Source organism: Aerococcus sanguinicola, assembly GCF_001543145.1.
Classification (GTDB): Bacteria; Bacillota; Bacilli; order Lactobacillales; family Aerococcaceae; genus Aerococcus; species Aerococcus sanguinicola.
This window is the reverse complement of the sequence record NZ_CP014160.1, coordinates 807,400-922,742: the sequence shown is the minus strand read 5'-3', so window position 1 is coordinate 922,742 and position 115,343 is coordinate 807,400. Positions and strand designations below refer to the sequence as shown.

The window sequence follows — 115,343 nt, the reverse complement described above, 5'->3', positions numbered from 1 at the left end:
TGACCCTAGGACTTGGTTTTTGGGCACTGAAGCAGGACCAGATCGCTTTTTACAGTCTTGACCAAAACCAGGCCGACCACAACCACCTACTTGCCCAGGGATTGGGAGTTAGCCTCCTATTTGCTGGAACGGTTCTAGCCTTTATTTTAGTTATTGTTTATTTCTTCCACTTACCGGCCTATTTATTACTTATTGTGGCAGCCTTCATCTACCTGACAGTCTTTGTCAAATTAGCGCAAATGAAAGGCTCGCTTAAGCAATAGTATTCTCCAGACTGCCGATCCCTTCAATTGTCACACAGACCTGGTCTCCCGGCTGCAGCCAGACTTGGTCTTCAGCTTTTTTACCGGCAATTACCCCATCCGGCGTCCCGGTGAAGATGAGATCACCCGGCTTAAGTGTCATATGACGGGACAGGTAGCTCACAATTTCAGGAATGCTGAAGATCATTTGTTGGGTCGAAGCGGCCTGGACCGTCTGACCGTTCACCTGGCAGCTAATGGCGAGCTGCTGAGGATCAAGCTGGTCTGATAAGCTGACATAGGGACCGACTGGCGCAAAACCATCTCCTGTCTTCCCGACCAACCACTGACTACTGGCGAATTGCCGGTCCCTCAAGGAGAGATCATTACCTGCCGTATAGGCAAAGATCATATCCGGTCGGAAATCTTTTGCTTGGATGTCTTTGATTTCTTCCCCCACGATAGCGACAAGCTCAGCCTCATAGTCGAGCTGGCTGCCATAACTTGGGAAAGGAATCTTTTGCCCAGCCGCTGCCAAGGCATTATTAAACTTAGAGAAGATCGTCGGCTCTTCCCGAGCATCCGACCGGTCCACTTCATCAATATGGTCCTGGTAGTTGAGCCCGACGCAGAGAATTTTCTCCGGCGCTAACACAGCGGGCAGAAAGTCAAAGTCCCCTTCTAAAGGAAGTAGGTCTTGTGGAGTTAAAGCTCTGAGCCGGTCGATTAAGGCCTTGGCCTGGTCAGCCTGCAGGAGGTCATCAATCGAGCGGATCATTAAATTTTCATGGTCAAAGATCCAGTCACTGAGGGCGTAGTGCTTGTCGTTTATGTAAGCACCCAAGCCAGCTTGTCCCTGGTGGAGATAGTTAAAGAATTGCATGGAAAAACCCCTTTCAATAAAAGCTCTTATCTCCATTATAGCCCATCGCTTGGTGGAATGCCCCTAAAATGCTAGGTGGATCCAGATGCCAGCAGAAAAATAATTATAGAAAAATACTGAGCAATTACTTGCGTCATTTTTCCCAGTCTGTTAAAATATAATATTGTGAGTATGAATATACTCTCCTTGCTCTTTTCTAATGAGGAGAGCCACAAGACCAAAAGGAGGTGCGAAAGCCAATGACTAAATATGAAGTTTTATACATTATCCGTCCAGATTTAGATGATGCGTCAAAATCAGCCTTAGTTGAAAACTTTGACAATATCTTAACTTCAAACGGGACTTCAATCATTGAATCAAAAGACTGGCAAAAACGTCGTTTCGCATACGAAATTGAAGATTTCCGCGAAGGAATCTACCATATCGTAGAATGTGAAGCTGAAGATGCTGAAGGCATCAACGAATTTGACCGTCTCGCTAAGATCAACGACGGCATTTTACGTCACATGATCACTAAAATTGAAGCTTAATGAAGACTAAGATTACGAGAGAGGGATTATCATATGATTAACAATGTCGTATTAGTTGGCCGATTAACTCGAGAAGTCGATTTACGTTATACGCAAAGCGGCATCGCTGTTGCTAACTTTACAGTAGCTTGTGATCGCAACTTTCGTAATTCACAGGGTGAAACTGAGACAGACTTCATTTCCTGTGTGATGTGGCGTAAGTCAGCCGAAAATTTTGCTAAGTTTACCCGGAAAGGTTCCCTCGTCGGAATTGAAGGGAGCATTCAAACGCGTAACTACGAAAACCAACAAGGGCAACGTGTTTACGTAACAGAAGTTTTAGCTAATAATTTCAGCTTACTAGAACCAAAATCAGTTACTGAAAGTCGTCCACAATCTAACAACAATTCATATGGTAACAATGCTTACCAAGGCAATAACTTTGGTTCATCAAACCAAAACCAAGATCCATTTGCTTCCCAAGCAAATCAAGATCCTTTTGCCTCTAATGATAATTCTTCTCCGTTTAGTGCAGGCGGATTTGGCAATGATAACCCATTTGCTTCTGGTAACAACGACCAGAACCAATCATCTAACAATGATGGGTCTTCGATTAATATTGCCGATGATGACCTGCCATTCTAAAAATGGAATAAAGGAGGATAATGAACATGGCACAAAATCGTCGTCGTGGTGGCCGTAGACGTAGAAAAGTATGTTTCTTCTGCGCTAACCATGTAGATCACATTGATTTTAAAGATACAGATTTATTACAACGTTATATTTCTGAAAAAGGTAAAATCTTACCTCGCCGTGTAACTGGTACATGTGCAAAACACCAACGTGCTTTAGCAACTGCTATTAAACGTTCACGTGTAATGGCCCTATTACCATTTACCGTTCAGGACTAATAGAAGAGAGCACCGGGTATTAACCGGGTGCTTTTTTTATGCCTGTGTATAAACATATGTTCCTAAAACAAGAGTTTTCCACATGTTAATTCTTTTTATGCACAGTTGTGGATATTTATGAGAATAACTGTGGATTGTTCCACGTGAAACAGCCCAGCACTTATCCACAAATTCTATCCACAATGCTGTTTATAAGTGGATAAGTCTGTTGAATTGTGGATAAGATGTTTGAAAAACAGGAGTTTTTGTCCATTGATAGGAACGTATGTTCTCTTTAACGACAATTACTATTGATGATTAGATAAAAAAGTACTTACATATGGAAAATTCTAAGCCTAATGTGGATATCCTTGGATTGTGGATAAAAATAAGAAAATAATATTGCTGTACCCTAGTGTGGATAAGTGAAAATTTTCCTTTTATAAAATTGTGTATAAGTTCTTCTAGCTAAAAAGTGATTAGCGATGTGACTAGATCTTTTAATGTGCCACGTGGAACAAAATGAATTTTTTAATGGCTATTAAGGGCAATATGTTAGCGTAAAAGTTATTATCTTTAACTTGTCAAAGCTAAGAAATTAAAACTAACAAGTCTATAATAAAGAATGTGGCTCATTCCCCATCGATGAGTTTTTGAGAATACATAGCCCAATAAAAAATAGTGAATTAGTCTTGAGTTAATGAAAAGATCTAACTTCCTAGCAGATTTAGGATAACTTTGACCAAAATAATCTTAATATAATACTTTCCTAAGCAAGAATACGTATTATTGAATCACCAGAGTGTGTAATAAATAAAAGAGAGATGATTTTTCTGCAAGCATGCAGGAAGTATCATCTCTCTTTTTTATAGTTTGCTAGTGATGTTAATAAGCCGTAAGTTAAAGAAATAGTGCTTTCCTAAAATTAGTAAATAAATGTTGAATATATTGCTAGCTTTATTTAATTCAGTTCTATGTTTCACGTGGAACAATTGACTTTGTGTGCCCACAGAAGCCTTTTTACTAAATATGGCAGACATCTATAAACTAGCGCTAAATTTCAAGTTAGTTAATGAAAAGTATTGTTGACTATAACTAATTACTTTCCCCAAAAAAATGTCTTCTTTAAAAAAGGATAATGAATGTGATATGTAGGATAAATAGATTAATTTTAATTCTATATGAGCGTGTGACAAAAGTAGATTAGTCCTGAATTCGGCTTAACGTATATATCTGTAATTCGCTAGCTTTCGATCAGCTATAGCAACTATCTGTGAACTATGGGAAAGTGTTGGTAAAGGATTGGACATAGTTAGTAATTGGATTCATTTTCCAACTTTCATGTGACTTCACAAGTCTCCGTCACATAGTCAAGTATTGCAGACTTATTCTAATTCTTATGGCTTACTCCAGTGAACAAAAGTTAAGCGGACAAAGCCTTACACTCACACTCTTGGTATAGTTGTTGAGTTGGCTTCGCAAAATTAGACTTGAAATGATTTCAGGTTAACGAAAGGTCTAACTAGTATCATCCTAATTCTATAATTCTCCATATCATTTAGTTTAAAAACTAGCAATATTAAATTAATTTATCCAAGCGGAGGAGGCCAGTGGAGAATCATTAATACTGAATGAAAGTGTGATCCTTCCTATTTGTGTTTCACGTGAAACAATGATTGTAGATATTTGTCTCTTGCTTATTTATTATATATTGTAATTGTTAATCATGTATAGTTGCTATCTGTGACTGGTAAATCTATATTATAAGTTCAATCCTTAAAATTGGGAGGAAGCGATAGCTTTTATTTAGACAAGGAAGAGTGGATTGTAAATGCTTACTGTTGATTAGTTAGTTTTGAATCAGCTAACTAGCCTAGTACCACATCCTAATATCCGTATCCCATGACAACTCGTACATGGTGAAAAATTATGGGGAAATCTTTAGCTTGGTTGATGGATGAATTTTAATTTGTAGTTGGCTTTAAGAAAAAATGATTTTAGATAGGGAGGTCTGTCCAGTTAAAGGAAGAGTTCCACTTTGATATCTAATACTTTATCCTCTAGTTCTTCTTTTTTTATTGGCAAGTTTCGATTGCTTGAAATGAAAATATCAAAATCGACTTTAATTCACTATGAAGCTTGTTGCCCAGAGTTAATTGCTTTTGTAAGATAAATGCTTAGTTTTCTTTATCGTAATGATTAATATCTTTCCTATTAACTTTTTCCAGCTATGTTTCACGTGAAACATTTTAAAATTGGATGCTTAATAAATTGGAATCAGTATTAGTGTTTCACGTGGAACATTTATAAAAAAAATAGAAATAGTAAAATTTATTTTTTATAACTGAGCAAAAATATTTCTCAATGATTGATAGCAAGTGATAATAAAGTGTTTATTTAACATATAAAGACAATAGTTTGAGTTTTACTTCTTTTACTCTATGTGAAGCTTACTTTATTAATTTGTTTCACCAAAAAAGTGATTTTATTTTGTTTCACGTGAAACACTTTATTAAAATTAATAGTAAAAATAAAGAGAAAACATAAAGTTTGACTAAAAAATGTTTCACGTGTAACATTTATATAGGGAACACATGTTCTTTTATCCTTTTCTTTTTGCCTGTTTCACGGTATAATAGAGATGATTGAAATTAATTTAAAAATAAGCTAAGTGTGTTAAAATATCCTTATATGAAATGAAGGAGTAGATCATGCAAAAAAATTACAAGCAGTCTAAGCAGCATCCTGAATTAAAAGATGGTCGCATTTCTCTTGCGATTGGGATTGCTGCACTCTTACTCTTGGCTTGTGCCATCCTAGCCTTTATCTCTAGTGTGAAATTAGGGGCTCTCATCCTCGTATTAGTTATCTTAGTAGCTTTAGTTTTACTTTATGCTTGGAATGCCCTGGAATATGAGTTTGCCAAGCAAATGGAGCGGCTCGAAAATCGTTTGCAATCGGTTCAGAATGAGATTTTATTGCAGATGCCGATTGGTATTATCTTGTTTAATCCGAATGATAATTTGATCGACTGGGTGAATCCTTATTTATTGAAGTATTTTGACCGTAATGATTTGATTGGCCACGAACTCGAAGAAATTGATGAAGATTTGGCCGAGGTTTTCCATCGCTTATATGAGGAAGAGGGCCAATCAACGGATCGGATTCAATGGCAGGATCGATTCTTTGATGTGGGGCTTTTGCGCGACCAGCGGGCTATGTATTTCATGGATGTGACTAAGTATGGTGAAATTAGCCAGGCTGCCAGCAATAACCGTATGATTATCGGCCATATTTTGGTGGATAATTATGATGAAATCATGTCGGCCTTGAATGACCGCCGCAAGTCAACGATCGATAACTACATGACCAAGCAATTGTCGACTTGGGGTCGAAAGTATAATAGTTTTGTTAAAGAATTGGATGATGACCGCTTCCTTCTCATCGGGACTTACGGGGCCTTGCAAGAGATGGAAGAGGATAAATTCCAGATTATCGATACCATCCGGGAAGCCACTTCTAAGTGGAACTTCCCACTGACCCTTTCAATTGGGATTTCTTATCGTGAGATGGATGACCCGCTGAGTATTAGCGAAATCGGGGACCAAGCCCAAGCCAATGTGGACCTGGCCTTGAGCCGTGGGGGTGACCAAGTTGTCATCAAAGTTAAGAACCAAAAGGCCCGTTACTATGGGGGAAAAACCAATCCAATGGTTAAGCGGACCCATGTGCGGTCGCGGCAAATTGCCAATACGATTGCTAAGATGATGCAGGAAAACCAAACCATCTTTGTTATGGGGCACGATTATCCCGATATGGATGCTATTGGTGCATGTGTGGGAATTCGGCGTATTGCTCAAATGAATAATAGCCACTGCTATATCGTGGTGAATGAAGATCGGATCAACCAGGATATTAAGCGGGTAATTGAGGAATTACGTCAAGATCCTGATAATGCAGAGGCTATTATTTCGCCAAGCCAGGCCGAAGAGATGGTCCAACCAGACTCTCTTGTCTTCTTGGTGGATGTTCACCGGCCTTCTATTACGGTAGCCCCTGAATTAATTGAAGCTGTTAATGGGATTGTGGTTATTGACCACCACCGGAAAGGCGAAGAAGTGGCCAACAATATTCTCTTAGAATACATTGAGCCCTATGCTTCCTCGGCCTGCGAATTGATTACGGAATTCTTTGAATACCAGAATCCAGAAGGCAGTCCAGTTAATCGCTTGGAAGCGACGATCATGTTGGCAGGGATTACTGTTGACTCGCGAAACTTCTCTTTGCGTACGGGCTCACGGACCTTTGATGCAGCTTCTTATCTGAAGTCCAATGGGGCCGATTCCATTCTCATCCAAGAGTTCTTGAAGGAGGACCTCAATGATTATATCGACCGCAGCCAATTGATCGAGAGCGTTCAGTATGTTGAGCCCAATATGGGGATTGCCCAGGGGCCGGACGGTCAAGTGTATTCCACTGTGATTGCCGCCCAAGCAGCGGACACCCTCTTGTCTATGAATGGGATAGCTGCTTCCTTCGTTGTCTTCCAACGCAATGATGGTCGGGTCGGCATCTCGGCTCGGAGTATGGGGAATGTCAACGTGCAAACGATTATGGAAGAACTAGGTGGTGGCGGCCACTTATCCAATGCTGCCACACAGATTTCCGATGTCACGGTGAGTGAAGCGGTCGACCAGTTGAAAGCAGTTTTAGCAAAAGATAAGGAGGAATAAGGATGAAAGTCATATTCTTACAAGATGTTAAAAAACAAGGTAAAAAAGGTGAAATTAAGGAAGTTTCTACCGGCTATGCGCAAAACTACCTGATTAAAAAAGGCCTAGCTAAAGAAGCAACTAATAGTGCCATCTCTGCCCTCAAAGGCAAACAGAAGGCAGAAGCCAAAGAAGCCGCTGAAGAAAAGGCAGAAGCTGAAAAATTAAAGGCCCTTCTAGAAGATGAGAAAACGGTTGCTGAAGTTAAGGCTAAGGGTGGCGAAGATGGCCGTCTCTTTGGTTCTGTGCCATCTAAGCAGATTGCGACAGCCTTGAAGGACCAATATGGGATTAAGATCGATAAACGGAAGATTGAATTACCCAACCCAATCCGTGCTTTTGGCTATCGGAATGTGCCTGTGAAATTACATCCGGATGTTGAAGCGACGATCCGGGTACATGTTGTTGAGGAATAGAAAATTAAAAAATGAGAATTGAATGGGCTAGGGCTTTTTTTGCCCTGGCTTATTTTCATGAGCTGAAGTTTTTAGTATAATTATTAACGCCTAAAGGACTTGATTTATGACGAAGGGGGAAATCATGGCTGATAGTGACTTAATAGAACGTATTCCTCCTCAGAATATTGAAGCTGAGCAGGCAGTATTGGGTTCAATTTTACTTGAGCCGGATATTTTTACAACTGTCAATGAATTTGTCAGTGAAGAAGATTTTTATAAAAGAAGCCACCGCTTGATTTTTAGCTCTATGCAGCGACTCAATGACCGGGACGAGGCGATTGATGCCTTGACGATCCAGGAAGATCTACAGAGCCGGGGCATGCTGGAGAATATCGGTGGGGCTGACTATATTTTTGAAATTGCTGAGAAGACACCGACGGCAGCGAATGCGGAGTATTATGCCAAGATTGTCGAAGAGAAGTCGATCCTTAGAAAGCTGATCCATGCGACCAATACGATTCAGAAGGAATCTTACGGTGAGGAACATGACTTGACGACTATCCTGGATGGAGCCGAGCGGCAAATCCTAGCGGTGAGTGAGAATCGCAATCGGAATGGTTTTATCCATATCTCCCAGGTGCTCCAGGAATCGATTGGACATATTGAAGAATTGTCCAAGCAGCATGAGGCGGTCACGGGGATTGCAACGGGTTACCCTGATCTTGATAAGATGACCACGGGCCTGCATCCGGATGAATTGATTATCCTTGCAGCCCGGCCTGGGGTAGGGAAGACGGCTTTCGTTCTGAATATTGCCCAGAACATTTCGACCAAGCAGAATGGTCGAGTAGCCATCTTCAGTCTGGAAATGGGGGCCGAGTCCTTAGTCAACCGGATGCTCTGTGCAGAAGGCAGTATCGATGCTAACCGTCTGCGGACGGGACGTTTAGAGCCGCAAGAGTGGTCTGACCTAGTCGTTGCCATGGGGGCCCTGGGGGAGTCTGAGATTTACATCGATGACACGCCGGGGATCCGGGTGACAGATATTCGGGCTAAGTCGCGCCGACTCAAACAAGAAAAGGGAGACTTGGACCTGATTGTGATTGACTACTTGCAGTTGATCGAAGGGAGCCGGCGGAGCGAGAACCGCCAGCAGGAAGTGTCTGAGATTTCTCGGCAATTAAAGAAATTAGCTAAAGAACTGAGTGTGCCGGTCATTGCCCTGTCCCAACTTTCTCGGAGTGTGGAACAGCGGCAGGATAAGCGGCCTGTCCTCAGTGATATCCGGGAATCCGGTTCGATCGAGCAGGATGCGGATATTGTTGCCTTCCTTTACCGTGAGGATTATTATCAAAGAGAGGGCAGCGAAGAGGAAGAGAATCCGGATGCTGATAATAACATTATTGAAGTGATTATTGAGAAGAACCGGAGTGGGGCCCGCGGGACAGTGAAATTAATCTTCACTAAGGAATTCAATAAATTCTCCTCGGTAAGTTTCCGCGATGAAGCGGAGATGTAGGGGAGTAAAGACGGTTGTAGCGTCAAAAATACTATCCAATCTATGGATAAGCCAATCGAGAAAGGACTTGGAATTATGTCTGGAATTGTTGTTGTTGGAACACAGTGGGGAGACGAAGGGAAAGGGAAGATTACGGACTTCCTAGCTAAGGAGGCCAGCGCCATTGTCCGCTACCAGGGCGGCGATAACGCCGGTCATACCATCCAATTTGATGGGAAGAAATTTGCCCTCCACTTAATCCCTTCTGGTATCTTCTCGCCAGATAAGTTATCCATTATTGGCAACGGGGTTGTCGTCAATCCCCAAGCCTTAGTCAAAGAATTGAACTATCTTAAGGAGAATGGTGTAGACACGAGCGGTTTACGGATTTCCAACCGGGCCCATGTCATCCTGCCCTACCACATTGAATTAGACCGACTCCAAGAAGAAGCTAAGGGCGACCAAAAGATTGGAACGACCATTAAAGGGATCGGCCCTGCTTATACCGATAAGGCGGCTCGGATCGGGATTCGTTTCTGTGATTTACTGGAAAAGGATACCTTTGCGGAAAAATTAAAGGCGAATTTGGCTTATCACAATCAAGTGATTGAGAAGATTTACCAGGGACAAGCTTTAGATTTTGACTCTATTTTTGAAAGTTACTATGCTTATGGCCAAGAAGTCAAAGACTATGTGGCAGACTCTTCTTATTTGATTGGTCAGTTGATGGACCAAGGGCAGCGTGTCCTCTTTGAAGGAGCCCAAGGAAATATGCTGGATATTGACCAAGGGACCTATCCTTTTGTCACCTCTTCAAATCCTGTAGCTGGGGGCGCCACCGTTGGAACCGGGATCGGTGCGACCCAGATTGATAAGGTTGTTGGGGTCTGCAAGGCCTATACCTCACGTGTGGGTGAAGGGGCCTTCCCAACTGAGCTCTTTGATGAGGTGGGCGACCGCATTCGTGAAGTTGGTCATGAGTATGGAACGACAACGGGTCGGCCACGCCGGGTAGGTTGGTTTGACGCTGTGGTGATGCGCCACTCTAAACGTATCTCTGGCTTAACCGATCTCAGCTTGAACTGTGTCGATGTCCTATCTGGTCTGGGAGAAGTGAAAATCTGCGTAGCCTATGAGAAATCAGATGGCAGTCGGATTGATTACTACCCTGCTAGCCTTAAGGAATTGGCTGATTGTACGCCCATTTATGAAACGCTACCTGGCTGGTCAGAAGATATCACAGCTTGCAAGAGACTTGATGACCTACCTGACAATGCCCGCCGTTATGTGGAACGTGTCAGTGAATTAGTGGGGGTTAGAATTTCTACCTTCTCTGTCGGCCCTGACCGTCAACAAACTAATATTTTGAATGATATTTGGCATAGCTAAGAAGATAAAAAGGCAGCTAAGCGAGAAATGATTGGTTTTCTCGCTTAGCTGCCTTTTAGTTTGGACTGCTATCTTGCTTGGGGTCAGTATATTCTCTGGCTCTTTACTCCAGAGGTCTATTTTTACCCGCGCTCCCTCACACCCTGTAGTCGAGTTCGAGGATGCAGAAAGGGCTCCTCTTCGCAAAAGCCCGTCGAAGGCCTCCAGCCTTCTCTGGTCTTTTACTCCAGAGGTCCCTTTCTCCCGCATCCTCTCACACCCTGTCTTTTCACACCCTTTAGTCGGGTTCGCAAGAGCAGACTTGAAGTGATTTCACCCAATCGGAACGATCGGCTAAAGCCGCTCTTTTCCGTTTGGGCTCCAATCATTCAAGTCTAACCGCTCTTGCTCACACCCTTTTTTTCATGATATAGAAGCTGCTGAAGTTGGCGGCTTTGGTGAAGGGTTGGAAGAGGCGGGGGATGGTTTGGTGGTCGCTGGTTTTGAAGCCGTTTTGTTCGTAGAATTTTTTGCCGCGGGGGTTGCTGTTGACGACTTCTAGGATGACTTGTTGTTTGTGGTCGGCCTTGGCGGCTTGGCTGGCTTTTTGGAGGAGTTGGCTACCGATGCCTTGGCCCCTGGCTTGGGAGTGGACGGCGAGGAGGTCGATGTGCCAGTCTCTTGCTTGGGCCTTACTTTGGCTGTGCTTGTAGATGTAGTAGCCTAGGCTGCGGATCAGGGAGGGGAAGAAGCCGAATTCTTGGCGGAAGCTCTGCCAGGGGATGGGGAGGAAGTTGGGTTGGTCCCGGCTTTCATAGGAGAGGATGCCTTGGATCTTGCCTTGGTCGCGGACGACGATTAATTGGTCTTCGTTAAAATGTTTAGCGATCAGGCGTTTAGCTTTGGCCTTGTCGCTAGTCATAATCCAAACATAGTGGATTTTGTCTTCGAAGGCATTGACAATGATGTCGGCAACTTGTTCACGTTCACTTGGTGTTAGGGATGAATTTTCCAATACGTCTCCTCCTATTTTCTTTTCCAAAATGCTTTTATTTAGATTTTCTTTAAATTTAGACTTGTTAATTACTAACTTGACCGCTATTATGTTACTTATAAAGTTTTTGTCAGGATGAAAGGAGCCCTTGGGATGGGACAGACAAGATTTCACTTAGGAATGCGGACTTTTAAGACAGGCCTCAGTTTCTTTTTAATCGCCTTGCTATATGATCTCTTTAGCACCCATTCTCCCCAGATTGCTGCCTTGTCTGCTGGATTTAGCCAGCGAACGGATTTCCAGTCGACCAATAAATATGGCCGCCACCGGATTTTTGGGAATTTTATTGGGGGCTTGATGGCCCTTCTCTGTGTCTCTTTGATGACCCTCTTCCCTGATTGGCAGATTTTTTCTTATCTCTTTCCTGCTTTGGGGGTTATGCTCACCATTATCTTAGGCAATGCTTTTAATTCCTCGCAAGCGATTGTAGGTTCCATTGCGATTTATACGATCGTCCTCTATTCCATTCCCGACCAGGAACGGATTCTCTATGTTTTCTGGCGCTTAGTGGATACCTTAGTAGGAGCGGCAGTTGCGCTTTTCGTCGAATGGGCTCTATCGCGAGAAAGGGTGGATGCGGTTAAAAAATTTTTGACAAAATAAGTAAAGCTTAAGGGGGGATCCATTTGTTAGGCACTGTACTCGAACATCTCGATGCCTATTTTTTAAAGAAGAATCTCATTTCTAGCAACTTTTTATACCTTTTGGCCCTATTTTTTATTGTTTGTGGTCTTTTAATCCAGCCCCTGCCTGAACTTTTGCAGGGCTATTGGCAGATTCTCATCGCGCCTTCGAATTTATTGACGGACTATTTTGCTGTCGGAGGCTACGGGGCAACCTTTGTTAATGCCGGGATCCTTATGTTACTGAATGCTTTTATGGTGAGCCGCCATGCCAAATGGATGACAGGGCCACTTTTTGCGGCACTCTTTACTGTAACAGGTTTTGCTTTTTTTGGCAAAAATTTATTCAATACCATTCCCTTTATGATGGGGGCTTGGCTTTATACAAAGTTTTTATCTATTCCTTTTAAAAAAGTCCTGCTGACAGCCCTCTTTTCAACGGCTTTGAGTCCTGTTGTGAGTCTGGTGAGTTTCGGCCAGGGCCTGCCCTTGGCTTGGGGAATTCCTCTGGGCTATGCTTTGGGTATTTTTATTGGCTTTGTGGTGAGTCCCATTGCTTCTTCCTTCCTCCGCTTCCACCTGGGTTTTAACCTTTATAATTTGGGCTTTACCAGTGGAGTTCTGGCTATGGTAGTGGCTAGCGTCATGCGGTCTTTTAAGTTGGCTGTTGACGTGGAGAATATTCAGGTGACGATGAACTATGGGCCGGTCTTTGGCTTTGTCATCTTGCTCTGTCTCTTCCTAATCTTGATGGGCTGGAGTGCCAATCGATTTAGCTTCAAGGGCTACCGGGACTTGACCCGGGAGGCCGGGACCTCGGTGACGGACTTTGTCTTGTTGCATGGGTCAGCCTTGACCCTGGCTAATGTTGGTATTTTGGGCCTTTTAGCGACAGGCTATGTTTGGCTATTGGATGGGGTTTTGAATGGTCCCGTCATGGGAGGTATCTTGACGGTCATGGGTTTTGCGGCCTTTGGGAAGCACCCTCGCAATGTCGCCCCAGTGGTCTTAGGCATCTTCTTAATGCAGTATTTCATGCTGACCCATGATCCCGATATGACTTCCGCTATTCTAGCGGCCTTGTTTGGGACGACTCTGGCTCCAATCGCTGGCCATTACGGACCACTAGCGGGTTTCTTAGCGGGGGCCTTGCATGCGACCCTGGTGAACAATGTAGGGGGCGTCCACGCAGGCTTAAATTTGTACAATAATGGTTTTTCAGGGGGCTTTGTCGCTGCGACGATGGCACCTGTACTCGAGACGATAACAGAATGGAGGCGAGACCGTGCTGAACGCTCAAGAATATCGGAAGGCTAAATTAATTGCGGCTGAGATGATGGATTATTTCTTCAACTACCGGGTTAAAGACCTCAAGCTGGCGGTTAGTTTTGAAGCTGATCGTTTAGTTATCGATTTGATCGGTTCAATGGCTGAGGAGCCAGCGGATATTGAAGAAGTCATGGACCAATTGCAGAAACCGCGCCAGTATGAGGTTGAAGAGTATTATGAAGACCTCTTGGGAATTCGTGAAGACCTCTTAAATACGGAAATTATTGCCGCCATGATCGATGAAGCAACTTATTCCTTTGTTGATGGAAAGGTTCAATTAGAATTGATTCGCTATATCGCTTAAGCAAAATAACTATTTCATACTAATAAATAAGGAAAAACTATATTTTCTCATCAATTAGACATAAATTATAATAAAACTCTCATAATTATGTTATAATTCGAAGTGTAAAGGTGAATTAGACAAGATTTTAGATGAGGAGCCAGAAAATGTTGTTAGTAAGCTAGAAATTTCTGACCAAAGAAAGGAGTTTCCATTTCTTAAATGAGAGGAATGGGAGTCGAATTATGGATGTCTTATTAGGTTTGTTTTACTTAGCTTTGATTTTATCCTTCTTTACACTCTTTAGTTTTAAAGCGCCTTACGGGGCCAAGACCATGAGTGCCTTAGCCGATGCAGCAGTTGCTAGTTTCTTGGTTGAAGCTGTTTATGGGGCCCTTTTCGGAACGATCTTAGACGTGCCCTTCTTGAATGGAATTGCGGAAGCGAACGGTTCCTTAGCTGGGGTAGCTGCGGCTGGGATGGTTCTTCTCCGTTTGGGGTCTAGTCCGGTGAATTCTTTACTTGTGGCTCTGGCTATGATGCAGTTTGGTGTCTTACCAGGTTTTATTGGCGCTTACCTTGTTTCCTTCTTAGTGCGCTATATTCAAGACCATGTTAAAGGGGGCTTGGATGTTTTTGTTGTGGCAGCAACGGCCTTGCCTATTGCCTATGCGGTTGCAGCCCTAATTTCACCGGTTATTGATGCCGCCCTCATTCAGATTGGGACCATTATTGAGGCAGCTTCACATTCAAGTCCACTGTTAATGGGAGCTATTCTAGGAGCGGTTTTCACTGTTGTATCAACAGCGCCACTGAGTTCCATGGCCTTGACCGCTATGATGGGATTAACAGGAAAAGCTATGGCAGTGGCAGGCTTAGCTATTTTCTCCTCGGCAACTGCTAACTATCTACTCTTCACTCGCTTGAAGATTGGAACTAGGGAGGAGAGCCTGAGTGTGGCCTTAGAACCGCTTACCCAAGCCCACTTGGTAACAGCTAATCCGCTACCGGTGTATTCAACCAGTGCCTTGACGGGGGCTTTGGCTGGTATGTATATTGCAACGACTGATTTGGTTAATAATACGCCGGGTACAGCTTCTATTATTCCAGGTATATTAGCTCCCTTAGCGGATAACCCACCGCTTCAGGTATTGTTTGCGGGCGCTATTAGCTTGCTTATCGGAGCCTTTGTCGGTTTCTTTGCGAGTTATTTCTTCCGTCATTACAGGATTTATACTAGTCAAGATATTATTGAGGATTAAGCCTTGGATAAGAGTTTGGTCACTGGCCAGACTCCTTTTTTCTAGTAAGCTAAGCCTCGAAAATAAAAAAGGCATTGGATCAACTGCTAAAAGTTGAATCCAATGCCTTTTATTAAGGACAGCTTGGTTTATTTATGGTTTTATTTAAGAGGGAATTTCTTCACTAAGTCTTGAACTTCTTGTTTAACTTCTTCTTTCACCTTGTCGTCATTGATATTTTCAATGATGCGAACAATCCATTCCGCAACTTTAGCTGCTTCTTCTTCCTTGAAGCCACGAGTCGTAACAGCAGGCGTACCTAAGCGGATACCAGATGCTTTAGTTGGGCTTAAGGTTTCGAATGGGATGGTGTTCTTGTTAACAGTGATACCTACTTCGTCTAAGGCTGCTTCAACTTCTTGACCTGTTAAGTCGCGGTCGATAACCTTGAGCAAGATTAAGTGGTTGTCAGTCCCACCAGATACCATGTGGAGACCAGAGTCGCTAAATACTTTGGCCATGGCTTGAGCATTCTTAACGACTTGGTTTTGGTAGTCTTTGAAGGAATCTTCAAGAGCTTCACCGAAAGCAACTGCTTTACCAGCGATAACGTGTTCTAATGGACCACCTTGCATGCCTGGGAAGACAGCAGAGTTTAATTTCTTAAAGAGGTCTTGGTTATTGGATAAGATAACCCCGCCACGTGGACCACGCAAAGTCTTATGAGTTGTTGAAGTAACAACATCAGCATAAGGAACTGGGTTTTGGTGGAGGCCAACAGCAACTAAACCAGCGATGTGAGCCATATCAACCATGAAGTAAGCGTCAATTGCTTTAGCAATTTCACCGATACGTTTGAAGTCAATTTCGCGTGCATAAGCAGAAGCCCCAGCAACGATTAATTTTGGTTGGACTTCTTTAGCGGTTTCTTCGAGCTTGTCATAATCGATACGTTCAGTTTCTTTGTCTACACCGTAGTCAGCGAAATCATAGAGTTTACCACTTGAGTTAACTTTAGAGCCGTGTGTCAAGTGACCACCATCTGTTAAGTTCATGCCAAGAACTTTATCACCTGGCTGTAAGAGGGCAGAGTAAACAGCCATATTTGCTTGAGCACCTGAGTGAGGTTGAACGTTGGCGTATTCAGCACCGAAGAGTTCTTTTAAGCGGTCAATGGCTAGGGTTTCGATTTCATCAACGAATTCGCACCCACCATAGTAGCGACGGCCAGGATAACCTTCAGCGTATTTGTTAGTGAGTACAGAACCTTGAGCCTCACGAACAGCTGGGGATACCCAGTTTTCACTCGCGATTAACTCAATCCCATTTTGCTGGCGTTCAAATTCCTTATCGATATAATCAAATACAACATCTCTTGACATATGCTATACCTCCATAATTTTTTTCTGACTTTTCATCGTCAAGATTATAGTATCATTAAATTAAAAATTTCACAAGTAAAATATGTAAGCCCTTTATATATTTATTTGATAATATCTATGAAGACTACATTTTTTGTTCATTATTTGCCCCTAAAATGAGAGAAATATCTCATATTTTGACTTTTCATATAATAATAAAGGAACAGTATGATAAAATAAATAGTAATTATAATATGTACAGTGGAGGGAGTGACGGGAATGGCCGTAAATGAGAAACAAGTTCCTAAGAAATTACTCTTAGAGACGGCCCTGTTAGCTGGAAAGATTATGACGGAGAGTAACTCTGAAACTTACCGCGTGGAAGATACTATGGAGCGAATCTTAAGTTATTCGAACCTCTACTCGACAGTTGCTATATCCTATGCAACGGGCCTTTATGCCTCACTCGATGACTTGAATGAGGCCAATAATCGTTTAGTGGGGATTAAACGGATCCAAACGCGGGGGAGTGTCTTGCATAAGGTATCCAAGGTGAATACAGTATCTCGACAATTGACCAATGGAGAAATCACCTTGGCCGTAGCTTATCTGAAGCTGTTAAAGATTGATTCAGAAAGCAATCCCTACCCGATCCATATGCGCTTTGTTGGCGTGATTGGTCTGGGGATGTGTTTTGCTGTCCTCTTTGGCGGGGGCGTAGATGAGTTTATCGTGACGACCTTTGATGCCGTCTTCTTATCGGGTCTGATGTACATGACGGCGCGTTATGAGATATCTAGTCCGGTCGAGAATGTATTCTGTACCATGATGATCACGCTATTTGCCTATGCCATGCAGGCTTGGTATTTCCCTAATGTTTCCTTGGGGATTGTGATTGTTTCGACCTTGATGCCCCTGGTGCCCGGGACGGCTATTACCAATTCCTTACGGGATATCTTCCATGAAGATTATCTCGCAGGAGGTGCCCGAGCCATGGAAGCCTTCTTCCAGGCCCTAATGATTGCATTGGGGTCCTTGGTAGCCTTAATTATTATAGGGAGGCTTAGAGGATGATTAACTTTATCTTACAGATTATTGCAGCTTACTTTGTGGGCTATACTTGTTCGATCTGTGTTCAAACGCCCCCACGTCAAATTTACCGGGCGTCAATTATTGCAGCAACAGGCTGGCTGGTCTATTTGATTTGTTTGGATTTTCTGACTTTAGAAGTGGGCGGGGCGACCTATATTGCAAGTTTAGCCATTGCAGGCATGTCTCAATGGTTCTCTCGGCGCTACCACCAACCTGTGACGGTCTTCTTCATTCCGGGATTTTATACCCTAGTGCCTGGGGGCGGCATGTATCGGACGGCTCTTTATCTCATTCAATCCGACTATTCGCGTGGTCTAAGTGAACTTGCGACCACCATGTTTACGGCCCTAGCCATTGCTCTGGCAGTCTTCACCGCAGATACGGTTATCGATATCCTGCGCCGCCAGCGTGAACTAGAGAAGAAAATTCGCAACTGGCGAAAGTGATCCGTATCGAACATCGGCTATTTTTCTGGCTGGTGTTCTTTTTGGCTTTGGGATGCATTGTGGCGTAGAGAGCTGCCCTAGTTATGGATCGTTTATTGTAGTAAAAAAGCTCCGCTAGCTTGGATTAGTTGACTAATCCTCTAGCGGAGCTTTTTCTTTAGTTATTGAAGGGCAGTCACACCCTTCCTAGTGGGGTTCGAGGATGCAGAAAGGGCTCCTCTTCACAAAAGGGAACGACCGGCTGGAGCCGTTCTTATCCCTTTTGCTCCAGAGCTCCCTTTCTACCCGCATCCTCTCACACCCTGTGTAGTTGGGTTCGGTCGCGCAGAAGTGGCTCCTCTTCACAAAATCCCTTCGAAGTCTTTCAGACTTCTTCGGTCTTTTGCTCCAGAGGTCCATTTCTAACCGCGCTCTCTCACACCCTGTGTAGTCGGGTTCGGGCTGGCAGCTTTCGTGTCACTTCACAAGTCTCCGCCGCAGTCCTCAGACTGCTCTGTTGACTTGCTCCAGTGAACGAAAGCTAAGCGCCATCCCTCACACCCTGTTATTCTACTCCACCATTTTCTACGTATTCGCCGATGAAGGCTGCGACGCTTTTGGCTGCGATGAGCATGGCGTCTTCGTCCATGACGAATTTTGGATGGTGGTGTGGGTAGGCTTCGCCGTCTTTTGGTGCGGCGCCGACCCAGAGGTAGAGGCCTGGAACTTCTTGAAGGAAGTAGGCGATGTCATCCGATGGGGGTTGAGGTTGTTCGGTGTCCACCCCTTCTGTGAGTTGGTCGAATGGGTGGTCCTTGATGGCTTTGATAGCGAATTCTGTGACTTTTGGATCGTTGTAAGCGACTGGGTAGTCGTTTTCGTAGTGAAGGTCATAAGTGATGCCGAAGGAGTTCTTGAGGCCTTCAAGTTTGGCTTTGACTTCATGTTCGATGATGTCACGGACTTCTTGTGACATAGCACGCACGTCCCCACCTAGTGTCACTTCGCCTTGGATAGCGTTGTTGGCACCTGCTGCGTCGAAGTTACCGATGGTGATCGACCCGACATCGAATGGGTTCAAGCGGCGGCTAACTACACTTTGGATTTCAGTGACGAAGTAAGAAGCAGCGACAATGGCGTCGTTGGCTTGGTGAGGGGATGAGGCATGGCCACCCTTACCGTGGATCTTCACCTTGAAGTTGGAACGTCCAGTGTGGGCATTGCCTTCATGGTAGAAGACGCCCCCAGTTGGCATATTGGTCATTACGTGGAGGGCAATGATATTGTCAACCCCGTCTAAGGCACCATCTTCAATCATTGATTTAGCGCCACCTGGTGCAACTTCTTCCGCATTTTGGTGGATGATAACGAATTTACCGCTGAGTTGGTCCTTCATTTCAATTAAGGTTTGGGCAAGAACCATTAGGTAGGCAGTATGGGCATCATGACCACAAGCGTGCATGGCACCTTCTTTTTTGGATGAGAAGTCGAGGCCGGTATCTTCTGTTAAAGGAAGCGCATCGAAGTCAGCGCGGAGGGCAAGTGTTTTACCTTCTTTGCCTGTATCGATGGTAACCACCAGACCATAACCATTACCGACATTGGTCCGTACATCACAGTCAAGGTCCTTATAGAAATCGGCAATATATTGGGCCGTTTCCTTTTCCTCAAATGATACTTCTGGATTCTCATGGAAGTGACGACGAATTTCGATCATTTGATCTTCTTTCTCATCTAAGCGCTTATACAGCTCATCAACGAGACTCATAATACATTCCTCCTTATTAATATTTCTCTAACAAATTAATTATACGCTAATAATCCCAAAAAGGAAAATGAATCCCTTTTGCCTCGTCTGTTGCCCGGTAAAATTTTATGTTAAAATGATTAAAAGCCTTTCAGTGATAGGAGATTGAAGATGAAGCAATGGATTCCAAATGGTGGCCAGTGTGCCGCATCGCGTACCCTCTTGAAGAAGCAGGGAGCTTTGTTATGGGCTTGGCGTGAGGCAGGGCGTTTTGACGGAGACAGTGGCTGGCGCTTTTTGTCTGAACGGGATAACCAAGTGAGCCTGATGGATGAGAAGAGTATGGTTTATGTGGACATCAACCGGGTGGCCCAGATCGAACCAGCTATTTCTGGTATCTACCATTATCCACAAGGGGCGGATTTTCAATTTTCAGCCTACTACGGCAAGCACTTTGTCTACAATGATTCATTGGAAAAGGTCGAAATGGTCACTAGCCAAGCGGACTTGCCCTTCAAGGATCCGAGCTTCCGCCAACACTTTCCTGACTTTGTCCACGCTCATGAGCGACGGATTCGCGAGGAATTTGCCCTCTCAGAAGAAGAGATCAGCCAGCTTTCGGGCCTGCAAAAGGAAGTTGACCACCTGATTAATGTGCTCATGGGAACGCGGACAGACACGCCCAAGAGCCTAGAGATTTATATCTTAGTGGGCATTCTTTTAGGTTATTTCATGGAGAGACAGGCGGCTAGTCCCCTGCCGAGCGATAAGGTCCATCATGTTATTGCTACAGTGATCTACCGCCGCTTTGACCTGGCCATGGCTCAGATCAAAGACTACCTGCTCGCCTACCAGGAAGCAAAGACCCAGGAAGATCGGATGTCCGAGCGGCAGGTCCTTCGTTATGGGCGCTTGGTTTACGATTGGATGGCAGCTAAGGAATTGGAGAGCGCCAATAAGGAATATAATGCCCTGGTCAACCACCATTACAAGGCCCAATTAAAAAAACAGAAACACCTTTAAAAAGGCAAGACTTTCTCAGATTCTAAGTGTGAGAAATGGCCTGGCCTTTTTGTTTTGGGGCTTTAACAATGAAAAGAAGCTGGCAAGGATGATTGTACCTTGCCAGCTTCTTGCTTAATGAGCTGTATCTGTATTAGATGGTGCTTGAAGCTATCTATTTGTGCTCAGAGACCCTGAATGCAAATAGCCATTTTCTAGTCGGGTTCGAGGATGCAGAAAGGGCTCCTCTTCATAAAAGTCCTTCGAAGGCTTTCAGCCTTCTCTGGTCTTTTACTCCAGAGGTCCCTTTCTCCCGCATCCTCTCACACCCTTTGTAGTCGGGTTCGGTCTGGCAGCCTTCCTGTCACTTCACAAGTCTTCGCCGCAGTCTTTCAGACTGCTCTGGTGACTTGCTCCAGTGAAGGAAAGCTAAACGCCAGCCCTCACACCCTTTAGATCATTCCAGCGTCGTAGTCGTCTTCTAAGGCTTGCATTTCTTCTTGGGAGACGTGGTCGAGGCTGTGGATGGCTAGGGTTTCGTTGAAGTCTTCTCGGGCGAGGGGGTTGCTGGCGGACCAGGTGTCGGCTTGGCCGAAGCTGTCATCGTCCCAGGCTTCGTCGAGGACCAGCATTTGCTGGCGCCATTTTTTATAGATTTCGAATTGTTGGTCGTGCATAAGTACCTCCTAAATGAGATCTGGGTAGTAGTGGAAGCGGTCTTCTCTTTCTAAATAGGCAGATAGGCCGATCAAGAGGGCTTCTTCGCCCTTGTTAGCGATCAGTTGGACCCCTAAAGGTAGGCCGTTTTGGCAGGTATGGAGGGGCAGGCTGATGGCGGGTTGGCCGGTTAGATTATAAATCATAGCGAATGGCGAGGCAAGTAAGCCCTTCTTGAAGACTTGGTAAACGAGTTCAGCCAAGTCGGGAGCGGGGAGCTCTTCTGAACGCAACATGGCCTCGTAATCACTTTGACTATAGAGTTTATCGTCGACGCGGGGGGCAGCTTGGGCGGTACTTGGTTGGATCAGGATGTCATAGGTCTGGTGGAAGTCGTCCATGATTTCAGCTGCCTGGTCCCAGGTGTCAAAAATTTGGCTGTAACGGTAGGCGGGGATGGTCTTGCCGTACTGGGCCATGGTCCAGGTTTGGATTTCGACATCCTCGCGTTGGATTTTACGTTGGAGTTGTTGTTCGATGCCTAGGAAGCTGGCTGCCATTTCTGCCCCGTTCATTTCATAATAGCCGCGAACAAGTTCTTGACCATTAATCTTAGGGTCGGCAGCTTCGACCTGGAAGCCCTGGTCGCGGAGGAAGCGGACGGTATTTTCTACGGCTTGGATGGCTTCGTCAGAAACTTCGGTACCAGCTGGAGACTTGGTCGAGTAAGCGATGCGCAGGTTTTTGACGGCTCGGATGGCATGGTCGATGTGGGCCTTAGGGATGGGCAGGGTTTGGAAGGGTATGGGTTTGAGATTGCTCTGGAGGGCCAAGAGCAATTGGGCAGTGTCGCGGATGGACTTGGTCATCATGAAGCCTACCGGTGCCCCGCCCCAGCTCCGCCACTTGCGCGGGCCAGTCGCTGTCCGTACCCGGCTTGGCTTGAGACCCACCAGCCCAGAGAAGGAAGCTGGAATTCGAATGGAGCCTCCGCCATCAGAAGCTGTCGCTACAGGCACGATCCCTGCTTGAACAGCAGCTGCTGCGCCACCACTTGACCCTCCGGCATTATAGTCAGGATCGACCGGATTGTGGACGGGCCCGTAGTAGTCGGAATCGCTGATGAATTTCAGGCCGAATTCGGGGACATTGGACTGGCCAATAGGAATGAGCCCGGTTGCCATGGCAGACCGCGAGAAGTTGCTGGTTACGGGAGCAATCTGATCCTTGAGCAGGCGAGCCCCAGAAGTCGCTGGCACTCCCTTAATATTGTGGCCCAGGTCCTTCATGAGGGTAGGGATCCCGGCGAAGAGGGTCTGGCTGTGGTCTTCTTGGGCCAAGTCTTGGGCATAGTCCTCAAAGAGCCGGGTGACCGCATTGAGCTTGGGGTTAATGGCCTTGGCCCTGTCGATCGCTTGGCGGACCAGGTCCTGGCTGCTAGTTTGTCCCTGGCGGATTTGACCAGCTAGGGCCGTTGCATCATCGCTATAGCTTTTGAAATAGTCCATGGAATCTTCCTTTCTGCAGGCATCAGTTTTAGGCCTATTATAACAAAGTTTTTCCGAACTTTAGAGGCAGACTTTTCCTATTTTGATGATAAAATAATGAGACAGCCCTTGTCATAGCTCTCATCTTTGGTGTATAATAATTAGAAAACACAAAAAAAGAGGTGTGAAAATGAAAAAAGTGCAATTATTCCAACCATTGGGGGAATCATTGGGCTGCTGCGGGGGTTCTGAAGAATGTTCATTGACAGACAATTCAATCATTAATACAGAAGCCAATGTCAAAGAATTGAACCGGGTGGAGGCTTTCTTTAATGCGCTCAAGAATGAAGAAGGCTATTTCGTCACCATCCACGATCCAGCAAGCGATGGTTTTATGTTCACCCATACAGAGGTTGTCATGCGTAAGCTTAAGGCATATGGAGAGGAAATCCTCCCCATTATTTTGATTGACGACCAGGTTGTAAGTGTCGCGGAATTTCCGAGCAACCAGGCCCTAGCTGATATGGTTGGACTCACTCACACCCAAGCTGTAGAATATATGTGTTAGTAAGATTATGAAGGAGGACCACTAATGACAGTAGATATCGATTGGAAAAACCTAGGTTTCAGTTATATGAACTTGCCTTATCGTTGGCGGGCATACTACAAGGATGGGGAATGGTACAAGCAAGGCCTGGAGACAGACAACCAGCTCCACATTTCTGAAGGCTCCCCAGCCTTACACTATGGCCAACAAGCCTTTGAAGGAATGAAGGCTTACCGGACTAAGGAAGGCAAGGTCCAACTCTTCCGTCCCGACCAAAATGCCAAGCGTTTCCAAGTGTCGGCTGAACGGATGATGATGCCTAAAGTTCCCGTTGAAGACTTTGTTCATGCGGTGAAAGAAGCGGTTAAGGCCAATATTGACTATGTCCCTCCTTATGAAAGTGGAGCGACCCTCTATATCCGTCCCCTCTTAATCGGGGTTGGCGACAATATTGGGGTCCACCCAGCAACGGAATACATCTTCACGGTCTTCGTGATGCCAGTCGGACCTTACTTCAAGGGTGGCCTTGCCCCTCAACACTTCGTCACTTCAGAATACGACCGGGCAGCCCCCATGGGTACCGGTGGCGTGAAGGTTGGTGGGAACTATGCTTCCAGCTTGCAACCAGGGGCCAGTGCCCATGATGAAGACTATGCCGATGTGATTTACCTGGATCCGAAGACCCACACTAAGATTGAAGAAATTGGCTCTTCTAACTTCTACGGAATCGAGCGTGGAACGCATAAGTTCGTGACGCCAAAATCCCCATCTATCTTGCCTTCAATTACCAAGTTCTCCCTCCTTCATTTAGCTGAAGAACGTTTGGGCTTAGAAGTGGAGCAAGGGGATTGCTACATCGATGACTTGGACCGCTTTGAAGAAGCCGGTGCCATGGGGACAGCAGCTATCATTACCCCAATCGGCTCCATCACCCATAAAGGCCACCGCCACAACTTCGGAACAGGCCAAGAAGTCGGTGAAATCACAGAAAAACTTTACCATGAATTACTGGGCATTCAATTCGGTGACATTGAAGCACCTGAGGGTTGGATTGTCCCAGTCGAGGCCGATTAATCCTCTCCTAGCGGTCGCCATTCTCTATTGATCAATATGCTACAAAGACGATACGCTAGCAAAAAAGCACTTCCAAATTTCCCCTCTTGAAGGGGAAGTGGAAGTGCTTTTTTACTTGTGTATTTATTGCCTAACGGGCTCGGTTTATAAGCCACACTTAGAGGGGTTAATTGGATATTGTACCTTTTTAATCCACACTCAGAGACTCTGATTGAGTGTTAGATCTTTTTAACCCACACTCAAAGTTTTTGTTTGGGTGTTAGTTGTTATCAATCCCCACTTAGACTCTTTATTTGTGTGTCGGAAGCTATCAAGCCACACACAGAGTCTTTGCTTGGGTGTTGACCATTTATCAAAAGCTATTGACCTGTGTTCACAGCCTAAGCGCCAAGTCTCACACCCTGTAGTTGGGCTCGAGCTGGCAGCTTTCCTGTCACTTCACAAGTCTTCGCCGCAGTCTTTCAGACTGCTCTGGCGACTTGCTCCAGTGAAGGAAAGCTAAACGCCAGCTCTCACACCCTGTCTAGTCGGGTTCGCAAGAGCAGACTTGAAGTGATTTCAACTCATCGAAACGCCTGACTGACGTCAGTCTTTTTCGATGAGTCTCCAATCATTCAAGTCTAAGCGCCAAGCCTCACACCCTCCTAGTTGGGTTCGCAAGAGCAGCTTTGGAGTGCTTTCGCAAGTCGGAAATGTGCAAGCCTAGCTTGCCCTTATCCCGACTTACTCCAAGCATCCAAAGCTAAGCGCTCTTGCTCACACCCTTTTTTACAACAAATGCATGAGGTAGGTGGCGAGGCTGAAGTAGATTAAGAGGCCGGTGGCGTCGGTGATGGTGGTGATGAAGGGACCGGAGGCGACGGCGGGGTCGATGTGGATCTTGCTGAAGAGGGTTGGGACTAGGTAGCCGATGACTGTTGATACGGACAGGGTAGCGGCTAGGGAAATCCCGATGATGAAGGAGAGGACCGGGTTTCCAAAGAGGAAGTAGGCCACACCACAGATGGTGATGCCAGCTGCTAGGCCGATAATGATCCCAGATATTAATTCTTTCCAAACTAAGACCCAGAAACTTTCGGTGTTATCGCCCAGGGTTAGCCGGCGGACAGAGACAGCTAGAGACTGGGTGCCCACATTACCGGCCGAGTCCATAATGATGGGCATGAAGACAGCCAGGATAACTACCCGGGATAGGGTGGCTTCGAACATATTAATCAGGTTGGCTGAAACCAGTCCGAGGAAGATCAGGATAATGATCCAGGGTAGGCGGTTCTTCACCGTTTCGAAGATGCTTTCGCGATCACTTTCATTATCTGGCGACCCACTGATCCCAGCAAAACGGTGGAAGTCCTCGGTGGTTTCGATATCCATAACATCCATCACATCGTCGACGGTCACGATCCCGACCAACTTACCTTGGCCATCCACGACAGGGAGGGCGAGTAGGTCGTATTCCTTGATGATACGGGCAACTTCTTCTTGGTCCATACCAATATCAGCTTGGACTAATTGGCTATTCATAATATCTTGGACTGGGCAGTCCCCAGGGGCGCGCAAGAGTTCACGTAGGGAGAGGACGCCGAGTAAATGGCGGGCTTCATCCACTACATAAACATAATAGATGGTTTCAACGGCGGAAGCCGCTTGGCGAATGCCCGTAATCACTTGGTCGGCACTATCCTGGGCGTAGACCGTGAGCACCTCGGTTGTCATGATGGCCCCAGCTGTTTCGAAGTCATGTTCTAGGATTGTTTCAATCGTTTCCCGGTCGCTGGGCCGCATACTTTCCAGGACATGTTGGCGGTCTGCTTGGGGAAGTTCATGAATGAAGGCTGTGACCTCGTCGTCGGCCACATAGGTGAAGACCTCGGTCATATAGTCAGCGGGCAGGTCTTCAATAGCTTGCCGGCGTCCCTTGTAGTCTAAGTGTTCAAAGAGTTCAGCGAATTCACTGGCTTGGAGGAGGTCGACAATTTTATTCTTTTTTTCTGGGTAGAGCTTATGGAAGACAGCGACCTGGTCTTTTTCATGGAGCTTCAAGAAGAGGTCGCGGAAGTCATCGCGCCGGTTGTCTTGGATGCTCTTGTAGATGGCTTGGTAGTAGTCTTTCCGGTTGAGTCGGTTTAATTTGATTGCCATAATAATCACCTTTCCATACCTCGGGGAAAGGTCACCGCATAGAGGGCTAAGTAGTCATTATAAGGAAGTTTGGAGATTGCTTCAGATTAAAAAAACGCTCAACAAGAGCGTGAGCGTGAATCGTCCAGGAGTAGTCGGCAAACACCTCATCGCATAGTTTTAGCACTTATTAGCATAGGAGTAGCTCCAGCCACATTAGAAAATCCCTTAATTCGAGAATTTCTGCTGACCCGTTGGCATCTTTGGATGTTTCTGGGCAGTGGCGTCTCTCTAATACAGTAACCTCACCTAACAAGGTTTATTCTTATTTCTCCCCTAGCATAGCAGAGACCCGCTAAAGATTCAAGGCCTCTTCAAAAAATCCCTTAGGCCCGTCTAAATAGCTTGCCTTATAAATTCCTCGCAAAGCTTAAAATAAATCATGCTATAATAACATTGAAATTCATAAAAAGAGGAGCATCCGCATGATTCCACGATATACCCGTCCCGAAATGGCCCGAGTTTGGTCCGATGATAACCGCTACAAATGCTGGCTAGAAGTTGAAATTCTAGCAGCCGAAGCCTGGGCTGAGCTTGGCGAAATTCCCCAAGAGGATGTTAAAAAAATCCGTGCCAAGGCAAGCTTCGATGTCGACCGCATCCAAGAAATCGAAGCCCAAACCCGGCACGATGTGGTGGCCTTCACCCGCTGTGTGTCTGAATCCCTAGGCGAAGAGCGCAAGTGGGTCCACTATGGCCTCACTTCGACTGATGTGGTGGACACCGCTCAAGGCTACCAGCTCAAGCAGGCCAATGACATTATCCGTCAAGATTTGGTTTGGTTCCTTGAGATCCTGAAAAAGAAAGCCCAAAAATACAAGCACACCGTCTGCATGGGCCGGACCCATGGCGTTCATGCCGAACCGACGACCTTTGGCTTGAAGATGGCCCGCTATTATTCGGAAATCAAGCGCCAGATCGACCGCTTTGACCATGCGGCGAAGGGTGTTGAAGCCGGGAAGATTTCCGGAGCTGTGGGGACCTTCGCTAATGTGCCAACTGCCGTCGAAGCCTATGTCTGCGACCATTTAGGCATCCGCGCCCAGGAAATTTCTACCCAAGTTTTACCTCGCGACCTCCACGCCGAATATATTGCCTGTTTGGCTTTGATCGCCACTTCCATTGAAAACATGGCTACGGAAATCCGCCATCTCCAGAAGTCAGAAACCCGGGAAGTGGAAGAATACTTCGCCAAGGGTCAAAAAGGATCCAGCGCCATGCCCCATAAGCGTAACCCCATTTCCAGCGAAAACGTGACCGGTTTGGCTCGGGTCTGCCGGGGCCACGTGGTAACGGCTTACGAGAACGTTTCCCTCTGGCATGAACGGGACATCTCCCATTCCAGCGCGGAGCGGATTATTTTGTCGGATACGACGATCTTAGTTAACTACATGATCCGCCGCTTCGGGAAGATTGTGGAAGATTTAACGGTTTTCCCCGACAACATGCTGCGGAACATGCAGGCTACCCACGGTTTGATCTACAGCCAGCGCTTGCTTTTAAAGCTAGTCGACCAAGGCCTGTCCCGGGAAGCCGCTTATGACCTGGTCCAACCCCTGACTGCCCAGTCCTGGGACGACCAGCGCGACTTCCGCGAACTGGTTGAAGGGAATGAAAAAATCACTGACCTCCTCAGTCCTGAAGAGATTGACGACGCCTTCGACTACCACTACCACCTCCAACGGGTAGATGAAATCTTTGAACGACTCGGCATCTAAAAATGTGCGTCAAGCTACGCAGTCTAAAATAGAACACCCCAGCAAGGATTACTTGATCCCTGCTGGGGTGTTTTTATCTAGTTAGGAAGCCACAAACAGAAGCATTGAATGTAGCTTCGAAATCGAGACCCCACAATCAATCCCCTCGATTGTGGCTTCCTGGCCGTGAATCCACAAACAGAGGCCTGGATTGTGGATTGGCAAAATTGAAGTCACAAATAGAGGCTTCGATTGTGGGCTAGCAAGCTTGAAGCCACAATCAATCCTCTCAACTGTGGCTTCCAAGCACGAGCTAAAAAATCAATGGACCGCTCATGGCCCCATAAGCTGTATAGAAATTCCTCAATTTTTTTCCTTGGTGTTTGTAGAAGAAATCTTGGACAAAATCAGTCAAGTGCTTGACTTCTGGAATCTCCAGCCGCTCTTTGGCAGAAAACTTTTTCAAGGTATTGTAGGTCAGTACAAGGGCCTGGTCAATATTCTTGTTTTCCTGGATGACCTGTACGGCTTCTAGGAGAGCCTCCTTCGTCTGGTCGGGAAAAGAAATTTTCTTGCAATTATAGACCCCTGCAATCAAATCGAAGAGGACTTGGCTTTCATCCTTTGTCATCAGAGCTTGCTTTTTCATCTTAGGTCATCTTCTTTCTTCATTTATATTATATTCTTTTTATTTATAAATACTACAAAATATAATTTCATTGAACATTTAACGATTAAGTTCAAAAGCGGAAGGGATTGTCTTCCTAACAGCGATCCCTAAAAAGCCAATCTCTGCATAATTCGTTTTCTTGATAGTATTAAAAGAATAAACGGTTAAAAGGTCCGTTTATACAACAAAACACGAACAATTATAAAATAAAATAGGATAATGTATGTTATTAGCTATTTTCTTGTGTTATAGTATTAGGGAAAAGGAAAGGGGTTATGGAAATGCCAGATGTTGCAGTGATTATGGGATCAAAATCCGATTGGGAGACCATGCGTGAAGCCTGCCGGGTTTTGGATCAATTTGGGATTGCTTATGAAAAGCGGGTAATTTCAGCCCACCGGATGCCGGATGAAATGTTCGCCTTTAGCGAATCTGCGCGGGCACGAGGCATCCAAGTGATAATTGCGGGAGCAGGTGGGGCGGCCCACCTGCCAGGTATGCTAGCTGCTAAGACGACCCTACCGGTAATTGGGGTCCCTGTTCAGTCTCGGGCCTTGAGTGGCTGGGATTCCCTCCTCTCTATTGTGCAGATGCCAGGGGGGGTGCCGGTGGCGACAACGGCTATTGGGACATCAGGCGCTAAGAATGCGGGACTCCTGGCTGTCCAGATTCTCAGCCTCCAGGACCGTGACTTGGTTGACCGTCTGACAGCCTACCGCCAAGCCATGCGCCAGGCTGCTAAAGAAAGTGGTGACCAACTTGACTAAGACCATCTTACCGGGACAAACGATTGGAATTATCGGCGGTGGTCAGCTGGGACATATGCTGGCCCAGTCTGCCAAGGCTATGGGCTTTAAGGTCGGCATCCTCGATCCAGGGGCTAATTGTTCGGCTGCCCAGGTGTCGGACTTCCACTACCAGAAGGCCTATGATGACCGGGAAGCCCTAGCCGCCTTTGCGGATGCCTGCGATGTCTTGACCTTTGAATTTGAAAATATTGATACCGACAGCCTCCAAGCCTTGGGGGACCGGGTCTACCTGCCCCAGGGCACCGAGCTTTTGGCAAAGACTCAGGACCGTTTGACGGAGAAGGCCTTCCTCCAAGCGGCTGGGGCCCAAGTGGCGCCTTATTGCCGGGTAGCTAGCCTGGCTGATTTAGAAGCAGGCCTGGACCAATTAGGCTATCCCGCTGTTTTGAAGACGACCCGTTTCGGCTATGACGGCAAGGGCCAGCAGGTTTTCCGTTCAGTCCAAGATATCGACCAGGCGGCAGAACTCATAAAGGACCAGGTCTGCATCTTGGAAGCTTGGGTGCCCTTCACCAAGGAATTGTCCGTTATGGCAGTGGGCAAGCCGGGCGGAGACCTGGTGACCTTCCCGGTGGCCGAGAATATTCACTCTGACAATATTCTCTTTGAATCTATCGTACCGGCCAGGATTTCAGCAGAGCTCCAGGCTAAGGCGGATCGGGTCGCCCGGCAGATTGCGCGGGCTGGCCACTTGGTCGGCACGCTAGGGATTGAGATGTTCCTAACGGCAGATGGGAAAATTTTGATCAATGAACTGGCTCCTCGTCCGCATAATAGCGGCCACTATACCATTGAAGCGTGTGACTTCTCCCAGTTCGATCTCCATATCCGGGCCATCTGCAACTGGGACCTGCCCAAGCCCCGGCTCCTCCAGCCCGCACTCATGGTCAATGTTCTCGGCCAAGACCTAGCCGCTTTCGAGGAAGCCTTGGACCAGGCCAGCCACTGGCACCCCCACCTCTACGGCAAAGACCAGGCCAAAGTGAACCGCAAGATGGGTCACTTGACCCTCTTGACAGATGATACCGATCAAAGTCTAAAAGAAATTAAAGCGACACAAATTTGGAAGCGAGGATAAGTAATGACTGATAAGCACTTAATCTATTCCGGTAAGGCTAAGGACCTCTACCAAACGGACCAAGCCGGCATTCTCAAGATGGTTTACAAGAACCAGGCCACAGCAGGCAACGGGGCCAAGAAGGAAGAAATCCCTGGTAAGGGTGCCCTCAACCAAGCCATCACCCAGTTGATCTTCACTTATTTAGCCGACCGGGGCATTCCAACCCACCTGGTGGAAGTCCTAAATGCTCGTGAAGAATTGGTTAAGGCAGCCGACATGTTCCCCCTAGAAGTCGTCTTCCGCAATTATGCCGCCGGGAGCTTTGTCAAGCGGCTCGGTGTCGACAAGGGAACCGAAATTCCAGGTGGGGTCCTAGAATTCTTCTACAAGGCCGACGCCTTGAATGACCCCTTTATCAATGATGAAAATATCCGCTTCCTCCAAGCTGCGACGGAAGGAGAGCTCCAAGAGATTAAGCGGTTGACCCGGCAGATTAATGCCCTTTTAGTTGATTTATTCAAGCAAGCTGGGCTCATCCTAGTTGATTTCAAGCTCGAATTCGGCCGCACAGCCGATGGAGCAATTGTGCTTGCTGACGAATTTTCTCCAGACAATGCCCGACTCTGGGATATAGAAACAAAAGAATCCTTTGACAAAGACATCTTCCGCAACGATGAAGGGGATATGATTCCTTTCTATGAAGCGGTACTCAGCCGACTCGAAGCCGTGACCCAAGCTTAAGACCACAAGGAGGACCATGATGTATCAAGTAGAAATTTTTGTAACCTATAAGGAATCGATCTTAGATCCCCAAGGCGAAGCGATCCAAGAAGCCGTCAACCAGATGGGCTATCGCGAAGTGGAAAGCGTCCGCCAGGGCAAGTACTTTGAACTGGAAATCTCTAAGGATGTCGCCGATGTCCAAGCAACCGTTGAAGCCATCTGCGACAAACTCTTGGCCAATGTCACCATGGAAGCTTACCGCTATACGATTAAGGAGGCTTAAGCATGAACTTTGCTGTGATTCAATTTCCAGGTTCCAATTGCGACGAGGATATGTTCCACGCCATCCGGGACATCCTGGGTGAAGAGGTGGCCTTTGTCTCTTCTGACGCCAGCGACTTGTCGGGCTATGATGCAGTCATGGTACCGGGCGGCTTTTCCTTTGGCGACTACTTGCGCTCTGGGGCCATCGCTCGTTTTACCCCTATTATGACAGCCTTAAAAGCTTTCGCAGAATCAGGCAAGTTAGTCTTAGGGACCTGCAATGGTTTTCAGATTCTCTGTGAGGCGGGGCTCTTGCCTGGGGCCTTCTTGCGCAACCGCGACCTCCACTTTGTTTGCAAGCACCAAACCTTAAAGGTGGAAAACAACCAGACGGCCTTCACTAGCCGCTACCAAGCTGGGGAAGCAATCAGCCTGCCCATTGCCCATGGCGAAGGCAATTATTACTGCGATCCAGCTACCTTAGAGGAATTGCGCGCCAACCAGCAGATTGTTTTTACCTATGCGGGGGACAATCCGAATGGGTCAACGGCTAATATTGCGGGGATCTGCAACCAGGCGGGCAATGTGATCGGCCTCATGCCCCATCCAGAAAGGGCGGTAGAGGCCTTGATTGGCGGCGTTGACGGCCTGCGGGTTTTTGAATCGATGCGGGACACTTATGAGAAGAACTTAGGAGGGCAAGCTTAATGGCGACACAAGAACTGACAGCAGAAGCAATCCAAGAGCAGAAGATCTACCAAGAATGGGGCTTGACGGATGAGGAGTATGCCTTGATCCGGGATAAGATCCTCGGCCGCCTGCCCAATTACACAGAGACCGGCCTCTTCTCGGTCATGTGGAGTGAACACTGCTCCTACAAGAACACCAAGCCAATCTTGCGGACCTTCCCTTCTGAAGGGCCCCAGGTTCTCCAAGGGCCAGGTGAGGGAGCCGGGATTGTGGATATTGGCGATGGTCAGGCCGTGGTCTTCAAGGCTGAGAGCCACAACCACCCCTCAGCGGTTGAACCCTATGAAGGGGCGGCCACTGGGGTCGGCGGGATTATCCGCGATATCTTCAGTATGGGGGCTCGCCCCATCGCTGTTTTGGATTCTTTGCGCTTCGGTGAATTAGATGATGCCCGGACCAAGTACATCTACCAAGAAGTGATCAACGGGATTGCGGGTTACGGCAACTGTATCGGTATTCCGACGGTGGGAGGCGAGATCGCCTTCGATAATTGCTACCGCGGCAACCCCCTAGTCAATGTGATGTGTGTCGGCCTCATGGACCAAAAAGATATCCAAAAGGGCCGGGCAGCCGGCGTCGGTAATACCATCCTCTATGTCGGGGCTAAGACGGGTCGGGACGGCATCCACGGAGCTACCTTCGCCAGTGCGGAATTTAGCGATGAGCACGAGAGTCAACGGTCAGCTGTCCAAGTGGGCGATCCCTTTATGGAGAAACTCCTCCTGGAAGCCTGCCTGGAAGTGATCCAAACTTGCCAGGACGAATTGGTCGGCATCCAGGATATGGGGGCGGCAGGTCTGGTGTCTTCAAGCTCTGAAATGGCCTCCAAGGCAGGAACAGGACTCCGCCTCAACCTCGACCAAGTTCCCCAACGCGAAAAAGATATGACCCCTTACGAAATGATGCTGTCCGAGTCCCAGGAAAGGATGCTCCTCTGTGTGAAGAAGGGCAAGGAAGCCAAGATTCAAGCCATCTTCGACAAGTACAAGCTCCATGCGGTTAAGATCGGCGAAGTAACGGATGATGGCCGCTACCGGCTCTTCCACCAGGGCCAAGAAGTAGCCAATGTGCCGGTGGATGCCTTAGCTGAATCAGCTCCTGAATACCAGCGCCAAGGAAAGCGGCCTGAGCGTTTAGCCCAAGCGACCGCTAGCCAATACCAGCCCCAATTCACTGATGCCAAAGCGACCTTGGAAGCCCTCCTCCAACAGGGGACCATCGCCTCCAAACGGTCGGTCTATGAAAGCTATGACAGCATGGTCCGGACCTCAACCGTCCAAGGACCGGGGAGCGATGCCGCTGTTCTCCGCATCCGTGGCACCCAAAAAGCCCTCGCCATGACGACCGACTGCAATGCCCGCTATATTTACCTAGATCCTGAACGCGGGGGCCAAATGGCGGTCAGTGAAGCAGCCCGCAATATCGTCGCTAGCGGGGGCCAACCCCTCGCCATCACGGACTGCTTGAACTACGGCAACCCAGAAGATCCGGAAATCTTCTATGAACTCGCCCAGTCCGCTGCTGGCATCGCCCAAGCCTGCCGCCAGCTCAAGACGCCAGTGATTTCAGGCAATGTTTCCTTAAATAATGAAAGCAATGGCCAAGCCATTTACCCAACGCCGATGATTGGCATGGTCGGTTTAATCCGGGATCTTTCAGAAATCACCACGCAAAGCTTCAAGCAGGCTGGGGACCTGATCTACAGCATCGGGGTGACCAGTGATGCCTTCAACGGGTCTGAGCTCCAGTACTTAGAGATCGGCCAAATTTCGGGCCAACTCTTTGACTTCGACCTCGACCAAGAAGCTGCCAACCAAGAAGCGGTTCTCAAGGCCATCCAAGCAGGCTACCTGGCCTCTGCCCACGACCTGAGCGAGGGGGGCTTGGCTGTCGCTTTAGCGGAGTCTGCCTTTAAGACCGGATTGGGCCTAGAAGCGACTTATCCAGGCCCCATCCGCCAAGTCTTCAGCGAAAACCAGTCGCGCTTTATTGTCAGTGTGCATCCCGATAAACAGGCGGCTTTTGAAGCTGACTTTGGCGACACATTTAACTTATTAGGTCGGGTGACGACCGAAGCCAGCTACCGCCTAACAGCTGATGATGGGCAAATTGAAGCCGATGTCGAAGAATTACAAGCACTATGGGAAGGGGCCTTAACGTGTCAACTGAATGCCACAAGCAAATAGTTTCTGAAGGGGACTACCTGTCTACCTATATTGATGAGGCCCACTATGACCTGCCCCATGAAGAATGCGGCTTGATTGGAATCTGGAACCACAGCCAGGCTTCCCGCCTGGTCTTCTACGGACTCATGGCCCTCCAACACCGGGGCCAGGAAGGAGCGGGGATTACCGCACTGGACAGCCAGGGACAGATGAAGGATATCCGGGGCCTGGGCCTAGTCAGTGAAATCTTTAAGGCCAAGGACCAATTCGACTATCTCCAAGGCCGGGCTGCCCTGGGACATGTGCGCTATGCCACGTCAGGCGAGCACTCCCTCCACAATATCCAGCCCTTCCTCTTCCATTTTGAAGCGGGGGACATGGCCCTGGCCCACAATGGCAACCTGGTCAATGGCCGGGCCCTGCGCCGGGACTTGGAAAAGAAGGGGGCAATCTTCCGGTCCACTTCGGATAGTGAGGTCCTCATGCACTTAATCCGCCACAGCCAGGAAGATAAGTTCTTGGACCAAGTCAAGGACGCCCTGAACCAAATCAAGGGAGGCTTTACCTATATCTTGCTGACCGACCAAGCCTTGATTGGGGCCTGTGACCCTAATGGCTTCCGGCCTCTGGTTGTCGGTCAATTGGCGAATGGCTCTTATGCCATGGCCAGCGAGTCCTGCGCCCTGGACCAAATTGGGGCAGAAGCCCTCTTCGATGTCCAACCGGGTGAGCTCATTGTTATCGACAGCCAGGGCATTCAGCGCCAATACTATACGGCGGACCGTCAACAGGCCATTTGTTCCATGGAATATATTTATTTTGCCCGTCCGGATTCTACTATCCATGACATTAATGTGCACACAGCTCGCAAGCAATGCGGGGCGCGCCTGGCCCAGGAAGCGCCAGCGCCAGGGGCTGATTTCGTGGTCGGCGTCCCCAATTCCTCTCTATCAGCGGCTAGCGGTTATGCGGAAGCGGCCCAGCTCCCCAATGAAATGGCCCTGGTGAAGAACCAGTATGTGGGCCGGACCTTTATCCAGCCCAGCCAGGAAGAGCGGGAGCGCGGAGTCCGTATGAAATTATCGGCCGTCCGTAAATTGCTGGAAGGCAAGCGGGTGGTCATGGTGGATGACTCCATTGTGCGGGGGACGACTTCCAAGCGGATCGTCAGCCTCTTGCGCGAGGCAGGCGCCAAGGAAGTCCATGTCCGGATTGCCTGTCCGCCCCTTAAGTACCCTTGTTTCTACGGGATTGATATTTCAACGACCCGCGAATTGATCGCTGCCAACCATGACGTGGATGAGATCTGCGACTTGATAGGGGCCGACTCCCTGGCTTTTCTCAGTGAGGAAGGTCTGATGGAAGGGATTGGTCTAGAAAGCCATGCACCTTACGGGGGTCTCTGCATGGCCTACTTTAACGGCGACTACCCGACCGGCCTCTATGACTATGCCGAAGAATACTACCGCGCCTTAGAAGAAAGGGAGGAAAAGCATGGATAATGCCTACAGCCAAGCCGGTGTGGATGTGACCGCAGGCTATGAAGCCGTCCGCCGCATGGCCAAACATGTCCGAAAAACCCAGCGTCCAGAAGTCCTCAGCCAACTAGGGGGATTCGGGGCTGCCTTCGCTTTGAAAGATTTTAACTACCAAGATCCCGTCCTCGTCTCAGGAACAGATGGGGTAGGGACCAAGCTCCTGCTCGCCATCCAAGCCCAGGTCTACGACCAAATTGGGATCGATTGCGTGGCCATGTGCGTCAACGATATCCTGGCCCAGGGAGCGGAGCCCCTCTTCTTCCTCGATTACCTAGCCGTGGCCAAGAACGATCCGGCGATTATCGAAGCCATTGTCAAGGGGGTCTGCACGGGCTGCCAAGAAGCTGGTGCAGCCCTGATCGGCGGAGAGACGGCCGAGATGCCGGACATGTACACCGGGGACGACTTTGACTTGGCCGGCTTTGCGGTGGGCTTAGCTGACCGCAAGACCCTGATCCAAAAAAGTGACGTCCAAGCAGGGGATATCCTTATTGGCCTAGCTTCTTCAGGCCTCCATTCCAATGGTTATTCCCTGGTGCGCAAGGTCTTCTTCAAGGACCATGACTTCGCACTCGACGCTCCCTTAGATTTATTACCCCAAGCTGCCAGCCTGGGAGAGGAATTGCTCAAGCCGACCCGGATCTATGTGGCGTCCCTCCTACCCCTGGTACGAACAGGGAAAATCCATGGCCTGGCCCATATTACAGGGGGCGGCTTTGTCGAAAATATTCCCCGCATGCTGCCTGAAGGGCTCTGTGCCCAGATCGACCGGGGGACCTGGCCTGTCTTAGATATTTTCAAGGCCCTGGCCCACTATGGTCAAATTTCTGAAGCCGATCTTTACGAAATCTTCAATATGGGAATCGGCATGGTGGCAGCGGTGGCCCCTAACGAACGTGATGCGGTCTTAGCTGCCTTAGAGGATGCCGGAGAAACCGCTTATGTTATCGGCCAGGTTGTCGAGGATGATGACCGAGCCATCCAGATTCGCTAAGGAGGTCTTTATGCGTTGTGCTGTCTTTGCATCCGGTAATGGGTCCAACTTCCAGGCCTTGGCCCAAGCTTTTTCAAAGGGTCAGGAAGGGATTGAGATTGTCTTTCTCTTCTCGGACCAAGCGGGGGCTTATGCCCTAGAGCGCGCCCAGGACTTAGGGATTAAGACCTACCAGTTCAGTCCCCAAGACTTCCCGAGCCGCCAAGCCTATGAAGAAGCCTTGCTTCAAATCTGCCAGGAAGAAGCCATCGAGTTGGTCGTTTTAGCTGGCTACATGCGGGTCCTCCATGCCCCCCTGCTCCAAGCCTACCCCCAAGCCATTATTAATATTCATCCGTCTCTTCTCCCAGCCTTTCCTGGGCGTCACGGCATTCGTGAGGCCTATGAAGCGGGGGTGGAGCAGACCGGGGTGACCGTCCATTATGTGGATGCAGGCATTGACAGCGGGGAGATTATCCGCCAAGCCAGCCTAGCCATCCGACCGGGGGAGACTTTGGCCGACCTGGAAGCGCGCATCCATGACCTGGAACACCAAGTTTATCCAGCTGTTATTCGTCAATTGAAAGGAAGAGAAAATGCCTAGAGCCTTAATCAGTGTGTCAGATAAGACCGGAATTGTTGCTTTTGCCCAATTTTTAGCCGACCAAGGGATTGACATTATTTCGACGGGGGGAACCCTCCGAGCCCTCAATGAGGCGGGGGTTCCAGCGACGGCTGTGGAGGAAGTGACTGGCTTCCCGGAAATTCTGGATGGCCGGGTCAAGACCCTCCACCCTAAGATCCATGGGGGCCTCCTCGCCCGTCGCGACCAGGCCAGCCACCTTCAAGCCTTGGCCGACCATGGGATTGAAGCCATCGACTATGTGGTGGTCAACCTCTACCCCTTCAAGGCGACCCTGGCCCAGGCCCATGCGAGCCACGCCGACCTGATTGAAAACATTGACATCGGTGGCCCCTCCATGCTGCGGAGTGCGGCCAAGAACTACCAGTCGGTGACTGTCCTTACCGACCCCGCTGACTATGACCGGGTCCAAAAGGAAGTCGCGGCTGAGGGCCAGACCAGCCTGGACTTGAGGGCTCACTTGGCGGCTAAGGTCTTCCGACAAACGGCCCAGTACGATGCCCTGATTGCCCAGTACCTGACGAACTTTGTCGGCGAAAGCGAACCGGAAAAGCTTACTTTGACCTATGACCTCAAACAAGAGCTCCGCTATGGGGAGAACAGCCACCAAGCTGCTGCCTTCTACCAAGAGCCCCTAGCTCCGTCCTATAGCCTGGTCCAAGCTCAACAGCTCCAAGGTAAGGCCCTCTCCTACAATAATATTAAGGACGCCGATGCCGCTCTGCGGATGATTGCGGAATTCCAAGTCCCCGCTGTCATTGCGGTCAAACACATGAACCCCTGTGGCATGGGTTTAGGCGAGACCATTGAACTCGCCTTCCAGCGCTGTTATGAAGCCGATTCCCAGTCCATCTACGGGGGGGTTGTGGTTGTCAACCGGCCGGTGACCCGGGCTTTGGCTGAAGCCCTCCAGCCGATTTTCTTAGAGATTGTGATTGCGCCCTCTTTTGATGCCGAAGCCCTAGACCTACTGGCAAGCAAGAAAAACTTACGCCTCTTGGCCCTGGACCACTTCGATCAGAGTCCTGCTCCAGCTAAGGAATATGTGTCGGTGATGGGGGGGCTTTTGGTCCAAGACCAGGACATTCCCCAAGCGGTCCACGCTTCCGACTGGCCAGCCATGGGTCAGATAGCAGCTGACCCCAAACAGGACCAGGCCTTGGAATTAGCTTGGAAGTTGGTCAAACACGTGAAATCCAATGCCATTGTGGTGGCTAATGATGTGCAGAGTCTAGGGATTGGAGCTGGCCAGATGAACCGGGTGGGGGCCTGCGAATTGGCCATCCAAGAAGCCCTGGCTAATCCCCATGGGGTGGACCGGTCGAATATGGTCCTCGCCAGTGATGCCTACCTGCCCATGGCCGATACGGCTGAATATGCGGTCTCTCATGGCATCAAGGCGATCGTCCAGCCCGCAGGTTCCATCCACGATGACGATTCCATTGCAGTGACCGATGCGGCCCAGATACCCATGTTGAAAACGGGCCGGAGACACTTTAGACACTAGGAGGTTGGAATGAAAGTATTAGTGATTGGTGGGGGCGGCCGTGAACACGCCCTAGCCCGCAAATTTATGCAGAGTGACCAGGTGGACCAGGTCTATTGCGCACCCGGTAATCCAGGTATGGCAAGTGATGGGATCAAATTAGTCCCCCTAGCTGTTGACCAGGTTGATGAGCTTTTGGCTTGGGCCCAAGCGACCGAGATTGACTGGACCTTTGTTGGCCCTGAGCTCCCCCTTTTCTTGGGCATCGTGGACCGCTTTCGGGCTGCGGGGCAAAAAATTTTTGGCCCCAGCCAGGCAGCAGCTCGCTTGGAATCTTCCAAGAAATTTGCCAAGGAGATCTTGGTTGAGAACGGGATTCCCACAGCCCACTACCAGGTTTTTACAGACTTTCCAACGGCCCAGGCCTATATCCAAGCGGCGTCATTTCCCTTGGTCATCAAGGCGGATGGGCCAGCTGCCGGTAAAGGTGTGGTCATTGCCCAGGACCTAGCGTCAGCCGAAGCCGCCTTGGCCGATATCTTGGAGGACAAGCGCTATGGGAGCCAATCCCAGGTCGTGGTGGAAGAGTGTTTGACTGGCCCAGAATTTTCCTTCTTTAGCTTGGTCCATGATGGCCAGGTCCTCCACCTGCCCACTGCCCAAGACCACAAGCGGGCCTATGACCAGGACCGCGGTCCTAATACGGGTGGGATGGGGGCCTATGCGCCGGTGCCTTTTGTGAGCGAAGCCCTCTACCAAGAAGTGGTCCGCACGATTGTCGATCCCTTGCTCCAGGCTATGGAAGCGGCGGGACATCCCTATAGCGGTGTTCTCTATACCGGGCTCATGCTGACGGCTGAGGGGCCTAAGGTGATTGAATTCAATACTCGCTTTGGCGATCCCGAAACCCAGATCCTCATGCCCTTGTTGGGAGACGATTTCGCTGAGACCATTGACCAGCTCTTGGAGGGCCAGCCTGCCCAGTTGACCTTGAATGAGACAGGGCCTAGCCTGGGGGTGGTCCTGGCAGCGGAAGGTTATCCGACGCCCTATGCCAAGGGGATGGACCTGACCCCTCTCGTTCAAGCTTGTCCCTCAGAAATTTCTCTAATCTATGCAGGAGTGGGCGAAAAGTCAGGTCACTTGACCGCTCAGGGTGGCCGCATCCTCATGGCCGTGGCCCAGGGAAGAGATCTGACCCAAGCTGCTGAGCGAGTCTATGCCTTACTCGACCAACACCCCATCCCACAGACCTTCTACCGTCACGACATTGGTGGCCAAGCCATCACCCAGCCTAAGGAGGAAAAGATTTCATGATTCCACGCTATACCCGTCCCGAAATGGCCCGAGTTTGGTCCGATGATAACCGCTACAAATGCTGGCTAGAAGTTGAAATCCTAGCAGCCGAAGCCTGGGCTGAGCTTGGCGAAATTCCCCAAGAGGATGTTAAAAAAATCCGTGCCAAGGCAAGCTTCGATGTCGACCGCATCCAAGAAATCGAAGCCCAAACCCGGCACGATGTGGTGGCCTTCACCCGCTGTGTGTCTGAATCCCTAGGCGAAGAGCGCAAGTGGGTCCACTATGGCCTCACTTCGACTGATGTGGTGGACACCGCTCAAGGCTACCAGCTCAAGCAGGCCAATGACATTATCCGTCAAGATTTGGTTTGGTTCCTTGAGATCCTGAAAAAGAAAGCCCAAAAATACAAGCACACCGTCTGCATGGGCCGGACCCATGGCGTTCATGCCGAACCGACGACCTTTGGCTTGAAGATGGCCCGCTATTATTCGGAAATCAAGCGCCAGATCGACCGCTTTGACCATGCGGCGAAGGGTGTTGAAGCCGGGAAGATTTCCGGAGCTGTGGGGACCTTCGCTAATGTGCCAACTGCCGTCGAAGCCTATGTCTGCGACCATTTAGGCATCCGCGCCCAGGAAATTTCTACCCAAGTTTTACCTCGCGACCTCCACGCCGAATATATTGCCTGTTTGGCTTTGATCGCCACTTCCATTGAAAACATGGCTACGGAAATCCGCCATCTCCAGAAGTCAGAAACCCGGGAAGTGGAAGAATACTTCGCCAAGGGTCAAAAAGGATCCAGCGCCATGCCCCATAAGCGTAACCCCATTTCCAGCGAAAATGTGACTGGCCTAGCTCGGGTCTGCCGGGGCCATGTGGTAACGGCTTACGAGAACGTCTCCCTCTGGCATGAGCGGGATATCTCCCATTCCAGCGCGGAGCGGATTATCCTCTCTGATACCACCATCCTAGTCAATTACATGATCCGCCGCTTCGGGAAGATTGTGGAAGACTTAACGGTTTTCCCAGACAATATGTTGCGGAACATGCAGGCCACTCACGGCTTGATCTACAGCCAGCGCTTACTTCTCAAGCTGGTGGACCAAGGACTATCCCGCGAAGCCGCCTATGACCTGGTTCAACCCCTGACCGCCCAGTCCTGGGACGACCAGCGCGACTTCCGCGAACTCGTCGAAGGCAATGAAGAGATCACTGACCTCCTCAGTCCTGAAGAGATCGATGATGCTTTCGACTACCACTACCACCTCCAACGGGTGGATGAAATCTTTGAACGTTTGGGTATATAATGGTAGGAACTGGAATCTATATATGCAAAGCAGCCTGGCAGGTGGACCTCCCAGGCTTTTTTGTCGGAGTCTGTAAATGACAAGAATATCAATCAAATCGCATTCGTTCCGTTTCTGCTCAAGATTAATGGATATGGAAAGTAGTGGTCTATTAATAATCAGTCCAGTCAGCTATCTGGGATCTTGAAGCAGCTAGCTCTTAATTTAAGCTTTCGGCATCTAGCTGGGACCTAAAGCTAGCGAATAGATTCAAGCTTGGCTTGTTATGAGCTGGCTTATCTGCTAGGATAGGCTTGAAGCCAGGATTTTCTTTGGGAGGGAGACTTAGCTCATGTACTTTATCTTCTTTTTTATCGTATCCTTTTGTACTTTTATAGCCAATGGTCTAGTTCAAGATTATTTCCAGTTGACGAGTTACTGGGAGAAGTTTTTTAGTTTCTTTATTATTTACCTTTGTTTCTACTTTGTCTTTAAATTTATCTTCAAAAAGTTCGGCAAAGACATCTAAAGCAAAAGCGCCAGTTCCCTGACCCTTTCAGGTCGCGAGGAAGTGGCGCTTTTTTTAGAGGAGATTATGGACAGCTTCGTGGATTTTTTTGGCGATATAGGGGTTGTTCATGGTGTAGAGGTGGATGCCGTCGACACCCTGGCTGATGAGGTCGACGATTTGGTTGACGGCGTAGGCAATACCGGCGTCGCGCATGGCGACAGGCTTGTCTTGGTAGCGGTCCATCATCTTGACAAACTTGTCAGGGAGCTTGACCCCGCAGAGACTGGTCATCCGCTCGATCTGCCGCTTGTTGACCACCGGCATGATCCCGGCTTCAATAGGGACGTTGATATCAGCCAGTTCGCAGCGTTCGCGGAAGGCGTAGAAGTCGTTGTTGTCGAGGAAGAGCTGGGTGATGAGCTGGTCCACGCCGGCATCGACCTTGGTCTTGAGGTGCTTGATGTCTTGGACCTTGTCCTTGCAGTCGATATGGCCTTCGGGATAGCAGGCAGCGACAACGTTGAAGTCCCCCTTGTCCTTGATGAAGCGGACCATGTCAGAGGCATAGCTGAAGTCACCGGGCGCATAGTCGTCAGCCGGCAGGTCCCCGCGCAGGGCCAGGATATTTTCCACTTGAAGGGCCTGGAGTTCTTCCAACTTCTCTTCCAGGTCGGCCTTGGTCATCCCGATGCAGGGCAGGTGGGCGATGCTTTCAATGCCGTAGCCCTTGATAGTCTGAGCTATCTTGAAACTCTCGTCATTGTTGTCCCCGCCCCCAGCGCCGTAAGTGACGCTGATACAGTCGGGGGATAGGCTTTTGAGTTCTTCTAAGGTTTTATAGATACTTTGGGGTCCAGAGGTCTTCTTGGGTGGGAAGACCTCATAGGAGAAGACGGTTTTTTCTTTAAAAAGTTCTTTCGTTTTCATGGCGGATTTCCTCTGTAGCTTGGACCAGGTGCTTGAGGGATGCGCTAGTTTCCTCCCAACCGCGTGTCTTCAGACCGCAGTCAGGATTGATCCAGACTTTCTGGATGGCGACCTTGTCCAAGATCTTTCTAATGCTGGTTTTGATTTCATCGACGGAAGGGACACGAGGGGAGTGGATATCGTAAACGCCGGGGCCAACTTCGGTCTGGAAGTTTTGGGCTTTGAGGCTATCGAGAATTTCGAGGTCGGAGCGCGAAGCTTCGAAGCTGATCACGTCGGCATCCATCTGGTCGATGGCGGGAATAATATCGGTAAACTCGCTATAGCACATGTGGGTGTGGATTTGGGTGGTCGCTTGGACGCCGCTGTGTACCAGGCGGAAGGCGGGGATGGCCCAGTCGAGGTATTGACTGTACCAGTCCGTTTGGCGGAGGGGGAGCTTCTCGCGCAGGGCCGCTTCATCGATCTGGATGATGCGGATCCCCTGGGCTTCCAGGTCCAGGACTTCATCGCGGATGGCCAGGGCAATCTGGTAGGTTGAGGTCTTCAAGGAGATATCTTCACGTGGGAAGGACCAATTGAGGATGGTTACAGGACCGGTTAACATGCCCTTGACCAGGTGCTCGGTCCGACTCTGGGCATAGGTTGACCAAGGGACGGTCATGGCTTGGGGACGGGAGATGTCGCCCCAGATAATCGGTGGCTTCACACAGCGAGTCCCGTAAGACTGGACCCAGGCATACTGGGTGAAGAGATAGCCCTGGAGCCGTTCCCCGAAGTATTCCACCATGTCATTGCGTTCGAATTCCCCGTGGACCAGGACATCGAGGCCAATCTCCTCTTGGCGGCGGAGGCAGTCATCGATAGCTTGGCGGTTGAAGTCTTCATAGGCTTCCCGGCTGATGAGCCCCTTCTTGAAGTCGGACCGGTTCTTCTTCACTTCCTTAGTTTGGGGGAAGGAGCCGATGGTGGTCGTTGGTAAGAGGGGCAGGTTGAAAGCTGCCTTCTGCAGGGCTTCCCGTTCCGCAAAAGCTGGCTGGCGGTTGAAGAGCGCTTCTTCAATCCCTTGGACCCGGGCCTGGACCTTAGCATCGTCGGCATCCGGCCGGTGGGCAAAAAGGGCCTGGTTGGCTTGGTAGGCGGGCTCAGCCTGACGGTCGCTTCCAGCTAGGTGCTTGAGTTCTTGGAGCTCTTGGAGTTTCTCTTCAGCGAAGGCGAAGTGGGCCTTGTAGTCGGCCTTCAATTGCTCTTCTGGGGCCAAACGATAAGGCACATGGAGGAGGGAGCAGGAGCTATTCAAGACCAGGGCAATCCCTTGAGCTTCTAAGCGGTCCACCAAGTCCAAGGTCTCCTGGTAGTGGTTGCGCCAGATGTTCTTCCCATTGACCAAGCCCGCAAAGAGGAGCTTGTCGCTTGGAAAACCATATTTTTCGACGAGTTCTAGGGTCTTCCGGCCTTCTAGGAAGTCTAAGCCGATGCCGTCGAAGTCGAGGGCAATGACTTCCTGGTAGATGTCGCGGATGTCTCCGAAGTAAGTTTGGAGGAGGACCTTGACCGCTCCCTTCTTGGGGAGGATGGCTTGGTAGAGGTCTTGGAAGAGTTGGATATCTTCCACGCTAAGGTCATAGACAAGGTCGGGTTCATCCAGCTGGACCCAGGACACGCCCTCAGCTGCTAAAGTTTGGAGGAGTTGGCTATAGGCTTGGCTGAGGTCTGCCTTGAAGTCTTGGGCGGTCTTCTGGCCCAGATAGCGGAGCTTCTTGAGCAGGGTGAAGGGACCAATGAGGCTAGGCTGGGTCTCAACGCCCAGGGCCTTGGCTTCCCGGTAGTGGTCGACCACCCGGCTGTTGGCCAGCTTGACCACGGTATCGTCCTCAATCTCGGCGACCATGTAGTGGTAGTTGGTGTTGAACCACTTCTTCATGGCCAGGGCCTTAACGTCGCCCGCTTCTCCCTGGTAGCCCCGGGCCTGGGCGAAGTAGCTGTCTAGGTCAGAGACTTGGAGGTCCTGGTAGCGCTTGGGCACGATGTTGAAGAGGACCGCCGTATCTAGGAAGCCATCGTAGAAGGAGAAGTCATTGGATGGGATGAAGTCCAAGCCGCTCGCCTTCTGCTTGAGCCACTGGTCCTGGCGAATCTGCCGGGCCGTCTCCTGGAGGTCGGCCTCGCTAATTTCATGACGGAAGTATTTTTCAGTTTGGAATTTGAGTTCTCTGAGGGCCCCGATGCGCGGGTAACCGATAATTGATGTTTGCATAAGACTGGCTCCTTTTTGCTTTTAATAATGGGGGAAGTACATTTTTGAATGGCTTAAGTATAGCAGAGGGGGCAGACTGAGCGGTAATACGCACTTTGAATCAAGAAGAATAGCCAGTCGCTATGGATAGGGCTGGGGTTTAAGAGATAGAATGGCCTTATCATTTCGTATATAGCCTATTTTTTGATAAAATATGAGTAAGTATTTGTGAGCATTCGGCTCGCTTTGGCCCAGCATTCGCATGAACAGACTTTAAAAGGAGCGCCTATGTTAGAAAAAATTAAAAAGATACCGGCAGGGACTTTTCTCGTCCCCATGTTTATCTCGATGGTTCTGTATACCTTGTGGCCCAATCTCTTTAAGATCGGAGGGATCAGCCAGTCCCTCTTAGCTGGGGAAGGCCAGGGTTTTATTATTGGCTTGCTCTGCTTCTGTTCGGGAGTGGGGATTGACCTCAAACGCTTGGTCCGAGTTCTCAAGCGCCAGGGGATTCTCTTTCTCGTTAAGCTGGGGATCGCCTTCCTGGTTACTATTGCCTACCTGCGTTTCTTTGGCGATGGCGGTATCTGGGGAATGCCAGCTATTGCGGTAGCGACCGCCCTCTTGAGTATTAACCCAGCCATCTATCTCTCCATCAGTGAAGACTATGGCAATGAAGATGACCCTTACGCTTTCGGCCTAACCAGTCTCTTCTGTATCCCCCTCTTCCCGATGATTATTTTCGGCTTGGTCTACTCCAGCGGGGGCTTCGACTGGATGCCGGTGATTTCAACCCTCCTTCCGATGCTCCTAGGGATTATCTTGGGGAATCTCGATAAACAGTTTGCGGAACTCTTTGGGCCGGGACTCAATGTCTTGATCCCTTGGCTGGGCTGGTCGATTGGCCAGGGGACCAATGTCTTAGAAGCCATCAAAGCTGGACCAACCGGCATCCTTCTAACCCTGATGGTCATCATCTTCATGTCGCCCCTCTTCCTGGTTGACTACAAGATCCTGGGCAATGATGGGACAGCTGGCCTGGCCATGCTCAATGTGGCCGGCCTGTCGACCTCCGTACCCGTCGTCCTCGCAACCACCTATCCCCAACTCTTAGATTATCAGACCGCCGCTGTCTCTCAGATCCTCGCCTCCGTCGTCATCCTCAGTTTCCTCAGCCCTGTGTTGACCGAACGCTGGGTCAACCACCTCCAGAAAAAAGAAGCTGAATAAAAAGAAAATCCGTCACACCATTTAAGAATGGCAGGTGACGGATTTTATATTAGGGAAAAATTACCAAATATGATGAAAAAACGACCACATATGATGAATTTAAGTATTTACTCATTTTTGGTGATAAACTAATCTTAACGATCAGGAGACGGTTTAAAAGAAGCAAGCTAACCACTTCTAATCATAAGCTAGTGAGAGGAGGAATCAACATGACAGTTAAAGAAAAAGATTGCTTAATAAGTGTAGGGCTTGCAGCTCTTTTCTTAGTCTTTGCCCTGGCCATTATCTCCAACTTGGATGCGATTGTGGCAGGTTTAGAAGCAGGCTTTAATTCGCTTTAGAGGCTATCCACTCACATAGACCCCAAAGCTCAGTGCCGAAAACGTAATATATTTTCCAAAAGCTCCTCCTAGCTAGGGGCTTTTTCTTATTAAAAAATCCGTCACAGCCTAATAAGAAGGGCAAGTGACGGATTTTTAATTGTCTTTTTGGTCAGACCGAGCTTTCCGCTCAGCCAGGGCTTGGTTGAGGCTCGCTCTGTACTTGCGGGAGAAGCTGAAGACTTGGCCGTTGCTTAGGGTTACCCGGCGTTTAAGCGGGGCGACCTGGTCGACTAAGTCTAGGTTGACGAGGGCGGACTGGGAGAGGCGGAAGAAGCCGGGAAGTTGGTCGAAGTCTTTGAGGGCACCGTAGCTTTGTAGGGTGCTGGACCGGGTAGTGAACTCTAGGATATGGGGCTTCTGGGTGGTTTGGATACTGAAGAGGTCTTTTGGGTCGACGAGATAGGTTTGTGAGCCCGACTTAATTTGGATGTTGGGCGTCTTTGTTTCCTGGCCAGGATAGAGGCGCTGGTAGAAGAGCTCGAAGCAGATGATGATCTCTTGGCGCAAGCTGTCGAAATCTTCTTTGTGGATATAGGCCAGGGGCTCCAGGTGGTGTTTGAGGGTCAGGGGCGCATAGGAGGGGTGGGCGGTGATGAAGGCAATCCGTCCGAAGGGGTCTAAGTGCTTGATCTCTTGGGCCAGGGCTAGACCTTCTGCCTGGCCCTCGATTTCGATGTCTAGGAAGTAGAGGCCTGGTTGGCTAGGCTGGTCGGGGAAAGCCGCCACAATGGCTTGGGGGTCACTGCTGGCCTTGGCCAAGTAGAAGCTGGCGTCATGGAAGAGGATGTAGTCTTCGATGATGCCTGTGATGGCTTGGAGCTGGCTGGGATTATCCTCTAAGAGATAAACGGGGTGCATAGCTGGGCCTCCTTTCTAGAGATAGGTCAGGTAGAGTTGGGCATGGAAGCGGCCCTCCTGATAGGTCAAGTTGAGGAGGGCATTGGGATAGGCGCTGAGGATCTCTTCCAGGTTGGTCAGGCCTAGTCCGCGATGGCCCTCCTTGGTAGAAAAGCCGGTCTGCTTGGCTTCCTGGACTGTAATCGCAGGACTGGGATTGGTCACCTGGATCTCCAGACCCTGGTCATCGGCCAGCATGAGGATGTCGATCATCTCTTCATGGCTGGGACGCGCCGCTTGCCGGCCTTCAGAGGCATTATTAAGCAGGATCGCCAGACAGCGCATGAGGTCGAAGCTGTTGATCGGCAGAGTCTTCAGAGGATAGAAGCATTCGAAGTGGTAGGGAATCCCCGCCTTCTCCCACTCCAAGAGCTTGGACATGAGGAGATAGCGCAGGTCCTGGTCTTCAATCTGCTGGAGGTCGGCCAGGTTGGATGAAGTCTCCTGGGGCATCTCTTCTTTCACATAGGTCGACAACTTGTCTAGGTAGTCTGCCAAGTGGTCGAAGTCCTGGTCGCGGACCATCAATTGGGACAAGGACAAGAGGTCATTGAGGTCGTGGCGGATCTTTCGAATACTGTTCTGATTATCTTTCAAGCGGTCCAGGTAGAGGGCCAAGTCTTCCGTTCGCAAGGCCTGGGACTCAGCCGCCTGGTCCGCTATCTTGCGCCGGTAGTAGAGGAAGGCGAGGAGGAGGGCGAGTAAGAGTTGAAAGGCCATGAAAGTGAGCAGGCCCATTAAGACCTTGGCATAAGATAAGTTGGGATTTTGGTAAAAGAAGTCAGAGAGAATGGTCAGACCAATAAAACATAAGAGAGGAATCGTGAATATTCGATCGTTAAAAATTCCCTTAAAGAGTCGAAAAAGACTGCCATCTTGACGAATATGGTAATAACTAGCCCAAGTCACCCCTATTTCTAAGAACCAAAAGCTTAGAAATAAATCTGTGCCTTCGATTTGAAGCAGGTTCATGGGAAGAGCAAAGCAAGCTAACCTGACCATCGCATGGAAAATATGATTTAATAATAAAAAATTTAGAAGTAAGTAATCGTTCTCTGAATTTTTTTGCAGAAGAAAGAAGAGAAAAAGAATGACAAGAACCGTGGCCAAGGATTGGAAATGAACTAATTCCCTTAGCATGCCTTGAAAGAATAGATAGGTGAAACTAACCATGAGTGTCTTGGTCAAAGGATGGTTAGTCTTCAAAGAAAAAATAGGCAAAGACGTATACAAAATAGCTTGTATCGTCGCGTTGAGAAGTGCTAAATAATAAGGGATAGTAGTCACTCCCATCTAGTGAATTAATGTACATTTATCATAAGGAAATCTTAAATAAAAGTCAATTAATGCTATAAATAAGTTCAAAAGAACCGGATATGATGAAAAAACGACCAGATATGATGAATTTAAAACGCTAACATAGTTTTTTGCTATACTAGGATTGTAAGATTCAGGTGCAAAGCCAACAAAAATAATAAGTTTTTGGCTAACTTTGTCACAGCAAAAGGAGGTAGTCGAATGGGGACAAAGGATGACAAGCACAATGGATTGAAACGATTTATCCTGTTTTTAATTGTCTTAGCGATTTTATGCCTAGGAGCTGATTTATACCGCAATTTCGATGCTTTAGTGGAAGGTTACCAAAGTACCCGCGTGGTACCGGAATCTACCGACTAGATAAAGGTGATGAAAGATTTATTGTTGATACGCTTACTGAGAAAGGAAGGCCCATTATGGATTTAAAACAATCATTCACTGAGAGCTTGGAGGATTTGGTCCAAAGCTTGGAAGCCAACCATCCTGAGGCTCGGACAACACGTTTTGTTCGGGAAAGTTTAGATGAAGTCAAAGAAGCAGAGGGAGTGGCCTTAACGGGTCAAATCCAACAATTCCTAGAAAAAGCTCCGATTGTCAAGAGCTCGGAGAAGCTAGAATTCTCTGCAGAGGAGAAAGAGCTCTGGCGTAAGCTTCTGGACCACAAGCAATTAGGCAATAACTTATGGGGGCTTTCCTTGTAAGCTTTTGAACCTATTAAAGGAGGTGGTGCCACAGATGCCTGAAGACCGTAAGAAGCAAATAAGAATCCTATTTGATGCCGGGCTAGCTGCCTTGACCATTCAAATTGTGACCTCTTATCTTTCCAAGAGCGACCCCCTGCTTGTTTGGGAAGATTACAAATCCATCTTAACTTTTATCTTTTTTGTGGCTTTAGCCTTGGAAATTAGTCTCCGCTATCGTCGTTGGCGGCAGGCTCACAGGGCCTAGGAGGTGTATGATGACAGATAAAAAAGTCAGTCCTCTAGCTAAGTTTATTATGGTTCTCATTGTCCTGGCCTTGGTCTGTATAGGTGTCGATCTTTACCGGAATGGCGATACCTACCGGGAAGCCTACCAGGCAGGCTATGACTCTTATGAGCAGATCAGTCCTTTTGACTAGGGGAAGGCCCCTAGCTGGGACTGGCTAGTCTTTAAATTCTTGCTCAAAGACAACTTGTTGTCAGAATGAGGAGGTGTCTTATGAAAGCCGAAGAAAGAAATTCACTCCTGATTAAGCTATTGATTGCTTTGGTTGTGATGGGTCTCTTGTCCTTTGGCGTAGACCTTTATAATAACTTTGATGAGTATAAAGCGTCCTACCAGGCAGGTTACGACTCTTATGAGCAGATCAATCCTTTTGAATAGTAGTATCGTTTAGTGTAAGAAAACAAGAAGCTCCTCAGCGCGGGAGCTTTTTGTACTTTTATGAGTGCTGATATTTTTATGCCGAATAATTAAAAGTGTTTTTTGTTAGATAAGCGTGAGCAGGAGTGGAGCGTTGAAGTTGGTCCTTAGCCACGAAAAAGCAAGCAAAGCGAATTACGGCTAGTAGGCTAATCTTTTAGCCGTACTAGCCGTTTAAGTCTTGCTAGGCGAGAGACCTTGGCTCGAGCCGGTGCCGTGGCTTTTTAAGGACCAAATTCAAAAGCAGAACGGATGCTCATCGATTTAATTAGTCACAGAGCACTTTTATTTTCCTATCCCCCTTGCATCCTCTGGCTTGAATTGTTAGTATAGGTTCCGCTATGATAGATTTAAGCAAAGTCTATAAAGGGTGTGAGCAAGACTGCTTAGACTTGAATGACTGGAGCCCAAACGAAAAAGAGCGGCTGTAGCCGATCGTTTCGATTGGGTGAAGTCACTTCAAGTTTGCTCTTGCGAACCCGACTAGGAAAGGGTGTGAGGGCTAGCGGGAGAAAGAGACCTCTGGAGCCAAAAGCCAAAGAAGACTGGAGGTCTTCGGCGGATTTTGGTGAAGAGGAGCCCTTCCTGCATCCTCGAATCCGACTGCAGTAGGTAGAAAGAAGGGGTTTTGATGGCAATTTTTGATGACCAAGCCAAGGATTATGATCGATGGTACGATAAGCCCATGGGGAAATTTGTGGATAAGGTAGAGACCGACCTGGCCTTTTCCTTGTTGACAGTCCAGCCAGGCATGCGAGTCCTCGATGCGGGCTGTGGGACTGGGAATTACAGTATCAAATTGGCCAAGCACGGGGCAGAGGTTGTGGGGATCGATATTTCCCAGGGCATGTTGGACCAGGCGGAGGCGAATGTTCAAGCGGAGAACTTGGAGGTAGACTTCCAGCTGATGGACATGCAGGACCTGGCCTTTGAGGATAATTCTTTCGATGCCGTTCTGTCCATGACTGCCATTGAATTCGTGGAGGACCTGGACGCCCTCTACCGGGAATTCCGCCGGGTGGTGAAGCCGGGTGGCCAGATCTTACTGGGATCCATTACCAAGTCTGGGGCTTGGGGTCAAGCCTATGCCAGTAAGGGTGGGGACATCTACAGCCAGGCGCATTTTCGTGATTTGACAGACTTGAGAAGCTTGGATGAAACTAACCTGGTGGATACGGCGGAGGGCCTCTTTGTCCTCCCTAATTCGGATCCGGCTAAGCTGTCTAGTGACTTGGAGATGAGCCTGTCGGAGAAGGGCCGGGCCGCAAGTTTTGCTTGTGTCCTCTTCGAGAAGGCGGACCGGGTCTAAGCCAAGCTGACCCTGGTCGCGGAAGAAGACCAGGACCTGAGCCAGCAGCGTGCCTACTTCTTGGACCGGATCGAATCGTCCGGCATCCCTTATGACTTGTCAGAGGCTGATGATTGCGTGACCCTGAGAGGGAATGCGGGGGAAGTCTTCCGGCTCTTAGAGGTCATCCACCAACAAGCAGCCCTCCATGGCGACTTCTACGCCATGCGGATTGACTTGAAGAATCGCTTGGACTAGGAGGGACCAGGATGCAACTATTTGTCGATGAATCAGGGTCGATCAACCGCAAAAAGAACCCAGACGGTCGTTATTTTGTTATGGCCTTTGTGCAGACCGACCGTCCCGACCATGTCGCAGAGATCTTTCGCCGCAATAAGCAGTCCTATCTGGATAAGTCCCAGTCGAAAAAGACCGCCGATGAAGAGATCAAGGGGTCCAATATGCCGGATGGGATGAAGGCGCAGATCTTCAAGGCCCTGCGGGATGAGACAGATGCGGTCTTCCACTATTTGGTGATCGATAATTTTCAAGTCTACCCCAATCTCCTGCGTAAACCCTCTCTGACCTTCAATTATTTCGTTGGCTTGGCCATCAAGGAAATTGCGGGCCACCGCCAAAATGAAAAAGAAAACCTGCAGATGATGATCGATAACCGCAACCAGGCCTTGCGGTCGCTGAATTCACTGGAGGAATACCTGCAGATTATCATGACCATCGAAAAGCGCTGGCTCCACGATGTCCATGTCGAGTACAAGGACTCCCAAGATGAGAACATGATCCAAGTCGCGGATATCTTCGCCAACACCGTCTTCCGGGTCTGCCGCAGCGAAGCCCATGGCAAGTCCAATCCCGACAACCAAGCCCTCCTCAAACTCTGCCGCATCGGCAAAACGCGCTTCTTCCCGCGAGGTAAGAGTGAATTGAGTTTATTTGAATAAATGGTATTGCTGAGCATCCGCTGCGCTTTTGAATTTGACCCTTAAAAAGCCATGGCACCGGTTCGGGTCAAGGCCCCTCACCTAGCGAGCTTCAAAGGGCTAGTACGGCTGGCGCCTACTATCCCTAATTCACATCGCTTGCTTTTTCATGGCTAAGGGCCAACTTCAACGCTCCACTTCTGCTCAGAAGTAGATTGCAAATAAATTATATAATGGCTATTAGGATTAACTTTTAATAGCGTCTGAAATAAGATAAAAATAAAAACCATCCCAAAAGCTAGCAGCTTGCGCCAGCTTTTGGGATGCTTTATTTTTATAGGAATAGTCGTACGCCGTTGACGATATTGAGGAGGATGACGGAGGCCGTGATGATGAGGTAGGTCCGGTTGACGGCCTTGTTGGTCATGCGCTGGTTGAGGGCAGACCCAATATAGCCTCCGATAACGGCAGCGGGAAGGATGACGAGGAGGAAGCTGGTTGAGCCCGCTGCGACACTGCCGGCCAGGACGATGCTGGTGAGTTTGGAGAGCTGGGAGAAGAAGATAGTGATGATGGAGTAGACTGTGGCTTGCTTGGTTGAGGCGCCGAAGAGGGCGATGAAGAGGGCCACGTTCATGGGGCCACCACCGATGCCGAGCAGGGTCGAGAGGACGCCCAGGGCCAGGGAGGCGAGGAAGAAGCTGAAGAGGCCAGCCAAGCGGAGTTGCTTGCGGCTGGGGTCATAGGTGTACCAGATGGAGAGGCCCAGGGTGATGATGGTAATGATAATTTGGATCAGTTGGACCTTATCGGGGTTATTGTAGAGGGACATGAGGATGTTGAAGATGGTGTCCCCTAAGCGACCGCCGATAATGGACCCGAAGGCAATGGCGAGGAGGCGCTGCCAGGAGATCTGGAAGCCACCGCGCACTTGTTTGATGATGGAAACAATGGACATGGTGAAGACGGCAGCGCTGGAGAAGAAGCCAATCACATTGAGGGGGTGGGCACCGATCGCATCCAGGGCGGGTTTAATGATCACGCCGCCTCCCATACCTGAGACGGCCCCTACCGTATTGGAGAAGAGGATAACGATAAAATATAAGAGATAAAGCATAAAAACCTTCTTTCTATCTTAAGCGCGGGATTGAGCACAGCGGAAGCCCGTGTTGGAGGTGCTGGAGAGGGCATTGTTGGCGTTGCGGCCAGCAATCCGGTAGCGTTGGCAGTAGGAATGGTGGCAGAGGAAAGACCCCCCTCTGAGGGCGAAGTCGGTGGCTCGGTCATAGCCAGAGTAGGCCTTAGCCCAGTCCTCAGCGGTTTTATCCTGGAACTGGGTCAGGGGGATGCGGCCAGGATTGCTGCACCATTCCCAGACATTACCGATCATCTGGTAGAGGCCGTAGTCGTTGGGCGCATAGGCTTTAGCAGGGGCAGTCCCGACATAGCCGTCTGCGGCCGTGTTCTCGTTGGGGAAGTCACCCTGCCAGACATTGGCCCAGTGCTTGCCGTCTGCTTCGAGCTCATTGCCCCAAGGATAGATGCGGCCGTCCCGGTGGCCAGCTTGGGCAGCGTATTCCCATTCTGATTCACTAGGCAATCGGAGTCCCGCCCACTGGCAATAGGCCAGGGCATCGTTGTGGGAGACGTGGACAACGGGGTGGTCCATCCGCCCTTCTAGCGTTGAACCTGGGCCTTCCGGTTGCCGCCAAGAAGCGCCCGCCACCTCGTGCCACCAGTCCGTGCCGGCGGTTAAGGGATAGTCGTCGCGCTTGTCTTCATCGATGAGGAGGAAGAAGACATTGGACGAGCCATAACGCTCAGCATCGGTAACATAGGCGGTATCCAGGAAGAAGGCCTGGAAGTCACGGTTGGTCACCGTTTGGGCACCCATAGCGAAATCAGCTACTTCCAGCTCGACACTGGGGCCTTCCTGGTCCCGATCGAAACCACAAGACTTCTGGTCGCTCCCCATGCGGAAAGTGCCGCCTTCAATTGAAATCAGTTCATAAGACATGGAGGTCCTCCTTTTTCATGATAATTATCTAATCTAACTATAACATACTTCCATCCTATCGCATTTTTTTAGGCTTAAAGATCGAGAAAGGATTGACCTTATGCCTGGAATCGCTTAAAGTTAAAGTATTAGAACTTAAGGAGGATCTACCATGAAGAAAAAATGGCTCTTATTACTGACCTCGATGGCCCTGCTCGGTGCCTGCCAACAACCCGCTGACGACAAAGCAGCTGACCAAAGCACCGCTCAGACAGAGGAACAAGCCAAGCAAGAAGCAACCTTTAGCATCCAACCCCTAGAAGGCGAAGCTGAAACCAAGCAAGTGACCTTCCAAGAAGGTGACAAGGTGATGGATGCCCTGAAAGCCAACTTCGATGTGGAAGAAGATAAAGGCTTCGTTAAAGCCATCAATGGTGTCAGCCAGGATGAAGGTAATGAAGTATATTGGATGTATTATGTCAATGGTGAGATGGCCCCTAAAGGCGCTGACCAGACAGAACTCAAAGCTGGCGATAAGGTTGAATTTAAGCTCGAACAAATGCAGGCTGAATCAGAATCTGAAGCCGCTTAGGAAAATGGTTATTAGCAATGGTGTTGATGAGCATCCGTTTCGCTTTTGAATTTTGTCGTTAAAAGATAGAAGATCAAGAACGGCTGTTGCCGTCTTGTACTCTATCCGTAAGTCGCTGAGGCTCCAACGGCTAGAGCAGCACCGGCTCGAGCCAAAGTCTCTCGCCTAGCGAGCTTCAAATAAGAGTGTGACAAAAGTCGGGAGCTCTGAATCACTGGAGCAAAGGATGGAAGAGCCTTGTTAGAGGCTCGGCCAGCCTTTGTGAAGTGGAATCAGAGCTGACTTTTGGAACAGGTTTTGGCTAGTACGGCTAATCGCCTACTATCCGTAATTCACATCGCTTGCTTGTTCATGGCTAACGACAAAATTCAAAGCTCCACTCCTGCTCACAATAGCTGATGCAATAACTATTCTGCAATTACTACTCACCACTACTAAAAAATAGAGAATCACTAATATATAATAAACATAAGAACAGGAATTCCCTCGATGGTTGAGGAAATTCCTGTTTTTTCTTTATATAGTAGGAGCTGTGTTGTTAACATATACTCGACTCGGTCAGCAAGCCACACTCGAAGACTTTGAGTGAGTGTTGAGTCTTGTCAACCCCCGCTCGGAAGGTCTGATTGTGTCTTGGGTTTTAGGAAGCCCCACTTGGAGCTTGTCTTTGTGGCTTGTTCCTTGCCAGCCCACACTCGGAGGCTGTGCTTGTGCCTAGACCTTGGTCAATCTCCATTCGCTCCTTCTGATTGTGTGTTCAGACTTCCGGCTATGTGTCATTTCTTAGTGCCGGTAGAGGTACTGAATGGCCAGAGTGCCAGCAATAATTGATACCAGCTGGATGATCATGAAGGCTTCTTGGTCCATTAACTTGGGTTCGGCACTGCTGACAAAGTATACCAATAGGAAGGTTAAGAGGCCGGTAGAGAATTTTTTCAATGCTTGGTTTTCCATGGTGCTTCCTCCTTGTTTTGATGATTGCGTTAAGGATGGTCTTTATAATTTTATTTTAACAAACAAAGAAAGCGTTCACAAAATATTCACTTAGATTTATTTTAAAGAGTTTGACTATTTTTGACTAATTATCATTGACCTTTCCTGACCAATTTGGTATAATAATAAGTGAAGAGGGAAAGGATCCCTCGAGATGATGATAAAGAAAGGTGATCATTGATGAAACGTTATACAGTGACTGCAGATGTAAACAGTGAAAAATTCGGGAAAGGAACTTTGCTAGCTGAACTGAATGAAGACGATTTTATCCGCTATGCCAACCTTTCGGACCAAGAAAAATTAGACTTCTTAAAAGAAAAAGATGCCCGCTTCCAAGTTGATGTGAATGACTTAGAAGATAAGGACGTGGCTAACTACAGCGTTAAGGCAAGTGAAAATACCCCATCCCGTCCAAGCGCAAGTGAACAACCTCGTGTTAGCCGGAAGATGCGGGTGAATGTGAACGGTCAAGATACCGGTTGGGTGGATGTAACGGAAGAAAACCAAGCCCAATACGACGCCATGATGGACCGCTTCAACCAAATGCACCAACGCTTTAACCAAGAATTTAATAACTTCTTCCCAAACTTCCGTCGGGGCAACTTCCTAGACTTAGGACGCCCATTCTTTGAAAGCTTGTCCGCCCCACAAAGCCAAGACCAAGCCTCAGAAGACAAGGACCAAGACCAAGCTGACAAGGAAGACAGTGGGGATAGCGAAAAAAAAGAAACGACAGAAAAATAAAATGAAATAATAAATCTTAAAGCTGGAGGCTAAGTTGCTTCCAGCTTTTTTTGTCTTTTTTGAGGAGAGGGCGTATAATCATTTTAATCAATTAAGGAGGTGGCGCTTATGGCAGCCTTGAAATGGTTTGCGGGCGGGCAAGATCGCCGCAAAGAAGCGATTAAATTGATTCAAGAGATAGAGGGTAAGTTAGGTCCTTCCCAGCCTGCTTTGAAACAGGTCCTAGCTGATTACTTGCTAGAATTTCAGGAGAGTGGGACCTCAGCTCCCTATATCTTGACCCGGCTCAACTTGGACTTGTCCAAGGCCTTGCGTGCAGACGGCCAAGTTATACCCGATGACCAAGAAGCCCTCTTGAAGGAATTATCAGCTCTGTCTCAGATCCGCTATGGTTATTAGGAGGCAAACTTAAAAACTTAGAAGAAATTCTCAACTAGCCCTTGAATTATGGACCTATCTTCATTATCATAGGTGGGGTCTAGAGACGAGCAAGTGAGCAGCAATGCCTGCTTGCCAAAGCACTTTATTTTTATGCTTCGCTAAGCGGCATAAAAATGGGGTGCTTTTTGTACGAAGAAAGGAGTCGGATGATATGCTAAAGAATTTTGTGCGTTATGTGAGTTTCGCTACCTTGAGCATGGTCGGCTATTCGCTCTTTGTCTTGGCGGATACCTTCTTCATTGCCCAAGGGATTGGGGGACAAGGGATTGCAGCCTTGAACCTGGTACTTCCGGTGGTCCATGTGATTTCAGGACTGGGCTGGATGTTTGGGGTAGGGGGAGCGACCCTCTTCTCTATTCAAAAGTCGCGGGGCCAGGTGCGGACGGCCCAAGAGATTTTCTCGCTGACTGCTCTGGCTGCTGGCTTGTTGAGTTTGCTGATTGTGGCCATCTGTTTCTTCTTCCGTGGCCCTCTGCTTCAAGCTTTGGGGGCATCAGGAGAGCTCTATCATTGGGCCAGGGATTATTTTGCGGTCTACACCCTCTTTACACCAGCCTTTATCTTGAACTTTGTCATGGTATCTTTCCTACGCAATGATGGGGCGCCGCGCTTAGCTAGTATTGCCTTCTTGGCTGGTGGCCTGGCTAACATTGTGCTGGACTACATCTTTATCTTCCCCCTCCAATGGGGCCTGGCCGGAGCGGCACTGGCGACTTGCTTCTCGCCAATCCTCTCCCTAGTCTTAGCGGCTAACCATCTCCGCCGCGGAGACAGCCAGTTGAAGTTCCGCAGCTTTCACTTCCAATGGCGCGACTTAGCTTCTGTAGTAGCCAATGGTTTATCCTCCTTTATGAATGAATTCTCGTCAGCTGTGGTGATGTTCGCCTTCAACCAGGTCTTACTGAGTCTGGCGGGCGATCTGGGAGTGACAGCCTATGCTATCATTGCCAACCTAAATATCATCATTATTGCGATCCTAACGGGGATTGGTCAGGGTTTCCAACCCCTGGTCAGCCAATTCTACGGAGCGCGGGATGACCGCAGCGTTCAAGCCGTTTTCCGCATGGCCTTAGTGACCTACCTGGTATTTGGTGCCTTCTGCCTCCTCCTTGGCCAAGTGGGCGCCCATCCCCTGGTTGCTATCTTCAACAGCCAGGCCGACCCAGCCCTAACCGCCATGGCCACGTCAGGCTTGCGCCTCTACTTCCTATCTTATCCGCTGACGGCCATCAATTTCTTTGTCATTTACTATGCCGTGGCAGTCAACGCGCCAAGGTCCTCCATGCTGGTCTCTCTCTTGCGAGGCTTGATCCTGATCATCCCTTATCTCCTCGTGATGAGTCGGCTCTGGGACTTGACCGGCGTCTGGCTCACCATGACCGCCGTCGAAGCAAGCACCGCTATCCTCTCCATCACCCTCATCATCTACTATTACTACAAACTAACTGGCCAACAAAATATTAAAATCTTCCGCCGGTTAAGGAGAAGGGTGTGAGCAAGAGCGTTTAGCTTTGGATGCTTGGAGTAAGTTGGAATAAGGGCAAGCCCCGCTTGCACGTTTCCAACTTGCGAAAGCACTCCAAAGCTGCTCTTGCGAACCCGACTGAAGGGTGTGAGCAGTTGCGCTTAGACTTGAATGACTGGAGCCCAAACGGAAAAGAGCGGCTTTAGCCGATCGTTCCGCTTGGGTGAAATCACTCCAAGCCTGCCAGACCGAACCCAACTAGGAAGGAAAAGCAATGCTCCTTCAACATATAATAATCCAACAAGCTAGGCTTCGGCCTAGCTTGTTTTCCTTCTAAAATCATGCAAAATTAAGAAAATCTGTACTTGTTGGCTGATGGTCCGGGAATCCGCAAGGGGCAAGTTGCACTCGGAGGCCTGGAGTGTGGGTTGGCAAGGTTTAACCCACAGAGAAGATGCCTGAGTGGGGATCGATACACTCTTACCCACACTAAAGGCATCTGAGTGAGGGTTCAAAAGTTACAACACTCACTCGAAGGCAGCAATTGGGGCTTGGACAAAGGTGCCAGCTCCTTTTTTTTAAAAATTTGTTCCAAAAGCCAGTTCCGACATTCATTCCATATAGGTCATGAAGGGTAACGTTTTCATCTCCTCGGAATTTATTGTAAAATTCAATTGGGCCATAATAATTCTCCTTTCGATGCCAGAAAGCTTCTACCTACAGCAATTTAAACATAGATTATTATGGCCCTTTTTGTGTGCCGTTATTTCGATTTAATGAACTGACTTGCTAAGAAAGCGGGTATTTGCGCTCAGAAGCTCCGAATGCAAATAGAAAGCGGCCATTTGTGCTCAGAAGCTTCGAATGCAAATAGAAAGCGGCCAATTGCATCCAGGGGCTTTGAGTGCAAATCCAACCGTGCAAGGGATGCTCACTCCTACCATATGTCAAGAAGTTGGATTCCTTCCAGCTTCTTTTATTTTGGTTTACTTTCCTTGGTGTAAGGGTTTACTTTGGGTATAATGGGGGTGATAAAGAATGATTGAGGAGGAGAGCTTATGGCAGATTTTAAAGAAGATGCGGCGGTCCTGGTGGAGGCCATCGGGGGTCGCGAGAATGTGGCGGCAGTGACCCACTGTGCGACCCGGATGCGTTTTGCCCTGGAGGACCCGGGAAAAGCCGACGTGGAGCGAATTGAGTCCCTGCCCTCGGTGAAGGGGACCTTTACCCAAGCCGGACAGTTCCAGGTGATTATCGGTAACCAGGTGTCAGAATTCTACCAGGCTTTTGAAGCAGTGTCGGGCCTGGAGGGGACCAGTAAGGACCAAGTTAAGGACCAGGCCAAGGGTAACCAGTCGGCCTTCCAACGGGCCCTGTCCTTTATGGCAGAGGTTTTTGCACCGATTATTCCGGCCTTTATTGTTGGGGGCTTGATCCTGGGCTTTAGGAACTTGTTGAGCGGGATTCCCTTGGACATGTTGGACGGGCAAACCCTGGTAGAAGCAAGTACTTTTTGGGCGGGCTTGGATGACTTTCTCTGGCTGCCTAGTGAGGCCATCTTCCACTTCCTACCGGTCGGCATTACCTGGTCCGTGGTGAAGAAGATGGGCGGAACCCAGATTCTGGGGATCATCTTAGGGATTACCCTGGTCTCTGGTCAATTGCTGAATGCCTATGATGCGCCGGCCGCTATCCTCAATGGGGAGGTGCCGGTCTGGGACTTCGGTTTCTTTACTTTGGATAAGATTGGCTACCAGGGTCAGGTATTGCCGGCTCTCTTCGCAGGTTTGACGCTGGGTTACTTGGAACGTTTCTTCCGCAAGCACGTGCCGGAGTACCTGTCGATGATCCTGGTTCCCTTCCTGGCCCTCTTCCCTTCGATTATCCTGGCCCATACCGTGCTAGGACCGGTGGGTTGGCGGATCGGGACCTGGATTGGGTCGATTGTTTACGCCGGTCTGACTTCAGGTTTGAGTTGGCTCTTCGGAGCAGTCTTTGGGGCCCTTTATGCGCCCCTGGTGGTGACGGGCCTCCACCATATGTCCAATGCCGTCGACGCCCAGTTGATCGCAGACTACCAAGGAACGGGGCTCTGGCCCATGATTGCCCTCTCGAATATTGCCCAGGGTTCAGCAGTGCTTGCGGTGTGGTGGATGACCCGCCACGACGAAGAGGAGTCCCAGGTCACCATTCCAGCCGCTATATCAGCTTATTTAGGAGTCACGGAGCCGGCCCTCTTCGGGATCAACCTCAAGTACATGTATCCTTTAGTGGCCGGGATGATTGGATCTTCCTTGGCGGGCCTCCTGTCGACAGCTACCAAGGTGACCGCTAATTCGATTGGGATCGGTGGCTTGCCTGGCTTCCTCGTCATCCAGGTCCCTTCCATGGCTTGGTTCTTCCTAGCCATGCTGATTGCTTTAGTCGTCCCCTTTGCCCTGACCATTCTCTTTAAGAAGACCGGCTTTTTGGTTAAAGATAGTTCGGGGCAAAAGGTGAGCGCTAAGCAAGATGCTTCCGAACAAGCTAGCCAAGCGGCACCGACTTCCGCTAAGGCAGAAGCCTCTAAAGAAAGAGTGGCCAGTGTCGCCAATGGCAAGGCCAAGGCCATTACAGAAGTGGCTGATGAGGTCTTCTCCCAGAAGATGATGGGGGACGGCTTTGCGGTGGAACCGACAGATGGCCGGGTCGTTTCACCTATCACCGGCCAAGTGACCAGTGTTTTTCCTACCAAGCACGCGATTGGTTTGGAGACGGATTCTGGTGTGGAAGTCCTCATCCACATGGGTTTAGATACGGTTGATTTGGAAGGGGAACCTTTCACCATTAAAGTTCAAGTCGGCAACCCAGTCGATATCGGAACAGAATTGGCGGAGATGGACTTAGAGGACATCCGAGCAGCGGGCAAGGGGACCGATATTGTGGTAGTCTTTACAGAAGCTGACCAGTATGACCAGCTCGACTTTGATTTCGACCAGGCCGACCAAGCTGGCCAAGGCCTAGGCTATATTGTGAAGAAATAGAAAGGAGTTTCATTGATGGCTTTTCGTGAGATGACAGTCTACCAAATCTATCCTAAGTCTTTCCAGGATAGTGATGGGGACGGCTTCGGTGACTTGAGAGGGATTATCCAGCGCCTGCCTTACTTGGAAGAGCTGGGGGTGACGATGATTTGGCTGAGTCCGGTCTATCCCTCGCCCCAGAATGATAATGGCTATGATGTGAGCGACTACCGGGCTATCGACCCTCGCTTCGGGACCATGGCTGACTTTGAAGACCTGGTCCAGGAAGCTGACCGGCGCGGCATGGGCGTGATGATGGATATGGTCTTTAACCATACGTCAACTGACCATGAATGGTTCCAGAAGGCCTTGGCGGGTGATGCGACCTACCAGGATTACTATATCCTCCGCCAAGCCAAGGCTGATGGGAGCCTGCCGACCAATTGGCAGTCGAAGTTTGGTGGCCCAGCTTGGGAGCCTTTTGGCGATTCCGGCCTTTACTACCTCCACCTCTATGATGTCAGCCAGGCCGACCTCGACTGGCACAATCCTGCCGTCCGCAAAGAATGCCAGGCCATTTGTAATTTCTGGCTAGATAAGGGGGTGCGGGGCTTCCGCTTCGATGTCCTCAATGTGATCGGTAAGGATCCTGTCTTAGTCGATGGGCCCGGCGATGGGGGTAGCCAGGAGAAAGCCCTCTATACCGATACCCCGCGTGTCCACGACTGGGTGCGCCAGCTGAACCAGGCTAGCTTTGGCCAGCGCACGGATACGGTGACTGTGGGCGAAATGTCTTCCACCTCGGTGGCTGAGGGGGTCAAGTACACCAATCCAGACCGTGATGAGTTGAACATGATCTTCAACTTCCACCATCTCAAGGTGGACTATCCCGAGGGTGAGAAGTGGGCCTTGGCCGATTTTGACTTCTTATCTCTTAAAAAAATCCTCGATGACTGGCAGCGCGGCATGTCTGACGGAGGCGGTTGGAATGCCCTCTTTCTGAGCAACCACGACCAACCCCGCCAGCTGAGCCGCTTTGGCGATCCGGAGAATTATCCCTATGAATCAGCGACCATGCTGGCCCAAACGATTCATCTCATGCGGGGGACGCCCTATATTTTCCAAGGCGAAGAGCTCGGCATGACCAATGCCAACTTCCAAGCGATCGAAGACTACCAGGATGTGGAAACTCACAATGCCTATCGAAGCCTACTGGAGGCCGGCAAGTCTCAAGCAGAGGCCCTAGCCATTGTCCAGGAGAAGTCCCGGGACAATGCGCGGACCCCCATGCAGTGGGAAGCTGGCGGCCAGGCGGGCTTCACGACAGGGACGCCATGGCTGGCAGTGAACGATAATGCGGACCAGGTCAATGCCCAGTCGGCCTTGAGTCAGCGGATCTTTGCCTACTACCAGGACTTGATCCAGCTTCGTCAGCACGACCCGGTGATTAGCCAGGGTGACTATGAGGGCCTCTTCCTCGACCATCCCCAAGTCATGGCTTATCGCCGCCGCTACAAGGACCAGGAAGTCTTGGTGCTGTCTAACTTCTACGCAGCCCCCGTGAGCTTGGACCTGACCGCCACCGACTTTCAGCCTGACGCCGATAAAATCATGGGCAATGGGCCCTTAGACAAGCTCTCCGACCAAGTCAATTTGGCCCCTTATGAAACCGTCGCCTTCCGTTATCAGAAGAAAAACTAAATATTTTTTAGAAATGCCTAAAAAAGTGTTGACGTCCCCCTGAATACCTGCTATACTATAGTCAAGTTAAACAAATCGCTTGGCACCGTCCAAGCATAGCATGTCAGTTGTTCCAACTGGCACAGCTAGCGAATATGCGCTAGCACCACGGGAAATTAAGCGAGCAAGAACGCCCAGAGCCAACTTGCATCGCTTTTTTTGATGTATAGGGTGTGAGGGCACGCGGTTAGCAGTTTTCAATTTGCGTTCAGAGGCTTTGCATGCAAATTGAAAGCTACCTCTTACTAATCCCATCCAAACTTGTCGGACCGCATCCAGTTGGATCAGTCATTCTCTTTTAACTAGTGGCTGAGATTAATTATTAAGGAAGCAAAAAGACGAGTCCCTGAAAAGGAGCTCGTCTTTTGCTTTATAGTCTAACCCTTATTTAGTCGGGTTCGCAAAGGCAGAAAGGGAGTGACTTCAGCAAAGTGGAACGATCGGCTGAAGCCGCTCTTATCCTCTTTGCCTCCAGTCATCCCTTTCTAACCGCCTTTGCTCACACCCTTATTTTTTGCCTTCTAAGATGACTTGGCTGTCAAATTTTCCTGCGGTCATTGAAATGATTTCTGACTTGTCAGGGTCGTTTGGTTGGTCACGCTTGTCGGATGCTTCCCAGGCGGCCCAGGCGTCTTTGTTTTCCCAGCGGCCGATGACGAAGACAATATCTTTGCCGTCTTCTTGTTCTTCGGCTTTGAGGACAGACATGTCGATGAAACCGTCTTGTTCAGTGATGATTTCACGGTCGCCTAATTTTTTGATCACATCTTCAGTGTGTTCTGCTTCAGTAGTAATTTTTTGTAAAATAACAAACATTTAGCATCCTCCTCTATTTAATCTAAATCTAGCATAACAAGAAACCCGCCCAATAACAAAAGTTACGCTCAAGTCTTCTTATATTCTGGCAATTCAGCGTTTCCAAAAGCTATTGCAGAAGAAAAAGAGTGTGACAAAAGTCGATCAGGCCTGAACCACTGGAACGAACTATGGGAAATCGTTGGAAAACGATTGGACATAGTTCGTGAAGTGGATGTCAGGCCTGACTTTTGGAACACGTTTTAGAAAAATGTTCGCTTTTAAAAAAGAGGCCGGAACTTTTTTCCAAGCCTCTTCTTTAGAATTTTAATTATGCATGCGGAATACGCATTCGCCTAGTCTTCGTCCCGGTTGACGTAGTCGGTGACGGCGCCGCGGTCGGCAGAGGTGACGTTGTGGGCATACTTACCGAGCGCACCTTTCTTGAGGAGTTCTGGGAGGACCAGTTTTTCCCGACGCTTGGCTAATTCTTCGTCGCTGACTTCAAGGGTGATGGACCGGCTTGGCACGTCGATGGTGACGGTGTCGCCTTCTTCAACCAGGGCGATGGTCCCGCCGACAATGGCTTCAGGGGCGATGTGTCCGATAACCAGACCGTGTGACCCACCAGAGAAGCGGCCGTCAGTCAAGAGGGCAACGGATTCACCTAAGCCTTCACCCACTAAGATAGAGGAGAGGGAAAGCATTTCAGGCATACCTGGCCCGCCTTTAGGTCCCACATAGCGGACGATGACAACGTCGCCTGGGACAATTTCTTGCCGGGTCGCTGCTTCAACAGCGTCGTCTTCTGTGTTGAAGACGCGGGCAGGCCCGGAGTGGTGCATGACCTTAAGCCCAGAAAGTTTAGACACACAGCCCTTTTCAGCTAGATTACCGCGCAGGATGATCAATGGACCGTCTTCACGTTTAGGCGCAGAGAGCGGCATGATGACGTCTTGTCCTTCGCTCAGACCTGGCATTTCTGCCAAGTTTTCGGCTAGGGTCTTTCCTGTAACAGTCAGGCAGTCGCCGTGGAGGTAGCCTTCTTCTAACAAGTATTTCATCACCGCTGGGACGCCGCCGACTTTGTAGAGGTCGTTGAAGACATAGCGGCCAGAAGGTTTCAGGTCAGCCAAGTGAGGGACGCGTTTTTGGATACGTTCGAAGTCTTCTAAGGTCACGTCAACTTCTACCGCATGGGCGATGGCCAATAAGTGAAGGATGGCGTTGGTTGACCCGCCCAGAGCCATAACCAAAGTAATAGCATTTTCAAAGGCTTCCTTGGTCATGATATCTTTAGGATAGATACGTTTCTCGATTAGCTTGCAGACTGCTTGGCCGGCTGCCCGCGAGTCATCGTGCTTCTCTTGGGATACGGCAGGGTGGCTGGAGCTGCCTGGTAGAGACATGCCCAAAGCTTCTGCGGCTGAGGCCATGGTATTAGCGGTATACATCCCACCGCAAGAACCGGCGCCAGGGCAGGCATTTAATTCAACGTCGCGGAAACGGTCGTATTCGATGGTTCCAGCGGCGTATTGGCCAACTGCTTCGAAGGCGGACACAATATCAATATCCTTGCCTTCGCGGTCTTGGCCCGGCAGGATGGTGCCTCCGTAGACGAAGACAGCAGGGAGGCCCGCATTGGCAATCCCGATCAAACAGCCGGGGATATTCTTATCGCAGCCCCCGAAGGCCACAACCCCGTCCATGTTTTCGCCGTTGACAACTGTTTCAATGGAGTCGGCGATTAAGTCACGGGAAGGCAGGGAAAAGCGCATCCCCTGGGTCCCCATCGAGATCCCGTCAGAGACCGTAATGGTATGGAATTCGAAGGGGTGGTAGCCGTAGTCCTTAATGGCTTGGATGGTTTCATCCGCTAGGTCCCCCATATGCATGTTACAAGGGGTAATATCGCTCTCGGTATTAGCAACCCCAATCTTAGGTTTCTTGAAGGTTTCATCGGTTAAGCCTACCGCCCGCATCATCGCACGGTTCGGCATTCGTACGTCTGGATCGTAGACTTGACTTTGGATCCGATAATCTTTTTCTTGATCTGCCATCATGACACTTCCTATCTTATTAATGTGAATATTATGAATCATTATAAGTTATTAAAAATAATAGCACAAAGTTAAACTAAAAGCAAAACAATCTAAGACTTATCTCATCTTATACTCATCAAAAACAATTCTAATCTAGACGACTTTGAAAGAATGGATGGGAAAGATCTATACTTAAGCTTCCCCTAAGATTATCAGGGGAGATTGCGCTGCTTTGTGGGGGTTTGCTATAATAAGCATGCATGGTAAGAAGTGGAAGTTAAGGAGCGTACTGTTAACGATGAAGATTCTAATCACAACTGACTTATATAAGCCTGCTGTTAATGGCGTGGTGTCTTCTTTAATGACTTTGCGCGAAGAATTGAGGGGGGGCCATGATGTCCGGATCCTGACCCTGGGAGACAAGCAGGCCATTGCCAAGGAGTCGGGCGTTTATTACCTCAATTCCATCAAGGTGGGGAAGATCTATCCTGGCGCCCGCATCAGCCTGCCCATCAACCACAGTATTATCCGGGAGATTATTGACTGGGCCCCAGACATTATCCATACCCAGTGTGAATTTTCGACCTTTCACGCGGCGCGGACCATTGCCAAGGCCCTGGATATCCCTATTGTCCATACCTACCACACGGTTTATGAAGATTATACCCATTATTTCTCCCCCAGCAAGGCGACAGGGAAGAAGATTGTTTCGGTGGTCTCCTACCTGACCCTGCGCGCGACCGATGCGGTGATTGCGCCCAGTAAGAAGGTGGAGCGGCTCCTGCGCGATTATGGCGTCGACCAGACCATCGAAATTATTCCAACAGGGATCAAACTGGCCCGCTTCCAACAGGCCTTGCCGGAAGAAGAATTAAAGGCGCAGAAAAGGGCTCTGGGGCTGAGCGATGACCAGCTCGTCTTGGTCTCCATCGGGCGGCTGGCCAAGGAGAAGAATCTCCAAGAAATCATTGCCTATCTCGCCCGCTTGCAGCGGCCGGACCTCCGCCTGCTTGTGGTGGGCGACGGTCCTTACCGCGGCAACTTAGAAGCTGAAGTGAGTCGCTATCACCTAGAGGACCAGGTCATCTTTACCGGCAAGGTCGCCCAAGAAGACGTCGCCCGCTACTACCAGCTCGGGGATATCTTTGTCAGCGGCTCGACCAGTGAAACCCAGGGCCTGACCTATATCGAGGCCCTGGCTTCCGGACGGCCCGCCCTCTGCCGCGCCGACGATTGCCTGGAGGCGGTCCTAATTGACGGCTACAATGGCTACCAGTACCACGATTTCGACGAATTTGCGGCCTATTTAGACCGCTTGCAAGACCAGGGTACCCGCCGCCGCTTAGGCAGCCGGGCCGCCAACTATGTCCAACAGAATTTCTCCTCCAAGGTCTTTGGGCTCTTGGTGGAATCCGTCTACCAGCAAGTCCTAAACAAGCGCCAATTCGCTAAAAATCAAGAATCCCGAGCAGATAAATCATAGAATGAAGCAAGGCCCTCCCAAGCATCTGAGTTAAGATCTTTGGGAGGGCCTTTTTTGTTTAGAATGTATGGGACGTGCGGCTTGCTTTTGTATGGCTCGTTAGCAAGTCAGTTCATTAAATCGAAATAATGGCACACAAAAAGGGCCATAATAATCATGCTTAAATTGCTGTAAAAAGTGATGCTTTGGCATCGAAAGGAGAATTATTATGGCCCAATTAAATTCTACAATAAATCTTGAGGGAATGAAAGTGTTAACCCTTATGCCCTATATGGAATGGATATCAGAACTGACTTTTGGAACAGATGTTTAAAAAGGAGCGGGTGCTTTTGTCCAAGCCCCACTTGCTGCCTTCGAGTGAGTGCTGGGGTCAGTCAAGCCTCACTTGCGGGGCTCAATTGTGTGTTGTAACTTTTGAAGCCTCACTCTGAAGCTTTTAGTGTGGGTTAGAGTGTATCAATCCCCACTCGGGCATCTTCTCTGTGGATTAGACCTTGCCAATCCCCACTCCAGGCCTCCGAGTAGAAGTTGCCCCTTGCGGATTCCCGAATCATCAGCCAACATGTACAGATTTTCTTGATTTTGCATGATTTAAGAAGGAAAACAAGCCAGGCCGAAGCCTAGCTTGTTGGATTATTGTATGGTGAAGTCGGGTTTGGTCTGGCAGCTTTCGTGTCACTTCACAAGTCTCCGCCGCAGTCTATGAGACTGCTCTGGTGACTTGCTCCAGTGAACGAAAGCTGAGCGCCAGCCCTTACACCCTATAGTCGGGTTCGAGGATGCAGAAAGGGCTCCTCTTCACAAAAGGGAACGACCGGCTAGAGCCGTTCTTATCCCTTTTGCTCCAGAGGTCCCTTTCTACCCGCATCCTCTCACACCCTGTATAGTCGGGTTCGGTCGCGCAGAAGTGGCTCCTCTTCACAAAATTCCGCCGAAGTCTTCTAGACTTCTGTGGTCTTTTGCTCCAGAGATCCACTTCTACCCGCGCTCCCTCACACCCTTGTCCACACAGAGACTCCTCCTGCTGGGCAGGTGAAGTGGCCGTAGCCGTCGTCGTTGATGGTGATGGTGTCTTGGCTCTTGCCGAGGGCGTCTTGCCATTCTTGGCCAGCGTGGGCTTGGCCGACGTACATGTCTTTGAAGCCGGCTTCGCCGTTGGACATGAGGAGGGCGAGGCCGTCGGGGTGGTCGTCGTCGCCTTCGCGTGTGAAGCCGACGCAGTTGGGGTGGTCGAAGTAGTTGTTTTGCTTGCCGTAAGCTTGTTTTTGTCTGAGGTCCAGGAGTTTGTCGAGGAGCTCTTGTTTGCCAGGGATGGGCTTGTCACCGCCAATGCCGTAGTAGTCGCCGTAGAAGACGCAGGGCAGGCCGTCTTGGTGGAGGAGGATAAGGGCGTAGGCGAGGGGTTTGAACCAGTCTTGGACCCAGGATTCCAGAGATTGGCCAGGTTGGGAGTCATGGTTGTCAACGAAGGGGATGGCCAGGGTTGGGTTCTTCTGGAGTAGGGTATCGTCGAGCAGGCTGGACATGTCGAAGCCATCCACCGCTTCGGAAGCCGCCTTGAAGTTTTGGTGGAGCTTGACGTCGAAGAGGTCGATGTCGAAGCTGGTTTCGTTCATATAATTTTCCAGGCTGGCGTAGTCCCCCTTCCAGTATTCCCCGATCAGGTAGAAGTCAGGATCAGCTTCCAGAAGCTTGGCCGCCAGTTCTTCGATGAAGTCGGCGTTGATATGTTTGAGGGCATCGAGTCGGAAGCCGTTCAGGCCGGTCTCTTGGACATACCACTTGGCCCAATTTTCCACTTCTTTGACCACATCGGGATGGCGGTAGTCGATATCGGCGAACATCAGGTAGTCAAAGTTCCCCTTCTCATTATCCACCTCATCATTATCCGCCCAGCCCTTGTTAAGCCCCTTAATCATAAAAATTCCCTTGCTGTCGGTTGCCTGGTCATAGTCGACACCGGAAAAATGGGTCCAATTCCACTTGAAAGCGCTATAAGTATCCCCGCGCCCAGGGAAGGTAAACTTGGTCCAGCCTTCGATCTCATGGGCGTCGGAAATGATCTCCTGGCGGTTGTCCGGGTTCACTTCATAGGCTTCGAATCGCTCAGACTCATCCGCCCCGGCCTTGTGGTTGAGCACGACATCGCCGAGGACGGAGATGCCCGCTTCTTGCAGGGCTTGGATGGCCTTCATATACTCGTCCTTGGTCCCATACTTGGTGCGCTGGGACCCTTTTTGGTCGAACTCGCCCAGGTCATAGAGGTCATAAACCCCATAGCCCACGTCATTGGTGCCCGTTCCCTTGGTCGCTGGGGGCAGCCAAATATGGGAAAAGCCCTTGTCAGCAAGGTGTTGGGCGTCTTTTGCCACCCGCTGCCAGTGCTTGCCATCATCCGCAAGCTCCCACTCAAAATACTGAATCATCGTTCCGTTCATGGTCTTTTCTCCTTTACTGAATCCTATTATCTGCACCTTAATTATACCCAATAGTCTGAGAAAATACTTAGAAAGCGCCTAGGGGGGCGGTCGGTCTGCCTTTGAACGGTGTTGTGGAACTAACATGAGAAAATTAAAAAGAAGAGTTATTTTATTACATTGCATATGTGAGCATCCGTTCCGCTTTTGAATTTGATCGTTGAATAGTAATTTTTGAATTTCTGCTTAAGTGAAAATAATTTTAGAATCCAAAAAAACCAGAAGCCCTCGCTTGAAGGGACTTCTGGTTTTCTTCTGTGTTATTGGTCGAGTAAGCGGCGGCTTTCTTTGATTAGAGCGTCGGCGGCTTTTTCGATATTGTCAGGGATGGTGGCTAGGTTGAGGCGGATGTAGTCGCCAAAGCTGGCACCGAACCAATTGCCGTAATCCACGGCTAGGCCACAGCGGTCTTGGATGAAGCTTTCCATGTCGATTTGGTCTTGGACGAAGGGGAGCTCGACGAACATGAGATAGGTCCCTTCCAGGTCGGTGACCTTGGCTTCAGGGAGTTCTTGGGCCAGGTGGTCTTTGAGATAAGTATAGTTGCTGTAGATGGTGGCCTTGAAGCCTTCCAACCAGTCGGCACCATCCCGGTAGGCAGCTTCTGTCGCAATGAGCCCCATCATGCTGTTCTCGGTGAGGTTCAAGCGGTCCACCACCTGATCGTACTGGGCCCGCAGTTGGTCATCGGGAATCATGACCTGGGATTGGAGGAGGGTCGCCATGTTGAAGGTCTTAGAGGCCGCGTTGACTGCTACGATCCGGTCCCGGTACTTGCCACCCGCCACATTGAGGGCGGGGATCTGAGGGCGGCCGCTGAAGTTGAAGTCTTGGTGGATCTCGTCAGACACAATCAAGACACCATGCTTCTCACAGATAGCGAAAAGCTTGTCCATCTCTTCTTCGGTCCACACCCGGCCCGCTGGATTATGGGGGGAGCAGTGGATATAGAGCTTGGCTTGGCCGTCGATAATGGCTTGCTCGAAGGCCGCATAGTTGATTTCAAAATGATTGTCGACGGACTTGAGGTCGCAGGTGATCAAACGCCGGCCGGTATCCCGAGCCGCATTATGGAAGGGATAGTAGACTGGCGTCTGGATGATGATGCTGTCGCCTGGTTCGGTATAGGCATAGACGAAGTAGTAGAGGGCTTGGACCACACCGGTGGTAAAACGGATCCAGTCTTTTTCTAAGTGGAGGTCGAAGTGATCGGCCATCCAGCTGAAGAAGGCCTCGTAGTAGTCATCGCTCACAAAGGTGTAGCCGAAGACACCGTGGTCGATCTTATCGTGGAGGGCTTGACGGACGCTGTCGGGTGTCTTGAACTCCGCGTCAGCGACCCAGAGTGGGAGCAGCTTTGCATCACCGAAGCGTTCTTCTAAGAGGTCCCACTTGAGCGACTGGGTGTTCTGACGCTCAACGGCATAGTTTTTGATGAATGTTTCTTTATCCATGGTATCATCCTTTCTGGTTAACACAGACAAGCGAGCAGGCGCGAGGTCTTATCTTATTAGTATTCTACCACAGATTAAGCGCTGTCTCTTATAAATCGGGTTCGACATGGACATCGACTTGTTGGATGGCGAAGGCGTCGGCTAGGACATGTTCCACCTTTTCCGTGATGTCGTGGCCTTCCTTGACGGAGAGGGAGGGGTCGACCAGGATGGTGACGTCGATGTAGACGTTGGCTCCGTAGCGGCGGGCGGCGATGTGGCGGACGCTGTGGACATCGGGGATGGCGGCGATTTCTTCCTCGTAGGTCTCGATCAGGTCAACGGGGAAACCGTCCGTCAATTGGAAGGTGGAGTCGACGAAGATATCGAAGCCTGTCTTCAGGATAATGAGGCCGATCACCAAGGCCATGACCCCGTCCAGCCAGGGCAGGCCGAACTGGCTGGTGAGGGCGGTGAAGGCCGTCATGAAGGAGGTGAGGGCGTCGGTGAGATTGTCCTTGGAAGAGGCGAGGAGGGCCTGGCTCTCAAGCTGCTTGGCCAGGCGCTTGTTGTAGAGGTAGACCCCCAGCATGACCAGTCCCGAGACCAAGGCCACACCGATAGTGAGGGGGTCTGGGGTCACAGGCTCATAGTGGAAGAAATTCTGCAGGCTGTTCAGGGTTACTTCTAGGCCGATATAGAGAATCAGGAAGCTCATGGCCAGGGTGGCGATAGATTCCGCCTTCCAGTGGCCGTAGCGGTGGTCGCTGTCCGCTGGCTTGCGCGAGAAACGCAGGCCGATAAACATGAAGACCGCATTGATAGTATCCGATAGGTTGTTCATCCCATCCGCCGTCAGCGCACTGGACCGGAAGAAATAACCTCCCAGTAACTTGGCCGTGGCAATGATGAGATAGCTGGCGATACTGAGCCAGGTGGCCCGCTCAGCACGTTTGACTTGTTCATAAGATTGTTCAGGCATGGTGTCAACTCCTCTTAGCTTAATAGACCTAGTATAGCAAATTTTCAAGCCAGAATCCTTGAAAGGTCGGGATTTGGACCGCCTAAACTTGAACTTTACTGGAGCCTTTGAAGGTCTTTTAAGGGCACAGAAGCTTGTGAAAAAATTGAAGCTAAGAAGATGAATTCGGTTTCTTGTCGTAGAGCCTGACTGAGAATTTAGTAGACCGGGTTCAAATCCAGATACAAAAAAGGTACTCGACAAGAAAGTGCAAGCCTTTTATTACTTGCCTGATTTTGCTTGTTTTGGGAAGATTTTGGCTTGCAGAAAGATGTAAAATAATATAACATGATGTCAGATTATAGAATTGAAAGGATAGGGGGATTTATCATGTCAGAAAAAGAGTTGCGGCGGTCGATGGCGGTCTTTCCCATTGGAACGGTGATGAAACTGACCGATCTCACAGCCCGGCAGATTCGTTATTATGAGGAGAAGCACCTGATTACACCTCAACGGTCGGAGACGAACCGGCGGATGTATTCCCTCAACGATGTGGACCGCCTGCTCGAGATTAAGGATTATATTGCGGAAGGGCGGAGCGTCAACTCCATCTACCAGATCTTCCACAAGCAAAAAAACGCACCGAAAAAAGAAGAAAAGTCCACCAAGCAGCTGACGGACGAAGATGTCCGGGAGATTCTCTACAACGAATTCATCAAGGCTGGCGGCTTCCGCCAAGGCGACCCACGCCAGCGGAAGATGTAGGTTGGCAGCAAGTAGAGAGTCGCCAACTTTCGAATAGAGCTCCGGTCCGCAAGTCGGGCGGTGCCAACTTTCAAATGGGGTCGCCGTTAGCAAGTCGGTTCGCGGCAACTCGCAAATGAGACTCTGATTAGCAAGTCGGGTCGCGTCAACTTTCAAATGGGGCTCCGGTTCACAAGTCGGGTCGTGCCAACTTTCAAATGGGGTCGCCGTTAGCAAGTAGGCTCGCACCAACTCGCAAACAGAGCCAGCATTCGCAAGCCGCCCGCTCCCGCATCATAATGAAAACAAGCTAGCAAGGCCCTTGCTAGCTTGTTGACCCTTATTTTATGTTTTTTACCATAGATTGTGCATATTTTACTTGGACTCGGCTTGGGAAGCCACATTCAGGACCCCTGAGTGTGGGTTGAACTCTGTCAACCCACACTCCCGATCTTTAATTGAGGATTGTTTGTTGCTAATCCACACTCCCGGGGTCTGATTGTGGCTAGGTCGCTGTCAATCCACACTCCCAATCTTTAATTGAGGGTTGTTTGCTGTTAACCCACACTCTTGGTGTTTGATTGTGGGTTGAGCACCATCCCCTCACACCCTTACAATCACATGCCCATGCCGATAACTTGTCTGATTTTGGCGGTAGGAGAAGCTGTCGGGGTTTTGGTAGGTGCAGTGGTGGTGGATGTGGATGTTTGCTGCTGGGATGCCGCTGAGTTGGCATTGTTTGGCGACGACGGCTTGGTTGTCGATGTGCCAGCGCTGGCTGGTCTCGCGGTAGCTAATGGCGTCGTCGGCGTAACCGAGGGCTTGGAAGGCCTGGTAGGCGTCGGCTTGAACTTCGAATTTTTCTTGGGAGAGGGCGGGGCCGATGTGGACCTGGACTTGGTCGATGGCGACTTGGGGATGGGCTTCCTTGATCTGGTCAAAAGCTTTGCGGCTGATTTCTTGGACGGTGCCCCGCCAACCGGAATGGATGGCACCGACCAGGCCTGAAGCTTCTTCATAGAAGAGGACGGGGACGCAGTCGGCGGTCAAGATGCCTAGAATGACTCCCTTGTCAAAAGTATAGAGTCCGTCGCAGTCAGCGATGCCGGTCTCAGCTGACCGGGCGCCCCGGCCAATATCTTCTCGGCCCACTTGGTAACAATGGGCGCTGTGGGTTTGCTGGGGCATGACCAGCTTGTCCAGACTCAGGCCGTATGCCTCAAGGGCGGCCTGGCGGTTGGCGATGACCCCAGCTTGGTCTTTAGCCTGGCGGAGGCCGAAGTTGCCTTCTTCGGGCTGGTCAACCTGGCGCAGGCTGGTCAATGCAATGATCGAATCTGGGCTTGGATAGCGGAAAGTTGTCATAAGTGACCCTCCTTTTTTAGCTTAATCTTAGCCGCTAAATCGCAAAAAAACAAGTTTACTAGTCTAAAGGAGAAATGATGAATATTTATTTTAACCATAATTTTAACGCAGACCCGAGCCAGGAAGCGCAGACGACGAACTTCTGGGGTCAGGTCTTGAAGCGGACCTTCAAGAATATCTGGGTCTTTGCCTGGGCCCAAGTCAAACTCCTGGTCCTGGTCTTTGTGATTCTCGGCTTCGGCCTCCACTTTCTAGGGATTCCCTGGGCCTGGCTCTTGGCTCTCGTGATTGCCCTCCTCGACGCCCTGCCTGTGATTGGGTCCGGGATTGTCTTCGTCCCCTGGATCCTCTACCAATGGTTCTTAGGGGATACGAGCCTGGGCTTCTGGCTGCTCGGCCTCTACCTGGTCGTGGCCCTCTTGAAGCAGGCCCTCGAACCCTTCTTTTTGGGCCGGGACTTGGCCTTGCCGGTCTGGGTAACCCTTCTCGTAACCATTATCTGTACCCTGGTCTTTAATGTCATGGGGATCGTGGTCTCCGCCCTGGTTATCCCCTTCCTCTCCGCCTACCGCCAAGTGCGCCGGGACTTCCAAGACCAAAAGCGGGACCAGAAGAAAGAAATTGACGCTGAATTTACGGAAATTAATGATTAAGTAAGGATGTGATCCGATGTCAAATGAACAAATCGCAGGTTTTCACCTGGTTGACCAATTTCAAGCGCCGGACGCCAACAGTCTGGCTTTTGTCTATGAACATGACCAATCCGGGGGCCGCGTGCTCTGGCTGAAGAATGAGGACCAGAACCGGGCCTTTGGGATTGGCTTTATCACCCCACCGGAGGATTCGCGGGGGGCGGCCCATATTGTGGAACACGCTGTTCTCGCGGGCTCGCGCAAGTACCCGGTCAAGGACCCCTTCATGTTCATGCTCAAGACCTCGATGAACACCTTCCTCAACGCCATGACCTTCTCCGATATGACCCTCTACCCCGTGGCTTCCATGAATGAGGAGGACTTCCACCACCTGATGGACGTCTACCTGGATGCCGTCTTCTTCCCTCGGATGTTAAAAGAACGCCGGGTCTTCGAACAGGAGGGCTGGCACCTGGACCTGGACGAGGAGACGGGGCAATTGACCTATAACGGTGTGGTCTATAACGAGATGCGCGGGGTCTATTCCTCACCCGACCGGACCGTGATCCAGGATATCGACCGCTACCTCCACCCCGATTCGACCTATGCCCAAGATTCAGGCGGCTATCCCTACCAGATTCCTGACCTGACTTATGAGGATTTCTGTGCCTTCCACCAGGCCCACTACCGGCCCGACAATGCCTTGGCCTTCCTCTACGGCGACCTGGACATTGAACGCGCCCTGGCCCAGATCGATGGCGACTACTTCAGCCACTTCCAGGCTGGAAAAGGGCTATCCAGCCTCCAAACGCCCGCTCCCAGCCAAGAAGACCGGCGCTATACCGCCTACTATGATGGGGGCAAGGGTGACGACCGGTCCACGGATTCCTATCTGAGCTACAGCCTGCCTTTTGGCCAAGCGACTTGCCGAGAGGACCAGTATCTGCTGAGCCTATTGGCAGATAGCCTAGTCAACGCGGAATCCAGTCCGGTCCGCCAAGCGATTCTGGAGGCTGGTCTGGCTGAAGATGTCTCGGTCTACGGGGGCTCTGGCTACTACCTGGACTTCACCATTGTCTTGGAGCGCTTCGATGCTGACCGGGTGGATGAAGCGGTGGCCCTAATCCAAGAGGTCCTCCGCCAAGCGGTTGCGGAGGGCATCGACACCAAACTCCTAGAAGCCGTGATCAAGCGGACGGAATTCGCCTTGCGCGAGGCTGGGGGCGCCAACCGCGGCGTGACCAAGTTCATCCAGTGCATGAGTGCCTGGCGCTATGGGATCTCCCTGGACGAGGCCTTGAACTATAGCGAGAGCTTCCAGGCCTTCCGCGACAAGCTAGGAACGGGCTACTACGAAGCCGTAGTCAAGGACCGCTTACTCGGTGCAAAAGGCCGGCAGATCCTGGTCCATGAACCCGAACTGGGCCGACACCAGGCCATGGACCAGGCCCTGTCCCAAGAGCTCGCTGACAAGGCAGAAGCCATGACGGCAGAAGAAATCGACCAAGTCAAAGCCGCCAATGCCTCCCTCAGATCCTACCAACAGACCCCCGACAGTCCCGAAGCCCAGGCGACCCTGCCCCAGCTCGATATCACTGATGTGGACCGGGAAGTGGCCCATATCCCTGAAGAAAAATTAACCCTAGCAGGTGGCCAAGTCTGCCTCTACCACGACCAACCGGCAGCTGGGATCCGCTATGTCCAGCTGGCCTTCCCACTGGACCAAGTGGCCTTTGAGGACTTGGCGACCCTCTCGGACCTCCTGACCTTCCTGGGCAGCGTGTCGACCGAAGCACACGCCTACGCCGACCTGGACACGGCCATCCTGACCTATGCCAATGGCTTGAACTTCCAGGCCAAGCTCTACCGCGACAGCGACCAGCCCGACCGTTACCAGGCCAAGCTCCTGGTCTCCTTCGCGGCTCTGGGCCAGGATAGCCGCCAAGCCCTAGCCCTGGTGGAAGAAATCCTGACCGCCAGCCGCTTCGATGAGAAGGCGCGGATCCTGAACCTTCTCCAGCGGATCAAGGCTGACTTAGAGGATGCCTTAGAAAGTAGCGGCCACAGCTCTGCCCTCACCCGGCTCCAGGCCATGTCGGTAGAGACAGCCCGGATAGCGGAAGAATTAGAGGGGATCGCCTACTACGACCATGTCTGCGCTCTCCTGGCTGATTTCGATAAGGTTTTCGATGACTATAGCCAAGCCCTGTCCGACCTCCAAGCCAAGCTCTGGTCCAGCCAAGGCGTCACCGTCAGTCTGACAGCGGAAGCGGCGGACCAGGCGGAACTGGTCGAAGAAGTCCAAACCTTCCTGGCTCAGCTCCCAAGCGAAAAAGCTCCTGCCCAAGACTTGATCGTGCCCCTCAGTGGGACCAAGCAAGAGGGCATTCGGACCAATGGCAATGTCCAGTATGTGGTCCAAGGCGGCCACCTAGAGCCTGAAAGCTTCCACTACCAAGGTTCCGCCGTAGTCCTGGCTCACTTCTTGAGCCACGCCTTCCTCCACGAACAAATCCGTGAACAAGGGGGCGCTTACGGGGCCGGCTTCATCCTGAGCCCAGCTGGGGATATTGCGGCTTATTCCTACCGCGACCCCCATCTCGACCGGACCCTAGCCGTCTACAGCCAGATTGCGGACTTTATCCGCCAGCTGGACCTAGACCAAGCGACCATTGACCAATTCATCATCGGGGCCATGACTGCCTTCCACTTCCCCATCGTCCCCCAAGCCGTCAACGGCCTGGCCCTCCGCCGCCACTTCAAGGGCGAGACCGAAGACCGGATCAACCAGCGCCTCCAGGAAGCCCTGGACACCAAGCTGGAGGATTTCAAGGCTTATGCGGATGAAATCGAACAGGCCTTTAGCCAGCAGGGCCTGGTGGTTATCGGCAACCAAGACAAAATTGGTGCCGCTTCAGAGCGCTTTAGCGACCAACGTGACTTGAAGCAAAGAAAATAAGTATGAGTAAAAGAGCTCCAGGTCCATCTCCCCTAACGAAATTTATAGGTTTTGTTAGGGGATTTTTTGTATTTTACGGTAACAGCAGATGGATAAAATTAACTTATTAATTTATAATATAAGAATTAAATAATCGATTTGAACACAATTTGTATTTTTTGTTTTTTTGTCTATTAAATCCTATTGCGATCAAATAAATTAAAACTCATTTAATAGGAAAGAAGTGAACTAAAAATCAATAATTATTTGTAATAATTATCGATATAATAACTTAGAACGCCTCTAATATATATAAAGAGAGCGTAACGATTGTATAAAATAAAGTACAAAGCATAAAAATAATTTATTATAAAAAATCAAGGAAAAAGCCTTGTGAATAAATGGTTTTAAACAAAAATGTTCAAAAAATAAAAAGTACAAAATAAAATTTTTATTTATTTTCTGAAACATTATGAAGTATGATTAACTACGACGTACACGAATGTGTTTTTGCCGGGAGGTTTTTTATGTTAGGGAAAAATAATATAAAATTAAGAAGAGAGAAGATGAGTAACAAGTTCTACCGTTACTCCATCAAGCGCTTGAATATCGGCGTGGCCTCAGTGGCTGTGGCAGCGGGCTTATTGTTCGCCAACCAGGCCGTGAGCGTGCAGGCGGATGAAATTAGCGCAGCTGACGCAGTGGACCGGGTGGAAGCCCCAGCCGATGCGGCCAGTCAACCAGAAGCAGAGCCAGTAGCTGAACCAGCCCCAGCGGCTGAAGTCGCTCCAGCAGCAGAAGAAACACCTGTTGAGGAAGCGCCAGCTAAGGCGGAAGAAGAAGTAAAAGCGCCAGCAGCAGAAGACAAGGCTCAAGCCCCAGCTGAAGCTGATCAGGCTAAAGAAAACAAAGCAGAAAAAGCAACTGGCACTGTGTCACCAGAAGTGGGTGAATTTTCAGACAAATACAAAAAAGAAACAGCTAACAGCCAAGCAGGCAACTATGCAGCGGCTGAAGGTGCTGAAATTCCAGGCGCTTCTGCGGAAGCTGCCCGTGATGCAGGCCTCGACCGTTTAGCTAAGAGAATCTTAGGGGCAGCTAACCCTCAAGAAGCTCTTAGAACAGAACTAAAGGACATCTATACCGACGAAGAGATTGAAGGCATCGTTAAGAACGTTGATTTATCTAAAGTCAGCAACGGCCGCCAGTTGATGGAAGAAGTCTCCAAGGCCGGCGTTCAATACGCAGGCGACAAACGCCGCACGGGCTTTGCCTTCTATGCCGCAGACCCGACTGCTAGCGATATTCCAGATAGAGTTAGAGTAGATGATGGAGCCCCTGTTGCTCTTGGTAATCCCACAAAACCAATCAGCCAGAATGGTCAAGGGGTTGTTCATGGTTCAGGTGGGGTACCTGCTCGTTATATACTAAAAGCAACACCAGATAAACTTAATAATCAGGTTAATTTCGAACTGATTTACCGTCTTGATCCTCAAACTGTGTCAGCTCTTGGTGGGTCTGTTAACCATCAATCTCGTTTTGGGATTGAATTAGGTAGCGGCTACAATTATAACCCTAACACTGGTGTTCAAGCCCGTGTTGAAGTAGAGGGTAATAAGAAGCGTAACCCACTGAATGTCACTATGAAAGCTGGAGCAGCAACTGGATATCATGGCTTATCAATGGGAAATGATTACTCTCTAAGTAATTTTGATGTTGGAAAAGGCTATCCGCTTGTTTACAAGTTCTCTGTTCCTGTTAAGAATTGGAATGATAACTTAGAATATAAAGCGACTATCGGGATGTTTAACCAATCTTCTGGATCCACTCCTGGCTTAACTGACCCTGTTAACCGAGCTAACTATTTCTACAATGATGCTGTAAAACGTGGTGACTTGAATCCAAAAGCACATTTAGGAACGCGTGAAGAAGTTGAGAGAATTCCAGTTAAATTCCAAAGTAAGTATAAGACAACCACAGAACTTCCTGTTGGCTCAACAAAAGAAATTCGACGAGGCGAAGAAGGGGTTAATAAAGTTACTAGAACCATTCGTACTTACAAAGGCGTTGATATGGGGGAAATTAATACTCGAACAGAGGTCGAAAAAGCCCCAGTTGATGCTGAGTTCTTAATTGGGGTTGGCCTGCCTGAAGGTCAAAAAGAACCTTTACTGCCCCCAGTAGTTGATCCGCGCTTGTCTGGAGATACTACGGTTAGTGGTGTGTCTGAACCAAATAAGAATATAAGAGTGACGATTGGTGATAAATATTATATAACACATACTGATAATCAAGGTAATTTTACAATAACAGGTGTTCCTCCATTAAATGAAGGAGAGACAATCTCAGCTGTCGCATGGGACTCTAACCGGACTAGTCTACCAGGCAAGACCATCGTTCCTCGTGACGGTCGGGCGCCTCAAATTTCTACCCAACGCGGTGAAAAAGATGGTCGCCCAGGGACTAAGGTAACCGTAACGGATCCTGTAACTGGTAGAGTTCTTAACGAAACCTTTGTTTATGATGGCCAACAAGGTCCTCAAGGCCCACAAGGTATCGCTGGTCCTCAAGGCCCACAAGGTGAGAAAGGCGATCCAGGCGTAGCCGGACCACAAGGCGCCAAGGGTGAAAAGGGCGAAGACGGTAAGACTTACGTTCCAGTCGTTGACCGCGATGAAGCTAAGAAAGAAACTACCATTAAGTTCTACCCAGCAAATCCAGACGGTTCTGCTGACACCACTAAAAACCCTGTCGCAACTGGTGTCGTTAAAGACGGTAAAGACGGCGCTAAGGGTGACAAGGGTGAAACTGGTGCTACCGGCGCAACAGGTGCTCAAGGTGCCAAGGGCGAAGACGGTAAATCTTTCGTTCCGGTTGTAAGCCGCGACGAAGCTAAGAAAGAAACCACCATCAAGTTCTACCCAGCCAATGCAGACGGTTCTGCTGATACCACTAAGAAAGCTGTCGCTGAAGGTGTGGTAAAAGATGGCGAAACCGGTCCTCGAGGCCCACAAGGTGAAGCAGGTCCACAAGGTCCTCAAGGTATTGCTGGTCCAAAAGGCGACAAAGGTGAAACCGGAGCAACCGGCGCCCAAGGTCCAAAAGGCGACAAGGGTGAAACCGGAGCTCAGGGTCCAAAAGGTGATACCGGCGCTCAAGGGCCTAAGGGTGACCAAGGTGCTCCAGGTACCCCAGGTAAGGACGGCCGCGACGGCTTAAGCCCACTGGTTGATGTTCGTCGTAATGACGCTAACGATGGGGTTATCATCACCGTAACGCCACGCCACTACAATGCTCAAGGTCAACCTGAAAACGGGACGCCAACCACTAGCGAAGTCAAAGACGGCGCTCCTGGTACTGACGGCAAGACCTATGTCCCTGTTGTTGAAAAAGGGGCCGATGGTATTACCCATATCAAGTTCTACCCAGCCAAAAAAGATGGCACGCCTGATAAAGACCAACAACCGATCGCAACCGGTCAAGTTAAAGACGGTGAAAAGGGTGACCCAGGTATCCAAGGCCCTCAAGGTGAAAAGGGTGATACCGGTGCTCAAGGCGCCCAAGGTGAGAAGGGTAAAGATGGTGTCGACGGCAAGTCTTACGTTCCAGTTGTTGAACGTGATGAGGCCGGCAAACAAACGACCATCAAGTTCTACCCAGCTAATACCGATGGCACAGCCGACAAGACCCAAAAACCTGTCGCTGAAGGTATCGTAAAAGATGGCGAAAAGGGTGAAACCGGTGCAACTGGCGCTCAAGGTGAAAAGGGTGCGGATGGCAAGTCCTACGTTCCAGTTGTTGAGCGCGATGAGCCTAACAAACAAACGACCATTAAATTCTACCCAGCCAAGGCAGATGGCACAGCCGATAAGGCCCAAAATCCTATTGCAACTGGTGTCGTAAAAGACGGTAAAGACGGTGCTAAGGGCGAAAAAGGTGAAACTGGCGCGACCGGCGCAACAGGTGCTCAAGGGGCCCAAGGCGAAAAAGGCCAAGACGGTGCTAACGGCAAGACTTTTGTCCCAGTTGTAGAGAAGGGCGAAAATGGTGTTACTACCATCAAGTTCTACCCAGCTACCCCAACAGGAGAAGCCGATAAGAGCCAAAAACCTGTCGCAACTGGTGAAGTTAACGACGGCGCAGACGGCAAGACCCCACTGATCGAAACGACCCGTGTGGACGACGCTGATCCTAAGGAAACTGGTAACCAACCAGGTACTAAAGTCACCATTAAAGATCCAGTCACCAAAGAAGTCCTAAGCGAAAGCTTTGTTAAAGATGGCGTGAAGGGCGACAAGGGTGAGAAAGGTGACCCAGGTCAAAATGGCCGCGACGGTTTAACTCCATTAGTGGATGTTAAACGGAACCCAACTAACGATGGCGTGATCATTACTCTGACCCCACTTTCATATAATGAACAAGGTGAAGTGGTTAATGGTGACCCTGTGACCAGCGAAGTCAAAGACGGCGCCAAGGGTGATCCTGGTAAAGATGGCAAGAGCCCAATCGTTGAAACCGCTCGTGTAGCTGACGCTGATCCAAACATAGAGGGCGACCAACCAGGTGCTAAGGTGACCTTCAAGGACCCAACCACCGGCGCAACTTTAAGCGAAAGTTTCGTTAAAGATGGCGAAAAAGGTGAAAAAGGCGACAAGGGTAAGGATGGACTGACCTATGCGCCAGTTGTTGAAAAAGGCCAAGACGGCATCACCACCATCAAATTCTACCCAGTGGATCCTCAAACGGGTCAACCTGACAAGTCTAAGCAACCATTCGCTGAAGGCCAAGTCAAAGACGGCGCTAAAGGTGAAAAAGGTGACCCAGGTCAAGATGGTAAGACCTATGCGCCAGTTATCACTAAGGGGGAAGACGGCACCACTTCAATCAAGTTCTATCCTGTCAACCCAGAAACTAAGAAACCAGACACGACCCAAGAACCTGTCGCAACTGGTGAAGTTAAGGATGGGAAAAACGGTAAGGACGGCTTAACGCCTAAGGTTGAAACCCGCCGTAACGATACCAACGATGGTGTGATCATCAAGGTGACCCCACAAGTTCGCGACGCCCAAGGTAATGTCGTAGACGGTACCCCAACCGAAACAGAAGTTAAAGACGGCAAGAACGGCGAAAATGGTAAGACTTACGTTCCAGTCGTTGAAAAGGGCGACAATGGCGTAACGACCATTAAGTTCTACCCAGCTAACGCAGAGGGTAAAGCTGATACGACCAAGGACCCAGTAGCCACTGGCCAAGTCCAAGACGGGGCTAAAGGCGACAAGGGTGACCCAGGTATCCAAGGTGAGAAAGGCCTAGACGGCAAGAACGGGACAGACGGTAAGACTTTTGTTCCAGTCGTTGAGAAGGGCAAAGACGGTGTCACCACCATCAAGTTCTACCCAGCTAATGCAGAGGGTCAAGCCGACAAGACCAAAGATCCAGTCGCTACGGGTGAAGTCAAAGATGGGAAGACCCCAATCGTTGAAACCAGCCGTGTAGAAGATGCTGATCCAAGTATTGAAGGGAAACAACCAGGTACTAAGATTGTGGTCAAAGACCCAGAAACCAAGGCTGTTATCAGCGAAAGCTTCGTCACAGACGGTATCGATGGCAAGACCTTTGCGCCAGTGGTTGAAAAGGGTAAAGATGGCGTAACGACCATTAAATTCTACCCAGTAGATCCTAAGACTGGTGAGCCTGATAAGACCCAAAACCCAGTCGCAACTGGTGAAGTCAAGGACGGTAAAGATGGCCTAACGCCTAAGGTTGAAACCCGCCGCAACGATACCAATGACGGTGTGATCATCAAGGTGACCCCACAAGTTCGTGACGCTCAAGGTAATGTTGTTGACGGTACCCCAACTGAAACGGAAGTCAAGGACGGTAAGACCTACGCTCCAGTGATCACTAAGGGCCAAGATGGTGTTTCCACCATCAAGTTCTACCCAGTCGACCCTAAGACCGGCCAAGCTGATCAAACTAAGGACCCAGTCGCAAGCGGCGAAATCAAAGACGGCGCTAAAGGCGACAAGGGTGAAAAAGGTGACCCAGGTGAGAAAGGTCAAGACGGTAAGAACGGCGAAAACGGTAAGACTTTTGCTCCTGTTGTGACTAAGGGCGCAGACGGCACCACCTCCATCAAGTTCTACCCAGTGAATCCAGAAACTGGCAAGGCGGATGAAAGTCAACCAGCTGTTGCTGAAGGCACTGTGAAGGATGGCCAAGACGGCAAGACCTTTACCCCTGTTGTTGAGAAAGGTCAAGACGGTACAACAACGATCAAGTTCTACCCAACCGGTAAAGATGGCCAAGCTGACAAGACCAAAGATCCAGTCGCTTCTGGCGAAGTTAAAGACGGCGCAGACGGCAAGACCTTTGTCCCAGTTGTAGAGAAGGGCGACAATGGTGTTACTACCATTAAGTTCTACCCAGCTGGTAAAGATGGCCAAGCCGACAAGACCAAAGACCCAGTGGCTACTGGCGAAGTCAAAGACGGCAAGAGCCCAGTTGTTGAAACGACCCGCGTAGAAGATGCCGATCCAGCAACTGAAGGTAATCAACCGGGTACCAAGGTCACTGTCAAAGACCCAGAAACTAACAAGGTCATTAGCGAAAGCTTCGTTAAAGACGGCGAAAAGGGTGAAAAAGGCGACAAGGGGACCGATGGGAAGACCCCAGTTGTTGAAACGACCCGCGTAGAAGACGCCGATCCAACAACTGAAGGCAATCAACCAGGCACCAAGGTTACAGTTAAAGACCCAGAAACTAACAAGGTCATCAGCGAAAGCTTTGTCAAAGACGGTAACGACGGTCAGAGCTACGCCCCAGTCGTTAAGAAGGGCGAAGATGGCACAACCTCCATCAAGTTCTACCCAGTCGATCCTAAGACCGGCAAGGCTGATGAAAGTAAGCCAGCTGTTGCAGAAGGAACCGTCAAAGATGGTGTCAACGGTAAGTCCGCTTACACCACAGTTGTTGAAGGACCAAACGCAGCCGGTGAACCAGGCCAATGGATCATCAACTACTTCGACAAGAACGGCGACGGCAAGTTCACTGACGACGAAATTGTTTCCACCCAATTTGTCCGCAACGGTAAAGATGGGAAAGACGGCAAGGACGGTAAGACATTTGCTCCTGTTCTTGAAAAAGGCAAAGATGGTACAACTTCGATTAAGTTCTACCCAGTCAACCCAGAAACTGGTAAGGCTGATACTACGCAACCAGCCGTAGCAGAAGGAACGGTCAAGGATGGCCAAGATGGTAAGACCTTCGCTCCAGTCCTCGAAAAGGGTAAAGACGGCGAAACCACCATCAAGTTCTACCCAGTTAACCCAGAAACTAAACAGCCAGACACGACCCAAGCTCCTGTTGCAGAAGGCAAGGTGAAGGACGGCAAGGACGGTAAAGACGGTCTCAGTCCTAAGATTGAAACACGTCGTAACGATGCTAACGATGGTGTGGTCATCAAGGTGACCCCACAAGTTCGTGATGCTGAAGGTAATGTTGTTGACGGGACGCCAAGTGAAACAGAAGTTAAGGACGGCCAAAACGGCAAGACTTACGCTCCTGTTGTAACGAAGGGCCAAGACGGCACAACTTCGATCAAGTTCTACCCAGTCAATCCAGAAACTGGTAAGGCTGATACTGATCAACCAGCTGTTGCTGAAGGAACAGTTAAAGACGGTGCTGACGGCAAGACCTTCGCCCCAGTTGTTGAGAAGGGTGCAGACGGTACAACCACGATTAAGTTCTACCCAGTAGATCCTAAGACCGGTCAGCCAGACACCAGCCAACCAGCTGTTGCAGAAGGTGCAGTCAAAGACGGTAAGTCTGCCTACACTACCGTTGTTGAAGGACCAAATGCAGCCAATGAACCAGGCCGCTGGATCATCAACTACTTCGATAAGAATGGCGACGGCAAGTTTACCGACGATGAAGTCGTATCTGCCCAATTCGTTCGCGATGGTAAGGACGGCAAGACCTACGCTCCAGTCCTCACTAAGGGTGAAAATGGCACAACCTCTATTAAGTTCTACCCAGTAGATCCTAAGACTGGTGAGCCAGATACCAAGCAAGCCCAGTTGCCACTGGCGAAGTCAAAGACGGCGCTAAGGGTGACGACGGTAAGAGCTTTGCCCCAGTGGTTGAGAAGGGCGCAGACGGCACCACCACCATCAAGTTCTATCCAGTAGATCCTAAGACCGGTAAAGCTGACACGACCCAAGCTCCTGTGGCGGAAGGCTCTGTCAAAGACGGTAAGTCCGCCTATACCACAGTTGTTGAAGGACCAAATGCAGCTGGCGAGCCTGGCCGTTGGATCATCAACTACTATGACAAGAACGCGGATGGCAAGTTTACCGACGATGAAGTCGTATCTGCTCAATTCGTTCGCGATGGTAAGGACGGCGTTGACGGCAAGACTTACGCTCCAGTTGTGACTAAGGGTGCAGATGGTACAACCACCATCAAGTTCTATCCAGTAGATCCTAAGACTGGCAAGGCTGATGAAAGTCAACCAGCTGTTGCAGAAGGTTCTGTGAAAGATGGTAAAGACGGGAAGGCCCCAGTCGTTGAAACTGAACGGGTGGAAGACCTTGATCCAAACACCCCAGGCAAGCAAGCCGGGACCAAGATCACTGTCAAAGATCCAGAAACTGATAAGGTCATTAGTGAAACCTTCGTCAAGGACGGCCAAGACGGCAAGTCTCCAGAAGTCACCACTAAGGACAATGGCAACGGGACCCACACCATCACCATCAAGAACCCAGATGGCACGACCACCACAACAACCGTTAAAGACGGGGCTAAAGGTGACAAGGGTGAAAAAGGTCAAGACGGTACGAATGGTGTCGACGGCAAGACCTTTGCCCCAGTCGTTGAGAAGGGCGCAGACGGCACGACCACTATCAAGTTCTACCCAGTCGATCCTAAGACAGGTAAGGTTGATAAGAGCCAAGAACCTGTTGCCACTGGCGAAGTCAAAGACGGCGCTCAGGGTGCAGCTGGCCAAGACGGTAAATCTGCCTACACGACGGTAGTCACTGGACCTAACGAAGCTGGTGAACAAGGTCAATGGATCATCAACTACTACGACAAGAACGGCGACGGCAAGTTCACCGATGATGAAGTCGTTTCCGCTAAATTTGTCCGTGACGGTAAGGACGGCAAGTCTCCAGAAGTCACGACTAAGGACAATGGCAACGGAACTCACACCATCACCATCAAGAACCCAGATGGCACAAGCACTACCACAACGGTCAAAGACGGTAAAGATGGGAAAGCACCAGTCGTTGAAACGAGCCGTGTAGAAGACGCTGATCCAAATACTCCAGATAATCAACCAGGTACTAAGATCACTGTTAAAGACCCAGATACTGGCAAGGTGATCAATGAGACCTTCGTCAAAGACGGTAAAGACGGTAAGGACGGCGTTGACGGTAAGACCTTTGCCCCAGTTGTTGAGAAGGGTGCAGATGGTACAACCACCATTAAGTTCTACCCAGTCAACAAAGAAACGGGCAAGCCAGACACCAGCCAACCAGCCGTTGCAGAAGGCACTGTCAAAGACGGTAAGGATGGCCAAAGCTACGCACCAGTTGTAGAAAAAGGTCAAGATGGCACCACCACCATCAAGTTCTACCCAGTTGATCCTAAGACCGGTAAAGTGGACACGACTCAACCAGCTGTTGCAGAAGGTGCAGTCAAAGACGGGGCAAACGGCAAGTCTGCCTACACCACCGTCGTTGAAGGGCCAAATGCAGCCGGCGAGCCTGGCCGCTGGATCATCAACTACTTCGACAAGAACAACGACGGCAAGTTCACCGACGATGAAGTCGTATCTGCCCAATTCGTTCGCGATGGTAAGGATGGCAAGTCCCCAACAGTCGAAGTGAAGGACAACGGTGACGGAACCCATACCATCACAACCAAGAACCCAGACGGCAGCGTGAACTCCACCACCACCGTTAAGAACGGTAAGGACGGTAAGTCCCCAGTCGTTGAGAGCACCCGGGTTGAAGATGCTGATCCAAATACACCTGGTAACCAAGCAGGTACCAAGATTACGGTCAAAGATCCAGAAACCGGTAAGGTCATCCGCGAAACCTTCGTCAAAGATGGCGTCAACGGTAAGGATGGTAAAGACGGTAAGAACGGTATCGACGGTAAGAGCTTTGCGCCAGTCGTTGAGAAGGGCCAAGATGGCACGACCACGATTAAGTTCTACCCAGTAGATCCTAAGACTGGTAAGCCAGACACCACTCAACCAGCCGTTGCAGAAGGTTCTGTGAAGGACGGTAAGGATGGCAAGTCGCCAGTCGTTGAAGCCAGCCGCGTCGACGACCTCGATCCTAACACCCCTGGCAAGCAAGCCGGCACTAAGATTATTGTCAAAGATCCTGAAACCGGCGCTGTTGTTCACGAAAGCTATGTGAAAGACGGTCAAGACGGCAAGTCTCCAGAAATCACCAGCAAGGACAACGGTGACGGCACCCACACCATCACCATCAAGGATCCAAGTGGTACAGTAACCACAACTACTGTCAAAGACGGTAAGAATGGTAAAGATGGCCGTGACGGTATCGATGGCAAGAGCTTTGCCCCAGTGGTTGAGAAGGGTCAAGATGGCACCACCACGATTAAGTTCTACCCAGTAGATCCTAAGACTGGCAAGCCAGACACCACGCAAGCACCTGTTGCAGAAGGCTCTGTCAAAGATGGCAAGGACGGCAAGTCTCCAGAAGTCACCACTAAGGACAACGGCGACGGGACCCACACCATCACCATCAAGAACCCAGACGGCACGACCACAACCACGACGGTCAAAGACGGTAAGGATGGCAAGACCCCAGAAGTCGGCGTGAAAGACAACGGTGACGGTAGCCATACCATCACCATCAAGAATCCAGATGGCACGACCACAACCACGACTGTCAGAGACGGTAAGAATGGTCAAAACGGTAAAGACGGCCGCGACGGAAAAGATGGTATCGACGGTAAGACTTTTGCCCCAGTCGTTGAGAAGGGTCAAGACGGCACCACCACCATTAAGTTCTACCCAGTAGATCCTAAGACTGGCCAGCCAGACACCAGTCAACCAGCAGTCGCAGAAGGCTCTGTTAAAGATGGTAAAGATGGCAAGTCTCCAGAAGTTTCCTTGAAGGACAATGGCGACGGGACCCATACCATCACCGTTAAGAACCCAGATGGCACCACTTCAACCACTACCGTGAAGAATGGTAAGGACGGCAAGTCCCCAGAAGTGACCACTACGGATAACGGCGACGGAACCCACACCATCACCATCAAGAACCCAGATGGCACGACCACAACGACAACTGTCAAAGACGGTAAGGATGGTCGCGACGGTATCGACGGTAAGACTTTTGCCCCAGTGGTTGAGAAAGGTCAAGATGGCACCACCACGATTAAGTTCTACCCAGTAGATCCTAAGACTGGCCAGCCAGATACTACGCAACCAGCAGTCGCAGAAGGTTCCGTTAAGGATGGCCGTGATGGTAAAGACGGTAAGGATGGCAAGTCACCACAAGTTTCTATCCGAAACAATAACGACGGCAGCCACACCATTACCATCAAGAACCCAGACGGCACCACCACCAACACCACTGTCAAAGACGGCAAGGACGGTAAGTCCCCAGAAGTGAGCGTCAAAGACAACGGTGACGGCAGCCATACCATTACCATCAAGAATCCAGATGGCACGACCACAACCACGACGGTCAAAGACGGTAAGGATGGTCGCGATGGTAAGGACGGTAAAGACGGCCGTTCCGAACGCATCCGGACTGAAAAAGGTAAGGATAGCCAAGGCAACGAAGGCGTTTGGGTCATCATTACCGACGACAAGGGCAATGAATTAAGCCGTGAATTTATCCGCGACGGCAAGACCCCATCTGTTAAGGTGGAAGAAGGCAAGAACAGCCGCGGTGATTCTGGCCAATGGATTATTGTCTTCGACGGAGACGGCAATGAAGTTTCCCGTGAATTTGTCCGTGACGGTAAAGACGGCGCTTCATCAAGCCTCGAAACCGTTCCAGGTAAGAATGAAAAAGGTGAATCCGGCCTTTGGGTAATCGTTAAAGACGGTGAAGGCAATGAATCCAGTCGTCACTTCGTCCGCGATGGTAAAGACGGCAAGGACGGTAAGGATGGCCGCAGCGTACAGAAGATCTACAACCGTGAAGGTAAACTGATCATCATCTTCTCAGACCACACCACGGAAGAGATTGAAATCCCATGCTGCAAACCATGCCCAGAGTCTCCAAGAACACCAAAACCAGGAGACCCAACACCAAACGTTCCAACCAAACCAGAAACTCCGAAACCAGGTGAGCCTAAGGTACCGAATGATCCAAAACCAGGTGAGCCTAAGGTACCTGGCACTCCAAACCCAGGAGTACCAAGTGTCCCAGCTGATCCTGGAAAACCAGGCCAACCAGACCCAGAAGTACCAAGTGTCCCAGCTGACCCTGGAAAACCAGGTCAACCAGACCCAGAAGTACCAAGTGTCCCAGCTGACCCTGAAAAACCAGGTCAACCAGATCCAGAAGTACCAAATGTACCGGGCAACCCAACACCGGAAGTACCGAACGTACCGGGTAACCCAACACCAGAAGTACCAAGTGTACCGGGTAATCCAGCACCAGAAGTACCAACTGTACCAGGCAACCCAACGCCAGAAGTTCCAAGCCAACCAGAACAACCTGCTAAGGTTCAAGTAGAAGGTGTGACCTACCCTGCAACGACCCAAGTTCGTCAAGAAAACAAGGACCAGGCCACACCAAAACAAGCCAAAGCTAAGACTCTGCCACAAACGTCTTCAACCAGCCAAGTATCCACCGCAGCACTCGCTGTCTCCCTCCTCGCAGGGGTTGGACTACTTGTCTTCCCAATGAAGAAAGAAGACTAGTCTCTGACTTAAGGCAAGGTCAAAGTAAAAATTAGCGAGCTGGAAAGCTTGAAAAAAGCCCATCTTCGAAAGTGAAGATGGGCTTTTTGTTGGTTATAAAATATTTATGAAAAGAGCCTCCAAACTTGACTGCTCGGCCAAGTCTGGGGGCTCTTTTGTTTGAAAGGTAATTTTTAATTGACCCGGAAATTTTTCATGCTGAGGTCCAGGATGCCGGCAGAGTGGGTGATGGAGCCGGAGGAGATATAGTCTAGGTCCAGGTCTTTTATCCGAGAGACGGTGTCGGCTGTCATATTACCGGAACCCTCGATAATGGCCCGGCCGTTGATATAGGCAATGGCCTCCGCCATCTGGTCGTGGTCCATATTGTCCAGCATGATGATGTCCACCCCGCAAGCGACCGCTTCCTTGACCATGTCGAGGTTCTCTGTCTCCACTTCAATCTTATGGATGAAGGGGTCGACCTCCCGGACCGCTTGGACAGCCGCTGTGATCGATCCCGCCGCGCCGATATGGTTGTCCTTGAGCATGATGAGGTCAGACAGGCCGTGCCGGTGGTTGTAGCCGCCGCCGACCCGGACCGCATACTTCTCTAGGTTGCGAAAGCCCGGCGTCGTCTTCCGGGTATCCATCAGTTTGATGTTGGACCCTTCGAGAGCATCCACAAATCGCCGCGTTGCCGTTGCAATCCCCGATAAGCGCTGCAAGTAGTTCAAGGCAACCCGCTCCCCAGTCAAGAGGGTGGTGGCCTTGGCCTGGATGCTTAAGATGACCTGCCCCTTTTCAATCCGTTCGCCCTCCTGGATGAAGCTATCGAACTGGCTGTCTTCCTGGAGATAGGTGAAGACTGCCTGGAAGATGGGCAGGCCACAGAGCACCCCCTCCTGCTTGGCAATCAGGTCCACCGTCCCTGTTTGGCCTTGGAAAATAGCCTCCGAGGCCAGGTCATAATAGGGCACATCCTCGGCCAGGGCTGTCTCAATGAGGGTTTGCAATTCACTGTCTTTTAGGGCTAACATAAGCATCCTCCTAGGTCTTTTCTTCAATTATAGCATAGTCTAACCTATTCGCCTGGGATGAGCCCAGTTTGTATTCTTCAAAAAGGGGCCTAGACTTTAGTGAAGGTGGGAGGAGCAATCTTTGTTCATAGGCTTTGAGTGTGGGGCTCGGCAACTTTTATTTGGAAGCTCCGATTGAGTGTAGGCCCCTGTCAATCTTCGTTGCAAAAAGAATTACTCTAATAGATAGAAGAAAACAAGCTAGCAAGGGCCTTGCTAGCTTGAAATCCTTATTTTTTAATTTTGACCACACTTTACTTGGCGCTTGGTATTGGCTCGCCAAGTTCCAAATAAGAGCATGGTTTGGGAGTTGTGGCCCATTAAGTTCTAAATGAAGGCTCTGTTTGGGAGTTGGGACTTACTAGGTTCCAGATAGGGGCTCTGTTTGGGACTAGCAGTTCGCCAAGTTCCAAATAAGAGCATGGTTTGAGAGTTGCGGCCCATTAAGTTCTAAATGAAGGCTCTGTTTGGGAGTTGCGACTTACTAGGTTCCAGATAGGAGCTCTGTTTGAGACTAGCAGCTCGCCAAGTTCCAAATATTCCTCACACCCTTCCTTATTCCAACCCCATATATTGTCCGAAGGTGAGGGCGATGAAGGCGAGGAGGAGCATGATGCCGGCGACGGTTTTGAGTCGGGCTTGTTCCATGGCGGTCATGCCTTTTTCAGACCGGCCCTTGACCATGATGTAGATATTGATGCCGATACAGAGCAGGGCAAAGAAGGTGCCCACAAGGTTTTTACTCATTACTTTCTTCCTTTCTTGAAGGGATGTAGGACTTGTTTTCAGCCGAGGCGAAGTCCTCATCTAATTGTTGGTCGGAGAGTGGCCGGTACTTGATCTTAATGGAGCTGACCAAGTTTTTCTTGGACGCCTTGTCCTGGCCGTGGACCCGCCAACTGACCTGGCGGATGCCGGAGCTTTGGCTATCGATGAGGAATTCGACGCTATGGATGGCATCGTTCTGATAGCTGCTGGCCCCGCGTTGGTTGATAATTTCAGTCAGTTGTGGATTCTTCCCCTCATAGCGGATAATCTGCGTGGGCCCGAGCTTGCGTAATTGGGCGTCGCTATTAATTTTGTGGAGAATTTCCAGCATATTTTCATAGGGAAAACGGTGGACCCGCTCTTCCAGGGCCTGGGAGGAAGGGCTCAGCTGCCAATCGGATTGGTCATCCAGCTGGCTCTCTTGGAAAACGGTTTGTTTGGGATTGCTGATGATCTGGAGGATGCGGTCCCCGTCTTCTCCCTTATTAATTAATTTGCCCTCAGTTCCCCGCTCCTGGCTGTAGGTCGCCATACTCATCTGGTTAAAGATTTCCTTGTCGCCCAGCTTCTGGTCAAAGTCAGTGCTAGTTTGATAAGTCGTCATCTTTTCCGCCGCTTGGTCAATTTGAGCCAAGAAGTCATCACTCGACTGAGATTGGCAGGCTGCCAAGAAGAGGCAGAGGACAGCGAGGCCGAGGTAGTGGATGAATTTTTTCACAGTGATCTTCCTTTTTGGACTATTTTACTCCTCTTATTCTATAGGAAAGTCGCCCACAATGAAAGCTTTGTCGATCGCCAGGCGAAACGGATAAATATCAACAAAAACGCTTATCAGTTGTTGATATTTATTGGTTAATAATCAAAAATCTATACCAATTATTTTTGAGCAGAAGTGGAGCGTTGAAGTTGGCCCTTAGCCATGAACAAGCAAGCGGTGTGAATTACGGCTAGTAGGTCCATTTTTGTGGACCGTACTAGCCGTTTGAAGCTCGCTAGGCGAGAGACTCTGGCTCGAGCCGGTGCCATGGCTCTTCAAGGGCCAAATTCAAAAGCGGAACGCATGCTCACCAACACAATAAGTAAAAAATAAAAAATACCCCAAGCTATCTCCTGACAAGATAACTTGGGGTAGGAAAGGGCCTCTAAGCATTTAAATCAATTTATTTTTTGGACCGGCTGGGTGTCTTCGCAATGGTGAATAAGAAACCAATACCGGCTAAGGCCAGTCCCAGACCTAGGCTGGCGCTTTGGCTAGACAATTGTGGGAGGCCTTCTTGGTGACCAGGGTCTGCCTTGGCCTTGCTTGCTGTTTTCTGGTCTTTCTGGCTGCTAGTTGCAGGGTCAACTGTTACTTGAACGGCCTTTTGACCAGCTGGGCGGATGTTTTGATCCTTGCCAGTTTGGTTTCCGGCAGAGCCTTGTTCCGCCTGGCTTCCAGAGCTTGCTTGGGTCGCTGGGGCTTGGTCGCTTTGACCGGTCCTTCCTTCTTCTGGTGTATTTTCTAAGCCAGTGTTTTGACCAGAGCTTGGCGTTTGGCCCGTTGAAGTTGGGGTCGATGTGCTAGTCTGTCCTGGCTTGGTGCTAGGATCAGTAGAGACGCCGGTGCCGGGCTTTTCGCTGCCAGGTTGGTTTGGCTCTGTGGTCACTTTTGGCGTTTTTAAGCGGTAGTCGGCAATAGTTCCGGAAACTTCGTAGGCTGCCAGTAAGTGGGCGTGGCCATCTTGGGACTGGTCAGCGGGGATGAAGTAGAGGCCTTCTGGGGACACATCTTGGAAGCTTGGGTCATAGATGTAGTCGACGAAATTTGGCTGGTAGGGATCGCTGACGTCATAGACCATGATGCCGCCTGAACGTTCCAGGGCGATGAAGGCATAAGGCTTGCCGTTTAGGTAGCCCACAACGGCTGTTTCAGGTTCAGACCCCTTGTTATCGCTTCGGGAATCTGGGTTAGGCAGTCTTTGCCCCTTTTCCACTTCGATTTCACTGTTGAAGAGGTCAGGATTGATGGCCTGGATAAGGCGTTCGAAGTCATTGCCGCTGTCATAGATCAGTTCCAGGTCAGAGGCGCGAACGATGGAGAAGGACCGGCCCCCGAAGGCAACTAGGGCGTTATGGGTGTCCCCTGTCTTGAAGGGGTGGGCGGTCGTGACGCGGAGGCGGCCTAGCTGGCCGTCATCGAAGAGACCTTGGGCAACGGCCTGGTCGAGTTCTTCTTGAGTATAGCCTTGGTAGTAGGAGGCATCGAGGTCGATGAGGCCAGCCTTGGCAAGGTCTTTCACCCGAACTTCTTCGGAATAGCCGCTGTAATCTTGGGAATCCCCTTCATTGGGCAGGATCAGATAGGACTCTCCGTCCACTTCGAAGAGGGCGATGGCATCTGGCTGGTGGAGGGCCAGGACAGGTACTTTGCGGGATTCGTGTTTGTCATCGCGGTCGGAAGGATCCATATAATCCGCTTCGAGGGAGTGGTCCTTGTAACCGAGAGACTTAACCAGGTCAAATTTCCGTTCAGGGATATTGAACTTGGCGATGGCATTCACTTCCTGCAAGCTGACATAGGCGTATTGGTCCTCCTTGTCGATCACCAGGTATTCTGGTTCCATATTGCGGGCAAAATGGCTGGCATCTGGACCAAGTTGGCGGAGGTCTTCTGGCATGTCTGCCTCAGTTAATTCAATCGTCGTCACTTGGTCTTGGCTAATGGTGGAGAAGTCTGCTGGGATTTCGATAACAGAGAGCCCCCCAGCTGGGTTGACGGTGTAGTCGTCGTTGGGTTCCCCTTCATTGGTCACAAGTACCAGGTCGCCTTTGTGGGTAAATTGCAGGTTATCAGGCAGGGCACCGACTTGGACATGGTTGATGTAGTTCCCGTCAGCAGTGAAGAAGGCGACATTACCTGGATCAGTTTTCTCGAGGGCTGGCGCAGCGACCGCAAAGATTTGCCCGCTCGGATGGAGGGCGATGCTGGTCAGGTCGGAGGCAGTTAGGCCCAAATCCTTAAGCAGGATACGACGTTGGAGGGGCATGTTACCGGCTTGGCTAGCATCGATAATGTCGATGGCCTTTTCATGGCCGTTAATGGAGTAGATCGTTTCTTGGCTTGGGTTGTAGACCACAATTTCGGTCCCACCCTCGTCAAAAGGCGCCCCACTTTCATAGCGACCGACTTCTTCAACCTTGAAGGCCTCGTTATCTAGACTATGGATCTGACGACCGGAGTCATCGGTCTTGGTTAATGTAGCGTAGTCGGCCTGGGTGATTGGGATGATTCGGTCTTGGGGGAGTGGGTCGGCATATTGCTTCAAGAGCTCTTGGCCGCCTTTTTCGATATGGGCCATCACGACTTGGTCTAGGGAAGGCCCCTCTTCTCGAGCGCCACTTAGCATGTCATAGCCGTCCCCACCTTGGGCCAGGAAGTCATTGGTGGCCATGTAGTAAGTCTGGCTGGTGTCCTTAGGGATCAGGGCATAGTCGCCGGTCTGCGGATCGCGGAGGTAGACGCCCAGAACGCGCTTGTGGCGGTCTTCAGCTGTTGGATCGAAGTAGACCTTGATATCTGATGATACCTGTAAGAAGCCACCCAGGGCATTGAGGGCAGGCAGGCCGGAATCTTCATCGATAGGGTCTACCCGGTTGCCTTCTGCCTCGCTACCGAAACCTTCTGTGGTTGGGGCTGAGTAGGCCAGGTTGAACATGTCGTAAATTTGTTGGCCGGTCACTTCGATTTGGGATTGGATGTTACCGAAAGGCAGGACAGCGATGACATCGCCTTCTGTGATGGGCTCATCTTTAGCGATTTCTTCGCGGATTCCCCCGCCATTGATCATAGCGAAGTCGGTCGGATTGTTGAAGCCCCCTTCCCGGCCGTAAGCCACCATGGCGTCCGTGATGAGGTTGCCTAGGTTGGTTTCGTGCGAGCGGACATAGTTGCAGCGGCCGTTGAGGAAGACGGGATTGGAAGCCACTAATTCGCGTGAGGTTTCATTGTCATAATCGGCCCGAGCTTGGTCAATCAGGGCTTCGATTTGTGGGTCGGTCTTGCCATCTAAGCTCTGGCGAACTTCTTCAGCAGAAACTAAGCGTCCCTTGGCTGAGCCAGGTTTTGTCGGATCGAATTGGATGACCCCAATATTGTTGAGGGCGGTCCCGGTTTGGGCATAGTAGACATTGCCATAAGTCTTGCCCCCTGGAACGGCGGTATGGGAGTGGCCGTCGATCAGGATGATTTGGTAGGGGTCAAAACGTTCTAAGGCATCTAAAGCCTCAGCAAGTCGGTCGCCGCGCCATTCGGGACGGGTGGCAGGGTCGATCCCCAGGTGGGCGAGGACCACATAGGCGTCTTCCTGGACGCTCTCATCGTCTAAGAGGCGGTTGAGTTCCTTGATAGTCGACTCAATCGGTGGCGCGAAGGTCATACCTTCCACGTTCTTAGGGTGGGTCTTATAGGCTGTTTCTGGTGTCGTCACCCCAACCACACCCAGGTTAAAGTTATTGGTGTGGACGTTGACAGAAGGGTTGAAGACGGGCTGGCCATCTTTTTCCACATTGGCAGAGAGGACTGGGAAGCCGAGGATATCCTCGTAGGACCGGGCAATCTCTTCGCCAAAGTCGAATTCGTGGTTCCCCACGGCTATGGCATCGTAGCCTGCTTCCTTCATAGCTTGGGCCATGGTATGTCCCTTATCGTGGTTGGATAGAGGCAGTCCTTGGAAGGCGTCACCAGCGTCAAAAACAGCGTCCGCTTGGATCTGGTCGAAGTAGGCGGAAGCTTGGGCCATACCGGTGACTTTTTGCTTGTCGGCAGACCCTTCTGCTTCCAGGCGGCCGTGCATGTCATTGGTATGGGCGATGGTGATCAATTGGGTATTGGTAGCTGGTTGGTTGGGGCTGGGCTCCTTGGCGCTAGGAGCTGGCTGGTCTGTTTCAGTAGAGGCTGGGGTCTCTGCTTCCGTACCGGGCTGGACTTCTCCTGCACTTGTACCGCTATCACTAGTTTCTGGGTTAGATGAGGTCACTTTCCCTGTCGAATCAACAGGGTCGGTGGTTACTTCTTGGGCCTCAACGTCTTGGCTGGCCAAGCTAAAGCTGGTTAAAGCGAATAGGGTGGTCAGTAGGATGCGAGGGCTTTTTTCTTTGATGGCTGGGCGTTTCATAGAATCCTCCTTAGTCTGATATTAAGTTCATCCTATCAAAGGATTGTAAAAAGTCGGTATGCTTTATGTAAAACTTAGGTAAATCCTGGTTAATGCTGCTAGTGAGCATCCGTTCCGTTTTTGAATTTGGTCCTTAAATTTTAGAGGGTCAAGAACGGCTAACGCCGTTTTGTACTATATCCGTAAGTCGCTTACGCTCCAACGGCTATAGCAGCACCGGTTCGAGCCAAGGTCTCTCGCCTAGCGAGCTTTAAACGTCTAGTACGGCTGACGCCTACTATACGTAATTCACATCGCTTGCTTGTTCATGGCTAACGACCACAATCAAAGTTTCACTCCTGCTCATTGCTAATCTAAATTGTTTAAATTCAATCCTAGTTGTAATGCTCAATATAATCTGCAACATCCTTTTCTAATTATTCAAATGTTTCATAAGCTTTTAAAAGATATATTTAACTTTAATAGTGCCCCTAGAAATTTTCTATAGGCCCATTATAAATATAGTTTCTGACTTGTAATTTACTTTGAATGAAGTGTTTGCGATTAATAAATTTAAAAAAATAAAATATGGATAGGAAATTTTTTTAAAAGGTCTGAATGAGTTTTAAATTCAGATTTTGGTCAGAGTCTAGGATTTATTTAAGCTTGGGAAAAGCGCTTGCTTAAATGCTTCAATTATATGAAAATAGACATAGCATATTATTTTTAAGGAGGAAGACCATGCGTCAACGTGGATTTGAAGTGATTCAAGATTATGCCGAAGCTGGCATTAACTTGCCCCAGCGTGCGACTAAGCAAGCAGCGGGTTATGATATTGAGGCTGGGGAGACGGTAAGGATCCCTTCTTTTTGGCAGGGGGCCATTCGTTATGTCCTTGCCAAGTGGCCTGAATTTAAGGGGAAGGACTGGGGCGAGCTCAAGGAAGAGATTATGAAGCCGACCTTGGTGCCAACCGGGCTCAAGGCCTATATGGGGGCGGATGAATACCTGCAGCTGACTTGCCGGTCCAGCAACCCCCTCAAGCGTTACCTGACCCTGCCGAATGGGATTGGTATTATTGACAGTGACTACTATAATAATGCGGGCAATGAAGGCCATATCTATGTGCAATTGTTAAACTTCGGCTTGCGAGATGTGACGGTTAAGAAGGGGGAACGGATTGCCCAAGGGATCTTCCTCCCCTTCTTGAAGGTTGACCAGGACCAGGGAGACCAGGCGTCTGACCGCCAAGGGGGCTTCGGGAGTTCTGGCCAGTAAGTTGTGAGAGTAAGGAAAGGAGCGTCATAAATGGCGAAGAAGGATAGGGTCTTATACACCTGCCAGGCTTGTGGCTATGAGTCGCCCCAGTGGTACGGGCGCTGTCCCCAGTGCGGGGCTTGGAACCAGATGGAAGAAGAGCGGATCGGTGGCGAAACGATCCGCCATCCCGAAGACCGGCGTGCCTACCAGCGTGCCGACCACAAGGCCCAGCGTATCAATGAAGTCAAGGGCGAGGAAGAGGCCCGGACCCAGACGGACCTGGTGGAATTGAACCGGGTCCTCGGGGGCGGAGTTGTGGCCGGGTCGCTGGTCTTGATTGGGGGCGATCCTGGGATCGGTAAGTCCACCCTCCTTCTCCAGGTGGCCACCCAATTGGATAAAAAAGCCGGCCCCGTGCTCTATGTTTCTGGAGAAGAGAGCGTCCAGCAGATCAAGATGCGGGCCGACCGTCTAGGCTTTGAGGCGGCGGACTTCTATGTCTTCGCTGAGACGGACATGTCCATGGTCGAAGCGGCCATTTCGGACATCAAGCCAGACTTTGTCATTATCGACTCCATCCAAACCATGATCCAGCCGGACTCGAACGGGATGGCAGGTAGCGTCTCCCAGGTCCGGGAAACGACCCAGCGCTTGATGACCCTGGCTAAGACCAGTCAAACCGCCATCTTCATTGTGGGCCATGTGACCAAGCAGGGGAATATTGCCGGGCCACGGATCCTGGAACATATGGTGGATACGGTCCTCTACCTGGAAGGGGAGAAGTATAATTCCTTCCGTATCCTGCGCGCGGTCAAGAACCGTTTTGGATCCACCAATGAGATTGGCGTTTTCGATATGCAGGAAGATGGCTTACACGAAGTCGCCAATCCCAGCCAAATGTTCCTAGAAGAGCGGCTGATGGGGGCTAATGGGTCAGCGGTCGTGGCTTCCCTGGAAGGGACCCGGACCCTCTTGACTGAGATCCAGGCTCTGCTCACGCCAACTGCCTTCGGGAATGCCCGGCGGACGGCCAGCGGTCTCGATTATTCCCGGGTCACTCTGATTATGGCTGTCCTCGAGAAGCGGGCGGGCCTCATGTTGCAGAACCAGGATGCTTATCTGAAGTCAACCGGCGGAGTCCGTTTGGATGAGCCGGCCATTGACCTGGCCATCGCTGTTGCCATTGCTTCTTCTTATTGGGAGAAGGAGACCCAGCCTACCGATTGCTTTATTGGTGAAATTGGCTTGACGGGCGAGATCCGCCGGGTAAGCCGTGTGACTGACCGGATTGCGGAAGCAGAGAACATGGGCTTTAAGCGGATCTTTATCCCTTATGGCAACGATGACGCCAAGCTCCACCATGGCAAGATTGAAGTTGTTGCGGCGAAAACCCTGCGAAATGTTCTTAATTTGGTTTTTCCACGCGACTAGTGGCCCAAAAATGGAATTAGTGATAAAATACAAAGAGGTCTTTAGCAAGAAAATAAGTTCTCCTTATCATAAGGCGTTAATTTTTCTGGATAGACGGAAGAACTGACTGGCAAGCTAGGGCCTCTACATTACATTAAAGGAGGTGACGACATGGAACAGAATAAATGGAATACAGCGGTGACGGCTTTATTTTTAATTCTAGGGGCAGGAACAGGCTACTATTCCCTACCTAAGTTTTGGCAATTATTTAATTTTCAATCGTCTTTATTGAATCAACCCATCGTCAATATGCTTTTAGGCGCCCTTATTTTTTTCCTTGTCATTGTCTTATTACGTCCGGTTTATGACCGGTTTTTGGAACGTTTGCGCATCGAGATCGAGAAGCTTTCGTTATCTAATATCCTTCTCTATACCTTAGGCGTTGTGGCAGGGCTCACAGTGGCTTGGCTAGTGAGTTTGCCGATTTCAGCCTTGAATTGGCCGGTGATCTCTAACATCCTACCGATTTTACTTTCGGTCCTTTTTGCCTATATTGGCTTTATGACCATCCGCTTGAAGGGGGGCGACATCAAGGCCTTCTTCTCCAATATGACCCTGACCCGGCGTGATGTGGTAGAAGGGACTAGCCAGGAGGAGGAGAAGTCTCAGCCAAGCCCAGAAGAGGAAGCCGACCAGGAAGAATTGGCCCTCTTGGAACCCAAGGACTTCACGATTTCCTTCAAGCCTTACAAGATCTTAGACACCAGCGTGATTATCGACGGCCGGATCTTAGATATTTTGAAGACAGGCTTTATCGAGGGAGTGGTCGTAGTCCCTAACTTCGTGCTCAAGGAGCTCCAGTACATCGCGGATTCAGCAGCTAGCGAGAAAAGGGTGCGCGGCCGTCGAGGCTTAGACGTCCTCAACGAAATGCAGGCCTTGGACGAGATTACGGTGGAATTCTATACCGGAGACTTCGAAGAAGAAGAGGAAGTCGACTTGAAACTGATCCTTCTAACCAAGAAATTAGATGGGGTCCTGGTCACCAATGACTACAACCTGAATAAAGTCAGCCAGTTCCACCAAATTAAGGTGCTCAACATCAACGAATTAGCCAATGCTATGAAGACCGTTGTCGTGCCCGGCGACCACTTGTCCGTTCGCATCCTCAAAGCAGGAACCGAGCGCCAGCAAGGCGTCGGCTACCTCAACGACGGCACCATGATTGTGGTCGAAGAAGGCAAAAAACACATGGACGAACACCTGGACGTCGAAGTCACCAGCGCCATCCAAACCAACGCTGGAAAAATGATCTTTGCGAAAATTGTAGAGTAAGGGTGTGAGGGCTGGCGGTTAGCTTTCCTTCACTGGAGCAAGTCACCAGAGCAGTCTGAAAGACTGCGGCGGAGACTTGTGAAGTGACAGGAAAGCTGCCAGACCGAACCCGACTACTAAGGGTGTGAGGGAGCGCGGGTAGAAGTGGACCTCTGGAGAAAAGCAACGGAGAAGACTGAAAGTCTTCGGCGGCTTTGGGTGAAGAGGAGCTATTTCCGCTAGCTTGAACCCGACTAGGGTGTGAGGGCTGGCGCGCAACCCACAAGCAGACCTCAGGAGTGTGGGTTGCCGTCGCTTAACCCCCAAACAAGGTTTTCGAGTGTGGCTTGGTAACCTTCAACCCACAAACAACCCTCAGGAGTGTGGGTTGGAGACGACCAATCCACAATCAGGAGGCCTGAATGTGGATTAATAAAGCGAGTCCAAGTAAAATATGGCACAATTAGTGGTAAAAATATAATATAAGGATCAACAAGCTAGCGAGACCTTGGCTAGCTTGTTTTCATTATGGTGAGTGGAGGCAGCTTGTCTATCTGCTGGCCAAGTTTTAAACGGAGTCGGGATTTGAGAGTAGTCGGTGACCAAGTTTCAAATGGAGTCGGGGTTTGAAAGTAGCAATGGCACAACTTTTAAATGGAGTCGGGGTTTGAGAGTAGCAGCGGCACAACTTTTAAACGGAGCCGGTGTTCGAGAGTAGCCGGCGCCTAACTTTTGAATGGGGCTAGCATTTGAAAGCTGCCACCAACCGACTTGCCTCTTTGCCAGTTACTAACTAGAAAAGGGGTCTCTTAGAGCCTGATCTGCTAGAAGCTAGCTATATTTTTCTCATGATTCTAAATAAAGTGGATTTTCTGCGGGGAATCTGCTCAAGAAATTGTCGTAAGCTGGGGATTGCGTTATAATGGATAAGGAAAACTGTTCCTTCTTTAGGAAGGGCGTTGTATTAAGCAAAATTATTTTGATGAGGAGAGAAGTTTGAATGGCAGATAAAGTTAGAGTACGCTATGCACCGAGTCCAACTGGGCACTTACACATCGGGAATGCGCGTACGGCATTGTTCAACTACCTATACGCACGTCACGAAGGTGGCGACTTCATTATTCGGATTGAAGATACGGATAAGAAACGGAATATTGAAGATGGGGAGAGCAGCCAGTTAGACAACCTGACTTGGTTAGGGATTGACTGGGATGAAGGTCCGGATAAACCGGGCGAATATGGACCTTACCGCCAATCTGAGCGGGACGAGATCTACCATAAGTACCTGAACCAACTGCTTGAACAAGGCGATGCTTACTATGCCTTCGATACGGCTGAAGAATTAGAAGCCGAACGGGAAGCCCAACGTGCTAATGGCGAAATGCCTCATTATACCGGTACTTGGCGCGACCGCAGCCAGGAAGAAATCGACCAAGCGCGCGCTGAAGGCCGTCCTGAAACCATCCGCTTCCGCATTCCTGAAGGCCAAACCTACCGCTTCGATGATATGGTCAAGGGTGAGGTTAAGTTCGAATCCAAGGACATCAGTGGGGACTTCGTGATCTTGAAGAATGACGGGTCACCAACTTACAACTTCGCGGTGGTTGTCGACGACCACTTGATGGCTATCACCCATGTTCTGCGTGGGGACGACCACGTGGCCAATACCCCTAAGCAATTGATGATCTACGATGCCCTGGGCTGGCAAGCGCCTAAGTACGGCCACATGAGCCTGATCACCAATGCAGAAACCGGGAAAAAGTTATCCAAACGTGATGAATCTATCCTGCAGTTTATCGAACAATACCGCGACCTGGGCTACCTTCCTGAAGCGATGTTTAACTTCATTACCCTGCTCGGTTGGTCACCAGTCGGGGAAGACGAAATCTTCTCCAAGGAAGAATTTATCGAAATGTTTGACCCAGACCGCTTGAGCAAGTCACCAGCAGCCTTCGACAACAAGAAGCTGGAATGGATCAACAACCGCTACATGAAGGAAAAAGATGCGGAAGCCATCGCAGACCTGGCCATTCCTCACCTTCAAAAAGCCGGTCGGATCTCTGACAATCCAAGCCAAGAAGAGATGGAATGGACTAAGAAATTGATTTCCCTCTACCAGGATGAAATGTCCTATGCAGCTGAAATCGTTCCGCTCTCAGACATGTTCTTCCACGAAGACTTAGAAATTGCGGATGACGCCAAGGAAGTTCTCGAAACGGAAACCGCCCCAGTTGTGGTCCAAGCCTTCCGCGATAAAGTGGATGACATTGAACCTTTCACGGAAGAAAACATTATGGCGGCGATTAAAGCTGTCCAAAAAGAAACCGGCATTAAGGGTAAAAACCTCTACATGCCTCTGCGAGTGGCAACATCTGGTGAACAACATGGCCCTTCAATTGGCTTAACCATTGAAGTCTTAGGTAAGGACAAGGTAAAACACCACCTCGACCAAGTACTCGCTAAATTCTAAAATAAAAACAAGTCAAAAAGCGGCTCCTTTCATCGTCTGAAGGGAACCGCTTTTTTGATTTATTTAAAAACAATTTATTTTTATCTTAAGATTTGAATGAATATCATCGAGCTTTTTGATTCAGCGATTAAATTTTGAGCAGGAGTGGAGCTTTGAAGTTGGTCGTTAGCCACGTATAAGCAAGCGAAGCGAATTACGGAGCGTAGGCTTCGGCCGTACGGTCCGTTTGAGATTTGCTAGGCGAGAGACCTTGGCTCGAGCCGGTGCCGTGGCTTTTTAACGACCAAATTCAAAAGCGGAACGGATGCTCATTAACTCCATTTAATTTAAATTCACTATCCTTCAATATGATAAGGATGATAGTTGCTGGCGTCTGGGCCGAAGCGTTGGTAGAAGTCGTCGAGGAAGGTTGTTTGGATTTGGTCGGCGGGGGCTTTTTGGCAGGCCTGGAAGTAGGCGGCTAGGAGGTAGAAGGCGTAGTAGGGGACCCGGTGGCCGGCCTTGCTGTCGCTGATCATGTAGAGGGGGTGGTCTCCTTGGTGGTGGTCGAAGAATTCTTGGGTGAGGTTATAGGGGACGACGGCATCGTTGACGGCGTGCCAGAAGAAGATGGGGCGGTCGGCGATGCAGTCTGCTGCTTGGCTCAGGTCGACTTGGGCCATTTGCGCAAGGATGGCTTGGACTTGGGCCTTCTCTTCGTCTGTGACCTCGATGGCTTCGGGGAAGTAGTTGCGGCAGAGGGCCCGGGCGTAGTTCTCCAGTTGGGGGGTGCCCATGAGTACACCGGCCTGGTCGATTTCGGGATAGGCCCGGACTAGCATGCAGGTCGTGATGCCGCCCATGGAGAGGCCAGAGACACTGAGACTGACGTCATCCAAGAGGCCTTGGTCTTGGTAGTAGGCCTTGATGAGGGGGAATTCCTGGACATTGCGCAAGAGGACTTGGAAGAAGTCGGCGGGTTCTAAGCGTTGGTCGAAGTCCACCCGCTCTCCGTGCCCATAAGCATCGGGCAAGAGGACCCGGAAGCCGCGTTGGACGAGTTCGACGGCTAGGGTGGCACCTTGTTCCTTGGAATTGGTCCAGCCATGGTAGAAGATCACCAGGGGCAGGGCTTTATTTTCTTGGCCTTGGGGGCTATACTCATAGCAGGGAATTGCTTCAATCATTAGTTTACGAATCGTATACATGGAAAGACCTCCTTCATGTCTTGGTCTTAGTGTACGCTAAATTAAAATAAATTGCGACAGTTTAGGAGTTTATCATGCGTTTACAAGAATTTATCCAGCAGACTTGCCAGCTTTCCTCGCGGCGGGCCCGGCAAAAAATTGCCCAAGGGCACGTTAGCGTCGATGGTGACTGCGTGCGAAATGGTAATTACTTGGTGGATCCCGCCTGGCACCGGATTCAACTTGGCGGTCAAGACCTGCCTTCACACTTAGGCCACCAGAATTATCTCTTCTACAAGCCAGTTGGTCTGGTCAGTGCCCGCCGCGATGACCGTTATCCTACGATTTTTGACACCCTGCCAGCTGAACTCCAGGGCCTTAATTTATCCATTGTTGGCCGCTTAGACCGGGATGCCCAGGGGCTCATCCTCTTGACCAATAATGGCCAGCTGCACTATCTTTTGGAGAACCCGCGCTTCCAGATGGCGAAGACCTACCGGGTGAGGGTGAACGGACCCTTGGACGACCAGGATGTAGCGGCCTTTGCGGAGGGGATTATCTGGTCAGATGGCTATATCTGCCAGCCTGCCCAGCTCCTGATAGAAGAAGTGGGCCGCCAAGCTTCCCAGGCTCGTTTGACCATCTATGAGGGCAAGCGCCACCAGATCAAGAAGATGTTCCTGGCCCGGGGTGTTAAAGTGACCCGCTTGGAGCGGCTGGCGATTGGCCCGCTCTCCCTCGACCGCCAGCCCCTCCAGGAAGGACATTACCGTGAGCTAACAGCGGGGGAAATTAGTGATCTGAAAGCTTTGTTTAAGCAGGTCCAACGTTAGGCTTGGGGGTTCGTATCTCCTTAGTCAAGGCACTTGTCTCGTCAGGGTTGTGTGAGCGCTCACAATTTACTGTTCAAGTCCAGGGAAATATACTATAATGACAAGTGATGACGAAGATAAAGGAGAGAATTATGCGTATTCTACATGTCCAAGCCCAATTGCCCAGGCGATTGCCCGTCAGGCTGACCGCCTCGTATCAAGAAGAGATCCGCAAGAATTCTTGGCCGGGTTTGGTTGACTACCTCTTGGACTTTTTAAAGCAGGCTTAAATTTGTGAAAAATAATTGTTTTGTTTCCCTGAAAACGGTATAATCATTTAGAGGAAACGCTTTCTGAGGAGGGATCTTTTTGCAAAAATATATTTATAATTTCAAAGAAGCTAACGGGAAGATGGTGGAGAGCCTCGGCGCTAAGGGGGCCAGCTTGGCTGAAATGACCAAGGAAGGCTTGAATGTTCCTAAGGGCTTCGTTATTTCGACCGCAGCTTGTCAGAATTACTTATCCGGTAGCCAGCAAGGACTGAGCCCTGCTATTGATGCGGAATTGGAGAACGCCATTAAGGACTTGGAGAAGCGGACCGGTAAGTCTTTTAACGATCCCAACCACCTCCTTCTGGTCTCTATCCGTAGCGGGGCAGCCCACCACCTTCCTGAGAACCGCGAAAGTATCTTGAATGTGGGTTTGAATGATAAGAACGTGGAACACCTTGCGCGGAGCACCAAGAACCGCCGTTTCGCCTATGATTGCTACCGCCGTCTCCTGCAAATGTACGGCCAGTCTATTTATGGGATTGACCGCGACTGCTTCCAGACCAAGTTAGATGAAGCCAAGGCTGACGAAGGTGTCGAACGGACCCAGGACTTGTCCTATAACCGCTTGCGCCTCCTCGTCAACCAATTCAAAGATGTCTACACGGAAGAAGTCGGCATTTCCTTCCCGCAGGTTGTCACCACCCAGATTGCTGACGCGATTAAGGCCATCTATAAGAATTGGGACTCTGATTACATGCGTGAGCAGAGAAATAAGCTCGACCTGCCTGAGGACTTAGGCACTGCCGTGATCATCCAAGAAATGGTCTTTGGGAATGCAGGCGAAGAGTCAGGGACCGGCATCATTGTGGTCCACCAAGACCAAGACGAGAAGGACCTGGAAGGAGAATTCTTGCTCCGCGGTCAGGGGGAAGACGTGGTGATCGGCAGCGGGGAACCCATGTCCTTAGCTGAAATGAAGGACTACTTCCCAGAAAACTACGACTACCTGGTTCAAGCCGTAGCAACCATGAAGACCTTCTACAATAAACTAGAAAACCTAGAATTCACCATTGAAGATGGGCAAAGCTTTATTCTAGAAGCCCATGGCAAGTAAGCTTAGTGGATGAGACTGGATCTATTTCCGGTCTCTTTTTTTGTGCGGAAAAGGGTGCAGGGAACGAGGGAGCAAGTTTCAAATGGAGGCTGTGTTAGTGAGTCGGGAGCTGGCAACTTGCAAACATCAAGTCCATTTAAAAGCAAGACATCCGGAAGTCACAAAGACCGTGTCTATTTGCAAATTGGCCCTTGTCTACTCTCAAAGGCCGTATCTATTTGAAAGTTAGATCTTATCTACTCTCAAGTTCCGCTTCCATTTAAAAATTGGCTACCGACTAGACAAGCTGCTCCCACTCACCATAATGAAAACAAGCTAGCCCAGGTCTTGGCTAGCTTGTTGATTCTTATATCATGTTTTTACCATTGATTGTGCCATATGTTCCTTGGACTTGCTTTAGTAATCCACACTCAGACCTTATGATTGTGGCTTGGTCGCTGCCAACCCACACTCCCGATCTTCGAGTGAAGCTTGATCGCTGCTGATCCACACTTCTGGGGGTTGATTATGGCTTGCTCGTCTTTAAGCCACACTCCTGGGGGTTGATTGTGGGTTGCATGCCATCCCTCACACCCTAGTCGGGTTCAGGCTAGCAGAAATAGCTCCTCTTCACAAAGCGCCGCCGAAGACTTTTAGTCTTCTCTGTTGCTTTGCTCCAGAGGTCCACTTCTACCCGCGCTCCCTCACACCCTTCCTAGTTGGGTTCGCAAGAGCAGCTTTGGAGTGCTTTCGCAAGTCGGAAACGTGCAAGCCTCGCTTGCCCTTATTCCGACTTACTCCAAGCATCCAAAGCTAAATGCTCTTGCTCACACCCTTATATACAATTTTTGTCGAGAATTCTGACTTTTATAACGCTTACAAAATTAAATCTTTCAAATAATCAAGCAAAAGCATTCCAATTGAGGGGAGAATTTGCTAGGATTATTAAATAGAATGTGATATTGTGCTTAATTTGGCACATTTGTTTGGGGGGCAGAATTATGTCAAATCGGATTGGCGGCAAGCGGAAGATTGGGCTTGTACCGCGACTTGTTATTGCTATTATTTTAGGGATTATTGTGGGACAATTAAGCTTTATTCCAGAAATTGTCTTTCGTATTTTTACTACCTTGTCAGCTATTTTTAGTTCTTTTTTGAATTTTATTATTCCTTTTATGATTCTGGGCTTCGTGGTGCGGGGGATTGCAGATCTCGCGCATGGGGCTGGGAAGCTGCTGGGGGTTACGGTTTTGACGGCCTATATTTCGACAGTGGTCGGTGGGCTTTTAGCTTATTTTGTTTCGGTTAACCTCTTTCCGCTCTTTATTAGCGAGGAATTGGTGGCTAACATTAGTCAGGCTGGGCCCGGTTTAGAGCCCATCTTCACCATTCCCCTGGAGCCTTTCTTCGATGTGACCGGCGCCATTATCTTTGCCTTCATTATGGGCTTGGGGATTTCCTGGCTGCGCGGTCATGGCCAAGGTCAGGCCCTCTATGAGATCTTTACGGATTTTGGAGATATTATTGTAAAAGTACTCAATACCATTATTATCCCGCTCTTGCCCTTCTATATCTTCGGTAATTTCGTGAACCTGAGCTACAGCGGCTCGGTCTTCTCGATCCTGAATGTCTTCTGGAAGGTCTTCCTGGTGGTGCTCGTCCTCCACTTCTTCTATGTGGGCTTGCTCTTCTTAATTGCTGGGACCTATGCCGGCAAGAGCCCGGTTATGTTGATCAAAAACCAGATTCCTGGCTATATGACCGCCCTGGGGACCCAATCTTCAGCCGCCACCCTGCCTGTGAACCTGAAGTGTGCGGCCAATAATGGGATTTCAGAAGACATCGCCAATTTCGTGGTGCCGCTAGGGTCAACGATTCATATTGCAGGTTCGATGATTACCATTACGTCTTGTGCAACTACCTTGCTGCTTATGTATGACCTGCCCCATGACTTCTCGATTATGATCGGCTTTATCATGATGCTGGGCGTGGCTATGGTTGCGGCGCCGGGCGCGCCAGGGGGTGCCATTATGTCGGCCCTGCCTTTCCTACCGATGATCAATATTACCAGCGAAACCATGAACCAATTGATGATTTCCCTGTACATCACCCAGGACAGTTTCGGGACCGCAGCTAATGTGTCTGGCGATAATGCCATCGCTGTCTTCGTGGATAAATTCTACAAAGATCATATTAAAAACAAATAAGCAAGTAGCGCCAGCCTTCACAAAAATGTAGAAGAGCTGGCGCTTTTGCGTATCAAAAAAGCCTCATGCCCACCCTTCGAACAGGGGTCAGGCATGAGGCTATTTTTATCCTAAGAGGCTTGGCTGAACTGGGCGTTGTAGAGGGCGTAGTAGAAGCCCTGCTTGGCCATGAGTTCGTCATGGTTGCCTTTCTCAATGATGCGGCCAGCGTCGAGAACGATGATCTGGTCGGCATCTTGGATGGTGGAGAGGCGGTGGGCGATGACGAAGCTGGTCCGCCCTTTGAGCAGCTTGTCAGTGGCTTGTTGGATGAGTTTTTCGGTCCGGGTGTCGATATTGGACGTGGCTTCATCCAGGATGAGGATGTCGGGGGTTGCTACCAAGGCCCGGGCGATGGTGATGAGCTGGCGCTGGCCTTGGGAGATATTGGAGGCATCCTCGTTGATGATGGTGTCATAGCCATCGGGGAGCTTCTTCACGAAGTCATCCACGTGAGCGGTTTTGGCTGCGGAGTAGACTTCTTCAGGCTCAGGGACCCGTCCCTGGGCTCCGTAGGCAATGTTGTCGTAGATGCTGCCACGGAAGAGCCAGGTGTCTTGGAGGACCATGCCCATCTGGTGGCGGACGTCATCACGGCTGTAGTCCCGGATGTCGACGCCATCGATGCGGATGCTCCCGTCATTTACCTCATAGAAGCGTTCCAAAAGGTTGATCAGGGTGGTCTTCCCAGCTCCGGTTGGTCCCACAATGGCAACCATCTGTCCTGGTTTGACATCGAGGCTGAAGTCTTTGAGGATCATTTGGTCAGGATCGTAACCGAATTGAACATCTTGGAAGCTCACCTTATAGTCGCTTTCTTGGGGAGCCAGGCCTGATTCCACGATTTCCATATCGTCTAACTCTAAGAATTCAAAGATCCGTTCTGCTGAAGCCAGGGTGGATTGAATCTGGTTGACGATGGACGATAATTGGGAAACGGGTTGGAAGAGTTGGGGGTTGTACTGCATCAAGGCTTGGACATTCCCCAGAGACATATGGCCGTTGACGACAGAGACCCCGCCGACGAGGGCGATTAGGACATAGCCCACATTCCGGATAAAGTTAACGGAAGGGAACATGATCCCTGAGATGAATTGGGCTTTCTGTGAAGTATTGTAGTAACTTTCAGTTTCTTCTTCGAATTTTTCCAGTTTATGCTTTTGTTGGTTAAAGGCCTTGATTTCGATTTGGCCATTGTAGTCTTCTTCAATCAGACCGTTGATGGATCCTTGGAGCCGCTGTTGGTTGGCGAAGAGCCGCTGGGAGATGGGGGTGATGAAGGAGACCATCACAATAGTCAAAGCGACGGCCCCGAGCATCATCCCACCAATACGAGGGCTGATGGAGACGATCATGATGGCCACACCAATGAAGAGGGTGGTGGACATGATAGCTTGGGAGATATTTTGTTGCAGGGTAGCCGCGATATTTTCGATATCATTGATGGCCCGACTGAGGATCTCACCATTCGGGGTTTGGTCTAGGGTTGAAATAGGCAGGCGATTGAGCTTGTCGCGCATGGCCTGGCGCAATTCGGAAATGGTCCCTTGAACGGCCTTACTGAGCAGGAAGTTCTGCAGGTAGCGGCCCAGCCCGGTTAGTAGGTAGAGGATGGCTACTTTGATGAGGATACTAACAATTCCCTCAAAATCAATGACATAGCGCATCTGACCGTTGACTTCTTGGAGGCCTTGGCTAACCCCGTCAGCTATCAGAGTGGTCGCTCCCCCGAGAATTTTCGGAGCGAAGATTTCCGTTACTGAGGCGAAGACGGAGAAGAAGATCACGGCAAAGAAGGTATACTTGTATCTGCCGAGAAAACGAATCAGCTTACGCAAGGCACTAAAGGTAGATCTTGGTTTCACTTCTTTACTCATTAGTCACTTACCTCCTTTAATTGGGATTGAACGATGGAACGGTAGATTGGGGTATCTTCTTGCAGGCTCTCATGGCTGCCAGTTCCCGCGATGCTGCCGTTGTCGTTGAGGACAATAATCAAGTCAGCGTCGGAAATGGTGCTGACACGTTGGGCAATAATCAAGTTGATGGTTTGGTCATCCAAGTTCTTCAAGGCTTGGCGCAGGTTGGCGTCCGTCTTGGCATCCAAAGCCGAGAAAGAATCGTCGAAGACATTGACCGGCGATTGCTTGATCAAGGCCCGGGCGATACAGAGCCGCTGCTTTTGACCTCCTGAGAAGTTAGACCCGCCTTGTTCGACGCGTCGGTCCAACTGGTCAGAGAAGCTGGAAACAAAGTCCGCAGCTTGGGCAATTTCGAGGGCCCGCCAGATTTCTTCATCTGTGGCATCAGACTTACCGGCTAACATATTCGAGCGGATGGTGCCGCGGAAGAGGTTGGCCTTCTGTGGCACATAGGCGATGTAGCGGCGCAGGCTGTTGAGGTTGATGTCTTCGAGCAAGTGGCCGTTAACCCGGATCTCGCCGGACGACCGGTCGTAGAAGCGTAGGAGCAAGTTAGCGATGGTTGACTTACCGGAACCTGTCCCGCCAATAATCCCCAGGGTCATACCTGGCGTCAGGTGGAAGTCGATGTCGTCGAGGACATTGGATTCGGCCCCATCATAGGCGAAGTGGACATGGTTGAAGTCGATCTGTCCAGCTTCATCCAGGGAGAGGACTTGGCCACCGTTCTCAGGTGAGTGGATCTTCTCAGGCGCTTCCAACACTTGGTTCACCCGTTCTGCTGAGACTTGGGCCCGGGGAATCAGGACGAACATCAAACCGATAAACATGAAGGAGACTCCCATGATCGCCGTATAAGAGATAAAGGACAGGATCACTCCCATGTCCAAGGACTGGATGGCCGTTAAACGCCCGCCATACCAAACCAGGAAGACGGTCGTCAGGTTGAGGGTGGTCATCATGACCGGAATTAAGAAGGCCAGGCGAACTTGGGCGCCGATAGCGGTCTGCCGGTAGTCATCGTTAGCTTCCTGGAAGCGGTCAGATTCGTATTCATTCTTATTGAAAGCTCGGATAACCCGGACCCCCGTCAGCCCTTCCCGGAAGATCAAGTTCATCCGGTCCACCTTCTTTTGCATAGAGCGGAAGAGGGGGGAGGCGGTATAGATCACGATTCCGATAGCGATGGCGATGATAGGGATGGTGGCCAGGTAGGTTTGGCTCATTTGCGGACTGGCTTGGTAGGCCATGGTGATACTGGCAATCAGCATGGCGGGGGAAAGCAAGAACATCCGCAGAACCATCATGGTGGTCAATTCGATCTGCACAATGTCAGAGGATGACCGCGTGATGAGGGAGGCGTTCCCGAATTCATCATAGGTATCCTTGGACAGGCGTTGCACCTTGGCATAGAGGGCATTACGCAGGTCACGTCCCAGCCCTTGGGAAGCCTTGGAAGCAAACCAGATATTGGCCAGGGCAGAACCCACAATGAGCAGGGTCATGATAAACATTTGCCCGGCAACGCCCCAGATGGCATCGAAGTTACCCTGGGCCACCCCGTCATTAATCAAGCGTGCAGTCAAGGTAGGCAGGAGCAATTCCGTTACCCCCTGCATGAAGGCAAAGAAGACGCTGAGGATAATCAGCGATTTGGGCACACGTTTTAAGAGTTTAAGCATGGATGATCACCTTTCTTTCTATTTTTTACGAATTGGTCGCGTTGATCCGTTAAGACTTGCAATACTTTGGCCCGGTCCTCCTTGGATAAGTCGGAACAGAGCTCAGCTTCTAAATCTTTAAAAATCCCATTAATCTTCTCAACTTGCTTGTGGCCACTAGCGGTCAAAAAGATTTGCTTTTGCCGGCTATTATCTGACGCCGTTTGCCGATAAAGATAGCCACGATCTTCTAAAACATTCAAAATGTTACTGATCGTGGCCTCGTGTTTGCCGAGATAGGTCGCCAGTGAACGCTGGATAGGTCCGGCCTCCCGGTAGATATAATGGAGGGTCTGGGCCTGGATCGGGTTGAGGTCAACTTCCTTTAAGCGTTCGAAGAGGTACTTCTTCTGTAGGTTTGCTAATTGAAAGATTAAATGGGAAATGGTTAAGGCATCTTCAGTCACCTGTCCATCTCCTTTTGAAATTATGTTGATATGTGCTACTTATCTATCATAACGGATTATACTTGTAAATACAAGTGATTTGATTTAAATCTTAAAATTTACACAATACTTACCGAAAACAGGCCGAAACTTTACAATTCTTGGCTATAATGAGCTAAAGGGCGGCATTCTGAAAAATCGAATGTTGCTCTTTTTTTATAAAGTTGTGCTAAGAGCATCCGTTCCGTCTTGAAAGTGATCGTTAAATGTTCTGAGGACCAACACGGCTAAAGCCGTCTTGTACTTTATCCGTAAGTCGCTAAAGCTCCAACGGCTAAAGCATAGCACCGATTCGGGCCAAGGTTCCTCGCCTAGCGAGACTCAAACGTCT

General features: G+C 49.8%; 89 protein-coding genes and 1 riboswitch (1 of these 90 running past the window's edge). Of the genes, 60 read left to right on the top strand and 29 right to left on the bottom strand.

Annotated features, from left to right (window positions below; genetic code table 11):
• A protein-coding gene (locus tag AWM72_RS04075) for a hypothetical protein (protein WP_144435176.1) crosses the window boundary here: on the top strand, positions 1 to 263 show its 3' portion. 37 nt of this gene lie to the left of the window's left edge; the window shows 263 of its 300 coding nt (coding positions 38-300); its start codon lies beyond the left edge, outside the window; the stop codon is at positions 261 to 263.
• On the opposite strand, the gene AWM72_RS04070 is transcribed toward AWM72_RS04075, so the two are convergent.
• Positions 253 to 1,125, bottom strand: coding sequence for a fumarylacetoacetate hydrolase family protein (locus AWM72_RS04070; RefSeq protein WP_067973611.1), 873 nt, complete (start codon positions 1,123 to 1,125; stop codon positions 253 to 255). The genes AWM72_RS04075 and AWM72_RS04070 overlap by 11 nt on opposite strands.
• Positions 1,126 to 1,364: 239 nt before the next feature.
• Here AWM72_RS04070 and rpsF point away from each other — a divergent pair, with 239 nt between their 5' ends.
• The 7 genes from rpsF (at position 1,365) to AWM72_RS04040 (ending at position 10,581) form a co-directional block, all read left to right on the top strand.
• Positions 1,365 to 1,655: a 30S ribosomal protein S6 gene (gene rpsF, locus AWM72_RS04065; RefSeq protein WP_067973608.1), complete on the top strand. Its 291-nt coding sequence runs from the start codon at positions 1,365 to 1,367 to the stop codon at positions 1,653 to 1,655.
• A 33-nt stretch (positions 1,656 to 1,688) separates the two neighbouring features.
• Positions 1,689 to 2,279, top strand: a complete 591-nt coding sequence (gene ssb, locus AWM72_RS04060) for a single-stranded DNA-binding protein (RefSeq protein WP_067973604.1) — start codon at positions 1,689 to 1,691, stop codon at positions 2,277 to 2,279.
• Between the two features lie 26 nt (positions 2,280 to 2,305).
• Positions 2,306 to 2,545 (top strand): 30S ribosomal protein S18, encoded by a 240-nt coding sequence (gene rpsR / locus AWM72_RS09190; RefSeq protein ID WP_083272419.1) that lies wholly within the window; start codon positions 2,306 to 2,308, stop codon positions 2,543 to 2,545.
• Between the two features lie 2,690 nt (positions 2,546 to 5,235).
• A complete protein-coding gene (locus AWM72_RS04055; RefSeq protein WP_067973600.1) occupies positions 5,236 to 7,257 on the top strand; it encodes a DHH family phosphoesterase in 2,022 nt (673 codons plus the stop codon).
• 2 nt (positions 7,258 to 7,259) lie between these two features.
• Positions 7,260 to 7,712, top strand: coding sequence for a 50S ribosomal protein L9 (rplI, locus tag AWM72_RS04050; RefSeq protein ID WP_067973596.1), 453 nt, complete (start codon positions 7,260 to 7,262; stop codon positions 7,710 to 7,712).
• Positions 7,713 to 7,818: 106 nt separating this feature from the next.
• Positions 7,819 to 9,213: a replicative DNA helicase gene (gene dnaB, locus AWM72_RS04045; RefSeq protein WP_372595700.1), complete on the top strand. Its 1,395-nt coding sequence runs from the start codon at positions 7,819 to 7,821 to the stop codon at positions 9,211 to 9,213.
• Positions 9,214 to 9,288: 75 nt separating this feature from the next.
• A complete protein-coding gene (locus tag AWM72_RS04040; protein WP_067973589.1) occupies positions 9,289 to 10,581 on the top strand; it encodes an adenylosuccinate synthase in 1,293 nt (430 codons plus the stop codon).
• A gap of 388 nt (positions 10,582 to 10,969) precedes the next feature.
• Here AWM72_RS04040 and AWM72_RS04035 read toward each other — a convergent pair whose 3' ends face one another.
• On the bottom strand, positions 10,970 to 11,575 hold the full coding sequence (locus AWM72_RS04035; RefSeq protein WP_067973586.1) for a GNAT family N-acetyltransferase: 606 nt from the start codon (positions 11,573 to 11,575) through the stop codon (positions 10,970 to 10,972).
• A 132-nt stretch (positions 11,576 to 11,707) separates the two neighbouring features.
• On the opposite strand from AWM72_RS04035, the gene AWM72_RS04030 reads away from it, so the two are divergent.
• From AWM72_RS04030 to AWM72_RS04015, 4 genes are all read left to right on the top strand, one after another.
• A complete protein-coding gene (locus tag AWM72_RS04030; RefSeq protein WP_067973582.1) occupies positions 11,708 to 12,217 on the top strand; it encodes an FUSC family protein in 510 nt (169 codons plus the stop codon).
• Positions 12,218 to 12,240: 23 nt separating this feature from the next.
• Positions 12,241 to 13,554 carry a DUF1576 domain-containing protein gene (locus AWM72_RS04025; RefSeq protein WP_101603903.1) on the top strand — a complete coding sequence of 438 codons (1,314 nt, stop codon included), beginning with the start codon at positions 12,241 to 12,243 and terminating at the stop codon, positions 13,552 to 13,554.
• Positions 13,523 to 13,870: a hypothetical protein gene (locus AWM72_RS04020; RefSeq protein ID WP_067973574.1), complete on the top strand. Its 348-nt coding sequence runs from the start codon at positions 13,523 to 13,525 to the stop codon at positions 13,868 to 13,870. Before AWM72_RS04025 ends, AWM72_RS04020 begins: the two co-directional genes overlap by 32 nt.
• Before the next feature lie 224 nt (positions 13,871 to 14,094).
• Positions 14,095 to 15,111, top strand: coding sequence for a PTS sugar transporter subunit IIC (locus AWM72_RS04015; RefSeq protein ID WP_067973569.1), 1,017 nt, complete (start codon positions 14,095 to 14,097; stop codon positions 15,109 to 15,111).
• A 140-nt stretch (positions 15,112 to 15,251) separates the two neighbouring features.
• Here AWM72_RS04015 and glyA read toward each other — a convergent pair whose 3' ends face one another.
• Positions 15,252 to 16,472: a serine hydroxymethyltransferase gene (gene glyA, locus AWM72_RS04010; RefSeq protein WP_067973566.1), complete on the bottom strand. Its 1,221-nt coding sequence runs from the start codon at positions 16,470 to 16,472 to the stop codon at positions 15,252 to 15,254.
• A gap of 258 nt (positions 16,473 to 16,730) precedes the next feature.
• Between glyA and AWM72_RS04005 the strand changes: the two genes are divergently transcribed.
• The gene (locus tag AWM72_RS04005; protein ID WP_067973563.1) at positions 16,731 to 17,525 is read left to right on the top strand and encodes a threonine/serine exporter family protein; all 795 of its coding nucleotides are present in this window, start codon (positions 16,731 to 16,733) and stop codon (positions 17,523 to 17,525) included.
• A complete protein-coding gene (locus tag AWM72_RS04000; RefSeq protein WP_067973560.1) occupies positions 17,522 to 17,989 on the top strand; it encodes a threonine/serine exporter family protein in 468 nt (155 codons plus the stop codon). The genes AWM72_RS04005 and AWM72_RS04000 overlap by 4 nt, the downstream gene beginning before the upstream one ends.
• Before the next feature lie 544 nt (positions 17,990 to 18,533).
• Here the strand turns inward: AWM72_RS04000 and AWM72_RS03995 are convergent.
• Positions 18,534 to 19,736: an amidohydrolase gene (locus tag AWM72_RS03995; protein WP_067973556.1), complete on the bottom strand. Its 1,203-nt coding sequence runs from the start codon at positions 19,734 to 19,736 to the stop codon at positions 18,534 to 18,536.
• Positions 19,737 to 19,886: 150 nt separating this feature from the next.
• On the opposite strand from AWM72_RS03995, the gene AWM72_RS03990 reads away from it, so the two are divergent.
• Positions 19,887 to 20,738, top strand: a complete 852-nt coding sequence (locus AWM72_RS03990; protein ID WP_067973553.1) for an immunity protein Imm33 domain-containing protein — start codon at positions 19,887 to 19,889, stop codon at positions 20,736 to 20,738.
• A gap of 431 nt (positions 20,739 to 21,169) precedes the next feature.
• Here the strand turns inward: AWM72_RS03990 and AWM72_RS03985 are convergent, their stop codons facing one another.
• Both AWM72_RS03985 and AWM72_RS03980 read right to left on the bottom strand, forming a co-directional pair.
• Positions 21,170 to 21,394 (bottom strand): hypothetical protein, encoded by a 225-nt coding sequence (locus AWM72_RS03985; RefSeq protein ID WP_067973550.1) that lies wholly within the window; start codon positions 21,392 to 21,394, stop codon positions 21,170 to 21,172.
• A 9-nt stretch (positions 21,395 to 21,403) separates the two neighbouring features.
• Positions 21,404 to 22,882, bottom strand: a complete 1,479-nt coding sequence (locus AWM72_RS03980; RefSeq protein WP_067973545.1) for an amidase family protein — start codon at positions 22,880 to 22,882, stop codon at positions 21,404 to 21,406.
• Positions 22,883 to 23,051: 169 nt separating this feature from the next.
• On the opposite strand from AWM72_RS03980, the gene AWM72_RS03975 reads away from it, so the two are divergent.
• Together AWM72_RS03975 and AWM72_RS03970 are read left to right on the top strand one after the other, a co-directional pair.
• Positions 23,052 to 23,429 carry an arsenic metallochaperone ArsD family protein gene (locus AWM72_RS03975; RefSeq protein WP_067973541.1) on the top strand — a complete coding sequence of 126 codons (378 nt, stop codon included), beginning with the start codon at positions 23,052 to 23,054 and terminating at the stop codon, positions 23,427 to 23,429.
• Between the two features lie 24 nt (positions 23,430 to 23,453).
• Positions 23,454 to 24,482 carry a branched-chain amino acid aminotransferase gene (locus AWM72_RS03970; RefSeq protein ID WP_067973537.1) on the top strand — a complete coding sequence of 343 codons (1,029 nt, stop codon included), beginning with the start codon at positions 23,454 to 23,456 and terminating at the stop codon, positions 24,480 to 24,482.
• A gap of 768 nt (positions 24,483 to 25,250) precedes the next feature.
• Here the strand turns inward: AWM72_RS03970 and mgtE are convergent.
• Positions 25,251 to 26,621, bottom strand: a complete 1,371-nt coding sequence (gene mgtE / locus AWM72_RS03965) for a magnesium transporter (protein ID WP_067973533.1) — start codon at positions 26,619 to 26,621, stop codon at positions 25,251 to 25,253.
• 138 nt (positions 26,622 to 26,759) lie between these two features.
• A riboswitch (M-box (ykoK) riboswitch) is annotated at positions 26,760 to 26,924 on the bottom strand.
• Between the two features lie 161 nt (positions 26,925 to 27,085).
• On the opposite strand from mgtE, the gene purB (AWM72_RS03960) reads away from it, so the two are divergent.
• A complete protein-coding gene (gene purB, locus AWM72_RS03960; protein ID WP_067973530.1) occupies positions 27,086 to 28,378 on the top strand; it encodes an adenylosuccinate lyase in 1,293 nt (430 codons plus the stop codon).
• A gap of 292 nt (positions 28,379 to 28,670) precedes the next feature.
• On the opposite strand, the gene AWM72_RS03955 is transcribed toward purB (AWM72_RS03960), so the two are convergent.
• The gene (locus tag AWM72_RS03955) at positions 28,671 to 29,006 is read right to left on the bottom strand and encodes a hypothetical protein (protein ID WP_067973526.1); all 336 of its coding nucleotides are present in this window, start codon (positions 29,004 to 29,006) and stop codon (positions 28,671 to 28,673) included.
• A gap of 302 nt (positions 29,007 to 29,308) precedes the next feature.
• Here AWM72_RS03955 and purE point away from each other — a divergent pair, with 302 nt between their 5' ends.
• Genes purE through purB (AWM72_RS03895) form a run of 12 tightly spaced genes read left to right on the top strand, consistent with a single transcriptional unit; the run spans position 29,309 to position 42,044 of the window.
• Positions 29,309 to 29,794 (top strand): 5-(carboxyamino)imidazole ribonucleotide mutase, encoded by a 486-nt coding sequence (gene purE, locus AWM72_RS03950; protein ID WP_067976554.1) that lies wholly within the window; start codon positions 29,309 to 29,311, stop codon positions 29,792 to 29,794.
• Positions 29,787 to 30,914 carry a 5-(carboxyamino)imidazole ribonucleotide synthase gene (gene purK, locus AWM72_RS03945; protein WP_067973523.1) on the top strand — a complete coding sequence of 376 codons (1,128 nt, stop codon included), beginning with the start codon at positions 29,787 to 29,789 and terminating at the stop codon, positions 30,912 to 30,914. Before purE ends, purK begins: the two co-directional genes overlap by 8 nt.
• A 3-nt stretch (positions 30,915 to 30,917) precedes the next feature.
• Positions 30,918 to 31,637: a phosphoribosylaminoimidazolesuccinocarboxamide synthase gene (gene purC, locus AWM72_RS03940; protein WP_067973519.1), complete on the top strand. Its 720-nt coding sequence runs from the start codon at positions 30,918 to 30,920 to the stop codon at positions 31,635 to 31,637.
• Between the two features lie 19 nt (positions 31,638 to 31,656).
• Complete coding sequence (gene purS / locus AWM72_RS03935; protein ID WP_067973516.1) at positions 31,657 to 31,902, top strand: phosphoribosylformylglycinamidine synthase subunit PurS; 246 nt, start codon at positions 31,657 to 31,659, stop codon at positions 31,900 to 31,902.
• 2 nt (positions 31,903 to 31,904) lie between these two features.
• On the top strand, positions 31,905 to 32,591 hold the full coding sequence (gene purQ / locus AWM72_RS03930; protein WP_067973513.1) for a phosphoribosylformylglycinamidine synthase subunit PurQ: 687 nt from the start codon (positions 31,905 to 31,907) through the stop codon (positions 32,589 to 32,591).
• A complete protein-coding gene (gene purL / locus AWM72_RS03925; protein ID WP_067973510.1) occupies positions 32,591 to 34,819 on the top strand; it encodes a phosphoribosylformylglycinamidine synthase subunit PurL in 2,229 nt (742 codons plus the stop codon). The genes purQ and purL overlap by 1 nt, the downstream gene beginning before the upstream one ends.
• A 50-nt stretch (positions 34,820 to 34,869) precedes the next feature.
• Complete coding sequence (gene purF, locus AWM72_RS03920) at positions 34,870 to 36,300, top strand: amidophosphoribosyltransferase (protein WP_372595701.1); 1,431 nt, start codon at positions 34,870 to 34,872, stop codon at positions 36,298 to 36,300.
• Complete coding sequence (purM, locus tag AWM72_RS03915; protein WP_067973506.1) at positions 36,293 to 37,330, top strand: phosphoribosylformylglycinamidine cyclo-ligase; 1,038 nt, start codon at positions 36,293 to 36,295, stop codon at positions 37,328 to 37,330. Before purF ends, purM begins: the two co-directional genes overlap by 8 nt.
• A gap of 10 nt (positions 37,331 to 37,340) precedes the next feature.
• Positions 37,341 to 37,913 carry a phosphoribosylglycinamide formyltransferase gene (gene purN / locus AWM72_RS03910; RefSeq protein WP_067973490.1) on the top strand — a complete coding sequence of 191 codons (573 nt, stop codon included), beginning with the start codon at positions 37,341 to 37,343 and terminating at the stop codon, positions 37,911 to 37,913.
• Positions 37,906 to 39,459 carry a bifunctional phosphoribosylaminoimidazolecarboxamide formyltransferase/IMP cyclohydrolase gene (gene purH, locus AWM72_RS03905; RefSeq protein WP_067973488.1) on the top strand — a complete coding sequence of 518 codons (1,554 nt, stop codon included), beginning with the start codon at positions 37,906 to 37,908 and terminating at the stop codon, positions 39,457 to 39,459. Before purN ends, purH begins: the two co-directional genes overlap by 8 nt.
• A gap of 9 nt (positions 39,460 to 39,468) precedes the next feature.
• Positions 39,469 to 40,755, top strand: coding sequence for a phosphoribosylamine--glycine ligase (gene purD, locus AWM72_RS03900; protein ID WP_067973486.1), 1,287 nt, complete (start codon positions 39,469 to 39,471; stop codon positions 40,753 to 40,755).
• A complete protein-coding gene (gene purB / locus AWM72_RS03895) occupies positions 40,752 to 42,044 on the top strand; it encodes an adenylosuccinate lyase (protein ID WP_067973483.1) in 1,293 nt (430 codons plus the stop codon). The genes purD and purB (AWM72_RS03895) overlap by 4 nt, the downstream gene beginning before the upstream one ends.
• 562 nt (positions 42,045 to 42,606) lie before the next feature.
• On the opposite strand, the gene metF is transcribed toward purB (AWM72_RS03895), so the two are convergent.
• Together metF and metE are read right to left on the bottom strand one after the other, a co-directional pair.
• Positions 42,607 to 43,461: a methylenetetrahydrofolate reductase [NAD(P)H] gene (gene metF / locus AWM72_RS03890; RefSeq protein ID WP_067973479.1), complete on the bottom strand. Its 855-nt coding sequence runs from the start codon at positions 43,459 to 43,461 to the stop codon at positions 42,607 to 42,609.
• Positions 43,439 to 45,718 (bottom strand): 5-methyltetrahydropteroyltriglutamate--homocysteine S-methyltransferase, encoded by a 2,280-nt coding sequence (gene metE, locus AWM72_RS03885; RefSeq protein WP_067973475.1) that lies wholly within the window; start codon positions 45,716 to 45,718, stop codon positions 43,439 to 43,441. Before metE ends, metF begins: the two co-directional genes overlap by 23 nt.
• A gap of 267 nt (positions 45,719 to 45,985) precedes the next feature.
• Here metE and AWM72_RS03880 point away from each other — a divergent pair, with 267 nt between their 5' ends.
• Together AWM72_RS03880 and AWM72_RS09620 are read left to right on the top strand one after the other, a co-directional pair.
• Positions 45,986 to 46,927 (top strand): 2-keto-3-deoxygluconate permease, encoded by a 942-nt coding sequence (locus AWM72_RS03880; RefSeq protein ID WP_067973472.1) that lies wholly within the window; start codon positions 45,986 to 45,988, stop codon positions 46,925 to 46,927.
• A gap of 209 nt (positions 46,928 to 47,136) precedes the next feature.
• A complete protein-coding gene (locus AWM72_RS09620) occupies positions 47,137 to 47,268 on the top strand; it encodes a hypothetical protein (RefSeq protein WP_256364772.1) in 132 nt (43 codons plus the stop codon).
• A 135-nt stretch (positions 47,269 to 47,403) separates the two neighbouring features.
• Here AWM72_RS09620 and AWM72_RS03875 read toward each other — a convergent pair whose 3' ends face one another.
• Both AWM72_RS03875 and AWM72_RS03870 read right to left on the bottom strand, forming a co-directional pair.
• Positions 47,404 to 48,168 carry a LytR/AlgR family response regulator transcription factor gene (locus tag AWM72_RS03875; RefSeq protein WP_067973468.1) on the bottom strand — a complete coding sequence of 255 codons (765 nt, stop codon included), beginning with the start codon at positions 48,166 to 48,168 and terminating at the stop codon, positions 47,404 to 47,406.
• 15 nt (positions 48,169 to 48,183) lie between these two features.
• A complete protein-coding gene (locus AWM72_RS03870) occupies positions 48,184 to 49,116 on the bottom strand; it encodes a GHKL domain-containing protein (protein ID WP_158444748.1) in 933 nt (310 codons plus the stop codon).
• Positions 49,117 to 49,725: 609 nt separating this feature from the next.
• Between AWM72_RS03870 and AWM72_RS09395 the strand changes: the two genes are divergently transcribed.
• The 8 genes from AWM72_RS09395 to AWM72_RS03850 all read left to right on the top strand — a co-directional run bounded on the left by AWM72_RS09395 (position 49,726) and on the right by AWM72_RS03850 (position 53,175).
• Complete coding sequence (locus AWM72_RS09395; protein ID WP_158444746.1) at positions 49,726 to 49,884, top strand: hypothetical protein; 159 nt, start codon at positions 49,726 to 49,728, stop codon at positions 49,882 to 49,884.
• 56 nt (positions 49,885 to 49,940) lie between these two features.
• A complete protein-coding gene (locus AWM72_RS03865; RefSeq protein ID WP_067973462.1) occupies positions 49,941 to 50,225 on the top strand; it encodes a hypothetical protein in 285 nt (94 codons plus the stop codon).
• Between the two features lie 34 nt (positions 50,226 to 50,259).
• Entirely contained in the window at positions 50,260 to 50,472 is a 213-nt protein-coding gene (locus AWM72_RS03860; RefSeq protein WP_067973460.1) for a hypothetical protein, read from the top strand.
• A gap of 10 nt (positions 50,473 to 50,482) precedes the next feature.
• Positions 50,483 to 50,644, top strand: a complete 162-nt coding sequence (locus tag AWM72_RS09390) for a hypothetical protein (RefSeq protein WP_158444744.1) — start codon at positions 50,483 to 50,485, stop codon at positions 50,642 to 50,644.
• 80 nt (positions 50,645 to 50,724) lie between these two features.
• Positions 50,725 to 50,889, top strand: coding sequence for a hypothetical protein (locus AWM72_RS09385; protein WP_158444742.1), 165 nt, complete (start codon positions 50,725 to 50,727; stop codon positions 50,887 to 50,889).
• 670 nt (positions 50,890 to 51,559) lie between these two features.
• Positions 51,560 to 52,237, top strand: a complete 678-nt coding sequence (locus tag AWM72_RS03855; protein WP_067973459.1) for a class I SAM-dependent methyltransferase — start codon at positions 51,560 to 51,562, stop codon at positions 52,235 to 52,237.
• 60 nt (positions 52,238 to 52,297) lie between these two features.
• A complete protein-coding gene (locus AWM72_RS09380; protein WP_158444740.1) occupies positions 52,298 to 52,474 on the top strand; it encodes a hypothetical protein in 177 nt (58 codons plus the stop codon).
• An 11-nt stretch (positions 52,475 to 52,485) separates the two neighbouring features.
• Positions 52,486 to 53,175: a DUF3800 domain-containing protein gene (locus AWM72_RS03850; RefSeq protein ID WP_067973455.1), complete on the top strand. Its 690-nt coding sequence runs from the start codon at positions 52,486 to 52,488 to the stop codon at positions 53,173 to 53,175.
• 313 nt (positions 53,176 to 53,488) lie between these two features.
• On the opposite strand, the gene AWM72_RS03845 is transcribed toward AWM72_RS03850, so the two are convergent.
• Both AWM72_RS03845 and AWM72_RS03840 read right to left on the bottom strand, forming a co-directional pair.
• The gene (locus AWM72_RS03845; RefSeq protein WP_067973452.1) at positions 53,489 to 54,271 is read right to left on the bottom strand and encodes a sulfite exporter TauE/SafE family protein; all 783 of its coding nucleotides are present in this window, start codon (positions 54,269 to 54,271) and stop codon (positions 53,489 to 53,491) included.
• Between the two features lie 18 nt (positions 54,272 to 54,289).
• Positions 54,290 to 55,171, bottom strand: a complete 882-nt coding sequence (locus AWM72_RS03840) for a formylglycine-generating enzyme family protein (RefSeq protein WP_230080839.1) — start codon at positions 55,169 to 55,171, stop codon at positions 54,290 to 54,292.
• Positions 55,172 to 55,322: 151 nt separating this feature from the next.
• Between AWM72_RS03840 and AWM72_RS03835 the strand changes: the two genes are divergently transcribed.
• Positions 55,323 to 55,742 (top strand): DUF4430 domain-containing protein, encoded by a 420-nt coding sequence (locus tag AWM72_RS03835; RefSeq protein ID WP_067973449.1) that lies wholly within the window; start codon positions 55,323 to 55,325, stop codon positions 55,740 to 55,742.
• A gap of 783 nt (positions 55,743 to 56,525) precedes the next feature.
• On the opposite strand, the gene AWM72_RS09375 is transcribed toward AWM72_RS03835, so the two are convergent.
• On the bottom strand, positions 56,526 to 56,696 hold the full coding sequence (locus AWM72_RS09375; RefSeq protein WP_158444738.1) for a hypothetical protein: 171 nt from the start codon (positions 56,694 to 56,696) through the stop codon (positions 56,526 to 56,528).
• A 219-nt stretch (positions 56,697 to 56,915) separates the two neighbouring features.
• Here AWM72_RS09375 and AWM72_RS03830 point away from each other — a divergent pair, with 219 nt between their 5' ends.
• From AWM72_RS03830 to treC, 5 genes are all read left to right on the top strand, one after another.
• Entirely contained in the window at positions 56,916 to 57,479 is a 564-nt protein-coding gene (locus tag AWM72_RS03830) for a hypothetical protein (protein WP_067973447.1), read from the top strand.
• Between the two features lie 108 nt (positions 57,480 to 57,587).
• On the top strand, positions 57,588 to 57,878 hold the full coding sequence (locus tag AWM72_RS03825) for a bacteriocin immunity family protein (protein ID WP_067973443.1): 291 nt from the start codon (positions 57,588 to 57,590) through the stop codon (positions 57,876 to 57,878).
• 193 nt (positions 57,879 to 58,071) lie between these two features.
• The gene (locus tag AWM72_RS03820) at positions 58,072 to 59,415 is read left to right on the top strand and encodes an MATE family efflux transporter (protein WP_067973439.1); all 1,344 of its coding nucleotides are present in this window, start codon (positions 58,072 to 58,074) and stop codon (positions 59,413 to 59,415) included.
• A gap of 1,028 nt (positions 59,416 to 60,443) precedes the next feature.
• Positions 60,444 to 62,408: a PTS system trehalose-specific EIIBC component gene (gene treP, locus AWM72_RS03815; RefSeq protein WP_067973435.1), complete on the top strand. Its 1,965-nt coding sequence runs from the start codon at positions 60,444 to 60,446 to the stop codon at positions 62,406 to 62,408.
• Between the two features lie 15 nt (positions 62,409 to 62,423).
• Positions 62,424 to 64,088, top strand: a complete 1,665-nt coding sequence (treC, locus tag AWM72_RS03810) for an alpha,alpha-phosphotrehalase (protein WP_067973431.1) — start codon at positions 62,424 to 62,426, stop codon at positions 64,086 to 64,088.
• 546 nt (positions 64,089 to 64,634) lie between these two features.
• Here treC and AWM72_RS03805 read toward each other — a convergent pair.
• Entirely contained in the window at positions 64,635 to 64,943 is a 309-nt protein-coding gene (locus AWM72_RS03805) for an antibiotic biosynthesis monooxygenase family protein (RefSeq protein ID WP_067973429.1), read from the bottom strand.
• A 335-nt stretch (positions 64,944 to 65,278) separates the two neighbouring features.
• Positions 65,279 to 66,982 (bottom strand): dihydroxy-acid dehydratase, encoded by a 1,704-nt coding sequence (gene ilvD, locus AWM72_RS03800; RefSeq protein ID WP_180754589.1) that lies wholly within the window; start codon positions 66,980 to 66,982, stop codon positions 65,279 to 65,281.
• Between the two features lie 280 nt (positions 66,983 to 67,262).
• Between ilvD and AWM72_RS03795 the strand changes: the two genes are divergently transcribed.
• Entirely contained in the window at positions 67,263 to 68,447 is a 1,185-nt protein-coding gene (locus AWM72_RS03795; protein WP_067973422.1) for a glycosyltransferase family 4 protein, read from the top strand.
• 992 nt (positions 68,448 to 69,439) lie between these two features.
• Here AWM72_RS03795 and AWM72_RS03790 read toward each other — a convergent pair.
• The 3 genes from AWM72_RS03790 to AWM72_RS03780 all read right to left on the bottom strand — a co-directional run bounded on the left by AWM72_RS03790 (position 69,440) and on the right by AWM72_RS03780 (position 73,339).
• On the bottom strand, positions 69,440 to 70,885 hold the full coding sequence (locus tag AWM72_RS03790; protein ID WP_067973420.1) for an alpha-amylase: 1,446 nt from the start codon (positions 70,883 to 70,885) through the stop codon (positions 69,440 to 69,442).
• 299 nt (positions 70,886 to 71,184) lie between these two features.
• Complete coding sequence (locus AWM72_RS03785; RefSeq protein ID WP_067973417.1) at positions 71,185 to 72,378, bottom strand: MalY/PatB family protein; 1,194 nt, start codon at positions 72,376 to 72,378, stop codon at positions 71,185 to 71,187.
• 88 nt (positions 72,379 to 72,466) lie between these two features.
• Entirely contained in the window at positions 72,467 to 73,339 is an 873-nt protein-coding gene (locus AWM72_RS03780; protein WP_067973414.1) for a cation diffusion facilitator family transporter, read from the bottom strand.
• A gap of 369 nt (positions 73,340 to 73,708) precedes the next feature.
• On the opposite strand from AWM72_RS03780, the gene AWM72_RS03775 reads away from it, so the two are divergent.
• Entirely contained in the window at positions 73,709 to 74,083 is a 375-nt protein-coding gene (locus AWM72_RS03775) for a MerR family transcriptional regulator (protein WP_067973413.1), read from the top strand.
• A 582-nt stretch (positions 74,084 to 74,665) separates the two neighbouring features.
• Here AWM72_RS03775 and pgeF read toward each other — a convergent pair.
• The gene (gene pgeF / locus AWM72_RS03770) at positions 74,666 to 75,427 is read right to left on the bottom strand and encodes a peptidoglycan editing factor PgeF (protein WP_067973409.1); all 762 of its coding nucleotides are present in this window, start codon (positions 75,425 to 75,427) and stop codon (positions 74,666 to 74,668) included.
• A gap of 77 nt (positions 75,428 to 75,504) precedes the next feature.
• Here pgeF and AWM72_RS03765 point away from each other — a divergent pair, with 77 nt between their 5' ends.
• The 4 genes from AWM72_RS03765 to AWM72_RS09730 all read left to right on the top strand — a co-directional run bounded on the left by AWM72_RS03765 (position 75,505) and on the right by AWM72_RS09730 (position 91,922).
• Positions 75,505 to 76,080 (top strand): AI-2E family transporter, encoded by a 576-nt coding sequence (locus tag AWM72_RS03765; RefSeq protein WP_067973407.1) that lies wholly within the window; start codon positions 75,505 to 75,507, stop codon positions 76,078 to 76,080.
• Between the two features lie 16 nt (positions 76,081 to 76,096).
• Positions 76,097 to 79,018 carry an insulinase family protein gene (locus AWM72_RS03760; RefSeq protein WP_067973404.1) on the top strand — a complete coding sequence of 974 codons (2,922 nt, stop codon included), beginning with the start codon at positions 76,097 to 76,099 and terminating at the stop codon, positions 79,016 to 79,018.
• Between the two features lie 545 nt (positions 79,019 to 79,563).
• Entirely contained in the window at positions 79,564 to 87,186 is a 7,623-nt protein-coding gene (locus AWM72_RS09635) for a YSIRK-type signal peptide-containing protein (protein WP_067973402.1), read from the top strand.
• Positions 87,135 to 91,922 (top strand): collagen-flanked surface repeat-containing protein, encoded by a 4,788-nt coding sequence (locus AWM72_RS09730; protein WP_067973399.1) that lies wholly within the window; start codon positions 87,135 to 87,137, stop codon positions 91,920 to 91,922. The genes AWM72_RS09635 and AWM72_RS09730 overlap by 52 nt, the downstream gene beginning before the upstream one ends.
• Positions 91,923 to 92,095: 173 nt before the next feature.
• Here AWM72_RS09730 and nadC read toward each other — a convergent pair whose 3' ends face one another.
• From nadC to AWM72_RS03730, 4 genes are all read right to left on the bottom strand, one after another.
• Complete coding sequence (nadC, locus tag AWM72_RS03745) at positions 92,096 to 92,941, bottom strand: carboxylating nicotinate-nucleotide diphosphorylase (RefSeq protein ID WP_067973397.1); 846 nt, start codon at positions 92,939 to 92,941, stop codon at positions 92,096 to 92,098.
• A gap of 594 nt (positions 92,942 to 93,535) precedes the next feature.
• Positions 93,536 to 93,727: a hypothetical protein gene (locus AWM72_RS03740; protein ID WP_067973390.1), complete on the bottom strand. Its 192-nt coding sequence runs from the start codon at positions 93,725 to 93,727 to the stop codon at positions 93,536 to 93,538.
• Positions 93,720 to 94,466 carry a hypothetical protein gene (locus tag AWM72_RS03735; protein ID WP_067973387.1) on the bottom strand — a complete coding sequence of 249 codons (747 nt, stop codon included), beginning with the start codon at positions 94,464 to 94,466 and terminating at the stop codon, positions 93,720 to 93,722. The genes AWM72_RS03740 and AWM72_RS03735 overlap by 8 nt, the downstream gene beginning before the upstream one ends.
• Before the next feature lie 442 nt (positions 94,467 to 94,908).
• A complete protein-coding gene (locus AWM72_RS03730) occupies positions 94,909 to 98,901 on the bottom strand; it encodes a choice-of-anchor I family protein (protein ID WP_067973384.1) in 3,993 nt (1,330 codons plus the stop codon).
• Positions 98,902 to 99,621: 720 nt separating this feature from the next.
• On the opposite strand from AWM72_RS03730, the gene AWM72_RS03725 reads away from it, so the two are divergent.
• From AWM72_RS03725 to gltX, 4 genes are all read left to right on the top strand, one after another.
• Entirely contained in the window at positions 99,622 to 100,158 is a 537-nt protein-coding gene (locus AWM72_RS03725; RefSeq protein ID WP_067973379.1) for a dCTP deaminase/dUTPase family protein, read from the top strand.
• A gap of 30 nt (positions 100,159 to 100,188) precedes the next feature.
• Positions 100,189 to 101,571 carry a DNA repair protein RadA gene (gene radA / locus AWM72_RS03720; RefSeq protein WP_067973376.1) on the top strand — a complete coding sequence of 461 codons (1,383 nt, stop codon included), beginning with the start codon at positions 100,189 to 100,191 and terminating at the stop codon, positions 101,569 to 101,571.
• 150 nt (positions 101,572 to 101,721) lie between these two features.
• On the top strand, positions 101,722 to 102,885 hold the full coding sequence (locus AWM72_RS03715) for a PIN/TRAM domain-containing protein (RefSeq protein WP_067973369.1): 1,164 nt from the start codon (positions 101,722 to 101,724) through the stop codon (positions 102,883 to 102,885).
• Between the two features lie 979 nt (positions 102,886 to 103,864).
• Positions 103,865 to 105,334, top strand: a complete 1,470-nt coding sequence (gene gltX, locus AWM72_RS03710; RefSeq protein ID WP_067973366.1) for a glutamate--tRNA ligase — start codon at positions 103,865 to 103,867, stop codon at positions 105,332 to 105,334.
• Between the two features lie 335 nt (positions 105,335 to 105,669).
• On the opposite strand, the gene AWM72_RS03705 is transcribed toward gltX, so the two are convergent.
• Positions 105,670 to 106,521 carry an alpha/beta fold hydrolase gene (locus tag AWM72_RS03705; protein ID WP_067973361.1) on the bottom strand — a complete coding sequence of 284 codons (852 nt, stop codon included), beginning with the start codon at positions 106,519 to 106,521 and terminating at the stop codon, positions 105,670 to 105,672.
• Positions 106,522 to 106,595: 74 nt separating this feature from the next.
• Between AWM72_RS03705 and AWM72_RS03700 the strand changes: the two genes are divergently transcribed.
• From AWM72_RS03700 to AWM72_RS03690, 4 genes are all read left to right on the top strand, one after another.
• On the top strand, positions 106,596 to 107,333 hold the full coding sequence (locus tag AWM72_RS03700) for a pseudouridine synthase (protein ID WP_067973356.1): 738 nt from the start codon (positions 106,596 to 106,598) through the stop codon (positions 107,331 to 107,333).
• Positions 107,334 to 107,464: 131 nt separating this feature from the next.
• Complete coding sequence (locus AWM72_RS09370) at positions 107,465 to 107,602, top strand: hypothetical protein (protein ID WP_158444736.1); 138 nt, start codon at positions 107,465 to 107,467, stop codon at positions 107,600 to 107,602.
• Positions 107,603 to 107,681: 79 nt separating this feature from the next.
• Positions 107,682 to 108,698, top strand: coding sequence for a PEP/pyruvate-binding domain-containing protein (locus tag AWM72_RS03695; protein ID WP_067973354.1), 1,017 nt, complete (start codon positions 107,682 to 107,684; stop codon positions 108,696 to 108,698).
• Between the two features lie 980 nt (positions 108,699 to 109,678).
• Positions 109,679 to 110,884, top strand: a complete 1,206-nt coding sequence (locus AWM72_RS03690) for a dicarboxylate/amino acid:cation symporter (protein WP_067973352.1) — start codon at positions 109,679 to 109,681, stop codon at positions 110,882 to 110,884.
• Between the two features lie 110 nt (positions 110,885 to 110,994).
• On the opposite strand, the gene AWM72_RS03685 is transcribed toward AWM72_RS03690, so the two are convergent.
• The 3 genes from AWM72_RS03685 to AWM72_RS03675 are packed head-to-tail and all read right to left on the bottom strand — an operon-like array spanning position 110,995 to position 114,973.
• On the bottom strand, positions 110,995 to 112,800 hold the full coding sequence (locus AWM72_RS03685) for an ABC transporter ATP-binding protein (RefSeq protein WP_067973348.1): 1,806 nt from the start codon (positions 112,798 to 112,800) through the stop codon (positions 110,995 to 110,997).
• Positions 112,800 to 114,527: an ABC transporter ATP-binding protein gene (locus AWM72_RS03680; protein ID WP_067973346.1), complete on the bottom strand. Its 1,728-nt coding sequence runs from the start codon at positions 114,525 to 114,527 to the stop codon at positions 112,800 to 112,802. Before AWM72_RS03680 ends, AWM72_RS03685 begins: the two co-directional genes overlap by 1 nt.
• On the bottom strand, positions 114,512 to 114,973 hold the full coding sequence (locus AWM72_RS03675; RefSeq protein WP_067973343.1) for a MarR family winged helix-turn-helix transcriptional regulator: 462 nt from the start codon (positions 114,971 to 114,973) through the stop codon (positions 114,512 to 114,514). Before AWM72_RS03675 ends, AWM72_RS03680 begins: the two co-directional genes overlap by 16 nt.
• Positions 114,974 to 115,343: the final 370 nt, after the last annotated feature.

Excerpts from the sequence above, each read along its gene's own strand:
- glyA (WP_067973566.1), bottom strand. The coding sequence starts at position 16,472 with ATGTCAAGAGATGTTGTATTTGATTATATCGATAAGGAATTTGAACGC.
- AWM72_RS09390 (WP_158444744.1), top strand. The coding sequence starts at position 50,483 with ATGACAGATAAAAAAGTCAGTCCTCTAGCTAAGTTTATTATGGTTCTC.
- AWM72_RS03875 (WP_067973468.1), bottom strand. The coding sequence starts at position 48,168 with ATGCACCCCGTTTATCTCTTAGAGGATAATCCCAGCCAGCTCCAAGCC.
- AWM72_RS03680 (WP_067973346.1), bottom strand. The coding sequence starts at position 114,527 with ATGCTTAAACTCTTAAAACGTGTGCCCAAATCGCTGATTATCCTCAGC.
- AWM72_RS09620 (WP_256364772.1), top strand. The coding sequence starts at position 47,137 with ATGACAGTTAAAGAAAAAGATTGCTTAATAAGTGTAGGGCTTGCAGCT.
- AWM72_RS03805 (WP_067973429.1), bottom strand. The coding sequence starts at position 64,943 with ATGTTTGTTATTTTACAAAAAATTACTACTGAAGCAGAACACACTGAA.
- AWM72_RS04000 (WP_067973560.1), top strand. The coding sequence starts at position 17,522 with ATGATTAACTTTATCTTACAGATTATTGCAGCTTACTTTGTGGGCTAT.
- AWM72_RS03975 (WP_067973541.1), top strand. The coding sequence starts at position 23,052 with ATGAAAAAAGTGCAATTATTCCAACCATTGGGGGAATCATTGGGCTGC.
- purB (WP_067973530.1), top strand. The coding sequence starts at position 27,086 with ATGATTCCACGATATACCCGTCCCGAAATGGCCCGAGTTTGGTCCGAT.
- AWM72_RS03835 (WP_067973449.1), top strand. The coding sequence starts at position 55,323 with ATGAAGAAAAAATGGCTCTTATTACTGACCTCGATGGCCCTGCTCGGT.
- AWM72_RS09395 (WP_158444746.1), top strand. The coding sequence starts at position 49,726 with ATGGGGACAAAGGATGACAAGCACAATGGATTGAAACGATTTATCCTG.
- gltX (WP_067973366.1), top strand. The coding sequence starts at position 103,865 with ATGGCAGATAAAGTTAGAGTACGCTATGCACCGAGTCCAACTGGGCAC.
- purM (WP_067973506.1), top strand. The coding sequence starts at position 36,293 with ATGGATAATGCCTACAGCCAAGCCGGTGTGGATGTGACCGCAGGCTAT.
- AWM72_RS03825 (WP_067973443.1), top strand. The coding sequence starts at position 57,588 with ATGGCAGCCTTGAAATGGTTTGCGGGCGGGCAAGATCGCCGCAAAGAA.
- purL (WP_067973510.1), top strand. The coding sequence starts at position 32,591 with ATGGCGACACAAGAACTGACAGCAGAAGCAATCCAAGAGCAGAAGATC.
- AWM72_RS03725 (WP_067973379.1), top strand. The coding sequence starts at position 99,622 with ATGCGTCAACGTGGATTTGAAGTGATTCAAGATTATGCCGAAGCTGGC.
- AWM72_RS03790 (WP_067973420.1), bottom strand. The coding sequence starts at position 70,885 with ATGAACGGAACGATGATTCAGTATTTTGAGTGGGAGCTTGCGGATGAT.
- AWM72_RS04030 (WP_067973582.1), top strand. The coding sequence starts at position 11,708 with ATGGGACAGACAAGATTTCACTTAGGAATGCGGACTTTTAAGACAGGC.
- metF (WP_067973479.1), bottom strand. The coding sequence starts at position 43,461 with ATGAAAACGAAAGAACTTTTTAAAGAAAAAACCGTCTTCTCCTATGAG.
- AWM72_RS03785 (WP_067973417.1), bottom strand. The coding sequence starts at position 72,378 with ATGGATAAAGAAACATTCATCAAAAACTATGCCGTTGAGCGTCAGAAC.
- AWM72_RS03775 (WP_067973413.1), top strand. The coding sequence starts at position 73,709 with ATGTCAGAAAAAGAGTTGCGGCGGTCGATGGCGGTCTTTCCCATTGGA.
- purH (WP_067973488.1), top strand. The coding sequence starts at position 37,906 with ATGCCTAGAGCCTTAATCAGTGTGTCAGATAAGACCGGAATTGTTGCT.
- AWM72_RS03990 (WP_067973553.1), top strand. The coding sequence starts at position 19,887 with ATGAAGCAATGGATTCCAAATGGTGGCCAGTGTGCCGCATCGCGTACC.
- AWM72_RS04055 (WP_067973600.1), top strand. The coding sequence starts at position 5,236 with ATGCAAAAAAATTACAAGCAGTCTAAGCAGCATCCTGAATTAAAAGAT.
- AWM72_RS03860 (WP_067973460.1), top strand. The coding sequence starts at position 50,260 with ATGCCTGAAGACCGTAAGAAGCAAATAAGAATCCTATTTGATGCCGGG.
- AWM72_RS09370 (WP_158444736.1), top strand. The coding sequence starts at position 107,465 with ATGCGTATTCTACATGTCCAAGCCCAATTGCCCAGGCGATTGCCCGTC.
- ilvD (WP_180754589.1), bottom strand. The coding sequence starts at position 66,982 with ATGGCAGATCAAGAAAAAGATTATCGGATCCAAAGTCAAGTCTACGAT.
- AWM72_RS03795 (WP_067973422.1), top strand. The coding sequence starts at position 67,263 with ATGAAGATTCTAATCACAACTGACTTATATAAGCCTGCTGTTAATGGC.
- AWM72_RS03685 (WP_067973348.1), bottom strand. The coding sequence starts at position 112,800 with ATGAGTAAAGAAGTGAAACCAAGATCTACCTTTAGTGCCTTGCGTAAG.
- AWM72_RS03855 (WP_067973459.1), top strand. The coding sequence starts at position 51,560 with ATGGCAATTTTTGATGACCAAGCCAAGGATTATGATCGATGGTACGAT.
- AWM72_RS03700 (WP_067973356.1), top strand. The coding sequence starts at position 106,596 with ATGCGTTTACAAGAATTTATCCAGCAGACTTGCCAGCTTTCCTCGCGG.
- AWM72_RS03765 (WP_067973407.1), top strand. The coding sequence starts at position 75,505 with ATGAATATTTATTTTAACCATAATTTTAACGCAGACCCGAGCCAGGAA.
- AWM72_RS03730 (WP_067973384.1), bottom strand. The coding sequence starts at position 98,901 with ATGAAACGCCCAGCCATCAAAGAAAAAAGCCCTCGCATCCTACTGACC.
- AWM72_RS03995 (WP_067973556.1), bottom strand. The coding sequence starts at position 19,736 with ATGAGTCTCGTTGATGAGCTGTATAAGCGCTTAGATGAGAAAGAAGAT.
- AWM72_RS03820 (WP_067973439.1), top strand. The coding sequence starts at position 58,072 with ATGCTAAAGAATTTTGTGCGTTATGTGAGTTTCGCTACCTTGAGCATG.
- AWM72_RS03780 (WP_067973414.1), bottom strand. The coding sequence starts at position 73,339 with ATGCCTGAACAATCTTATGAACAAGTCAAACGTGCTGAGCGGGCCACC.
- purB (WP_067973483.1), top strand. The coding sequence starts at position 40,752 with ATGATTCCACGCTATACCCGTCCCGAAATGGCCCGAGTTTGGTCCGAT.
- AWM72_RS03845 (WP_067973452.1), bottom strand. The coding sequence starts at position 54,271 with ATGCTTTATCTCTTATATTTTATCGTTATCCTCTTCTCCAATACGGTA.
- AWM72_RS04005 (WP_067973563.1), top strand. The coding sequence starts at position 16,731 with ATGGCCGTAAATGAGAAACAAGTTCCTAAGAAATTACTCTTAGAGACG.
- AWM72_RS03840 (WP_230080839.1), bottom strand. The coding sequence starts at position 55,171 with ATGTCTTATGAACTGATTTCAATTGAAGGCGGCACTTTCCGCATGGGG.
- AWM72_RS04040 (WP_067973589.1), top strand. The coding sequence starts at position 9,289 with ATGTCTGGAATTGTTGTTGTTGGAACACAGTGGGGAGACGAAGGGAAA.
- AWM72_RS03705 (WP_067973361.1), bottom strand. The coding sequence starts at position 106,521 with ATGTATACGATTCGTAAACTAATGATTGAAGCAATTCCCTGCTATGAG.
- AWM72_RS09375 (WP_158444738.1), bottom strand. The coding sequence starts at position 56,696 with ATGGAAAACCAAGCATTGAAAAAATTCTCTACCGGCCTCTTAACCTTC.
- rpsF (WP_067973608.1), top strand. The coding sequence starts at position 1,365 with ATGACTAAATATGAAGTTTTATACATTATCCGTCCAGATTTAGATGAT.
- AWM72_RS03715 (WP_067973369.1), top strand. The coding sequence starts at position 101,722 with ATGGAACAGAATAAATGGAATACAGCGGTGACGGCTTTATTTTTAATT.
- AWM72_RS03980 (WP_067973545.1), bottom strand. The coding sequence starts at position 22,882 with ATGGACTATTTCAAAAGCTATAGCGATGATGCAACGGCCCTAGCTGGT.
- treP (WP_067973435.1), top strand. The coding sequence starts at position 60,444 with ATGGCAGATTTTAAAGAAGATGCGGCGGTCCTGGTGGAGGCCATCGGG.
- AWM72_RS03880 (WP_067973472.1), top strand. The coding sequence starts at position 45,986 with ATGTTAGAAAAAATTAAAAAGATACCGGCAGGGACTTTTCTCGTCCCC.
- AWM72_RS03865 (WP_067973462.1), top strand. The coding sequence starts at position 49,941 with ATGGATTTAAAACAATCATTCACTGAGAGCTTGGAGGATTTGGTCCAA.
- metE (WP_067973475.1), bottom strand. The coding sequence starts at position 45,718 with ATGCAAACATCAATTATCGGTTACCCGCGCATCGGGGCCCTCAGAGAA.
- rplI (WP_067973596.1), top strand. The coding sequence starts at position 7,260 with ATGAAAGTCATATTCTTACAAGATGTTAAAAAACAAGGTAAAAAAGGT.
- AWM72_RS09635 (WP_067973402.1), top strand. The coding sequence starts at position 79,564 with ATGAGTAACAAGTTCTACCGTTACTCCATCAAGCGCTTGAATATCGGC.
- AWM72_RS03955 (WP_067973526.1), bottom strand. The coding sequence starts at position 29,006 with ATGAAAAAGCAAGCTCTGATGACAAAGGATGAAAGCCAAGTCCTCTTC.
- AWM72_RS09385 (WP_158444742.1), top strand. The coding sequence starts at position 50,725 with ATGAAAGCCGAAGAAAGAAATTCACTCCTGATTAAGCTATTGATTGCT.
- AWM72_RS03760 (WP_067973404.1), top strand. The coding sequence starts at position 76,097 with ATGTCAAATGAACAAATCGCAGGTTTTCACCTGGTTGACCAATTTCAA.
- mgtE (WP_067973533.1), bottom strand. The coding sequence starts at position 26,621 with ATGGCAATCAAATTAAACCGACTCAACCGGAAAGACTACTACCAAGCC.
- nadC (WP_067973397.1), bottom strand. The coding sequence starts at position 92,941 with ATGTTAGCCCTAAAAGACAGTGAATTGCAAACCCTCATTGAGACAGCC.
- AWM72_RS03850 (WP_067973455.1), top strand. The coding sequence starts at position 52,486 with ATGCAACTATTTGTCGATGAATCAGGGTCGATCAACCGCAAAAAGAAC.
- rpsR (WP_083272419.1), top strand. The coding sequence starts at position 2,306 with ATGGCACAAAATCGTCGTCGTGGTGGCCGTAGACGTAGAAAAGTATGT.
- ssb (WP_067973604.1), top strand. The coding sequence starts at position 1,689 with ATGATTAACAATGTCGTATTAGTTGGCCGATTAACTCGAGAAGTCGAT.
- treC (WP_067973431.1), top strand. The coding sequence starts at position 62,424 with ATGGCTTTTCGTGAGATGACAGTCTACCAAATCTATCCTAAGTCTTTC.
- AWM72_RS03830 (WP_067973447.1), top strand. The coding sequence starts at position 56,916 with ATGAAACGTTATACAGTGACTGCAGATGTAAACAGTGAAAAATTCGGG.
- purD (WP_067973486.1), top strand. The coding sequence starts at position 39,469 with ATGAAAGTATTAGTGATTGGTGGGGGCGGCCGTGAACACGCCCTAGCC.
- AWM72_RS04070 (WP_067973611.1), bottom strand. The coding sequence starts at position 1,125 with ATGCAATTCTTTAACTATCTCCACCAGGGACAAGCTGGCTTGGGTGCT.
- dnaB (WP_372595700.1), top strand. The coding sequence starts at position 7,819 with ATGACGAAGGGGGAAATCATGGCTGATAGTGACTTAATAGAACGTATT.
- purS (WP_067973516.1), top strand. The coding sequence starts at position 31,657 with ATGTATCAAGTAGAAATTTTTGTAACCTATAAGGAATCGATCTTAGAT.
- purC (WP_067973519.1), top strand. The coding sequence starts at position 30,918 with ATGACTGATAAGCACTTAATCTATTCCGGTAAGGCTAAGGACCTCTAC.
- pgeF (WP_067973409.1), bottom strand. The coding sequence starts at position 75,427 with ATGACAACTTTCCGCTATCCAAGCCCAGATTCGATCATTGCATTGACC.
- purN (WP_067973490.1), top strand. The coding sequence starts at position 37,341 with ATGCGTTGTGCTGTCTTTGCATCCGGTAATGGGTCCAACTTCCAGGCC.
- AWM72_RS03985 (WP_067973550.1), bottom strand. The coding sequence starts at position 21,394 with ATGCACGACCAACAATTCGAAATCTATAAAAAATGGCGCCAGCAAATG.
- purE (WP_067976554.1), top strand. The coding sequence starts at position 29,309 with ATGCCAGATGTTGCAGTGATTATGGGATCAAAATCCGATTGGGAGACC.
- purQ (WP_067973513.1), top strand. The coding sequence starts at position 31,905 with ATGAACTTTGCTGTGATTCAATTTCCAGGTTCCAATTGCGACGAGGAT.
- AWM72_RS03970 (WP_067973537.1), top strand. The coding sequence starts at position 23,454 with ATGACAGTAGATATCGATTGGAAAAACCTAGGTTTCAGTTATATGAAC.
- AWM72_RS04015 (WP_067973569.1), top strand. The coding sequence starts at position 14,095 with ATGGATGTCTTATTAGGTTTGTTTTACTTAGCTTTGATTTTATCCTTC.
- AWM72_RS03740 (WP_067973390.1), bottom strand. The coding sequence starts at position 93,727 with ATGAGTAAAAACCTTGTGGGCACCTTCTTTGCCCTGCTCTGTATCGGC.
- radA (WP_067973376.1), top strand. The coding sequence starts at position 100,189 with ATGGCGAAGAAGGATAGGGTCTTATACACCTGCCAGGCTTGTGGCTAT.
- AWM72_RS03690 (WP_067973352.1), top strand. The coding sequence starts at position 109,679 with ATGTCAAATCGGATTGGCGGCAAGCGGAAGATTGGGCTTGTACCGCGA.